This is a genomic window from Paraplanobispora siamensis, assembly GCF_016863175.1.
GTDB lineage: Bacteria > Actinomycetota > Actinomycetes > Streptosporangiales > Streptosporangiaceae > Planobispora > Planobispora siamensis.
Window position 1 is genome coordinate 1 of the sequence record NZ_BOOJ01000007.1, and the last position, 114125, is coordinate 114125.

General features: G+C 71.1%; 105 protein-coding genes, 1 tRNA gene and 2 pseudogenes (1 of these 108 running past the window's edge). 54 read left to right on the plus strand and 54 right to left on the minus strand.

Going from position 1 to position 114125, the window contains the following annotated elements; genetic code table 11:
- The first annotated feature begins 293 nt into the window (after positions 1–293).
- The 7 genes from Psi01_RS02225 to egtE all read left to right on the plus strand — a co-directional run bounded on the left by Psi01_RS02225 (position 294) and on the right by egtE (position 7267).
- Entirely contained in the window at positions 294–947 is a 654-nt protein-coding gene (locus Psi01_RS02225; RefSeq protein ID WP_204062213.1) for an RNA polymerase sigma factor, read from the plus strand.
- A gap of 41 nt (positions 948–988) precedes the next feature.
- Positions 989–1237, plus strand: a complete 249-nt coding sequence (locus Psi01_RS02230; RefSeq protein ID WP_204062214.1) for an anti-sigma factor family protein — start codon at positions 989–991, stop codon at positions 1235–1237.
- A gap of 221 nt (positions 1238–1458) precedes the next feature.
- Positions 1459–2682, plus strand: coding sequence for an ergothioneine biosynthesis glutamate--cysteine ligase EgtA (egtA, locus tag Psi01_RS02235; protein ID WP_204062215.1), 1224 nt, complete (start codon positions 1459–1461; stop codon positions 2680–2682).
- A gap of 16 nt (positions 2683–2698) precedes the next feature.
- Positions 2699–4000 carry an ergothioneine biosynthesis protein EgtB gene (egtB, locus tag Psi01_RS02240; RefSeq protein WP_204062216.1) on the plus strand — a complete coding sequence of 434 codons (1302 nt, stop codon included), beginning with the start codon at positions 2699–2701 and terminating at the stop codon, positions 3998–4000.
- Positions 4000–4779 (plus strand): ergothioneine biosynthesis protein EgtC, encoded by a 780-nt coding sequence (gene egtC, locus Psi01_RS02245; protein ID WP_204062217.1) that lies wholly within the window; start codon positions 4000–4002, stop codon positions 4777–4779. The genes egtB and egtC overlap by 1 nt, the downstream gene beginning before the upstream one ends.
- Positions 4780–4940: 161 nt before the next feature.
- Positions 4941–5921: an L-histidine N(alpha)-methyltransferase gene (gene egtD / locus Psi01_RS02250; protein WP_204062218.1), complete on the plus strand. Its 981-nt coding sequence runs from the start codon at positions 4941–4943 to the stop codon at positions 5919–5921.
- Entirely contained in the window at positions 5918–7267 is a 1350-nt protein-coding gene (gene egtE, locus Psi01_RS02255) for an ergothioneine biosynthesis PLP-dependent enzyme EgtE (RefSeq protein ID WP_204062219.1), read from the plus strand. The genes egtD and egtE overlap by 4 nt, the downstream gene beginning before the upstream one ends.
- Here egtE and Psi01_RS02260 read toward each other — a convergent pair.
- Positions 7257–8468, minus strand: a complete 1212-nt coding sequence (locus tag Psi01_RS02260) for an acyltransferase family protein (protein ID WP_275424482.1) — start codon at positions 8466–8468, stop codon at positions 7257–7259. The genes egtE and Psi01_RS02260 overlap by 11 nt on opposite strands.
- A gap of 121 nt (positions 8469–8589) precedes the next feature.
- Here Psi01_RS02260 and pgfA point away from each other — a divergent pair, with 121 nt between their 5' ends.
- The 5 genes from pgfA to Psi01_RS02285 all read left to right on the plus strand — a co-directional run bounded on the left by pgfA (position 8590) and on the right by Psi01_RS02285 (position 13827).
- Positions 8590–9528: a cell envelope lipid trafficking protein PgfA gene (gene pgfA, locus Psi01_RS02265; RefSeq protein ID WP_204062220.1), complete on the plus strand. Its 939-nt coding sequence runs from the start codon at positions 8590–8592 to the stop codon at positions 9526–9528.
- Positions 9525–10454, plus strand: a complete 930-nt coding sequence (locus tag Psi01_RS02270) for a decaprenyl-phosphate phosphoribosyltransferase (protein ID WP_204062221.1) — start codon at positions 9525–9527, stop codon at positions 10452–10454. The genes pgfA and Psi01_RS02270 overlap by 4 nt, the downstream gene beginning before the upstream one ends.
- A 22-nt stretch (positions 10455–10476) precedes the next feature.
- Positions 10477–11808 carry an FAD-binding oxidoreductase gene (gene dprE1 / locus Psi01_RS02275; RefSeq protein ID WP_204062222.1) on the plus strand — a complete coding sequence of 444 codons (1332 nt, stop codon included), beginning with the start codon at positions 10477–10479 and terminating at the stop codon, positions 11806–11808.
- Between the two features lie 42 nt (positions 11809–11850).
- Positions 11851–12597 carry a decaprenylphospho-beta-D-erythro-pentofuranosid-2-ulose 2-reductase gene (dprE2, locus tag Psi01_RS02280; protein ID WP_204062223.1) on the plus strand — a complete coding sequence of 249 codons (747 nt, stop codon included), beginning with the start codon at positions 11851–11853 and terminating at the stop codon, positions 12595–12597.
- Between the two features lie 114 nt (positions 12598–12711).
- Positions 12712–13827, plus strand: coding sequence for an NAD(P)H-dependent flavin oxidoreductase (locus Psi01_RS02285; RefSeq protein WP_204062224.1), 1116 nt, complete (start codon positions 12712–12714; stop codon positions 13825–13827).
- A gap of 85 nt (positions 13828–13912) precedes the next feature.
- Here the strand turns inward: Psi01_RS02285 and Psi01_RS02290 are convergent, their stop codons facing one another.
- The 4 genes from Psi01_RS02290 to Psi01_RS02305 all read right to left on the minus strand — a co-directional run bounded on the left by Psi01_RS02290 (position 13913) and on the right by Psi01_RS02305 (position 21267).
- On the minus strand, positions 13913–17467 hold the full coding sequence (locus Psi01_RS02290) for an NIDO-like domain-containing protein (protein ID WP_204062225.1): 3555 nt from the start codon (positions 17465–17467) through the stop codon (positions 13913–13915).
- A 241-nt stretch (positions 17468–17708) separates the two neighbouring features.
- Positions 17709–18524: a crotonase/enoyl-CoA hydratase family protein gene (locus Psi01_RS02295; protein ID WP_239126969.1), complete on the minus strand. Its 816-nt coding sequence runs from the start codon at positions 18522–18524 to the stop codon at positions 17709–17711.
- Between the two features lie 68 nt (positions 18525–18592).
- Positions 18593–19240, minus strand: coding sequence for a class F sortase (locus Psi01_RS02300; RefSeq protein WP_204062227.1), 648 nt, complete (start codon positions 19238–19240; stop codon positions 18593–18595).
- 239 nt (positions 19241–19479) lie between these two features.
- On the minus strand, positions 19480–21267 hold the full coding sequence (locus tag Psi01_RS02305; protein WP_204062228.1) for a hypothetical protein: 1788 nt from the start codon (positions 21265–21267) through the stop codon (positions 19480–19482).
- 380 nt (positions 21268–21647) lie between these two features.
- Between Psi01_RS02305 and Psi01_RS02310 the strand changes: the two genes are divergently transcribed.
- The 12 genes from Psi01_RS02310 (at position 21648) to Psi01_RS02365 (ending at position 35883) form a co-directional block, all read left to right on the plus strand.
- Positions 21648–23198 carry an acyl-CoA synthetase gene (locus Psi01_RS02310; RefSeq protein ID WP_204062229.1) on the plus strand — a complete coding sequence of 517 codons (1551 nt, stop codon included), beginning with the start codon at positions 21648–21650 and terminating at the stop codon, positions 23196–23198.
- A complete protein-coding gene (locus Psi01_RS02315) occupies positions 23182–24111 on the plus strand; it encodes a Zn-ribbon domain-containing OB-fold protein (protein ID WP_204062230.1) in 930 nt (309 codons plus the stop codon). The genes Psi01_RS02310 and Psi01_RS02315 overlap by 17 nt, the downstream gene beginning before the upstream one ends.
- Positions 24112–25131: a thiolase family protein gene (locus Psi01_RS02320; protein ID WP_204062231.1), complete on the plus strand. Its 1020-nt coding sequence runs from the start codon at positions 24112–24114 to the stop codon at positions 25129–25131. It abuts the gene before it with no gap.
- Positions 25132–25134: 3 nt separating this feature from the next.
- The gene (locus Psi01_RS02325; protein WP_204062232.1) at positions 25135–26283 is read left to right on the plus strand and encodes a thiolase family protein; all 1149 of its coding nucleotides are present in this window, start codon (positions 25135–25137) and stop codon (positions 26281–26283) included.
- Positions 26284–26307: 24 nt separating this feature from the next.
- A complete protein-coding gene (locus Psi01_RS02330) occupies positions 26308–27894 on the plus strand; it encodes an acyl-CoA synthetase (protein WP_204062233.1) in 1587 nt (528 codons plus the stop codon).
- 177 nt (positions 27895–28071) lie between these two features.
- Positions 28072–28650, plus strand: coding sequence for an AAA family ATPase (locus Psi01_RS44755; protein WP_204062234.1), 579 nt, complete (start codon positions 28072–28074; stop codon positions 28648–28650).
- The gene (locus Psi01_RS02340) at positions 28650–28952 is read left to right on the plus strand and encodes a DUF4143 domain-containing protein (RefSeq protein ID WP_507763451.1); all 303 of its coding nucleotides are present in this window, start codon (positions 28650–28652) and stop codon (positions 28950–28952) included. The genes Psi01_RS44755 and Psi01_RS02340 overlap by 1 nt, the downstream gene beginning before the upstream one ends.
- 113 nt (positions 28953–29065) lie before the next feature.
- Complete coding sequence (locus Psi01_RS02345) at positions 29066–30571, plus strand: aldehyde dehydrogenase (NADP(+)) (protein ID WP_204062235.1); 1506 nt, start codon at positions 29066–29068, stop codon at positions 30569–30571.
- 244 nt (positions 30572–30815) lie between these two features.
- Positions 30816–32975, plus strand: a complete 2160-nt coding sequence (locus Psi01_RS02350; RefSeq protein WP_307819219.1) for a transglycosylase domain-containing protein — start codon at positions 30816–30818, stop codon at positions 32973–32975.
- 435 nt (positions 32976–33410) lie between these two features.
- Positions 33411–34382 carry a LacI family DNA-binding transcriptional regulator gene (locus tag Psi01_RS02355; protein WP_204062236.1) on the plus strand — a complete coding sequence of 324 codons (972 nt, stop codon included), beginning with the start codon at positions 33411–33413 and terminating at the stop codon, positions 34380–34382.
- Between the two features lie 79 nt (positions 34383–34461).
- Complete coding sequence (locus tag Psi01_RS02360; RefSeq protein WP_204062237.1) at positions 34462–35415, plus strand: aldose epimerase family protein; 954 nt, start codon at positions 34462–34464, stop codon at positions 35413–35415.
- 165 nt (positions 35416–35580) lie between these two features.
- The gene (locus Psi01_RS02365) at positions 35581–35883 is read left to right on the plus strand and encodes a hypothetical protein (RefSeq protein ID WP_204062238.1); all 303 of its coding nucleotides are present in this window, start codon (positions 35581–35583) and stop codon (positions 35881–35883) included.
- A 355-nt stretch (positions 35884–36238) separates the two neighbouring features.
- Here the strand turns inward: Psi01_RS02365 and Psi01_RS02370 are convergent, their stop codons facing one another.
- The 3 genes from Psi01_RS02370 to Psi01_RS02380 are packed head-to-tail and all read right to left on the minus strand — an operon-like array spanning position 36239 to position 38507.
- Complete coding sequence (locus Psi01_RS02370; protein ID WP_204062239.1) at positions 36239–36817, minus strand: GNAT family N-acetyltransferase; 579 nt, start codon at positions 36815–36817, stop codon at positions 36239–36241.
- 38 nt (positions 36818–36855) lie between these two features.
- The gene (locus Psi01_RS02375; RefSeq protein WP_204062240.1) at positions 36856–37497 is read right to left on the minus strand and encodes a LysE family translocator; all 642 of its coding nucleotides are present in this window, start codon (positions 37495–37497) and stop codon (positions 36856–36858) included.
- A 35-nt stretch (positions 37498–37532) separates the two neighbouring features.
- Positions 37533–38507, minus strand: coding sequence for a LysR family transcriptional regulator (locus tag Psi01_RS02380; RefSeq protein WP_204062241.1), 975 nt, complete (start codon positions 38505–38507; stop codon positions 37533–37535).
- A 74-nt stretch (positions 38508–38581) separates the two neighbouring features.
- On the opposite strand from Psi01_RS02380, the gene Psi01_RS02385 reads away from it, so the two are divergent.
- The gene (locus tag Psi01_RS02385) at positions 38582–39106 is read left to right on the plus strand and encodes a cysteine dioxygenase family protein (RefSeq protein ID WP_239126973.1); all 525 of its coding nucleotides are present in this window, start codon (positions 38582–38584) and stop codon (positions 39104–39106) included.
- Positions 39107–39124: 18 nt separating this feature from the next.
- Here Psi01_RS02385 and Psi01_RS02390 read toward each other — a convergent pair whose 3' ends face one another.
- The 4 genes from Psi01_RS02390 to Psi01_RS02405 all read right to left on the minus strand — a co-directional run bounded on the left by Psi01_RS02390 (position 39125) and on the right by Psi01_RS02405 (position 44312).
- Complete coding sequence (locus Psi01_RS02390) at positions 39125–39700, minus strand: TetR/AcrR family transcriptional regulator (protein ID WP_373872460.1); 576 nt, start codon at positions 39698–39700, stop codon at positions 39125–39127.
- A 20-nt stretch (positions 39701–39720) separates the two neighbouring features.
- Positions 39721–42045: a YhgE/Pip domain-containing protein gene (locus tag Psi01_RS02395; protein ID WP_204062243.1), complete on the minus strand. Its 2325-nt coding sequence runs from the start codon at positions 42043–42045 to the stop codon at positions 39721–39723.
- Entirely contained in the window at positions 42042–42794 is a 753-nt protein-coding gene (locus tag Psi01_RS02400) for an ABC transporter ATP-binding protein (RefSeq protein WP_204062244.1), read from the minus strand. Before Psi01_RS02400 ends, Psi01_RS02395 begins: the two co-directional genes overlap by 4 nt.
- 153 nt (positions 42795–42947) lie before the next feature.
- Positions 42948–44312 (minus strand): M20/M25/M40 family metallo-hydrolase, encoded by a 1365-nt coding sequence (locus Psi01_RS02405; RefSeq protein WP_239126975.1) that lies wholly within the window; start codon positions 44310–44312, stop codon positions 42948–42950.
- A gap of 263 nt (positions 44313–44575) precedes the next feature.
- On the opposite strand from Psi01_RS02405, the gene Psi01_RS02410 reads away from it, so the two are divergent.
- Together Psi01_RS02410 and ald are read left to right on the plus strand one after the other, a co-directional pair.
- Positions 44576–45970 (plus strand): aspartate aminotransferase family protein, encoded by a 1395-nt coding sequence (locus tag Psi01_RS02410; protein ID WP_204062245.1) that lies wholly within the window; start codon positions 44576–44578, stop codon positions 45968–45970.
- Between the two features lie 64 nt (positions 45971–46034).
- Positions 46035–47150, plus strand: coding sequence for an alanine dehydrogenase (ald, locus tag Psi01_RS02415; protein WP_204062246.1), 1116 nt, complete (start codon positions 46035–46037; stop codon positions 47148–47150).
- Between the two features lie 96 nt (positions 47151–47246).
- Here the strand turns inward: ald and Psi01_RS02420 are convergent, their stop codons facing one another.
- The 5 genes from Psi01_RS02420 to Psi01_RS02440 all read right to left on the minus strand — a co-directional run bounded on the left by Psi01_RS02420 (position 47247) and on the right by Psi01_RS02440 (position 51958).
- Positions 47247–48680, minus strand: a complete 1434-nt coding sequence (locus Psi01_RS02420; RefSeq protein WP_204062247.1) for a tetratricopeptide repeat protein — start codon at positions 48678–48680, stop codon at positions 47247–47249.
- An 85-nt stretch (positions 48681–48765) separates the two neighbouring features.
- On the minus strand, positions 48766–49731 hold the full coding sequence (locus tag Psi01_RS02425; RefSeq protein WP_204062248.1) for a sulfite exporter TauE/SafE family protein: 966 nt from the start codon (positions 49729–49731) through the stop codon (positions 48766–48768).
- 83 nt (positions 49732–49814) lie between these two features.
- Complete coding sequence (locus Psi01_RS02430; RefSeq protein ID WP_204062249.1) at positions 49815–49958, minus strand: hypothetical protein; 144 nt, start codon at positions 49956–49958, stop codon at positions 49815–49817.
- Between the two features lie 219 nt (positions 49959–50177).
- A complete protein-coding gene (locus Psi01_RS02435) occupies positions 50178–50825 on the minus strand; it encodes a response regulator (RefSeq protein WP_204062250.1) in 648 nt (215 codons plus the stop codon).
- A complete protein-coding gene (locus tag Psi01_RS02440) occupies positions 50822–51958 on the minus strand; it encodes a sensor histidine kinase (RefSeq protein ID WP_204062251.1) in 1137 nt (378 codons plus the stop codon). The genes Psi01_RS02435 and Psi01_RS02440 overlap by 4 nt, the downstream gene beginning before the upstream one ends.
- A 171-nt stretch (positions 51959–52129) precedes the next feature.
- On the opposite strand from Psi01_RS02440, the gene Psi01_RS02445 reads away from it, so the two are divergent.
- The 3 genes from Psi01_RS02445 (at position 52130) to Psi01_RS02455 (ending at position 55270) form a co-directional block, all read left to right on the plus strand.
- Entirely contained in the window at positions 52130–53911 is a 1782-nt protein-coding gene (locus tag Psi01_RS02445; protein ID WP_373872461.1) for a gamma-glutamyltransferase family protein, read from the plus strand.
- Between the two features lie 80 nt (positions 53912–53991).
- A complete protein-coding gene (locus tag Psi01_RS02450) occupies positions 53992–54606 on the plus strand; it encodes a MarR family winged helix-turn-helix transcriptional regulator (protein WP_204062252.1) in 615 nt (204 codons plus the stop codon).
- A gap of 109 nt (positions 54607–54715) precedes the next feature.
- On the plus strand, positions 54716–55270 hold the full coding sequence (locus tag Psi01_RS02455) for a carboxymuconolactone decarboxylase family protein (protein ID WP_204062253.1): 555 nt from the start codon (positions 54716–54718) through the stop codon (positions 55268–55270).
- Positions 55271–55355: 85 nt separating this feature from the next.
- Here Psi01_RS02455 and Psi01_RS02460 read toward each other — a convergent pair whose 3' ends face one another.
- On the minus strand, positions 55356–56813 hold the full coding sequence (locus tag Psi01_RS02460; protein ID WP_204062254.1) for a flavin-containing monooxygenase: 1458 nt from the start codon (positions 56811–56813) through the stop codon (positions 55356–55358).
- A gap of 364 nt (positions 56814–57177) precedes the next feature.
- Positions 57178–57351, minus strand: a complete 174-nt coding sequence (locus Psi01_RS02465) for a hypothetical protein (protein WP_204062255.1) — start codon at positions 57349–57351, stop codon at positions 57178–57180.
- A gap of 145 nt (positions 57352–57496) precedes the next feature.
- On the opposite strand from Psi01_RS02465, the gene Psi01_RS02470 reads away from it, so the two are divergent.
- Together Psi01_RS02470 and Psi01_RS02475 are read left to right on the plus strand one after the other, a co-directional pair.
- Positions 57497–58342, plus strand: a complete 846-nt coding sequence (locus Psi01_RS02470; protein WP_204062256.1) for an SURF1 family protein — start codon at positions 57497–57499, stop codon at positions 58340–58342.
- Positions 58343–58389: 47 nt separating this feature from the next.
- Positions 58390–58701 (plus strand): DUF3817 domain-containing protein, encoded by a 312-nt coding sequence (locus tag Psi01_RS02475; protein ID WP_204062257.1) that lies wholly within the window; start codon positions 58390–58392, stop codon positions 58699–58701.
- 78 nt (positions 58702–58779) lie between these two features.
- Here the strand turns inward: Psi01_RS02475 and Psi01_RS02480 are convergent, their stop codons facing one another.
- From Psi01_RS02480 to Psi01_RS02500, 5 genes are all read right to left on the minus strand, one after another.
- Positions 58780–58971: a tail-anchor membrane protein gene (locus Psi01_RS02480; protein WP_204062258.1), complete on the minus strand. Its 192-nt coding sequence runs from the start codon at positions 58969–58971 to the stop codon at positions 58780–58782.
- 102 nt (positions 58972–59073) lie between these two features.
- Positions 59074–60384, minus strand: coding sequence for a hypothetical protein (locus Psi01_RS02485; RefSeq protein ID WP_204062259.1), 1311 nt, complete (start codon positions 60382–60384; stop codon positions 59074–59076).
- A 9-nt stretch (positions 60385–60393) separates the two neighbouring features.
- Positions 60394–61923: a serine/threonine-protein kinase gene (locus Psi01_RS02490; RefSeq protein ID WP_239126984.1), complete on the minus strand. Its 1530-nt coding sequence runs from the start codon at positions 61921–61923 to the stop codon at positions 60394–60396.
- Between the two features lies 1 nt (position 61924).
- Complete coding sequence (locus Psi01_RS02495; RefSeq protein WP_204062261.1) at positions 61925–64048, minus strand: serine/threonine-protein kinase; 2124 nt, start codon at positions 64046–64048, stop codon at positions 61925–61927.
- Positions 64045–65763 (minus strand): serine/threonine-protein kinase, encoded by a 1719-nt coding sequence (locus Psi01_RS02500; RefSeq protein ID WP_204062262.1) that lies wholly within the window; start codon positions 65761–65763, stop codon positions 64045–64047. The genes Psi01_RS02495 and Psi01_RS02500 overlap by 4 nt, the downstream gene beginning before the upstream one ends.
- Positions 65764–66033: 270 nt before the next feature.
- Here Psi01_RS02500 and Psi01_RS02505 point away from each other — a divergent pair, with 270 nt between their 5' ends.
- The 3 genes from Psi01_RS02505 to Psi01_RS02520 all read left to right on the plus strand — a co-directional run bounded on the left by Psi01_RS02505 (position 66034) and on the right by Psi01_RS02520 (position 71685).
- Positions 66034–66975 (plus strand): GNAT family N-acetyltransferase, encoded by a 942-nt coding sequence (locus Psi01_RS02505; RefSeq protein ID WP_204062263.1) that lies wholly within the window; start codon positions 66034–66036, stop codon positions 66973–66975.
- Between the two features lie 86 nt (positions 66976–67061).
- Entirely contained in the window at positions 67062–67751 is a 690-nt protein-coding gene (locus tag Psi01_RS02510; protein ID WP_204062264.1) for a response regulator transcription factor, read from the plus strand.
- A gap of 79 nt (positions 67752–67830) precedes the next feature.
- Entirely contained in the window at positions 67831–71685 is a 3855-nt protein-coding gene (locus Psi01_RS02520; RefSeq protein ID WP_239126978.1) for a DUF4153 domain-containing protein, read from the plus strand.
- A gap of 119 nt (positions 71686–71804) precedes the next feature.
- On the opposite strand, the gene Psi01_RS02525 is transcribed toward Psi01_RS02520, so the two are convergent.
- Positions 71805–73499: a glycosyl hydrolase family 8 gene (locus Psi01_RS02525; protein ID WP_239126980.1), complete on the minus strand. Its 1695-nt coding sequence runs from the start codon at positions 73497–73499 to the stop codon at positions 71805–71807.
- 260 nt (positions 73500–73759) lie between these two features.
- Between Psi01_RS02525 and Psi01_RS02530 the strand changes: the two genes are divergently transcribed.
- The 3 genes from Psi01_RS02530 to Psi01_RS02540 are packed head-to-tail and all read left to right on the plus strand — an operon-like array spanning position 73760 to position 76515.
- Positions 73760–74872: an alanine racemase gene (locus Psi01_RS02530; RefSeq protein WP_204062266.1), complete on the plus strand. Its 1113-nt coding sequence runs from the start codon at positions 73760–73762 to the stop codon at positions 74870–74872.
- A gap of 13 nt (positions 74873–74885) precedes the next feature.
- The gene (locus Psi01_RS02535) at positions 74886–75272 is read left to right on the plus strand and encodes a Rid family detoxifying hydrolase (protein WP_204062267.1); all 387 of its coding nucleotides are present in this window, start codon (positions 74886–74888) and stop codon (positions 75270–75272) included.
- A 31-nt stretch (positions 75273–75303) separates the two neighbouring features.
- Positions 75304–76515: a hypothetical protein gene (locus Psi01_RS02540; RefSeq protein WP_204062268.1), complete on the plus strand. Its 1212-nt coding sequence runs from the start codon at positions 75304–75306 to the stop codon at positions 76513–76515.
- 60 nt (positions 76516–76575) lie between these two features.
- Here Psi01_RS02540 and Psi01_RS02545 read toward each other — a convergent pair whose 3' ends face one another.
- The gene (locus Psi01_RS02545) at positions 76576–77124 is read right to left on the minus strand and encodes a TetR/AcrR family transcriptional regulator (protein ID WP_204062269.1); all 549 of its coding nucleotides are present in this window, start codon (positions 77122–77124) and stop codon (positions 76576–76578) included.
- 74 nt (positions 77125–77198) lie between these two features.
- Between Psi01_RS02545 and Psi01_RS02550 the strand changes: the two genes are divergently transcribed.
- Positions 77199–78020, plus strand: a complete 822-nt coding sequence (locus Psi01_RS02550) for an alpha/beta fold hydrolase (protein WP_204062270.1) — start codon at positions 77199–77201, stop codon at positions 78018–78020.
- Here the strand turns inward: Psi01_RS02550 and Psi01_RS02555 are convergent.
- Positions 77972–78595 (minus strand): LysE family translocator, encoded by a 624-nt coding sequence (locus Psi01_RS02555; protein WP_204062271.1) that lies wholly within the window; start codon positions 78593–78595, stop codon positions 77972–77974. The two genes, Psi01_RS02550 and Psi01_RS02555, sit on opposite strands and share 49 nt — an antisense overlap.
- A 115-nt stretch (positions 78596–78710) precedes the next feature.
- Here Psi01_RS02555 and Psi01_RS44015 point away from each other — a divergent pair, with 115 nt between their 5' ends.
- Entirely contained in the window at positions 78711–81437 is a 2727-nt protein-coding gene (locus Psi01_RS44015) for a helix-turn-helix transcriptional regulator (RefSeq protein WP_275424483.1), read from the plus strand.
- Between the two features lie 183 nt (positions 81438–81620).
- Here Psi01_RS44015 and Psi01_RS02565 read toward each other — a convergent pair whose 3' ends face one another.
- A complete protein-coding gene (locus Psi01_RS02565; RefSeq protein ID WP_204062273.1) occupies positions 81621–81905 on the minus strand; it encodes a putative quinol monooxygenase in 285 nt (94 codons plus the stop codon).
- Between the two features lie 384 nt (positions 81906–82289).
- Positions 82290–82679, minus strand: a complete 390-nt coding sequence (locus tag Psi01_RS02570) for a response regulator transcription factor (protein WP_204062274.1) — start codon at positions 82677–82679, stop codon at positions 82290–82292.
- Positions 82680–82851: 172 nt separating this feature from the next.
- On the opposite strand from Psi01_RS02570, the gene Psi01_RS02575 reads away from it, so the two are divergent.
- On the plus strand, positions 82852–83760 hold the full coding sequence (locus tag Psi01_RS02575) for a C40 family peptidase (RefSeq protein ID WP_204062275.1): 909 nt from the start codon (positions 82852–82854) through the stop codon (positions 83758–83760).
- Positions 83761–83841: 81 nt separating this feature from the next.
- Positions 83842–83916, plus strand: a tRNA-Arg gene (locus Psi01_RS02580).
- A gap of 381 nt (positions 83917–84297) precedes the next feature.
- On the opposite strand, the gene Psi01_RS02585 is transcribed toward Psi01_RS02580, so the two are convergent.
- A complete protein-coding gene (locus Psi01_RS02585) occupies positions 84298–85170 on the minus strand; it encodes a nucleoside triphosphate pyrophosphohydrolase family protein (RefSeq protein WP_204062276.1) in 873 nt (290 codons plus the stop codon).
- Between the two features lie 122 nt (positions 85171–85292).
- Here Psi01_RS02585 and Psi01_RS02590 point away from each other — a divergent pair, with 122 nt between their 5' ends.
- The 4 genes from Psi01_RS02590 (at position 85293) to Psi01_RS02605 (ending at position 87789) form a co-directional block, all read left to right on the plus strand.
- On the plus strand, positions 85293–85553 hold the full coding sequence (locus tag Psi01_RS02590) for an acyl carrier protein (RefSeq protein WP_204062277.1): 261 nt from the start codon (positions 85293–85295) through the stop codon (positions 85551–85553).
- The gene (locus tag Psi01_RS02595) at positions 85550–85993 is read left to right on the plus strand and encodes a helix-turn-helix domain-containing protein (protein ID WP_275424484.1); all 444 of its coding nucleotides are present in this window, start codon (positions 85550–85552) and stop codon (positions 85991–85993) included. The genes Psi01_RS02590 and Psi01_RS02595 overlap by 4 nt, the downstream gene beginning before the upstream one ends.
- Positions 85990–86892 (plus strand): ImmA/IrrE family metallo-endopeptidase, encoded by a 903-nt coding sequence (locus tag Psi01_RS02600; RefSeq protein ID WP_204062279.1) that lies wholly within the window; start codon positions 85990–85992, stop codon positions 86890–86892. Before Psi01_RS02595 ends, Psi01_RS02600 begins: the two co-directional genes overlap by 4 nt.
- A 63-nt stretch (positions 86893–86955) precedes the next feature.
- Positions 86956–87789, plus strand: coding sequence for a hypothetical protein (locus tag Psi01_RS02605; RefSeq protein ID WP_204062280.1), 834 nt, complete (start codon positions 86956–86958; stop codon positions 87787–87789).
- A gap of 22 nt (positions 87790–87811) precedes the next feature.
- Here the strand turns inward: Psi01_RS02605 and Psi01_RS02610 are convergent, their stop codons facing one another.
- The gene (locus Psi01_RS02610) at positions 87812–88846 is read right to left on the minus strand and encodes a nucleotide kinase domain-containing protein (RefSeq protein ID WP_204062281.1); all 1035 of its coding nucleotides are present in this window, start codon (positions 88844–88846) and stop codon (positions 87812–87814) included.
- A 49-nt stretch (positions 88847–88895) separates the two neighbouring features.
- Between Psi01_RS02610 and Psi01_RS02615 the strand changes: the two genes are divergently transcribed.
- Positions 88896–89282, plus strand: a complete 387-nt coding sequence (locus tag Psi01_RS02615; protein WP_204062282.1) for a hypothetical protein — start codon at positions 88896–88898, stop codon at positions 89280–89282.
- A 141-nt stretch (positions 89283–89423) separates the two neighbouring features.
- On the opposite strand, the gene Psi01_RS02620 is transcribed toward Psi01_RS02615, so the two are convergent.
- The 22 genes and pseudogenes from Psi01_RS02620 to Psi01_RS02725 form a co-directional block, all read right to left on the minus strand.
- Positions 89424–90797, minus strand: coding sequence for a tyrosine-type recombinase/integrase (locus Psi01_RS02620; protein ID WP_204062283.1), 1374 nt, complete (start codon positions 90795–90797; stop codon positions 89424–89426).
- On the minus strand, positions 90794–91003 hold the full coding sequence (locus tag Psi01_RS02625; protein WP_204062284.1) for a helix-turn-helix transcriptional regulator: 210 nt from the start codon (positions 91001–91003) through the stop codon (positions 90794–90796). Before Psi01_RS02625 ends, Psi01_RS02620 begins: the two co-directional genes overlap by 4 nt.
- 30 nt (positions 91004–91033) lie before the next feature.
- Positions 91034–92095: a bifunctional DNA primase/polymerase gene (locus tag Psi01_RS02630; RefSeq protein ID WP_204062285.1), complete on the minus strand. Its 1062-nt coding sequence runs from the start codon at positions 92093–92095 to the stop codon at positions 91034–91036.
- Positions 92096–92516: 421 nt separating this feature from the next.
- A complete protein-coding gene (locus tag Psi01_RS02635) occupies positions 92517–94034 on the minus strand; it encodes an AICE element replication initiation protein (RefSeq protein ID WP_204062286.1) in 1518 nt (505 codons plus the stop codon).
- Between the two features lie 87 nt (positions 94035–94121).
- Positions 94122–94613: a single-stranded DNA-binding protein gene (locus tag Psi01_RS02640; protein WP_204062287.1), complete on the minus strand. Its 492-nt coding sequence runs from the start codon at positions 94611–94613 to the stop codon at positions 94122–94124.
- A gap of 44 nt (positions 94614–94657) precedes the next feature.
- Positions 94658–94921 (minus strand): zinc finger-like domain-containing protein, encoded by a 264-nt coding sequence (locus Psi01_RS02645; RefSeq protein WP_204062288.1) that lies wholly within the window; start codon positions 94919–94921, stop codon positions 94658–94660.
- 200 nt (positions 94922–95121) lie between these two features.
- Entirely contained in the window at positions 95122–97215 is a 2094-nt protein-coding gene (locus Psi01_RS02650; protein ID WP_204062289.1) for a hypothetical protein, read from the minus strand.
- A gap of 205 nt (positions 97216–97420) precedes the next feature.
- A complete protein-coding gene (locus tag Psi01_RS02655; protein ID WP_204062290.1) occupies positions 97421–97705 on the minus strand; it encodes a hypothetical protein in 285 nt (94 codons plus the stop codon).
- Positions 97706–97723: 18 nt separating this feature from the next.
- Entirely contained in the window at positions 97724–98653 is a 930-nt protein-coding gene (locus Psi01_RS02660; RefSeq protein WP_204062291.1) for a hypothetical protein, read from the minus strand.
- Positions 98610–99110, minus strand: coding sequence for a hypothetical protein (locus tag Psi01_RS02665; protein ID WP_204062292.1), 501 nt, complete (start codon positions 99108–99110; stop codon positions 98610–98612). The genes Psi01_RS02660 and Psi01_RS02665 overlap by 44 nt, the downstream gene beginning before the upstream one ends.
- A gap of 16 nt (positions 99111–99126) precedes the next feature.
- Positions 99127–99363, minus strand: coding sequence for a hypothetical protein (locus Psi01_RS02670; protein ID WP_204062293.1), 237 nt, complete (start codon positions 99361–99363; stop codon positions 99127–99129).
- Positions 99364–99448: 85 nt separating this feature from the next.
- The gene (locus Psi01_RS02675) at positions 99449–100852 is read right to left on the minus strand and encodes a hypothetical protein (RefSeq protein WP_204062294.1); all 1404 of its coding nucleotides are present in this window, start codon (positions 100850–100852) and stop codon (positions 99449–99451) included.
- 83 nt (positions 100853–100935) lie between these two features.
- Positions 100936–101655 carry a hypothetical protein gene (locus Psi01_RS02680; RefSeq protein ID WP_204062295.1) on the minus strand — a complete coding sequence of 240 codons (720 nt, stop codon included), beginning with the start codon at positions 101653–101655 and terminating at the stop codon, positions 100936–100938.
- An 84-nt stretch (positions 101656–101739) separates the two neighbouring features.
- Entirely contained in the window at positions 101740–101928 is a 189-nt protein-coding gene (locus Psi01_RS02685; RefSeq protein WP_204062296.1) for a hypothetical protein, read from the minus strand.
- Positions 101929–102074: 146 nt separating this feature from the next.
- Positions 102075–102287: pseudogene (locus Psi01_RS44480) on the minus strand (WhiB family transcriptional regulator); the annotation flags it as partial.
- Positions 102284–102580 carry a hypothetical protein gene (locus Psi01_RS02695; protein ID WP_204062298.1) on the minus strand — a complete coding sequence of 99 codons (297 nt, stop codon included), beginning with the start codon at positions 102578–102580 and terminating at the stop codon, positions 102284–102286. The gene Psi01_RS02695 and the pseudogene Psi01_RS44480, both read right to left, overlap by 4 nt.
- A gap of 97 nt (positions 102581–102677) precedes the next feature.
- On the minus strand, positions 102678–103004 hold the full coding sequence (locus tag Psi01_RS02700) for a hypothetical protein (RefSeq protein ID WP_204062299.1): 327 nt from the start codon (positions 103002–103004) through the stop codon (positions 102678–102680).
- Positions 103001–103537, minus strand: a complete 537-nt coding sequence (locus Psi01_RS02705; RefSeq protein WP_204062300.1) for a hypothetical protein — start codon at positions 103535–103537, stop codon at positions 103001–103003. The genes Psi01_RS02700 and Psi01_RS02705 overlap by 4 nt, the downstream gene beginning before the upstream one ends.
- Positions 103534–104016 (minus strand): hypothetical protein, encoded by a 483-nt coding sequence (locus tag Psi01_RS02710; RefSeq protein WP_204062301.1) that lies wholly within the window; start codon positions 104014–104016, stop codon positions 103534–103536. Before Psi01_RS02710 ends, Psi01_RS02705 begins: the two co-directional genes overlap by 4 nt.
- Entirely contained in the window at positions 103980–104249 is a 270-nt protein-coding gene (locus Psi01_RS02715) for a hypothetical protein (RefSeq protein WP_204062302.1), read from the minus strand. The genes Psi01_RS02710 and Psi01_RS02715 overlap by 37 nt, the downstream gene beginning before the upstream one ends.
- Positions 104250–104336: 87 nt before the next feature.
- Positions 104337–104666 carry a hypothetical protein gene (locus tag Psi01_RS02720; RefSeq protein ID WP_204062303.1) on the minus strand — a complete coding sequence of 110 codons (330 nt, stop codon included), beginning with the start codon at positions 104664–104666 and terminating at the stop codon, positions 104337–104339.
- A 299-nt stretch (positions 104667–104965) separates the two neighbouring features.
- The gene (locus Psi01_RS02725) at positions 104966–105184 is read right to left on the minus strand and encodes a hypothetical protein (protein WP_204062304.1); all 219 of its coding nucleotides are present in this window, start codon (positions 105182–105184) and stop codon (positions 104966–104968) included.
- Between the two features lie 132 nt (positions 105185–105316).
- Between Psi01_RS02725 and Psi01_RS02730 the strand changes: the two genes are divergently transcribed.
- The 7 genes and pseudogenes from Psi01_RS02730 (at position 105317) to Psi01_RS02755 (ending at position 113553) form a co-directional block, all read left to right on the plus strand.
- Positions 105317–106183: a winged helix-turn-helix domain-containing protein gene (locus Psi01_RS02730; RefSeq protein WP_204062305.1), complete on the plus strand. Its 867-nt coding sequence runs from the start codon at positions 105317–105319 to the stop codon at positions 106181–106183.
- Positions 106180–106875 carry an HAD family hydrolase gene (locus Psi01_RS02735; RefSeq protein WP_204062306.1) on the plus strand — a complete coding sequence of 232 codons (696 nt, stop codon included), beginning with the start codon at positions 106180–106182 and terminating at the stop codon, positions 106873–106875. Before Psi01_RS02730 ends, Psi01_RS02735 begins: the two co-directional genes overlap by 4 nt.
- An 11-nt stretch (positions 106876–106886) precedes the next feature.
- The gene (locus Psi01_RS02740; RefSeq protein ID WP_204062307.1) at positions 106887–107720 is read left to right on the plus strand and encodes a phosphotransferase; all 834 of its coding nucleotides are present in this window, start codon (positions 106887–106889) and stop codon (positions 107718–107720) included.
- Between the two features lie 110 nt (positions 107721–107830).
- A pseudogene (locus tag Psi01_RS44485) lies at positions 107831–108007 on the plus strand (IS5-like element ISFal3A family transposase); the annotation flags it as partial.
- Between the two features lie 32 nt (positions 108008–108039).
- Positions 108040–108201, plus strand: coding sequence for a hypothetical protein (locus tag Psi01_RS02745; RefSeq protein WP_204062308.1), 162 nt, complete (start codon positions 108040–108042; stop codon positions 108199–108201).
- 1509 nt (positions 108202–109710) lie between these two features.
- Positions 109711–111066 (plus strand): hypothetical protein, encoded by a 1356-nt coding sequence (locus tag Psi01_RS02750; protein WP_204062309.1) that lies wholly within the window; start codon positions 109711–109713, stop codon positions 111064–111066.
- A gap of 1398 nt (positions 111067–112464) precedes the next feature.
- Positions 112465–113553 (plus strand): hypothetical protein, encoded by a 1089-nt coding sequence (locus Psi01_RS02755; protein WP_204062310.1) that lies wholly within the window; start codon positions 112465–112467, stop codon positions 113551–113553.
- Between the two features lie 246 nt (positions 113554–113799).
- Here the strand turns inward: Psi01_RS02755 and Psi01_RS02760 are convergent, their stop codons facing one another.
- On the minus strand, positions 113800–114125 hold the 3' portion of the coding sequence (locus tag Psi01_RS02760; RefSeq protein WP_204062311.1) for a DUF3224 domain-containing protein. 67 nt of this gene lie beyond the right edge of the window; the window shows 326 of its 393 coding nt (coding positions 68–393); the start codon falls outside the window, past its right edge; the stop codon is at positions 113800–113802.

Genomic DNA, 114125 nt, shown 5'->3' on the forward strand with positions numbered 1-114125 from the left:
CCGGACGCGTCTCACGGGTGGGCTCACTCGCCTCACGGGATGAGCAAGACCCCGCCCACCCCGGAGGCGCCTCCAAATGGGCTCACCGTCCGCTACGCGCCGCCGTACCCCTTCACCCTCAGGACGTACCCGGCCAGGCCTCATCCGGTAGACGGGAGAAAGCGGGGGCGCGCGGTCTCGACTTCGGTGGCCCGCGATGGTGGTATCGGGAATGTCGTACGTCCGTGCCAGGATCGGTCGGTGGGGCGTCACCGCGCCGTGGACGTTCCGATGTCCCCGACGAGAAGGAAACGATGGTGGTTTTCGCGGGTGGCACACTGCCCCCGGACGACGTCGTCGTCGCGGCTCTCCGCGCCGGAGACGAGGCGATGTTCGCAACGTTGCTCGACGCCTGGTCGCGGGGCATGCTGCGGCTGGCCCGCTCGTACGTCTCCACCGGCGAGTCCGCGCAGGAGGTCGTGCAGGACGCCTGGCTGGCGGTGATCGAGGGGATCGACGGGTTCGAGGGCCGATCGTCGGTCAAGACCTGGGTCCACCGGATCCTGATCAACACGGCCAAGAAGCGCAGTGCCCGCGAGGAGCGGGCGGTCCCGTGGAGCAGCGTCTTCGAGCGGGGAGAGGGGGCCGCCGCCGGGCTGTCGGGCTCCGTCGACGGGGTCGAGCTGCCGCCGGCCTTCTGGAAGCGGTTCTCCCCGCTCCGGCCGACCCCGGAGGACGAGGCGCTCGCCTCGGAGGTGCGCGAGCAGATCGCGGAGGCGCTGGCCGGGCTGCCGGCCAGGCAGCGGGTCGTGATCACGCTTCGCGACGTCGAGGGGTGCACTTCGGAGGAGGTCTGCGAGATCCTGGACATCTCCACGGCCAATCAGCGGGTCCTGCTCCACCGCGCCCGGTCGTGGGTGCGGGAGCGGATGAAGGCCTACCTCGAGACGGTGGGACGGCCGGACTAGGTGAAACGGTTCAACATGACACAGGTAAGGCGGTCGGCGTCGTGAAGCGGTTCAGCTGCGGCGAGGTGGTGGAACTCACCCCCGCCTACCTCGACGACGGTCTCGAAGAGCCGGTGCGGCTGCTGCTGGAGGAGCACCTGGCGTGCTGCCGCGAGTGCGGGCGCGACCTCGACCAGTTCCGCACCGTCATCGGCGTGCTCGGCGCACTGCCGCCCGAGCCGTCGGAGAATCTCCGCGAGGACGTGCGCGACCGGCTGATGTCCGCCTTCCGCAGCCGTAAGGGCCACTGAGCCCAGGGACCCGCGCCGCCCGCCCTTCGCCCCGCGCCGCCCGCCCTTCGCCCCGCGCCACCCATCCCTCGTTCCGTGCCGTCGGGCCCTCGTTCCACGCCGCCCGGATCTCGCAGCCGGGACCGTCCGGATCTTTTTTGAAGATCTTTTCTCCATCTCCGTAACGTTCGCGCGCCCGGCGGGTCTGTAGATCCCGTGCGCGTCGGACGGAGGGGGAGAGGATGGCCGGTCTGGTGATCGAGGAGACGCCGATCCGGGACGGTTCGCAGGTGGAGCGCTTCGCGCGCACCTGCTTCGGCGCCTCCGGCGATCGGGTGGGGATCGAGCTGGAGTTCCTGGTCTACGACCGTACGGCCGTCGCCCGCCACGTCCCCATGACCGAGGTCGAGCGGATCCTCCCCGAGCTGCCGGGCGGCAGCCGGGTGACCTTCGAGCCCGGCGGCCAGCTCGAACTGTCCGGCCCGGCAGGCCCGCCCGCGGAGGCGATCGCGGCCCTGGCAGTCGACGTCGGCATCGTGCGCGCGGTCCTGCGGGAGGCGGGCCTGGCGCTGGCCGGGGTGGGCCTGGATCCGGTACGGCCGCCGCGGCGCCAGTTGCGACTGCCCCGCTACGAGGCGATGGCGGAGTTCCTGGGTCGGCCGTACGGCGCGCTGATGATGTGCTCCACGGCCTCGATCCAGGTCAACCTGGACCTGGGCGACCGGCCCGCCGTGCGGTGGGAGCGGGCGCACGCGCTGGGACCGGTGCTGAGCGCGGCCTTCGCCAACTCGCCGCTGCGCGAGGGGCGGCCGACGGGCTGGATGTCGGGCCGCCAGGCCGTCTGGGAGCGCCTGGACCGCACGCGGACGGCCCCGGTCCCCTCCACCGGCGATCCGGTGGAGGACTGGGCCCGCTATCTCCTCGACGCCCGGCTCATGCTGGTGCGCGAGGACGGGGGAGGGTGCCGTCCGGTCCGCGACGGCTCGACGTTCCGCGACTGGCTGGGCGCGCGGGGACGCCCGCCGACCATGGAGGACCTGCTCTACCACGCCACGACGGTCTTCCCCCCGGTCCGGCCCCGCGGCTGGCTGGAGATCCGTTATCTCGACGCCCAGCACCCGGCGGACTGGCCGGTGTGCGCGGCGGTGACGCACGCCCTGGTGACGGACGACCGCGCGGCCGACACGGCGCTGGCCGCGTGCGAGGCCCACCGGGACGCCTGGGTGCGGGCGGCGCGGTGCGGCCTGGCGGACCCGCCGCTGAGACGGGCCGCCGAGACCTGCTTCCGCGCCGCGATCGAGGCGCTGCCCCGGCTGGGGGTTCCCGCGGACCTGGTCGGCCGGGTATCCGCCTTCGCCGACCGCCACGTGACGACCGGGCGCTCCCCGGCCTGCGACCTGATCGACCTGGTGAACCGGCCGGGACGGCACCTGCCGGCCTGGCTGATCGAGGAAGGGCGGGAATGAACGAGGAAGGGCGGGAATGAACGACGTCAAGGAACGCATCGCCGCTGAGCTGGCCGCCGTACGGGGCCGGTCGCTGACGTACACCGACGCTGAAGACGACCTGCTGCTGCGCCAGCACTCGGCGCTGATGTCCCCGCTGGTGTGGGACCTGGCGCACGTCGGCAACTACGAGGAGCTGTGGGTGCTGCGGGAGGCGGGCGGCATCACGCCGCTCCGCCCGGAGATCGACGACATCTACGACGCCTTCAAGCACCCGCGCAGGGACCGCCCGTCGCTGCCCATCCTGGGACCGGCGGAGGCGCGCCGGTACATCTCGGGCGTGCGGGGGCGGGTGCTGGACGTGCTGGACGCGATCGACCTGGAGGACCCCGACCCGCTGCGCCGCGGCGGCTTCGTCTTCGGCCTGGTGATCCAGCACGAGCACCAGCACGACGAGACGATGCTGGCCACGCTCCAGCTGTCGAGGCAGCCGGGCCTGGTCCGCGACGGGCAGCTGCCGCCCGGCCGGGCGGTGGAGCCGGAGGAGGTGTTCGTCCCCGCCGGGCCTTTCGTGATGGGCACCGACACGCTGCCGTGGGCCTACGACAACGAGCGCCCGGCCCACCGGGTCGAGCTGCCCGCCTACTGGATCGACAGGCTCCCCGTCGGCAACGCCGCCTACATCGCCTTCATCGAGGACGGCGGCTACGACGACCCGCGCTGGTGGTCGGCCGAGGGCTGGCGGTGGCGGCAGGAGAGCCGCGCCTTCGCCCCGCTGTTCTGGACCAGGGAGGGCGGCGCCTGGTGGCGCAACCGCTTCGGCCGCATGGAGCCGGTGCCCGTGGACGAGCCGGTCCAGCACGTGTGCTGGTACGAGGCCGACGCCTACGCCCGCTGGGCCGGCAAGCGGCTGCCGACCGAGGCCGAGTGGGAGAAGGCCTGCGGCTGGGACCCCGAGGCCGAGCGGTCGCGGCGCTACCCCTGGGGGGACGAGGACCCCGGGCCCGGCCGGGCCAACCTCGGTCACCGGGCGGCGCGCCCCGCCCCGCTGGGCGCCTATCCGGCCGGGGCCAGCGCCTACGGCGCAGAGCAGATGATCGGGGAGGTGTGGGAGTGGACGGACTCCTGGTTCCTGCCGCACCCGGGCTTCCGCAGCTTCCCCTACCGGGAGTACAGCGAGGTCTTCTTCGGCAGCGACTACCGGGTCCTGCGCGGCGGATCGTGGGCCGCGGACCCGGCCGTGGTCCGCACGACGTTCCGCAACTGGGACTACCCGATCCGCCGGCAGATCTTCTCCGGGTTCCGCTGCGCCCGCTCGGCCTCCCCGGAGCAGGCGTAATGTGCCGTCACGCGGCCTGGCTGGGTGCCCCGCGCACCCTCGCCTCGCTGATCCACGAGCCGGAGTACGGCCTGCTCACGCAGTCCTACGCTCCCCGACTGCAGCGCTACGGCACGGTCAACGCCGACGGCTACGGCATGGGCTGGTACGACCCCGGCCAGGACGAGCCGGTCCGCTACCGCCGTACGGTCCCCGTCTGGGGGGACGCCAACCTGCCCGGCCTGGCGCGCGTCGCCCGCTCGCACTGCCTGCTGGCCGCGGTGCGCTCGGCCACCGTCGGCATGCCGATCGAGGAGACGGCCACCGCGCCCTTCGCCGACGGGCGGTGGCTGCTCAGCCACAACGGCCGCGTCGACCGGGACGCGGTCAGGGACCTCGCCGACGACCTGCCCGGCGGCGCGGAGAGCCCCTGCGACTCCGCGTGGCTGGCCGCCGCGGTGTTCGCGCGGCGGCGCGCCGGGTTCCCGCTCGGCGAGGCGCTGGCCGAGGTCGTCGTCCACGCCGGGGCCAAGGATCCCGGCGCCCGGCTGAACCTGCTCGCCTGCGACGGCGCGTCACTGGCCGCGACCGCCTGGGGCGACACCCTCTTCTTCCACGACTCCCTTCACGGCTCCCCGTCCGATGACCTCCGCGAGGACTCCCTCCACCGCGGAGAGGATCCGGGCGGCGGCGTGCTCGTGGCGAGCGAACCGCTGGACGGACGGCCCGGCTGGCGGGCCGTACCGGAGCGGAGCCTGCTGCTCGTCTCGGCCGGGGACGTCCACCTCCGGCCGCTGTGATCCACCGACTGTGATCCACCGACTGCGACCCGCCGACTGTGATCCACCGGCAGTGATCCACCGACTGTGATCCACCGGCGGTGACCCCCCGACTGCGACCGACCGGCTGTGATCCGCCGGCGCACCGGAAACCGTCACATCCCACCGACCCTGGAGGCTTCATGCCCGTCCGTCAGTCAGCCGTGCACATGATCGACCATCTCGACCGCGACTATCTGCGCCAGGCCCTCGAACACGACGTCCGCACCGGGCTGACGGCGACGCCCAAGTGGTTGCCGCCAAAGTGGTTCTACGACGCGACGGGCAGCGAGCTGTTCACCCGCATCACCCGGCTGCCCGAGTACTACCCGACCCGCAGGGAGCTGGCCATCCTGCAGGCGCGGGCCGGTGACATCGCGGCGGCCTGCGGGGCGGACACGCTGGTCGAGCTCGGCTCGGGGACCAGCGAGAAGACCGTCCTGCTGCTGGAGGCCCTCACCGCGGCGGGGACGCTGCGCACCTACACGCCGGTGGACGTCGACGCGCTCACCCTGGCCGAGGCGGGCCGGCGGATCGCCGCCGGGTTCCCCGGGCTCACCGTGCGGGCGGTCTGCGCCGACTTCGAGCGCCACCTCGGCCTGCTGCCGCGCACCGGCCGGCGCATGGTGGCCTTCCTCGGCGGCACCATCGGCAACCTCGACCCGGCCGCGCGGGAGGTGTTCCTGAAGGACCTGCGCGCCACCCTGCGTCCCGGCGACACGTTCCTGCTGGGGGCGGACCTGGTCAAGGACACCGGCCGGCTGGTGGCGGCCTACGACGACGCGGCCGGGGTGACGGCCGCCTTCAACCGCAACGTCCTGCACGTGATCAACCGGGAGCTGACGGCCGACTTCGAGCCGGACGCCTTCGAGCACGTCGCGCTGTACGACGAGCGGAATGACTGGATCGAGATGCGGCTGCGCGCGACCCGGGACATGCGGGTGACGATCGGCGATCTCGGCCTGACGGCGCGGTTCGCCGCGGGGGAGGAGATGCGCACCGAGATCAGCGCCAAGTTCCGCCTGGAGGGGCTGGGGGAGGAGCTGGCGGCGGCCGGTTTCACGGTGCTGCGCCGGTACACCGACCCCACCGGCGACTTCGCCCTCGTCCTGGCCGGTGCATGACCACCGGTGCCCGGCCGGCGCACGACCACCGGGACCCGGCCGGGAGCGACCCGCGCGGTACGGCGGGCGGCCCGCGGAGCGGGGCCGGGGGCGGTGATCGACCCGGTACGGCGGGCGGCCCGCGGAGCGGGGCCGGAGGCGCTGATCCGCGCGGTACGGGGGCGGTCGCGGCGGCCTGGCGGGCGGCGCGGTCCAGTGTGCCGCCCGGCCACCTCGACGCCGCCGGGTGCAACGTGCCCAGCGACCGGGTGCTCGACGCCGTCGTGGGGCATCTGCGGCGGGAGCGCGAGGTGGGCGGTTACGGCGCGGTGGCGGATCTGGGCACGGCCAGGTCCGCGCTGGCCGCCCTGGTCGGCGCGCACGCGCGCGACGTCGCCTTCCTGGAGAGCGGGACGGCGGCGATGGCGGCGCTGCTCGGCGGGTGGCGGCTGGCCCCGGGCAGCCGCGTCGGCCACACCCGCGCCGAGTACGGCAGCACGCTCATGCTGCTGCGCCGCCTGGCCGCCGAACGGGGGGTGCGCCCGGTCGAGGTACCCGTGGACGGCGACTCCCGCGTCGACCTGGACGCCCTCCGGGAGGTGCTGGCCGGCGGGCTGGACCTGCTGACCGTCCCGCACATCGCCTCGCACCGGGGCGTCGTGCAGCCGGCCCGGGAGATCGGGCGGCTGTGCCGCGAGGCCGGCGTGCCCCTGGTCCTCGACGTGTGCCAGTCCCTGGGCCATGTGGACACCGGCGGCATCGGCGCCGCCGCCTACGTCGGCACGTCGCGCAAGTGGCTGGCCGGCCCGCGCGGGGTCGGCTTCCTGATCACCCCCGGCCTCGCCGGACCCGACCGGGAGCCGGATCGGCTCGGGCGGGTGATGGATGCCGCGGCGCCCTCTCTCGGGGGGCATTTCTGGGTGGGCGGGCAGCCGTCGCCGCTGACGGGTGCGGCCAGGTACGAGAGCGCCGAGGCGTCGATGGCCGCGCGGTCCGGGCTGGGCGTCGCCGTACTGGAGCACCGCGCGCTGGGCCCGGCCGCGCTCCACGCCCGGCTGGCGGAGTTGGGCGTCACGGCCCGGCGGCTGCTGGACGGGGCCGGTGGCTGGCGGGCGGGCGAGCCGCTCGGCGAGCCGTCAGCCGTCGTCACCCTGCGGCCGCCGCCCGGCGCGGACCCGGTGGCGGCGGTCGAGGAGGCCGGGGCCCGGGCGGCCGCGGCGTCGCTGCTGGTGGGCACCGTGCCGGTGGCCAGGGCGCCGCTGGACCTGGCCGCACCCGTGCTGCGCGTCTCGCCCGCCCCCGGCGCGTGCGAGGAGAGCCTGCACGCCCTCGCCCGGATCCTGGCGGGCCGCCCGCTCAGCGCCTGACGAGCCGGTTCAGCCGCTGGAAGGGCACCTCCACGAACCGGTAGGTCACCGTCGCCACGACCAGGGTGATGAGGGTGATGGGCACCAGGTTGGCCAGGAAGTCGCCGGAGAACGGCTTCTGGTCGGTGAATCCGTACCACAGGTAGATCACCACGAACTGCCACAGGAACACGCCGTAGGAGATGCGGCCGAGGAACGCCATCACCCGGTTGCCCAGCAGGCGCACGACGGACGAGTCCCCGGCCGGCGGCAGGGCGGCCGGGGCCAGCAGGCAGAAGGCCACGACGCTGTAGAGGAGGAGCTCGAACAGACCGGACCAGACGCCGTCGATGCCCAGGAAGCGGGTGCCGGTCACCGGGGAGGCCGCGACGGCGTAGGCCAGGGCGGCGACCAGCCACCACGAGCCGGGGGAGGCCGCGACCCCGCGGCCGAAGCGCGCGCCGGCCCCGTCCGGCCGGGCGCGCGTCCAGGCCATGACGACGGCCAGCGCCATGCCCGCGGCGAAGAAGACCAGCGAGCGCGGCAGCCACATGTTCAGGTGGGGCCGGTACTCCGGGTAGTAGGTCAGCACGGTCCACACGAAGGAGATCGCCACCAGCACGCCCAGGCAGGCCAGCAGCCGCCGGGCCCGCCCGTCGGCGTCGGCGCCGCGGCGGGCCACGAGCGCCATCCCGGCCGCCATCAGCGGGAGGGTGACGTAGAAGGCCACCTCCACCGACAGGCTCCACATCTGCGCCAGGCCCTGCGGGCCCAGGCCGTACCACCAGGGGCTGGTGTCGTAGTTCTGGCTCAGAGTGAGCAGCGTCACCCAGGTCCAGGCGTCGGACAGGTGGTCGCGCGACCAGACCAGCATGGCGACGACGACCACCAGCCAGTAGGCGGGCAGGATGCGCAGGGCCCGGCGCCACAGGTAGGCGCGGGTGCGGGGGACCGGGTCGCCGGTCAGCACCGCGGCCGCGTAGGGGCGGTAGAGCAGGACCCCGGACAGGGCGAAGAAGATCGGCACCGCCACGTCGCCCCGGGACAGCAGGGCGCCCATGAACCCGTCCTGCAGGGCGGCTCCCGACTCGCTCGCGACATGGTAGACGAGCACGGTGAAGGAGGCGATCGCACGCACCCCGTCGAGGGCGTCCAGATGTCCGGCGGCTGCGGGAAAACCCGGCTCGACGACGGGTTTCAGCCTAGAACTTGTTTCGGTCACTTTTCCGCATCCCTGGTGACGTGGGTGATCGGCGTCACTAACATACTGGCGAGTAGAACGTGATTTAAGTACATTTCACCCCCCATACCCCTGCATTGCGGGAAGCTCCTCAGGAGGATCAATGCGCCGAGTAGTCGGAGTTGTTCTCTTAGCCATCGGGGCATTCCTCATCGTCCTGGCGCCGCTGATGCGGTTCCAGATCGGCGGCAGTCTCATCGCGGCGCCCGCCGACCAGTACGGGGTCAGCGAGTTGGAGGCGTCGGGAGCCCAGTACTTCAGCATCAAGGACCTCAAGGTGCTGACGGGTGACCTCGGCATCACGGTGACCACCCGTGGAGACGTTTCGCAGGCCCAGGGCGACACCGTCGTCTGGGACGAGTTCACCGCGGTGAACGACGTGACCAACAACAACCCCGGCATCTCGATCACCGAGCGCCGCAGCGCCTTCGACAAGTACAGCGGCGAGGGCGTCACCTGCTGCGCGGTGAACATCGACAAGAAGCCGATCAAGATCGAGGGACAGGTCTACAAGTGGCCCTTCGACGTGGAGAAGAAGACCTACAAGGTGTTCAACGCCACCGCGGCCCAGGCCTTCGACGCCAAGTTCGTCGGTGAGGACCAGGTCAACGGCGTGCCGGTCTACAAGTTCGAGCAGACCGTGCCGCCGACCAAGACGGAGACCCGCTCGGTCCCCGCGTCGGTGATGGGGGTGACCGACGCGACCGGCGACGTCCAGGTGGACCGCGTCTACGAGGGCAAGAACACCTACTGGATCGAGCCCACGACCGGCTCGCCCGTCAAGCAGGAGCAGCAGCGCAACGAGGTCCTGCGGACCCAGGACGGCGCGCACAGCATCACCGCCTTCTCCGCGACCGCGCGGATGACCCCCGAGACGATCAACGGCCTGGTGTCCAACGCCACCAGCGCCAAGAACCAGATCACCATGATCAAGGTGACGCTCCCGCTGGTCCTGCTCCTGATCGGTCTCGCCCTGCTGATCGTCGGCTTCTTCGTGCTCCGCCGCGCCGACGGCGGCCGAAGCGTCAACAGCAAGGCATGACGAGCGACGAGAAAGTGATCGCACGGCCGCCGGCGGACCCGCCGGCGGCCGTGCGGCGGTTCTCTCCCGCCGCGCTGGTGCGGGCCTGCCGTCCCCGTCAGTGGCTGAAGAACGCCCTGGTGTTCGCGGCCCCGGCGGCGGCTGGGGTGCTGGGGACGGCCGAGGGGATCAGGGGATCGCTGATCGCCTTCGTGGCCTTCTGCCTGGCGGCCGGCGGCACCTACCTGCTCAACGACGCGGCCGACGTCGAGGCCGACCGCCGGCACCCCCGCAAGCGGTTCCGCCCCATCGCGGCGGGACTGGTCCCGGTCGTGCTCGCGCGCGTCGTCGGCACCCTGCTGATCCTGCTGTCACCGGCCGTCGCCTCGCTGACCGGCGACTGGCGGCTGCCCGCCGTGGTCGCCGGCTATCTGGCGCTGACCTTCTCCTACACCTTCTGGCTCAAGCACCAGCCGGTGGTGGACCTGGTCGCCGTCGCGGGCTGCCACGTGATCCGGGCCTACGCCGGGGCGGTCGCGGTGGACGTGCCGGTGACGAGCTGGTTCCTGGTGGTGGTCTCCCTCGGCTCGCTGCAGCTCGTGGCGGGCAAGCGGGAGGCGGAACTGCGGGCCGCGGGGGAGAACGCCAGCGGCAACTCCACGCGGGCCATCCTGGCGGCCTACAGCCCCTCCTATCTGGCGCAGGTCCGCACGATGTCGTCGGGCGCGATGATCGTCACCTACTGCCTGTGGGCGCTCAACGACCATCCCGGGCCGTTCTACGGGCTCAGCATCGTCCCCTTCGTGCTCATCGTGCTGCGGCACAACCTCCTGGTGGACCGGGGCATCGGGGAGGAGCCCGAGGAGCTGGCCCTGCGCGACCGGCCCATCCAGATCTTCATCGCCATCCTGCTCGCGTTGCTCGTCACGGGGATCTACCTGACATGACCTCTGCCGTAGTCTCACCGCTATGACCTTTCTGACCGGATGGGGCAGGACCGCCCCGACGCCCGCGCGCCTGGCCAGGCCGCGCTCGGCCGAGGAGGTCGCGGAGCTGGTGCGGCGGGCGCCCGGCCGAGGCGTCGCCGCCCGCGGGCTCGGCCGCTCGTACGGCGACGCCGCGCAGAACGCCGGAGGACTGGTCGTCGACTGCACCGCGCTGATCTCCTGGTCCCTGGACGAGACCACCGGCCTGGTCACCGCCGCCGCCGGGCTCAGCCTGCACGACCTGATGGCCGCGCTGGTGCCCCGCGGCTGGTTCGTGCCGGTCACCCCCGGCACCCGGCACGTGACCGTGGGCGGGGCAGTGGCGGCCGACGTGCACGGCAAGAACCACCACGTGGACTCCTCCTTCGGCGCCCACCTGACCTCGCTGACCCTGGTCACCGCCGGAGGCGAGAGCCGGGTGCTGACCCCCGCCGACGACCTGTTCTGGGCCACGGTCGGGGGCATGGGGCTGACCGGGGTGATCACCGAGGCGGTCTTCCGGTGCATCCCGATCGAGACCTCCCGGGTCCGGGTGGACGTCGAGCGCACCCGCGACCTCGACCACACCCTCGAGACGATGACCGCCACCGACGACCGCTACCGCTACACGGTCGCCTGGATCGACCTCCTGGCCCGGGGCGGCCGGATGGGCCGCAGCGTGCTGACCCGCGGCGACCACGCCTCGCGCGAGGACCTGCCGCGCGGCGCCCGGGGCGGGGACCCGCTGGCGTTCACCCCGGGGTCCCTGCTCAAGGCGCCGCCGTGGGCGCCGAACGGCCTGCTCAACCCGGTGACCGTGCGGGCCTTCAACGAGGCCTGGTACCTGAAGTCCCGGCCCGGCAGCTTCGTCCAGGGCCTGGGGCCGTTCTTCCATCCGCTCGACTTCGTCGAGGGCTGGAACCGCGTCTACGGCTCGCGGGGCTTCGTCCAGTACCAGTTCCTCGTGCCGTTCGGCGAGGAGGCGACGCTGCGGCGGATCGTGTCCCGGCTGTCGGCCGAGAACGTGGTCTCCTTCCTGACCGTGCTCAAGCGGTTCGGGCCGGGCACGCCCGGGATGCTCTCCTTCCCGGCGCCCGGCTGGACGCTGGCGCTGGACATCCCCGCCGGGCGGCGCGGCCTGGCGGAGCTGCTGCGGACCTTCGACGACTGGGTGGCCGAGGCCGGCGGGCGGATCTACCTGGCCAAGGACTCGCGGATGGCGGCCGGGACGATGGCGGCGATGTACCCGCGGCTCGCGGAGTGGCGCAAGATCCGCGACGAGGCGGACCCGGACGGCGTCTTCCGCACGGACCTGGCCAGAAGGCTGAGCCTGTGACGCCGGGCCCGGCCGTCGATGTGACGAAGAGGATGTGAGCCGGTGAAGAACGCCCTGGGCACGGTGGACGCCGTGCTGCTGCTCGGCGGGCGCAGTGAGATCGGGCTGGCGATCGTGGAGCGGCTGGTCCGCGACGGCGCCCGCCGCGTCGTGCTCGCCTCCCGGGACGCGACCGGCGGGGAGCCGCCGGTGATCGGGGAGGCGGAGGTCCACCTGCTGGACTTCGACGCCTCGCGTCCCGAGACGCACGGCGAGGTGATCGACGCCGCGGTGAAGCTGGTCGGCGACCTGGACGTGGTGATCCCGGCGTTCGGCGTCCTGGGCAGCCAGGCGGTCTACGACGCCGACCCGGTGGCCGCCGCCGAGGCGGTCGCGGTCAACTACGGCGGGCACGTGTCGATCGGGCTGCACGCCGCCCGGCGACTGCGCGAGCAGGGGCACGGGACGATCGTGGTGCTCTCCTCGGTGGCCGGGGTGCGGGTGCGCAGGGCGAACTTCGTGTACGGCTCGGCCAAGGCGGGCCTGGACGGCTTCGCCCAGGGGCTCGGCGACGCGCTGCACGGCTCGGGCGCGCGGGTGATGGTGGTACGGCCCGGCTTCGTGATCGGGCGGATGACCGAGGGCATGACCCTCGCCCCGCTGTCCTCGACGCCCGGCCAGGTCGCCGACGCGGTGATCGCCGGGCTGCGCTCGGACGCGGAGATCGTATGGGTGCCCGGATTGCTGAAGCTGATGTTCGCGGTGATGCGCGTGCTGCCGAGAGCGATATGGCGGAAGATGCCACGCTGAACGGAAGGTGCCGCGCTGAAACACGTTCTCGCCTATGTTACTCACTGGTACCGACGAAATGTTCTAGACTAGAACGCGTTGCAGTTTTCGTGGTGTCCGCCGTACCGTGACGTTATGCGGACACGTGTCACGGACATGTTCGGAATCGAATTCCCGATCTTCGCGTTCAGCCACTGCCGGGATGTCGTCGCCGCGGTCAGCCGCGCCGGCGGGATGGGCGTGCTCGGCGCCCTGTACTTCACCCCGGAAGAGCTCGAGATGGAGCTCAAGTGGATCGACGACCACGTCGACGGCCGGCCGTACGGCGTCGACGTGGTCATGCCCGCCTCCTACGCCGGAGCCGACCTCGGCGTCGACTCCGCCGAGGACCTCGTGGGACGCCTGCAGGGGATGATCCCCGAAGGGCACCGCAAGTTCGTCGACGACCTGCTGGCCTCACACGGCGTGCCGCCGCTGTCGGACGAGACCGACGCGGGCAGGGTGCTGCTCGGCTGGACCGACGCCACCGCCCGGCCGCAGGTCGAGGTCGCGCTCAAGCACCCGATCGCGCTGCTGGCCAACGCGCTCGGCCCGCCGCCCGCCGACGTGGTCGAGATGGCCCACGCCAAGGGCGTCAAGGTGGCGGCGCTGGCCTCCACCCCCCGGCACGCGGTCAAGCAGGTCGAGGTCGGCGTGGACGTCGTCGTCGCACAGGGCACCGAGGCGGGCGGGCACACCGGGGAGATCTCCACGATGGTGCTCATCCCGCAGGTCGTGGACGCCGTGGACGTGCCCGTGCTGGCGGCCGGGGGCATCGGCAACGGCCGGCAGATGGCGGCGGGCATGGCCCTGGGCGCCGAGGGCGTGTGGACCGGATCGATCTGGCTGACCGTGGAGGAGGCCGACACCCCGGAGATGGCCAGGCGGCGCATCCTGGAGGCCACCTCGCGCGACACGGTCCGTTCGCGCTCGTGGACCGGCAAGCCCGCCCGGCTGCTGAAGAACGAGTGGACCGACGCCTGGGAGTCGGCCGAGTCGCCGGGCACCCTGCCGATGCCGCTGCAGTTCATGCTGGTCTCGGACGCGCTGCGCAGGATCGGCCGCTCCGACGCCGCCGAGCTGGCCACCTTCCCGGCCGGCCAGATCATCGGGACCATGAACCAGGTCAAGCCGGCCAGGGACGTGGTGTTCGGCATGGTCGAGGAGTACGTCGAGGCCATGGAGCGCCTGGGCCGCCTGACCGCGGACTGAACTCCGGGCTCCGACCGGGCCCGTCAGGCCCCTCCCCGCCCTGAGGCGAGAAGGGGCCTGACGGAGACAGGGCCGCTCCGGGCCGTTACGGGACGGCCTTGTCGGGCCGCTCCGAGATGCGCACGAAGCTGACGAGGGTGTCGCCGGTCCGCTCGGCGAAGCGCACGTTGAGCTGGCCGTCGGTGACCTTCACCGTGTACTGCCGGGTCACCGCGGTGTACGCGCCCGCCTCCAGGGCCAGGTCCAGCGCGGGGATCGCCAGCTGGCCCTCGACGATGACGTCGAAGACGCGCCGTCCCTCACGCATGTTCCGGGTCTCGGCGAAGCCCAGCTCGACGGTGTAGGTGCCGGCGGGCACCTGGTCGAACCGGTACTCCAGCATGCCCTCGCGCACCCGCCGGAACAGCTCCTGCTCGGTGGTGCCCGTGATCGTCCTGGTGGTGCTGTGGACCCCGGTCCCGCTGCCCACGTAACCGTGGCCGCCCGCGCTGTAGCGCCGGTCGGGGGTCCACCGGTCGCCGACCCCGTCGACGACCGTGCGGGTGCCGCCCGCGTCGGTAGCGACCTGGTGCTTGGGCACCACGACCTTCACGACGATCTCGATCTGCGGGTTGCGGCCGCTGGCCGAGCGCACCAGAAGCCTGCCGGTGCGCACGGTGCCCGGCTGGACGCCCTCGGCGGAGGCGGTGACCCTCAGCGTCGCCGAGGAGCCCGGGCCCAGCTCGCCGGAGGCGGGCGTCACGCTCAGCCAGGACTGGGCGGGGTCGGTCACGACGGTGTAGGCCGTGGCCGCGCCCGGGTTGCTCAGCCCGACCGTGCCGGTCCTGGCGGCCTCGGCCGGCATCACCAGGGTCAGCTCCCCGGCCGAGGCCGTCACCCGGCCGGTGGCCAGCGCGACGTCCACCCCGGTCCTGGCACCCGCGGTGACGGTGACGTCCCTGGTGAAGGTCCCGTAGTGCTCCTTGGCGACCTCGACCTGGTAGTCGCCCACCGGGATCTGCCCGATGAACGTGCCGTCCGCCCCGGTGGTGAAGGTCGCCACGTCGGCGGCCCGCCGGGTGAGCAGGGCCGTGGCCGCGCTCCGCACCGTCACCGTCGCGCCCGCCAGCGGCTCGCGGTCGTTGGCGTCGGTGACGGTGCCGGTCAGCAGCCCGTGCCGGCTGGCGGTGAAGGTCAGGCCCTGGCCCTCGCCGATCGCGGCGCTGTCGTAGGAGTACTGCAGCGCGTCGGTGCCGCCGGGACCCTCGATGCCGATCGTCGCGCCCGTCCCGGAGTCGCGCTCGCTGTCGACGCCGCGGTAGCGGTAGCCGATCGAGCCGTCCTCGCCGAGCAGCACCGAGAACGAGATCCGCTGGGCGGCGTCGGAGTAGAACCGGGCGTTACGCCATTCGATGACGAAGGCGCGGTCGGGCGCGGTCCCGACGGTGGCGGTGTAGACGCCCGCCTGGTCGTCCAGGACCAGGTCGTCCCAGTAGGGATAGACCGCCGCGTTGGGCGCGCCGGTGGAGGGCAGCGCCCCGTTGCCCGCCGCGGTGCTGGAGGCGGCGAAGCTCACGAACCCGTTGCTGCTGATCCAGGCGCCGGTGTGGACGCCGCCGTAGAAGGGGAAGGCGAACGGCAGCGTGACCGGCTGGGCCGCGTCGTCACCGGTGAGCGGGTGCTTCACGGTGCCCGCCGCGTACGGCTGCGCGGCGCTCGCGCAGACGTGCCCGAAGGCGTCGGTACGGCGCGGCAGCTCGATGTCCCTGGTCAGGTCGGCGCTCACGGTGATCGGCACGGTCAGGGTGTCCGCGCACCGGGAGGCCGGGGTGACCTGCAGCCGGTGGTCGCCGTGCGGCAGCGTGAGCCGGTACCGCCCGGCGTCGTCGGTGACCCCGCTGACCGGGGTGCCCGCCGCGGCCACGGTGGCGCCCGCCTCGGGCGCGCCCGCGACGGTGACCGTCCCCGACACCGTGGCCGAGGGCAGCGCCGTCAGCGTCACGTCCCCGGTCGCCGTCTGGTCGGCCACGACGGTGACGGTCGCGGTGGCGTCGCCGTACCCGAACCTCGTGACGGTCAGCCGGTACTCTCCCGCCAGCAGGCGGGGCAGCGTGTACGTCCCGTCCGGCCCGGTGACGGCCGTACGGCTCAGCGGCCCGGTGACGGCGACCGCGGCCCCGGCCACCGGCGAGCCGCCGGAGGTGACGGTGCCCGCCAGCGTGCCGAGGGGGTCGTCGGGGGCGGCCTGCACCGCCGCGAACGCGTCGAGTCGGCCCTCGCCCCAGACGTTGTTGTCGGCGGCGGTGCCGCCGCAGCGGGTGTCCTCGACGTCGACCGCGGAGCGGTCCAGCAGCGCCCGGGTGGCGGCGACGTCGCCCTGCAGGCCGGGGGAGGCCGACCACATCAGCGCCACGGTGGCCGCCACGTGCGGGGAGGCCATCGAGGTGCCGGAGAAGGAGCCGTAGCCGCCGCCGGCCACGGCGGAGCGCACGTTGACGCCGGGCGCGGCGAGGTTGGGCTTGATCTCGCCGTTCTCACCGGCGCCCCGGGTGGAGGAGCTCCAGATGGCGTTGCCGGAGTCGAACGCCCCGGCGCTGTAACTGGAGACGTACTGCCCGGGGGAGGCGCTGGAGTTGCAGCCCGCGCCCGCCAGGTTGCCGTTGGCGAAGGCCGGGAAGATGCCCGCGGCGACCCAGGCCTCGACGACCTCCTTGTACCAGGGGTCGAACCCGGCGCCGCCCCAGGAGTTGTTGACGATGTGCGGGGCCAGGTCGGGGCGCGGGTTGCGGCCGGACAGGTCGGTGGGCGCGAGGATCCACTGCCCGGCGGCCAGCAGTGAGGCGTCGGTGCAGGTGCTGGTCTCACAGCCCTTGGCGGCGATCCACCGCGCGCCGGGGGCGACGCCGATGACGTTGGTGCCCTCGCCGCCGACCATGGTGCCCATGGTGTGGGTGCCGTGGTCGTTGTTGTCGCAGGGCTCGGCCCGCGGGCACACGCCCGCCGGGTCGAACCAGTTGTAGTCGTGACTGAGCGTGCCGTCGGCGTTCCTGCCGCGGTAACGCTCGGCCAGCGCGGGGTGGTCGAACCGTACGCCGCTGTCGATGTTGGCCACCACGATGCCCTCGCCGCGGCTGCCGAACCCGTCCCAGACCCGGGGGGCGTTGACCCGGTCGACGTTCCACTCGACCGCCTCGACCTTCGCCGCCTCCTTGCCCGGCTGCGGCTCGGGCAACGCGGCGGCGCGGGTGGGCTCGACGCGCTCCACCTCGGGCAGCTTGGCGATCTCCACGGCGAGCTTGGCGTTCCCGGTCACCCGGACGGCGTTGGAGATCCAGAACGGGGTGAAGCCCGCGCTCTCGGCGGTGAGGAGCTTGATCAGACCGGCCTGGGAGGTCTCGGCGGTCTCGGTCTTGGCGCGGTAGACCTGCCGGGCCTTCTCCTGCTTGGTCGTCGCCCGGCGGGCCGCGGTGAGGTCGGCGCTGGTTCTCATGCGCACCCAGAAGGTGGCCTTGTCGTCGGCGGCCAGATCCGCCAGGACGGCTTTGTCGATCTTGCCGGGGTCGGGGTCGGGCGCGGCGTGGGCCACGCCCGGCGGGATCACGAGGGCGAGGACGGCGGCCCAGATCAGGGTCGTCCTCCGGCGCCGGAGGGTGGGGGACACATGATCTCCTTCACGTCGGGGCGGCGGCGCGCCACCGGGGGGAGTGACGTGGGGTGGACGTGATCTTCACCGCCCATGTGGAGGATCGTGAATGTCCCGTGTCAGGTTTTCAAGGCATTGACAGCCCGGAATGTTCGTCCGTCATGAAAAGATCGGTGGCCGCCCGCGCGGGCGGCCACCGATCGGGGTCTTGCGGGAGCAGGGGTCTTGCGGGGCGGGGGTTCTATGGGGCGAGAGGCCCTCACTCGCCGCGGTAGACCGCCGGGCGCTTCTCCCGGAAGGCCAGGGATCCCTCCTTGGCGTCCTGGGAGCCGATCACCGGCCAGCCGATGGCGTCGGAGATCTTCAGCGCCTCGGCCTCGGGCATGCCGAGCGTCTCGCGGTAGGTGCGCAGGATCGCCTGTACGGCCAGCGGCCCGCACTCGGCGATCTGGCCGGCGATCTCCAGGGCGGCGTCCAGGGCCTGGCCGTCGGGCACGACGCGGTTGACCAGTCCCATGCTCAGAGCCTCCTGCGCGGTGATGGCCCGGCCGGTCAGCAGGATGTCCATCGCGAAGGCGTAGGGGATCTGGCGGGGGAGCCGGATCGCCGAGCCGCCCATGGGGAACAGCGCGCGGCGGGCCTCGAACAGGCCGAGGGTGGCGGACTCGGCGACCACGCGCAGGTCGGTGCCGACGAGCAGCTCGGTGCCGCCGGCCACCGCGTAGCCCTCGACCGCGCAGACGATCGGCTTGGTCGGCAGCGCGCCGGAGTCGCGCAGCAGGCCCTTCCAGTGGAAGTCGGGGATCTCCGAGGCCCGCTGCCGGACCCGGGCGTCCTGCGAGGGGGTGCCCATGGCCTTGAGGTCGGCGCCCGCGCAGAACGTGCCGCCCGCGCCGGTCAGCACGGCGACGCGAACGTCGGGCTCGTCGGAGAGGTAGGCCCAGGCGTCGGCCAGGCCGACCAGCATGTCCGTGGAGAGGGCGTTCTTGGCCTCGGGCCGGTCCAGGGTGACCACGACGACGTGACCGTCACGCTCGATCCGGCAGTGCGGCGTGCTGATCGGCAGCAGTTCCACGGACGACCTCCGCTGGTTAGCCATTAATTAGCCAAGCGCTTGTTAGGTCATCCTAGGTGGAGTACGGCTCACGCCGCCAGATGGGCGTAGACGATGACGTTGTCCTCATAGTGCCCCGTCGCGGGGTCGAACTCCCCGCCGCAGGTGATCAGCCGCAGCTCGGGCGAGTCGGTCGCGCCGTACACCTTGGCGGTGGGGAAGGCGTCCTTGTCCACCCGCTCCAGGGCGTCCACGGTGAAGGTGGCGACCTTGCCGTCGGCGCGCCTCACCTTGATCGCGTCGCCGGGCTTCAGCTTGTGGGCCTTCGCGAAGACCGCGGGCCTGCCGTAGGCGTCCACGTGCCCGAGGAGGACGGCGGGGCCCTTCTCGCCCGGGGTCGGCCGGTGCCGGTACCAGCCCACCAGCTCGGGGCGCTCCAGCGACGGGACCTCGATGGTCTGGTCGGCGTTCAGGCCCACCGCCTCGATCGGCGCGCCCTTCACCCCGGCCGCCGGGATGTCCAGCCGGACGGGCCTGGAGGCGCGCATGGGCTCGGCGGCGACGGCGAACGACGGCTGCCCGCCCCGGGAGCCGGTCCCGGAGGACGGCGAGACCTCCGCGGCGGCCGGGGTGGCGGCGGCCGGGGCGGCGCCGGAGGCGGACTCGCCCGCGAGCGCCGACCCGGTGACGAGCACGCCGCAGAAGACGGCCAGGGCCGCTCCCGCGGTGACGGCCATACGGCTCAGGGAAGGGGTGGGGCCGGACATGACCGGATTACCTGCCTCGGGTGTGGAGGGAACGCTGAGGTGGGGGGAACCGGGGGGACTCGGGAGACGCGGGGGCTCGGAAGGCGGGGCCTGGGAAACGCGGGGACCCGGAAAGCGGGAGCCCGGGAAAAGCGGGAGCCCGGAAAAAGCGGGAGCCCGGGAAAAGCGGGGGCCGGGCTCGGTGGAGCCCGGCCCCGAGAGGTGGTGGATCAGCTCTTCCGGCCGCGACCGGCCAGCAGCACGCCGGAGCCGCCGGCGATCAGGGCGCCGCCGAGGGCCAGGCCCCCGAGCCCGGCGCCGGCCTCACCGAAACCGGTGGCCTGCGCGGTGGCCACCACGCCGCCGCCGGTCTGCGCGCCGCCGCGGGGGGTGAAGTCGGCGCCGCTCGGCCGCCAGGCGGCCTTGACCGTCAGCTGGGCCGCGGCCTTCTGACCGGTGGGCAGCTTGGCGGTGAACCAGTAGGCGCCCGGCGAGGTGCTGGAGGGGACGTGGAGCCGCCTGGCGCCCACGCCGTCCCGGCCGATCCTGACCGTGAACGCCTTGCCGGCCGGGTCGAAGATGGTGACGCGGGTGCCCGGGGCCACGTACTTCGTCGAGACGACGGCGGTGAAGTTCGCACCGGCCACGACCGTGTGCGGGTGCAGGGCGAGGGCCAGCCTGCCCGCCGGGACCGGCTTGGGGGCCTCCACGACGGTCAGCGTGGCGACGTCGCCGGGCCCGCCGCGCAGGAAGGCCGCGAGACGGTAGGAACCGGGGTCGGTGTCGCGGGGCACGACCAGCCGGAACCGGGCGGTGCCCCAGTCGTCGAGCCTGGCCACGTGCGTCCTGCCGCCCGGGTCCTTGAGGATGACCTGGGTGCCCGGCTCCACGTTCTCGGTCGTGACGCCGGCGTAGTAGACCTGGCCCTGCCGGACCGCGCGCGGCTCCACCTGCAGGTCCAGGCGGCGGGCCGGCTTGACGACGGGCCGCTCCTTGATGACCAGGTGGGCGGAGGCGGTGCCGATGACCTTGCCGCGCAGCAGGATCTCGGCCTGGACCGGGTAGCGGCCGGGCTTGAGGTCGTCGCGGGTGACGGCGGTGCCGGTGGCGCGGCCGTGGTGCAGGCCGACGGCCTGCGTGGCGGGCAGGGCCGGGGAGCTGAGGCGGGCCTCGGTGGCGTGGTGCTCGCGGGCGGTGATCTCGTAGGAGATCTTCTCGCCGGCGAAGACGGCCTCGGGGCTCACGCTGAGCGAGCCGCCGTGGCGCGGCTCCTCGTGCCGGGGCCGGTCCTTGATGAAGAGCTGGGCGGAGGCGGTGCCGATGACCTTGCCGTCGAGCAGGATCTCGACCTGGACCGGGTAGCGGCCGGGCCTGAGCCGCTCGGCGGTGACGGCGGTGCCGGTGGCGCGGCCGTGGTGCAGGTCGATGAGCTGCGTGGCGGGCAGAGCGGGGGAGCTGAGGCGGGCCTCGGTGGCGTGGTGGTCGCGGGCGGTGATCTCGTAGGAGATCTTCTCGCCGGCGAAGACGGCCTCCGGGCTCACGCTGAGCGAGCCGCCGTGACGCGGCTCCTGCGGCTCCTCGGAGTCGGTCGGCGCGGGCTTGGGCTCGGCCGGGGGCGTGCTCTCCGGGCGGGGCTTGTCCTCGGGCCGCGGCTTGCTCTCCGGCTTGGGCTCGGGCTGCGGCTTGTCCTCCGGCCGGGGCTTGCTCTCCGGCTGCGGCTTGCTCTCCGGGCGGGGCTTGGCCTCGGGCTCGGTCTCGGGCCGGGGGTTCACCGGCGCCTCGGGCTCGGTCTCGGGCCGGGGGTTCACCGGCGCCTCGGGCTCGGTCTGCCCGTCCTCGGGCGCGGAGTCCTGGGCGGGGCCGGGGGCCTTGTCGAAGGTGACTCCGCCCTGCGTCCCGGTCGTGCTGGCGGCGGGACCGGCGGGAGCGCCGTCGGTGTCGTCGGCGAGCGCCGGAGAAGCGGTCAGTACGGCGAGGCCGAGGGCACCGGCGGCTGCCAGGGACTTGGTGAAACGCATGATCTCCCCATCGGGGGTGGCGCCCGGGCAAGGTGAGCCCGGCTCGGAAACGCCATCCCGCGTTCCGTCATACTCCCTTAGCAAAAACCTTATTTGCGACATAGAGCCACTTTTAGGGCGAAACTTGACTTTCTTCTTACTTCCCGTGTGCTACCGGTGGCCCGGAAATCACACTGCGTGACGTAAAGGTAAAGGCCGGATATAGGGATACGGCTGAAATCAAGCGCTTGCTCGGTGAGTGGCGAGCGGGTTACTCTGCCCGTGCGTATGAGAACCGATTCTCGTTCGCCACCGCCCGCGCTGCCAGAGCCCTGTCGCGATCTCGGGGGATCTCCCTCGCTCCGGCGGTCCGGGGGCCTTTCGAGTCGAAGGGATTTCGGATGGGGACGCTCGGCTTCTGGAGACTGGCGCAGGCGGATCCGGACTGGATCGCCGCGGTGGACCCGGACGGCACCGAACACCGCGCGGGCGACCTGCTGGCCAGGGCCAACCGCATCGTGCACGGCCTGCGCGGGCTCGGCCTCGAAGCCGGTGACGGCATCTGCGGCCTGGCCCCCAACGGCGCCGACGGCCTGGCGCTCTATCTGGCCGCGTTGCAGGCCGGGTGGTACTACACGCCGATCAACTGGCACCTGACCGGCCCCGAGATCGCCTACATCGTCGTCGACAGCGAGGCGAAGGCCTTCTTCGTCCACGAACGCCACGCGGAGGAGGGCATGCGCGGCGCGGCGGAGTCCGGAATACCCGCCGACCGCGTCTTCGCCTTCGGCCGGGTGGAGGGCGCCCGGCCCGTGGCGGAGCTGACCGACGGGCAGCCGGACACCGCCCCCGACGGCCGTACGGCGGGCGCCACCATGCACTACACCTCCGGCACCACGGGCCGGCCCAAGGGCGTGCGCCGCCCGCTCAACGGCCTGGACCCCGACGACGCGGCCGAGCTGATGACGTTCCTGCTGGCGATGTTCGGGATCACCCCCGGCAAGGAGAACGCGCACCTGGTCACCTCGCCCAGCTACCACACCGCCGTCACCCAGTTCGGCGGCACGGCGCTGCACATGGGCCACACGCTCGTCTACATGGACAAGTGGGACGCCGAGGAGATGCTCCGGCTCTGCGAGCGGTACCGGGTCACCAACTCCCACATGGTCCCCACCCACTTCAAGCGCCTGCTCGCGCTCCCGGAGGAGGTCAGGAACAGGTACGACCTGTCCTCGCTCAAGTGGATGATCCACGCCGCCGCCCCCTGCCCGGTCCCGGTCAAGTGGGCGATGCTCGAATGGTGGGGCGACTGCGTCTACGAGTACTACGCGGCGACCGAGGGCGGCGGCACCATCGCCACCCCCGAGGCCTGGAAGAAGCACCCCGGCACCGTGGGGACCGCCTGGCCGATCAGCGAGCTGCTCATCGTGGACGACGACCTGCAGCCGGTCCCGACCGGCACCCCGGGCACGATCTACATGAAGATGGCCGGCGTCAGCTTCGAGTACAAGGGCGACAAGGCCAAGACCGAGGCCAACCGGCTCAAGGACCACTTCACCGTCGGCGACATCGGCTACCTGGACGAAGAGGGTTTCCTGTACCTCTGCGACCGCAAGGCCGACATGATCATCTCGGGTGGCGCCAACATCTACCCGGCCGAGATCGAGAACGAGCTGATGGTCCACCCGAAGGTCGGCGACGTGGCCGTGTTCGGCATCCCGGACGAGGAGTGGGGCGAGCAGATCAAGGCCGTGATCGAGCCCGCGCCCGGGGTGGAGCCCTCGCCCGAGCTGGCCGAGGAGATCCTCGACTCGCTCAAGGGCCGCCTGTCGAAGATGAAGTGGCCCAAGTCCGTCGACTTCATCGAGGAGATGCCGCGCGAGCCCAACGGCAAGCTCCTCAAACGCAAACTGCGCGCGCCGTACTGGGAGGGGCATGACCGTGCCATCTGAAGTGACCGCGTCTTCGGGATCGACCGAGGACCTGGTCGCCGACCACGTCCTGGAGTTCCCCGGCGGGTACACCCGCACCACCGGGCCGGTGATCGGGCGCTTCCTCACCGAGCTGCGGGACGGGCGGATCGTCGGGGTCCGCACGGCCGACGGCAGGACACTGGTCCCCCCGCTGGAGTACGACCCGCAGACCGGTGAGGCGGTCACCGGCGAGTTCACCGAGGTCGGCCCGGCCGGGACCGTGGAGAGCTGGTCGTGGGTGAACGAGCCCCGCGCGGCCCACCCGCTGGACCGGCCCTTCGCCTGGGCGCTGATCCGGCTGGACGGCGCCGACACCTCGCTGGTGCACGCGGTGGACGCCGGCGACGCCCGGGCCATGCGCCCCGGGCTGCGGGTCCGCCCCCGCTGGAAGACCTCCCGCTCCGGGCACATCACCGACATCGAGAGCTTCGTCCCCGAGGTCACGAAGATCGTCTCTCCGGTCCGGATGGAATACCGCGTCCGGCCGGGCAGGGCGCTGGCCCGCTTCCTGGAGGGCGTCGCGCGGGGCGTCTTCCTCGGTTGCCGGTGCGGTTCCTGTCACAAGGTCTACGTGCCCTACCGGCTGTCGTGCCCCCAGTGCGGCGTCGCGATCAGCGAGGAGGTCGAGCTGCCGGACACCGGCACGATCACCACCTTCGCGATCAACAACCTCCCCGACCCGCGCGCCCCCCAGGTGCCGTTCGTCTCGGCCTACATCCTGCTCGACGGCTCCGACATCCCGATGATCGCCCTGGTCGGCGACGTCCCGGCGCACGAGGTGCGGCAGGGCATGCGGGTGCGGGCCGTGTGGGTGCCGGAGGAGGAGCGGACGGCGTCCATGTCCAACATCAAGTGGTTCGCCCCCACCGGCGAGCCGGACGCGGAGCTGTAGATGCGGGAGATAGCGGTCATCGCATTCGCCCAGACCAGGCACAGCGCGACCGACGAGGGGCTCACCGAACCGGAGCTGATCCTCCCGGTGCTCGACGAGGTCAGGGAGCGGTCGGGCCTGCGCACGTTCGGCTTCACCTGCTCGGGGAGCTGCGACTACCTGGCCGGGGCGCCGTTCTCGTTCGTCTCCGCGCTCGACGCGCTCGGCGCCTGGCCGCCGATCTCCGAGAGCCACGTGGAGATGGACGCGGCCTGGGCGCTGTACGAGGCGTGGGTGCGGCTCCAGCACGGCGACGTCGACTCGGCGCTGATCTACGGCTTCGGCAAGTCGTCCCAGGGGGACCTGCGGGAGATCATGACCCTCCAGCTCGACCCCTACTACCTGGCCCCGCTCGGCCTGGACCAGGTGTCCTTCGCCGCACTCCAGGCCACGGCGAGCGGGGCGGAGCGGGCCGAGCTGGACGAGATCGTACGGCGCAGCCGCGCCGCCGGGCGGGACAACCCCTACGCCCTCGACCTGCCCGACCCCGAGGGGGACGCCTTCGAGGTCGAGCCGCTGAGGCCGTACGACATCGCCCCCATCACCGACGGCGCCGCCGCGGTGGTGCTGGCCGCCGGGGACCTGGCCAGGGAGCTGTGCGAGCGTCCCGCCTGGATCACGGGAATCGCCCATCGCATAGATCCCCATTACCTGGGCATGAGAGACCTGGCCCGGTCGGCCTCCGCCGCCGAAGCCGCACGTGCGGCGGGGGTCGGCAAGGGTCATGTCGACGTGGCCGAGCTCCACGTCCAGTTCAGCCACGAGGAACCCATCCTGCGCCGGGCGCTGGAGCTGCCCGAGTCCACCGTGGTCAACCCGAGCGGCGGCCCGCTGGCCGCCAACCCCGTCATGGCCACCGGCCTCATCCGGATCGGCGAGGCGGCCCGGCGGATCATGGACGGCACCGCGGGCCGTACGGTCGCCCACGCCACCGGCGGCCCCTGCCTGCAGCACAACCTCGTCACCGTCATGGAGGGCTGAGCCATGGGCAACCGTTGTGCGGTCATCGGGGTCGGCCAGACGCACTACACGACCAAGCGCAGGGACGTCTCCATCGCCGGGCTGGTCCGCGAGGCCGCCGTCAGGGCGCTGGAGGACGCCGGGCTGACCTGGAAGGACATCGACGCCGTCGTCGTCGGCAAGGCCCCCGACCTGTTCGAGGGCGTGATGATGCCGGAGGCGTACCTGGCCGACGCGCTCGGCGCGGCGGGCAAGCCGATGATGCGGGTGCACACCGCCGGCTCGGTCGGCGGGTCCACCGCGCTGGTCGGCGCCTCGCTGATCCAGGGCGGCGTGCACGACCGGGTGCTGGTGGTCGCCTTCGAGAAGCAGTCGGAGTCCAACGCCACCTGGGCCCTGTCCACGCACCTGCCGTTCAACGCCTCGCTGGTGGTCGGCGCGGGCGGCTACTTCGCCCCGCACATCCGCGAGTACATGCGCCGGTCGGGGGCGCCCGACCACATCGGCACGCTGGTCGCCGTCAAGGACCGGCAGAACGCGCTGAAGAACCCCTACGCCCACCTGAAGATCCCCGGGATCAGCCGGGAGATGGTCGAGTCGACGCCGATGCTCTGGGAGCCGATCCGCTACCTGGAGACCTGCCCGTCGAGCGACGGCGCCTGCGCGATGGTGCTGTCGTCGGAACGCGCGGTCACCGGCACCCCCGCCTGGGTGCTCGGCACGGCGATGCGCTCCGAGCCGATCTTCCGGGCCGGGCGCGACACGGTGAACCCGCAGGGCGGCAAGGACTGCGCCGCCGACGTCTACCGGCAGGCCGGGATCGCCGACCCGCGCCGGGACATCGACGTGGCCGAGGTGTACGTGCCCTTCTCCTGGTACGAGCCGATGTGGCTGGAGAACCTCGGCTTCGCCGCCGAGGGGGAGGGCTGGAAGCTCACCGAGTCCGGGGCCACGGCCCTGGACGGGGACATCCCGTGGAACGCCTCCGGCGGGGTGCTGTCGAGCAACCCGATCGGGGCCTCCGGCCTGATCCGGTTCGCCGAGGCGGCCCTGCAGGTCAGGGGGATGGCGGGAGAGCACCAGGTGGACGGGGCCCGCCGGGCCCTGGGGCACGCCTACGGGGGAGGCGCGCAGTTCTTCGCGATGTGGATGGTCGGCAGCGACAAACCATAGGTTCCGAGGACGGGAGTCCCCCCGATGGAGTTCAACCACGCAGATCTGTTCGAAGGGCTCGCGGACGCGATCGGGGACCGCGTCGCCGTCGTGTGCGGTGAGGACCGCATGACGTACGCCGAACTGGACGCCCACGCCAACCGGCTCGCCCACCACCTGGCGGCCAACGGGGTCGGGCCGGGCAAGCACGTCGGGATCCAGCTCTACAACGGCGTGGAGTACATCGCCGGGATGCTGGCGGCGCTCAAGCTCCGGGCCGTGCCGGTCAACGTCAACTACCGCTACGTCGAGGCCGAGCTGCTCTATCTCTACCAGGACTCCGACATCGTCGCCCTGCTGTTCGACGTGGAGTTCGACGACCGCGTGGCGGCGGTCGCGCCCCAGGCCGCCGAGCTGCGGCACCTGGTCGCGGTGGGCGGGCCGTCGAAGGTGGCCGGGGCGGTGCAGTACACGGAGGCGCTGGCCGCCCGGCCCGAGACGCGCGGGTTCCCCGAGCGGTCGGGCGACGACGTCTACATCATCTACACCGGCGGCACGACCGGCATGCCCAAGGGCGTGATGTGGCGGACCGAGGACCTATTCTTCGCCTTCGGCGGCGGTAACCCGTACGGCGAGCCGCTGCCCACCCCCGAGGCCGTGATCGAGCAGGCCCGCAACTCCGGCCCGCTGATCATGATGGCGGCGCCCCCGCTGATGCACGGCGCGGCCCAGATGGCCACCTTCATCACCTGGTGGATGGGCGGGACCATGGTCTACATCCGCAAGTTCGACGCGGCCGGGGTGCTGCGGACGATCCAGCGGGAGAAGGTCTTCACGATCAACATCACCGGTGACGCGATGGCCCGCCCGCTCGCCGACGAGCTCGCCAGCGGGTCCTACGACGTCTCGTCGCTGGGGGTGCTCAGCTCCACCGGGGCGATCCTGACCGGCGCGGTCCGCGACCGTCTCCAGGCGCTGCTGCCGAACACGATGATCCTGGACAACTTCGGCTCCACCGAGTCCGGCTACACCGCCTCGGCCATGCCCGGCTCCTCACCGGAGTCCGGGCTGCGCTACCAGCCCAACGCCACCGCCGGGCTGGTGGTGCTCAACGAGGTGCTGGAGCAGGTCAAGCCCGGCTCCGGCGAGATCGGCACGGTCGCCAAGAGCGGCCGGATCCCGCTCGGCTACTACAAGGACGAGGACAAGACCCGCCGCACCTTCGTGACCGACGCGGCCGGGACCCGGTGGCTGCTCACCGGGGACATGGCCACGGTGGAGGAGGACGGCACGATCGGGATCCTCGGCCGGGGCTCGGTCTGCATCAACACCGGTGGGGAGAAGGTCTACCCGGAGGAGGTCGAGGCGGTGCTCAAGGGGCACCCTGCGGTCTTCGACGCGGTCGTCACCGGGGTGCCGGACGAGCGCTGGGGCAACAAGGTCGCCGCCGTGATCGAGCCGCGGCCCGGCACGTCCCCGACGCCGGAGGAGCTGGACGCGCACTGCCGTACCCAGCTGTCCGGCTACAAGGTCCCCCGGGCCTTCGCCTTCGTCGATCAGATGGTCCGCTCCCCGGCGGGCAAGGCCGACTACCGCTGGGCCAGGGAGACGGTCCAGGCCGCACAGCCCTGACCGGCCGTACGGCGCCGCCGAGGACGATCACCAGGCGGTCCGGGCGTCGCCCACCCGAGCTTCGCCTCGCGGCAGGCGCCGGTCCCCCTCGTGCCGCTCTGGGGTCCACCCAGTTGGAGCTACTCGGCTGGTCGGACACGGAGGCTTCGGCTGGTTGGACACGGAGGCTTCGGCTGGTTGGACACAGAGGACGCTCTGGCCGACACCCGCGTGGTGCTGGTCAACGGTGCTCGCCAGTCGGGGAAGAGCACGCTGACCACCATCGTCGCGGGTTCACGGGAAGACTCGGCCGTGCGGAGTCTTGACCGGCCTCAGATTCTCGCCTCCGCGCGGGATGATCCGAACACCTTCGTGGAGCATCCGGGTCTACTCGTCATCGACGAGATCCAGTACGCCCCTGAGCTTCTGCTCCCCATCAAACACCAAGTGGACACCGACCCCCGTCCCGGCAGGTTTCTGCTGACCGGATCCGCGAGGGTCCTCGGCCTGAAGTCCCTGCCGGATGCGCTGCCGGGGCGGATGGAGACGATCGAGCTATGGCCTTTCTCTCAAGGTGAGTTGGAGAACAGAGTCGATCTGTTTGTCGATTCCGTCTTCCGGCTGGCAGGTCGAGCAACCTGGCGAGACGGGCGATCGCGACGCCGAAGGTCGCGTGTGTCGATTCCGGAGTCGCGGCTTGTCTCCTCGGCCTCGATGAGAACAGGCTGGCGACGGGAGGAGATCTCTTCGGGCCGCTGCTGGAGGGATTCGTGCTGATGGAGTTGGCCCGTCAGATCACTTGGGCGGAGGAGGAAGTCCGGCTGTTCCACTACCGCACCAAGGACATGGTGGAGGTCGACGCCGTCCTGGAGACCACCGACGGTCGCATCGCCGGAGTCGAGGTCAAGGCGAGCGCCACAGTCAGGAGTGACGACTTCCGCGGTCTGCGTCTTCTCGAACGCCAGGCGGGTGACGCGTTTGCCGCGGGGGTGGTTCTCTATACGGGGGACGAATGCCTGAGCTTCGGTCCCCGGCTCAAAGCGCTGCCAGTCGGCGCGCTCTGGCGGCTCGCCCTCTGAGCCCGAGGCCGTCCGAACTGCCGTACCCGGTTGCCCGGATACGGGATCCCCGGGCGGAGGGTGGGAGAAAGCGCTTACCGTAGGGTGAACGCCCCGGAGACGAGAGGCAAGCGATGCTCCACTCATATGACCCCCGGACCGGCGAGCCCGTCGGCACCCCGTTCTCCCTCAGCTCCCCGGCGGATGTGGACGCCGCCGTCCGGGCCGCCCACGCCGCGGGGCGGGCCTGGCGGGCGGCGCCGGCCACCGAGCGCGCCCGCGAGGTCTCCGGCGCGCCGGACGGGCCGTCGCGGGCGGAGGTCCTGGAGGCGGTGGCCGACGCGCTGGACAAGCACGTCGAGGAACTCTGGCGGGCCGCCGACGCGGAGACGGCGCTGGGCGAGGTACGGCTGCGCGGTGAGGTCGCCCGCGCGTCCGGGCAGTTCCGGCTCTTCGCCCGGGTGCTGCGCGACGGCGGCCACGTCGAGGCGGTGATCGACCACGCCACCGCCGAACCCCCGGTCCCCGACCTGCGCCGGATGAACCACCCGCTCTCCGGCGTGGTCGGCGTCTTCGCGGCGAGCAACTTCCCCTTCGCCTTCTCGGTCGCGGGCGGCGACGTCGCCTCGGCCCTGGCCGCCGGATGCGCCGTGGTCGTCAAGGTCCACGACGGGCATCCGCGCACCTCGGAGCTTTCGGCGGAGGTCATCCGGGGCGCCCTGCCGCAGCCGGGGCTGCTGGGCCTGGTCCGGGGCCTGGAGGCGGGCGGGCACCTCGTGCGGCACCCGGACGTGGCGGCCGTCGGCTTCACCGGGTCGATCCCCGGCGGCAAGGCGATCCAGGCGCTCATCGGCGAGCGCCCCGACCCCATCCCGTTCTACGGCGAGCTGGGCAGCGTCAACCCGGTGGTCGTGCTGCCCTCCGCCGGTCGCGACGGTCTCGCGCAGGGCTTCGCCGCCTCGCTCACCCTGGGCGTCGGCCAGTTCTGCACCAACCCGGGCTTGATGTTCGTGCCCGACGACGCCGGGCTGCTGGACGCGCTGACCGAGGCGGTGGCCGCGACCGCCGGGGGCCCGATGCTGACCGGGAGGATCAGGGACGGGTACGTGCAGGGCCTGGACCGGCTGGCCGGAGCGCTCACCCCGCTGGCCGAGGGCGGGCCGGGGGAGAGCCCCCTGTCCGTGGCGCCGCGGGTGTTCACCACGGGCCTGGCGGCCTTCGCCGAGGGACTGCCGGAGATCGCGCAGGAGTGCTTCGGCCCCGCCGCGATCGTGGTGACCTACCGCGACCCGGCGGAGCTGCCCGCCGTACTGGAGCGGCTGGAGGGATCGCTCACCGCCACGGTCCACGCCACGGACCCGGCCGAGGCCGGGCAGGTGAGCGAGGTGCTGCGCAGGAAGGCGGGACGGCTGATCTGGAACGGCTGGCCGACCGGCGTGGCCGTACGCTGGGCCATGCACCACGGCGGCCCCTGGCCCGCCAGCACCGCCCCGGCCCACACCTCCGTCGGCGCGGCCGCGATCCGCCGCTGGCTGGTGCCCACCGCCTACCAGGACTGGCCCGCCGAGCTGCTCCCGGCCGAGCTGCGGGAGGACAACCCGCTGGGCATCCCGCGGCGGGTCGACGGCGTCCTCGCCTGAGCTCGCCTCCTCGCGGTCCCCGCGGGAAGAAGCGGTTCCTCCCCGTCTGTGATAAAGATCAAAACTCGTCCGGACCTGGGGTCATTCGGAAATCGATATCGTTGTGTTCCCGATATCGGTATTAGACACCAATCGCTCCGGTCTGCTTTGCTCCTGCCTGTCCGTTGGACGGGAGCGAGGCCGGGCCGGACGGGGGCCGGGGCCGGCGGTACGGGGATTCGTCGACGAACGGAGTGACGGAGCAGTGGGGACCGCGTCGAAGATCGGACGCCTGATCGCCATGGGGACGGCCGCGGGCGTGCTGGTCGCGGGGATCGCGTTGCCGGCCGTGGGGGGTGCGGGCGCCGGGTTCCTGGTGGCGACCGAGGAGATCAACCTCAAGCCGGCGGAGCTCGTCGAGCCGCCGCCGGCGGAGGTCACGGTCGTGCAGGACGCCCGGGGCGGCGAGATCGCGCGGTTCTACGAGCAGTACCGCCTGGCGGTCCCGCTCGCCGAGGTGGCCGAGGTCATGAAGACGGCGATCATCGCGATCGAGGACTACCGGTTCTACGAGCACGGCGCGATCGACATCGAGGGCACGATCCGCGCCTTCGCCAAGAACCTGCACTCGGGCCAGGTCAGCCAGGGCGGCTCCAGCATCACCCAGCAGTACGTCAAGCAGGTGCTGCTCAACTCCGCCGACAACGACGAGGAGCGGGGCAAGGCGCTGGAGGCCAGCTACGCGCGCAAGCTCAACGAGCTGCGGCACGCGATGGCGGTGGAGCAGAAGTACTCCAAGGACGCGATCCTGGAGAAGTACCTCAACATCGTCTACTTCGGCGCGAGCGCCTACGGCGTGGAGGCCGCGGCCGACAGGTTCTTCGGCGTCTCCGCCTCCGAGCTCACCCTCGCGCAGGCGGCGACGCTGGCGGGAGCCGTACAGGACCCCAACGCCACCGACCCCAACCTCGGCCGCAAGCACCGCGAGCGGCTGCTGAAGCGGCGCAACGTCGTGCTGGACCGGATGGCGGAGCTCGGGAAGATCACCGAGGCGGAGGCCGCGGAGGCGAAGGCCACCAAGCTCGGCTACAAGGGCACGGAGCTGCCCGGCGGCTGCGAGACCAGCAGGTACCCCTACTTCTGCATCTACGTGCGCAACGAGATCCTGAACAACCCCGACTTCGGCAAGAGCGCCGGGGCCCGCAAGAGGTTCCTCGACCGCGGCGGCCTGACCATCAGGACCACCATCGACCCGGTCATGCAGGCGGCGGCGGACCGGGCGATCAGGAAGCGGGTGTACGCCTCCGACCACCCGGTCGCGGCCCAGGCGCTGGTCCAGCCGGGCACCGGGGCGATCAGGGCGATGGCGGCCAGCCGGAAGTACGGCGGGGACGCCGCCAAGAACGAGATCTCCTACAACGTGGTCGCCGACGCCGCCCACGGCGGCGGCACCGGCTTCCAGGCCGGCTCCACCTTCAAGACCTTCACCCTGCTCACCGCCCTGAGCAAGGGGATGAAGACCGACGACGGCCTCAGCGCGGGGGCCGGCTACCGCGCGCCGGGCTATTCGACCTTCAAGAACTGCAAGGGCGAGAACATCGGCGACCCGAACCACACCGTCACCAACGACGAGGGCAGCCCGGGCTGGAAGAGCCTGCGGACCGGCACCTGGGAGTCGGTGAACACGTTCTTCATGGTGCTCCAGGAGCGCGTCGGGCTCTGCGACACGGTCAAGACGGCCAAGTCGCTCGGCATCCACCGCTCCGACGGGCTCAAGCTCCAGGAGTACGAGACGTTCACGCTCGGCATCAACGAGATGGACCCGGTGACCGTGGCCAACGCCTACGCCGCGATCGGCGCCCGCGGGAAGTACTGCGAGCCGCTGGCGATCACCCGGATCACCGACAGGAACGGCAAGAGCACCGACTACGAGCCCGAGTGCCGCCAGGTGCTCGACCCCGAGGTGGCCGACGCGGCGGCCGACGTGCTGTCGGGCGTGTTCACCCGGGGCACGATGCGGGCCGTGGGCGGGATCGGCCGCGACGCGGCGGGCAAGACCGGCACCACCGACGGTTACGCCAGCGCCTGGTTCGCCGGGTTCACCCCCGACCTGGCCGGCGCGGTCAGCGTCGGCGACCCGCGCGGCTCGCAGAACCACAAGCTGGTCGGCGTCACGATCGGCGGGCAGTACTACGGCTCGGTCTTCGGTGCGAGCATCCCCGGCCCGATCTGGAAGGACACCATGATCGCGGCCCTGCGGAACGTCGAGCCGACGCCCTTCACCCCGATCGACCAGGCCAGGTTCGGCGGCTGCGGCGAGAGCTGCCGGCCCACGCCGTCCGTCCCGGAGGAGACCGGGACCGGGGACACCGAGGACGACGGAGCCGGGGCCGGCGAAGCCGAGAACGACGAGTCCGGGGAGTAAGTCCGGGTGCCGCCGGGGTGCCGCCGGCACGCTCGCGCGGCACCCGCGGGACCTCCGCGGCCGCGACGCCGCTCCGGCGCCGAGGCGTCCGCGGGCGGGACCGCGCGGAGACCGGGGGCCGGCCCCGGGACTCCCGGAGAAACCCGGGGTTAGGATCGGGCCGAAGGCGAGCCGCGGACCCCCTGTATCGCGGCCCCTGCCGCCCGGCAGGGGATCCCGTACTGCCACTGCAACCGATTGCTCGAAATCCCGTGGCCGCCCGAACGCACCACGCAGGACGCCGTCCACCGCCACCTCACCCGCCCTCCGGGGCGGACGTCGAGGTGACGACGGCGGCGGCGGATCGGACGAGCTCTCGGGGGAGCCGGGCATCCGGCGTTGACAATGATGCAACCGCTTGCACTAATGTGCAGCAGTACGCAGACAAGGAGCAGAGTGGCAGCGACGATCAGAGACGTGGCGCAGGCGTCGGGGGTGCACGTCTCCACGGTGTCCCGGACCTTCTCGGCGCCCCACCTCGTCAACGCCGAGACGCGCACCCGGGTGCTCGCCGTGGCGGAGGACCTCGGCTACCGGCCCAACCGGGCCGCCAGAGCGCTCACCACCGGCCGGACGCACAACCTCGGGCTGATCGTGGCCGACATCTCCAACCCGTTCTTCCCCCCGCTGATCAAGGCGGCCCAGGCGCACGCGAGGACCCGCGACTACCACGTGTTCGTGGCCGACACCGACGAGGACCCGCTGGTGGAGGAGGAGCTCATCCAGACCCTCACCAAGCAGGTCGACGGGGTGCTGCTGTGCAGCCCGCGGCTGTCCAACCGCGCCATAGAGCGCCTGCACGCCGACGTGCCGTTCGTCGTCGTCAACCGCAGGGTCAAGGGCATGCCCACCGTCCTGATGGACGTCCGGTACGGCGCCCGCCTCGCGATCGACCACCTGACCGGGCTCGGCCACCGCCGGATCGCCCTGCTGTCCGGCCCGAGCGGCTCGTGGACGAGCAAGGAGATGCACGAGACCGCCGCCGCGGCGGGCGGGGTGGACCTGGTCATCATCGGCCCCAACGCCCCCACCGAGGAGGGCGGTCTCGCCGTCGCCGCCGAGGTGATCGCCTCCGGCGCGACCGGCGTCCTGGCCTACAACGACCTGGTCGCCATCGGACTGATCGAGGGGCTGTACGAGCGCGGCGTCCAGGTCCCCGCCGACATCAGCGTCGTCGGAGTCGACGACATCGTGGCCGGACGGCTGAACCGGCCCAAACTGACCACCGTGGCGATGCCCACGGCCGCCGCCGGCCGGATGGCCGTGGACCTGCTGCTGCAGTCGGTCGACGACGGCGGCGCCGCCACCCTGGCCACCCTGGCCACCAGCCTGGTCGTGCGCGAGTCCACCGGACAGGCGCGCGCGTGAGCGTCACGGGCGCCCCGCCGGGCGGCGGGGACGCGGTGGGAATCATCGGTCGGACGTCGTCAGCGGAAGAGGTGGACGCGTGAACTTCGGAACCATGCCCTCGGGAGAGCCGGTCGAACGGCACGTCCTGGAGAAGGGGCGGATGCGGGCCGCGGTGCTGAGCTACGGAGCGGTCCTGCAGTCACTGGAGGTCTCCGGGGTCAACGTGGTGCTCGGCTGCACCACGCTGGAGGACTACCGGACGCGCAGCCGTTACTTCGGCGCCGTCGTCGGGCGGTACGGCAACCGCATCGCGCGCGGCCGCTTCACCCTGGACGGGGTGGAGCACCAGCTGCCGGTGAACGACGGGCCCAACAGCCTGCACGGCGGGCCGGGCGGCTTCTCCTCCCGGGTCTGGCGGGTCGTCGAGGCCTCCGGCACGGTCGTGACGCTCGAGTACGTCAGCGCGGACGGGGAGGAGGGCTACCCGGGCACGCTGACCACCACGCTCACCTACACGCTGAGCGAGGACGCCCTGACCCTCGACTACCGCGCGGTCACCGACGCCCCGACCGTGCTGAACCTCACCAACCACTCGTACTTCAACCTGGCCGGGAGCGGCGACGTCCTCGACCACGTGATCCGGATCGACGCCGACAGCTACCTGCCCGTCGACTCCACCAAGATCCCCACCGGGGAGCTGGCCCCCGTGGCGGGCACCCCGTTCGACCTCAACGCGCCGCAGCGGATCGGGGACCGGATCGACGACCCGCTGCTGGGCGGCGGCTACGACCACTGCTACGTGCTGCGCGGCGACATCGAGGTCACCTCCCCGGCCGGGGACCTGACCATGCGGGTCACCACCACCGAGCCGGGTGTGCAGTTCTACACCGGCCACATGCTGGACGGAGTGGCCACGGACTACGACAGGTTCTCCGGCCTCTGCCTGGAGACCCAGCACTTCCCGGACTCCCCGAACCACCCCCACTTCCCCGGCACCGTCCTGCGCCCCGGCGAGGAGTACACCTCCACCACGGCCTACCGCTTCGCCTGAGCGGCACCGGAGCGCCCGGTCCGTCCGGTCGCGGCCCCGGGGTCGTCCGGCCGGTCCGGACCCCGGGGCGCGGACCGGCCGAATGAACCCCCGCGGTGCGGGAAGACAGCCGGTGACGGCGCGTCCCGCCTCCGGGACGCCGTGACGCAGGGGAGGGGACGGACGATGCCCGCGCGTGGTGAGCCCTCGGTCGCGGCCTCGGGTGAGTGGGTGGACGACACGGGCGTACGGATGCCCGCCGGCGAGGTGCACGCCTGGTGGCCGGGGACGAACCAGACTCTGTGCGGACTGGCGCTGAGCCGGTCGCAGCTGCGCAGGTTCCATCACGTGTCCTGGCCGGACACCTTCCCCGAGTCGGGCGGCGCGGCCGAGGAGGTGCGCCAGGTGTGCCGTAGGTGCCAGGGCGCGACCGGCCGCTCCAGCCGCGGCTGGAGCAAGGGCTGGACCAGGACCTCCCCCCGCCCCTGACCCACCGCCCAGAACCAGGTCCTGTGCGGGGCGGTGCGTGCCTGGCGGGTGAGCCCACCCGTGGTGCACGTCCGTGGCCGGCCGGGCGTCGCCCACCAAGCTGCGCCGCACCGCAGACGCGCCCACCCCGCCGCCATGGCACACGCGGCGAAGGGCGCCGAGGATCGAGGTGTGCCCGACGACTCTCGGCTCGCCGGAGAGCCGGGGCCACGGTCGGGCCGGCCGGTTCCCGGTCTGCCGGGGTCTCCCGGGACTCTCGGCTCCCGGCCTGCTGGGCGGCCTCTCAGGGCTCCCGGTTCCCGGTCTGCCGGGGGGTCTCCCGGGACTCCTGGCTCCCGGCCTGCTGGGCGGCCTCTCAGGGCTCCCGGTTCCCGGTCTGCCGGGCCTCCCAGGACTCCCGGTCCAGGGCGTACTCGACGTCCCCGTGCTCGGAGCCCTCGATGATCTCGGGCCATTCCTGGTGGAAGGTCCGCACCAGGCGCAGGCCCGACTTCTCCATCACGCGCCGGGACCCGGTGTTGACGGTCATGGTCGAGGCGACCACCCGCCGCACGCCCAGCTCGGTGAACCCCTTGCGGATCAGCGCGCGCGACCCCTCGGTGGCGTACCCCCTGCCCCAGGCCGAGCGGCGCAGCCGGTATCCCAGCTCGGGCTGGTCGGGCGGGTCGCCCTTCTGGGGGCGGAAGTGGAACCAGCCCAGGAACTGCCCGGTGGACCTCTCCACGGCCGCCCAGAAGCCGTACCCCTCGAAGCGCTCGTAGTAGCCCAGGAACGCCGGCAGGACGTCGTCGCGGATCTCCTCGCGCGGAGTGGGCCTGCCGCCGTTGATGAAGCGCATGACCTCCGGGTCGCCGTCCAGCTCGACCAGGTGGTCCTCGTCGGCCTCGGTGAACCGGCGCAGCACCATGCGGTCGGTCTCCAGGAAGACGTGCACGCTTTCGCTCCTTCTCCCATGACGGGCCCCGCGGGCGCTCAGGCCTTGGCGGCGCTCTCGCCGGTGAACGCGGCGGCGGCGCCCAGACCCAGATAGACGAGGCCGCTGGTGAGGTCGAGACGGCGGCGGGCGCGCACGGACCGGCGCAGGCGACCGGCCACGGCGGAGGACAGCAGGGCGTAGGCGCCGTCGCTGGCCAGGCCGAGCGCGATCCAGATCACGCCGAGCAGCAGGATCTGCGGGGCGATCGGTCCCGCGGCCGGGTCGGTGAACTGGGGAAGGAACGCGAGGAAGAAGATCGCCGTCTTGGGGTTGAGCACGTTGACGACGAACCCCTCCCAGAACATGCGAGACCTGGTGGCGACCGGCGGGTCGACGGCCTCCCCGCCGTTGCGGTGGCTCATCAGCTTCCGTACGCCCAGCCAGATCAGATAGGCCGCGCCGAGATACTTGACGATCGTGAACGCGGTCGCCGAGGCGGCGAGCAGGGCGCTGACGCCGAGCGCGGCGGCGGCCACGTGGACCAGGGACCCGAGGTGGATGCCGAGGACGGAGACCATCCCGGCGCTCCTGCCCTGGGCGACGCTGCGCGTGACGATGTAGACGACGGCGGGCCCCGGCACGATCAGCAGGGCGAGGGTCGCAACGGAGAAGACGGCGAGCGTCGCAAGGTCGGGCATATCAGGATCGTAGGCACGCCCCCACCTCGATCGCCTCAGATTTTCCGGCACCTCGTCCCGGCCGGCTCCCCGGTACGGCGTGACGGGCGGGCGGCGGTCATCTCGGCCGCCACGGAGGTCAGGGCGGTCAGCAGGGCGGTGGTGGCGGGCGGGTCGGGGGGTTCGCCGTAGGTGGCGGCGTAGATGTGGCGGGTCGAACCGGGGATCTCGGCGACGTCGACCCCGGCGTGGCGGTGGGCCTGCAGCGCCAGACCGGGCAGGGCGGTCACCCCCATCCCGGCGGCGACCAGGGCCTGGACGGCCACGATGTCGTCGCTGGTGAAGGAGATGCCCGGCTCGAAGCCGTCCTTGGCGCACAGGTCGAGCAGGTGGCTGCGGCAGCGGTCGCAGCCCGCGATCCACCGGGCGTCGCGGTGGGAGGCCAGCACACCGGCCGGTCCGGTCCCCTCCGGGGAGGGCGCCGGCCCGGATGAACCGGGACGGCCCGGGGTGACCAGGTAACTGGGGTCGTCCAGCAGGTGGAGGAGGCGGATGCCGTCGTCCTCCGGGGCGGTGTCGTCGTAGCGGAAGATGACCGCCACGTCCACGTAGCCCGCGCGGAGCATGCGCAGGGCCTCCGGGGGCTCGGTCTCGGTCAGGCCGAGTTCCAGGCCGGGGTGCCCGCGGGCGAGCAGGGCGGCGGCCGCCGGCACGAAGGTGCCGACCGCCGAGGGGAAGGCGGTCAGCCGGACCCGGCCCGCGCGCAGGCCCACGTGGGCGGAGAGCTCGGCGGCGGCCGAGTCGACGCGGCCGACGATCTCGGTGGCCCGCTCGGCGAGCATCCGCCCGGCCTCGGTCAGCCGGATGCCCCGGCCCGCCCGCTGGACCAGTTTGGCCCCGGTCTCGGCTTCGAGCTTGGCGAGGTGGTGGCTGACCGAGGGCTGGGAGTAGTGCAGCTCCCTGGCGGCCTTGGTGACCGAGCCGTGCCGGGCGACGGCGGCCAGCACGCGAAGACGCGTGATATCCAGCATCCATCAACGGTATCTATGATTCAGCGGAATCATAGGCATTGGACCTTATGTATCGGGCGGCGCAGGCTTGAAGCATGGCAAGCATGACGCTCACCCGTCCCGGCCTGGCCGAACTGGTCGAAGGGCTCAGGGAGCTCACGAGCCGGCCCGGCGAGCCGCGGACCACGGCCTTCGCCGTCGCGGACCTGCTGCGTGAACGGCTGCCCACGCCTGAGATCCTCACCGCCGAGGAGCGCGTCGGCGATCCGGAGACCTACGTCAGGCACACCCTCCACACCGAGCCCGGCTTCTCGATCGTCGCCGTCGTCTGGCAGTCCGGCCAGCGGACCGAGCCCCACGACCACATCGCCTGGTGCGCCTTCGGCGTGCTGCAGGGCGTCGAGTACGAGACGCTCTACCGCGACGAGGGCGACCACCTGACCGAGATCGGCCACGTCGCCAACCGCGTGGGCGACGTCAGCGGGTTCGCCCCGCCCGGGGACATCCACAAGGTCCACAACATCGGCGACACCACCGCGATCTCCCTGCACGTCTACGGCGCCGACCTCAGCGTCGAGCCGTCCAGCGTCCGCCGCACCTACGACCTGCCCATCCGCTGAGCGGAGCCCGCGCGGGTGCTATCCGGCGACCCGGCCGTGGAGGAGATCGACCAGGGTGGCGTGGACCCGTTCGATCGGGCGGCCGGGGTGCAGCGCCTTGCGCTCGATCGCCACGGTCAGCACCATGCCGAACACGGCGGTCGCCGCGGTCTCCACGTCCAGGTCCCGGCGGACCGTGCCCTCGGCCACCGCCCGGCGCAGCACGTCCGCGTAGACGCCGAGCACCTCCCGGCGGAGCCGGGCCACCGCGTCCTGCCAGGCGGTGTGCCACATCTCGGCGAGCAGCACCCGGGCGAACGCGCCGTACTCCTCGAAGAACCGCAGCTGCGCCAGGACCACCGAGTCGAGGGCGTCCAGCGCCGTCTTCCCGGCCGCGGCCCCGGACAGGGCGCCGGACAGCAGCCCGACCCCGTGTTCGAGCAGGCCGGTGAAGAGCGCCTCCTTGGTGCCGAAGTTGTAGAACACGGTGCCCTTGGCCACCCCGGCCCGCTCGGCGATCGCGTCCACGGTGGTCGCGGTGTACCCCTGCTCCGCGATCAGCTCCACCGCCGCGGTGAACAGCCTGAGCCTCGTCTCGGCCCGACGGCCGCTCACTTTCATATGACAAACGGTAGTCACAGGGAGAGCTCGGGGTGCAGGCGGCGCATCGACCAGGTCCGTCCCTTGTTGACCGCGTGCACGCTCAGCGCCAGTCCCAGGGCGGTGAACAGGACCAGCACCCCGCACGTCTGCCAGGCCACGGTCAGGTCGCCGCCGCTGATCAGCCGCCGCAGCGCGCTGACCACCCAGCTCATCGGCAGCCACGGCGAGATGGTCTGGAAGAACCCCGGCGAGGTCTCGATCGGGTAGGTCCCGGCGGCCGAGGTGAGCTGGAGCATCAGCAGAGCCAGCACCGCGACGCGGCCGGGCGCGCCGAGCAGGGCGTTGACCGCCTGCACGATCGCCAGGAAGGCCGCCGCCGCCAGCAACAGGACCCCGACCACCCCCGCCCAGTGCGCGGCCTCCAGCCCGAGCCCGAACCGCAGCACCGCCAGCAGCACGCCGACCTGCGCCGATCCCAGGGCGAGACCGGGCAGCCACCCGGCCACGGCGATCCGCCAGGCGGGAGCCGTACCGGCCAGGAGGCGGGGGTTGAGGGGGCGCAGGACCATGTAGGTCACCATCGCGCCGACCCAGAGCGCCAGCGGCACGAAGAACGGTGCGAACCCGGTGCCGTAGTTGGGCACCTCGTTGACGACGTGGTTGGCCAAGGTGACCGGCTGGCTCATCATGTCGGTACGGCTCGCGCGCTCGTCCCTGCCGTAGTCGGGGATCTCCTTCGCGCCGTCGGCGAGCTTCCCGCTCAGCTCGTGGGATCCGTCGGCCAGCTTGCCGAGACCCTCCCCGAGCCGGTCGAGGCCGTCGCCGAGCCTCCCGGCCCCGTCGTGCAGCCTGCCGACCCCGCTGTCCACCTGGGCGGCTCCGTCGCTGAGCCTGGTGATGCCGCCGTCGAGCTCGGCGATGCCCCCGGCGAGCCGGACCGAGCCCCGGCTGAGCTTCACGACACCTGAGGTGATCTCGTTGTTCGCGGTCACGGCGTCGCCGAGGCCCGCGTGGAGCTTCGCCGAGCCCTCGGCCAGAGTCGCGAGGCCCGTGTCGAGCTGATTGATCTTGTCTCTGGCCTCGTCGAGCCGGCGGCCGGCGGCCGGTGCGAGCTCCGCCGTGCGCCCGGCGACCTCCGAGATCCGCCGGGCGTCCCGCTGGAGCTGGGCGACGACCGAGCCGTCGCCTCCGGCGGAGGCGTTCTCCATCCCGTGGGACACCCGCGTGGTGGACCGGACGAGCCGTTCGGCGGCGGCCCGCAGCTCCGGGTCGGCCTCGGGGTCGGCATTCAGCATGGCCAGCAGCCGCTCCGCCTGTCCCCGGGCCTGCCCGGCCTCCTGGCCGAGCGAGGCGGGCAGCCCGCCCGCGCCCTCGGCGACCAGGTCGGCGCCCCTCTCGACGGCCCGCGCGAGCGCCTGGATCCGCCCGCCGTTCTCCTCCAGGAGCGGGACGTATTCGTCGGCGGCCTGATTGATCTTCGGCACCTGGGCGTGGACCTGCTCATAGGCCTGGGCGTTGCCGTCGGCGATCTTCTCGGCGCCCGCGGAGAGGGTGCCGAGCCCCTTGCCCAGCTTCCGCGACCCGTCGGCGGCGGTCGCCAGGCCCTCGGCCAGCTTGTCCGCGCCGGACGACAACGTGCCGGTGGCGGCGGTGGCGCTGTCGAGACCGACGGTGAGCCGGTGGGTGCCGCTCTTGGCCTGGCCGAGGCCGGCGGTCAGGGCCGTCGCGCCCTCGCCCAGCCGGCCGGTGCTGTCCCACGCCTTCCGGTTGCCGTCGTAGAGCGTGTCCGCGCCGTCGGCGGCCTTGGCGGTGGCGTCGTGCAGCTCCCCGAAGGAGACGAAGACGCTGTCCCAGTAGTCCTTGATCGCCGTACGGCCGGCGGCCTCCTTGACCTCGGCGAACACCGCGTCGGAGATCGTGCCCATGATGTAGCTGCGGCCGGTGTCCACCGTGACGCCGAGCTCGGCGGGGGTGGGCGTGCCCTCGCCCGAGGGCGAGGCGAGGCGGGCGCTGAAGTCGGCGGGGATGGTCAGGGAGAGATAGAAGCTTCCGTCCCGGACGCCGTCGGCGGCCTGGCGGGCGTCGACCCGGTGCCAGGCGAAGACCTCGCGGTCCTGGAGCTCCTCGGCCAGGTCGCGCCCCGCGTCGATGGTCTTGTCGTCCGCCTCGGCGGGGCGGTCCTCCACGACGAGCGCCACCGGGATGTTCTCCAGGTTCCCCTGCGGGTCCCAGAACGACCACAGGTACAGCCCCGCGTAGAGCAGCGGCAGCACCACCACGCCCGCCAGGGCCGCCCGGGTCAGCCGCGACCGGGTGAACCGCCGCAGCTCCAGCCGCCCCGCCCGCAACGGCCTCATCGGTCTTCCTCCCGGTCCTTCTCCGCCCGCTCGGCGGAAGCGGCGTTCTCTTCGCTGTCGTCCTCCGGATCCGAGGCGGCCCCCGCCTGCCTCGGATCCGGGCAGTCATCTGGATCACCGGGTTCCCGCGAGGTCAGGTGCAGCGTCCGGGGCAGCGGGCTCTCGGTGCAGGAGGCGATCACCGTCAGCCCCTGCCCGGCCAGCTCCTCCAGCGTCGCCCACAGCGCCGCCCGCCGGTCGGCCGCCAGCCCCGCGCCGACGTTGTCGGCGACCAGCAGCCCGGGGTCGTCGAGCAGGGCCAGCGCGATCCCCAGGCGCACCCGCCGCTCGTGGCCGAGGTCGCGGACCAGCGTGCGGTCGTCGGGGGACAGGCCGAGACCCGCCCGCTCCAGCGCCCCCGCGGCCCGCCGGGCGCCGGCGGCGTTCCAGAACAGTCCCCGCGCCCGCTCGCGCACGTGCTCGCGGACCGTCAGCGCCCTGTCCAGGTCGTTGACCCCCTCGACCGGGCCGAGCGCGGCGACCCGCCGGACGGCTCCGGGCCTGGCGTGCCCGGCGACGGTCAGGGCGCCCGCGGTGGGCCGCATCCGCCCGGCCAGGGTGAGCAGCAGGCTGGTACGGCCGCTGCCCGCCTGACCGGCGACGGCGGTCAGGGTCCCCGGCCCGGCCTCGAGATCGACGTCGCGGTAGACCCAGCCGTGCCCGCCCTTCAGGGACAACCCCTCGGCGCGCACCGCCACCCCTCCGGACATCGGACCTCCTTAGAACTGACCAGTCAGTACAAAAACTAACACAGAAAAAGCCCCACCCCGCGAAGGGGTGGGGCGTCTTCACGGCCGGGGCCGTACCCGGACCGCCCGGAAGGGTGTCTCCGCGGCGGGTCGGGCGGGAGGCGCGGAATCCGGTCAGCCGGTGAACGCCGAGGCGTACTCCTGCAGGAAGAGCGCCTCGGCGAGGACCGTACGGCGCAGCTCGTCGATGACGAGCCGCTCGTTGGGCGCGTGGATCGAGGCCCCGTCGTCCTCGGCGCCGAAGAGCAGGATCTCGGCCGCCGGGAACTGCCTGACGAACGTGGAGACCAGCGGGATCGAGCCGCCGGTGCCGACGTCGCGCGGCGGGCGGCCGTAGGCCTGCTGCATGGCCCGGTTGAGGGCGGAGCGGGCGGCGCCGCCGGTGTCGGACAGGAAGCCCGAGCCGAGCGTGTAGTCGGAGAAGCTCACCTGGGCGCCCCACGGGGCGATCTGCTGCAGGAAGTCGACGACGGCCTCCACGGTCGTCTTCGGGTCGCCCGCCGGAGGGACCCGGACCGTGACGCGGGCCCTGGCCCCCGCCTGGACCGCGTTGATCGCGCCGGAGACGGTCGGCACGTCCAGGCCGGTGACCGTGATGGAGTAGGAGGCCCACAGGCGGTCGGCCAGCGAGCCGGAGCCGACCAGCGAGACCCCGTCCAGCACGCCCGCCATCTCGCGGAACTCGTCCTCCGACGGCCCGACGCCCAGGAAGGTGCCGCGGGGCAGGCCGGGGACGCGGATGTCGCCGTTGTCGTCGTGCAGGGCGGCCAGCATCCGGATCAGCGCGGCCAGGGCGTCCGGGGCGGCGCCGCCGAACGTGCCGCTGTGCAGCGACTCCTTCAGCGTGCGCACCTCGACGGTGAAGGCGCCCATGCCGCGCAGCGAGGTGGTCACCGCCGGGTCGCCCACGCGCGGGTTGCCGGTGTCGGCGACGATGATCGCGTCGGCCCTGAGCAGGTCGGGGTGGCGCTCGACGAAGGCCTCCAGGCGCTCGCCGGCGTATTCCTCCTGGCCCTCGATGATGACCTTGATCCCCACCGGGAACCGGCCCTGGAAGGCGCGCAGCGCGGCGATGTGGGAGATGACGCCGGACTTGTCGTCGGCGGCGCCGCGGCCGTAGACCGCGCCGTCGATCTCCGTCGGCTCGAAGGCGGGGGTGTTCCACAGGGCCGGGTCGCCCGGGGGCTGGACGTCGTAGTGCGCGTAGAGCAGCACGGTCGGCGCACCGGGGGGAGCGGGGGCCTCGGCGTAGACGGCGGGAAAGCTCCCGTCCACCGGGATCTGCCGGACCTCGGGCAGCCCGGCGTCGCGCAGCAGTTCCTCGGTCGCCGCGGCGGCGGCGAGCACGGGCTCCTCCGGGTGGCCGGGGAAGGCCACGGAGGGGATGGAGACGAGCCGCTTGAGGTCTTCGACTGCCCGGGGGAGGCCCGCGGTGACGGCGCCTTCGATCTCGTCAGGTGTCACGACGTTCCCTCGCATCTATCTCACTATGTGGTCGGACTAATTGGAGCACAGCGGCGGGCGCCGCCGCCCGCACCCCATCCTGCCGCCCGGCACGCCGTCGCGGGACGGACTGCGTGACACGTTGGATCTTCGTGAAGTCGGTTCGCGGATTTCGTCGTCGTTACAAGACGGTTTTGCGGATTCCGACGTTCTTACACGATGAATCTACGTTTTCACTTGGCAAGTATGTCTTTGGCATGCACACTGTGGGAAGCCCAGCTCACTGAGGGAAGATTGTGATGACGTACCCGGAAGACACCGATGTGGCGTCGGTCATGAAGGCCGCGCAGGACAACCTGTGGATGCACTTCACCCGGCACGGCTCCTATGTGGACGCCGAGGTGCCCATGATCGTCCGGGGGGAGGGCGCGTACGTCTACGACATCCACGGCAAGCGCTACCTCGACGGCCTCGCCGGGCTGTTCGTCGTCCAGGCCGGGCACGGCCGCAGCGAGCTGGCCGAGGCCGCCGCCAAGCAGGCGCAGGAGCTGGCCTTCTTCCCCCTGTGGTCCTACGCCCACCCCAAGGCGGCCGAGCTGGCCCAGCGCCTGGCCGAGCAGACCCCCGGCGACCTCAACCGGGTCTTCTTCACCACCGGCGGCGGTGAGGCCGTCGAGACCGCGTGGAAGCTCGCCAAGCAGTACTTCAAGATGACCGGCAAGCCGCTCAAGCACAAGGTCATCAGCCGCCAGATCGCCTACCACGGCACCCCGCAGGGCGCCCTGTCGATCACCGGCATCCCGCTGTTCAAGCAGATGTTCGAGCCGCTGGTGCCGGGCTCGGTCCGGGTGCCGAACACCAACCACTACCGCGCCGACGAGATCACCGGCGTGGCCGGCATGACCCCGGAGCAGTACGGCTACTGGGCCGCCGAGCGCGTCGCCCGCGCCATCGAGATGGAGGGCCCGGACACCGTGGCCGCCGTCTTCGTCGAGCCGGTGCAGAACGCCGGCGGCTGCTTCCCGCCGCCGCCCGGATACTTCCAGCGCCTGCGTGAGATCTGCGACGAGTACGACGTGCTGCTCGTCTCCGACGAGGTCATCTGCGCCTTCGGCCGCCTCGGCACCATGTTCGGCGGGCAGAAGTTCGACTACGTCCCCGACATCATCACCTGCGCCAAGGGCATGACCAGCGGCTACTCGCCGATCGGTGCCATGATCGCTTCTGAGCGTCTCTTCGAGCCGTTCAAGAACCCCACCGAGATGTTCGCCCACGGCTACACCTTCGGCGGCCACCCCGTCTCCGCGGCGGTGGCCCTGGCCAACCTCGACCTGTTCGAGCGCGAGGACCTGCTCGGCCACGTGACCCGTAACGAGCCCGTCTTCCGCGCCACCCTCGAGCGCCTCCACGACCTGCCGATCGTCGGCGACGTGCGCGGCTCCGGATTCTTCTGGGGCATCGAGCTCGTCAAGGACAAGGCGACCAAGGAGACGTTCACCGCCGACGAGTCCGAGCGCATGCTCCGCGGCTTCCTGTCCAAGGCCCTGTTCGAGGCGGGCCTGTACTGCCGCGCCGACGACCGCGGAGACCCCGTGGTGCAGCTCGCGCCCCCGCTCATCTGCGGCCCCAAGGAGTTCGACGAGATCGAGTCGATTCTCCGCTCCGTGCTCACCGAGGCATGGAACCGGCTCTAGGGCGCACGACGCCCTGAAGGCTCTCACCCCCCTCTCCGCCGAGAACTCCTGAAAGGAAACCTTCGTGAAGATCGGTGTTCCTGCCGAGGTCAAGAACCACGAGTACCGCGTCGCGGCCACCCCCGCGGGCGTGCACGAGCTGGTCCGCAACGGCCACGAGGTGGTCGTCCAGCGCGGGGCCGGGCTCGGCTCGCACCTGCCCGACGAGGACTATCTCGCGGCCGGTGCCAAGATCCTCGACACCGCCGACGAGGTGTGGGGCGAGGCCGGCATGATCCTCAAGGTCAAGGAGCCCATCGCGGAGGAGTACCACCGCATGCGCCCCGGTCAGGTGCTGTTCACCTACCTGCACCTGGCGGCCGGCAAGGCGTGCGCCGAGGCCCTGCTGGAGCGGCAGGTCACCGGTATCGCCTACGAGACCGTCCAGGTCGGCAACACCCTGCCGCTGCTCGCCCCGATGTCGGAGGTCGCCGGCCGCCTCGCCCCGCAGGTCGGCGCCTACAACCTGATGCGCTTCAACGGCGGCCGCGGCGTGCTGCCCGGCGGCGTGCCCGGTGTGGCCCCGGCCAAGGTCGTGGTCATCGGCGCCGGCGTCTCGGGCCTCAACGCCGCGCAGATCGCGGTCGGCATGGGCGCGGACGTCACCGTCCTCGACCTCAACATCGACCGCCTGCGCTACATCGACGCCATCTACCAGGGCCGCCTGAAGACCCTCGTCTCGACCTCCTACGCGATCGAGAAGGAGGTCCTGGAGGCCGACCTGGTCATCGGCGCGGTGCTGATCCCCGGCGCCAAGGCCCCGACCCTCGTCTCCAACGACCTGGTCTCCCGCATGAAGCCGGGCTCCGTGCTCGTCGACATCGCCATCGACCAGGGCGGCTGCTTCGAGGACTCCCGCCCGACCACGCACGCCGAGCCGACCTACACGGTCCACAACTCGATCTTCTACTGCGTGGCCAACATGCCGGGTTCGGTGGCCAACACCTCCACCTACGCGCTGACCAACGCGACCCTGCCGTACGCGGTCAAGCTCGCGAACCTGGGCTGGAAGGCCGCCCTCCAGCAGGACGCCTCGCTGGCCCTGGGCCTCAACACCCACGCGGGCCTGCTCACCAACGAGCAGGTCGCCGTCGCCCTCGGCCTGCCGTTCACGCCGCTCTCCGAGGTCGTCTCCGCCTGATCTCGGCAGCGAGCGCCCCATGCCCGTCCGGGGGCATGGGGCGTTCGCCGTTCTCCCGGCGCGGCCAGGGTCTTCTCGGCGCGGACCGGGGTCTTCTCAGCGCAGGCCGAGACGGGCCCGCAGGTCGCGGGCGATGTTCAGCACGTGCTCGACCTCCGCGGCCGTGGGCCAGGGGGCGCTGCCCGGCCGAAGCAGCGTGTCCCGCACCGAGCCGAGGTGCTCTACCGCGCCCTGGTGGAGCCCGCTGTGCGCGCTCAGCCAGCCGGCGGCGTCGGTGTGCTCGGGCATCGGCCGGGTGACCAGGTCCCAGGTGCCGAGGATCTCGGTCAGGTCGCAGGCCCGCAGCGGGGCGCCGTCCCGGCGGGCCAGGGCCGAGGCGGTCAGCTCGGCGCGGGCGACGAGCTCGGGATCGATGACGCGTTCCCAGGTGGGGGCCGGTGGCCCGGGCTCGGCCGCCCGGGGCTCGGGGACGTCGTGGGCGCCGCCGGCGGAGCCGGTCACCGCCAGCAGCGAGGCGAGCTCGGCGGCCGCCTGCGGGTGACCGGCCCGCGCCGCCTGGCGGAACCAGTGCTGGCCGCTCTGCAGGTCGCCGAGCTCGGCGATGAGCAGCAGGCCGAAGTTGAAGGCGGCCTCCGGGTCGCCGCCGGCCGCGGCCCGGCCGAACCAGTGGCCGGCCGCGCCGGAGTCGCCCAGTTCCACGCAGACGAACCCGGCCATCCGCTGGTCGCCGACGCGCCCGGTGGTGGCGGCCCGCTCGAACCAGGCGCGGGCGGTGCGCAGGTCGCCGCGCGACAGCGCGATCCCACCGAGCTGCGAGGCGGCGCCGGGGTGCTCGCTCCCGGCGGCCATCCGGTAGAAGCCCTCCGCGCCCATCGCGTCGCGACGGGCCGCCAGCAGGAGGCCGAGGTGGTAGGCCGCGTCGGCGTGACCGGACCGGGCGGCCCGCTCCCACCACGTGAACGCCTCCTCCTCCGCCCCCATGGCGTAGGCCAGGAACCCCAGGTCGTGGCTGGAGGCCAGATCGCCGTCGAGCGCCGCCCGGCGGTGCCACTCTCCGGCGGCCTCCGCCTCGCCGTCGTCCTCGTACAGCAGCGCCAGGCGCCGGGCCGCGGTCCGCGAGCCCGCCAGGGCCGCCGTCTCGAACCACCGCCGGGCCGCGGGCAGGTCGCCCCGCTGCTCCAGCAGCAGGATCGCCAGGTTCACCGCGGCCTCGGTGTCGTCCGCGCCGGCGGCGAGCTCGTACCACCGCAGAGCCTCGTCCAGGCTGCCGTGCTTCTCGTGCCAGAGGCCCAGGTTGTAGGCGCTGTCCACGTTGCCCGCCGCCGCGGCCCGCTCCCACCAGCGGCGCGCCGCCGCGCGGTCGCCGCGCTGCGCGTAGTGGCGGCCGAGCAGGTGGGCGGCCTGCACGTCGCCCCCCTGAGCCGCCTCCAGCAGATCGGTCCGGTCCTGCGCGCCGCTCTCGTGCTCCGCGCCCCGTGGGGCGGGCACCAGGATCGCGGTCGCGTCCGGATCACCCGGCCACCACCCCATGTCATCCTCCTCGCCGACAATGCACAGGGTCGCATGTAACCGCACGATGACGTAGGGTAATCGCAGCTTCGGTTCCCGGGAGCGCTCAGACGAAGGTGACGAACCCCGCGTACATTCCCATCGAGCAGACATAGCGCAGTGATCCCGGACGCTGCGGGCCGAGCCGTACGACGGCGGGCAGGGCCACGTCGCGGCCGTCGATGGTCAGGGACCGCGCGCAGCCGGGACTTCCCGCCAGACGGAAGTCGATCTCCACGGGCACGCCCGCGCGGGCGGTGACGATCCCCGGGCGGTACCCCCGGTCCGTCGCCCAGATCTCGATCCGCTGCACGCCGCCGGCGCCGGGCGGCCGCGCCTGGCCGGGACGGGCCTCCGAGGCCTGCTGGGCCTGCTGGGCCTGCTGTACGGCCTGCGCCGCCGCGGGGCCGGAGAGCCATCCGCCCAGGCGCAGCCCCGAGGTCGCGGTCCATATCCCGGCGGCCAGCGCGAGCACCCCCGCCAGCGCCGCCAGGCGGGTCGAGGAGATCCGGCGCAGGACCAGCCCGAGCAGGGCGAACGCGGGTGCGCTGCCGATGACGAACCCCGCCATGACCGCCGTCCCGCCGAGCGCGGAGCCACTGGAGACGGCGACCGCCTCGGCGCTGAGGGTGACCCCGCAGGGCAGCAGGACGGTCGAGGCCCCCAGCAGCGCCGCCCTTCCCAGGGCCGGCGCGGCGTGCCGCCCACCCCCGCGGGACGGGCAGGCGCGGGGCCTGGCGACGAGCAGGCGCAGTCCGAACCCGGTGACCGCCACCCCCGCCGCGACCATCAGCACGGCCCGAGCCCCCGGCGTCAGCCGTACGGCCGAGCCCAGCAGCCCCAGCAGCGCCCCCGCCACCAGATGGGAGGCGAGCCGCCCGGCCAGGAACAGGGAGACGACCTTCGGCCCCGACGCCGTCGTGGCCCCGGTGGTCAGGCCGGTCAGCAGACCGCCCTGCACGGCCGTGCACGAAGCGGTGCCCGCCACCATCCCGGCGGCGAGCCCCCCGACGAACAGCGCGACCGGCTCCACTCAGCGAGCGGCCGGGATCGCGGCCCAGGTCCCCACGGCTCGACGGTAACGGCTCCCGCCGGAGGCGAACAGTGACATTGTCATCACCCTCCGCCGTCGCCGGAAGCGCCCTCGGGCCGCCGGAGGGCCTTCTCGAAGACCGCGGTGTCGAGCGTGAGGCCGACGGGGTCGATGGCGTACAGGCGCATCGCGATCCTGGCGTGCTCGGGGGTGCCTGCCGGACTCACTATCGGACTCCCGTTGACGACCTCGGTCCGCAGTCCGGGGAACTGAGGAAGCGCGTCCAACAGCTCGCGCGCGGTGCTGGGCAGGGGAAGGGACGCGGTCTCGGGGCGGGCCGCAGGTAGGCGTGGTGTTTCTGCGAGGTCATGACCGTGATCACGTGTCCCTTCGTGCTCCGGTGAACACGGTCGGTGCCGCAAACACCTGACCGGGTAGAGGGTGGTTCAGGCCCAGCCGGGGCGGACCAGGCCGCTTTCGTAGGCGATGACGACGAGCTGGGCGCGGTCGCGGGCCTGGAGCTTCATCATGATGCGGCTGACGTGGGTCTTGGCCGTGGCCGGGCTCATGAAGAGCCGCCCGGCGATCTCGTCGTTCGTCATGCCGGTGCCGACCAGGGCGAGGACCTCCCGCTCGCGGTCGGTGAGCGGGGACAGGTCGAAGGAGGAGGCGGGCTCCTTGGCGCGGCTGGCGTACTCGGCGATGAGGCGGCGGGTCACGCCGGGGGAGAGCAGGGCGTCCCCGGCGGCGACGACCCGGACGGCCTGGATCAGCTCGGCGGGCTCGGTGTCCTTGACCAGGAAACCGCTGGCGCCGTTGCGCAGGGCCTCGAAGACGTACTCGTCGAGCTCGAACGTGGTCAGGATGACGATCTTCGGTCCCGGCGGCATGCGCCGGGTGGCCTCCAGCCCGTCCATGCCGGGCATCCGCACGTCCATCAGGATCACGTCCGGCCGGTGCTCGCCGGCCAGCGCGATGGCCTCGGCCCCGTCGGCGGCCTCGCCGACCACGGTCATCCCGGGCTGGGCGTCGAGCAGCGCCCGGAACCCGGCCCTGACCAGGGCCTGGTCGTCGGCGAGAACGATCCTGATCACGACTCCTCCTCGGCGATCGGCAGCCGCGCCTCGACGCGGAAGCCCGGTCCGTGGCGTTCTGCGGTCAGCGTGCCGCCGAGGGCGGCGGCACGCTCCCTCATCCCGGGGATGCCGTTCCCGCCGCCCAGGTTCCCGCCGCCCAGGTTCTCGGCGGGCGTCCCGCCGCCGGAGTCGGTGACGCGGATCAGCAGCTCGCGGGAGCCGTACTCCAGCAGGACCTCCACCGTGGAGCCGGGGGCGTGCCGGGCGGCGTTGGTGAGGGCCTCCTGGACGATGCGGTATCCGGCCAGGTCCACCCCGGAGGGCACCGGCCTGACCCGGCCGGCGACCCGCCGGGTGACGTCGAGGCCGTTGCGCCCGGCCGGCTCGGTCAGCTGGGCCAGCTGGTCCAGCCCGCCGGTGGGGGAGCGGGGCGCGCCGTCGCGGAGCACGCCGATCAGCGAGCGCATCTCGGTCAGCACGTCCTTGGACGCCTGCTTGATCGTGGTGAGCGCGGTGCGGGCCTGCTCGGGGTTGTCGTCGATCAGGTGCAGCGCGGTGGAGGCCTGCACGTGGATGAGGGAGATGTTGTGGGCGAGCACGTCGTGCAGTTCCTGGGCCATGGTCAGCCGCTCCTCGCTGGCCTGCCGCCGCGACTCCTCCTCGGTGATCCGCTCCCGCTCGGCCTTGCGCTCCTTCCTGGTCCGGGCGAACTCGCCCACGGCCATCAGGACGCCCATGACGGCCGCGATCGTCAGGGAGTGCCACAGGCCCGGGCTCGGGACGGGCGCCAGCCAGGTCGTGTAGACCAGGAAGAACGCGTAGCCCGACACCGCGAACGCCCAGGCGGCCCGCCGGTGGCCGAGGGCCAGGGCGTTGTAGAGCGCGATGCCCGGGCTGAAGAAGATCGGGCCGTAGGCGTGGCCCCGCACGATGAAGACGACCATCGTGGCCATGGTGACGGCCAGGGTGAGCACGGGACGGCTGCGCCGCCAGGCCAGAGCGAGCCCGCCGGCCAGCAGCAGCGCGTTGCCCACCGGGTCCGCCGCCAGCCGGCCGGGCTGGTTGTCCTGCGCTCCGTAGTTGGCGGCGACCTGGGCGACCGCCACGATGACGGGAAGCATCCGGTCGGTCCAGCGGGGGTGGGTTCGCACGTCCAGCACCCTATGTCCGGCGGTGTGACCTGCGCGTCCCCCCGGCGCGGCAGGCCGCGCTACAACCCCCGGGGTAGCCGGGGGCATTCCCGGGGTAGGCAGGGCGGAAATCTCTACCGGGAGAAGTGCTGACAATCCTGACAGGCTGGGTAAAGCTGTCCGGAGGAGGTCATGATGATCACTCGTCGCTTCGCGGCGCCGCTCGCCGCAGTCCTGACCGGAGGCTCCGTCCTGCTCGCCCCGCCGCCGGCGGTGGCCGCACCGCCGGCGGACAAGCCTGCGGAGAAGGTGGACAAGACTCCCGTCGCCGAGGGGTACGGGGGTGCGATCTCGACCGTCGACCTGGACGCGAGCAGGACGGCGCTGCAGGTGCTGCGGCGCGGGGGCAACGCCATGGACGCGGCGATCGCGGCGGCGGCCACCCTGGGCGTGACCGAGCCGTACTCGGCCGGGCTGGCCGGCGGCGGGTTCATCGTCTACTACGACGCGCGCCGGGGCAGGGTCTACACGATCGACGGCCGCGAGACGGCGCCCAGGGCGATGACCCCGGCCTCCCTGGAGGGGATCCCGTTCGAGGAGGCCGTCACCAGCGGGCTGTCGGCCGGGGTGCCGGGCAGCGTGGCCCAGTGGGAGCTGGCGCTGCGCCGGTTCGGCACGATCTCGCTGCGGCAGGCGCTGCAGCCCGCGATCGAGGTCGCCTCCAAGGGCTTCACGGTCGACCAGACCTTCTACGACCAGACCGCCGCCAACGCGGCCCGGTTCAAGGACTTCACCTCCACCGCCGCGCTCTTCCTGCCCGGCGGCGCGCCGCCCGCGGTCGGCTCGACCTTCCGCAACCCCGAGCTGGCCGAGACCTACCGCAAGCTCGGCCGCTACGGCGGGCGCTGGCTGTACGGCGGCGGCCTCGGCACGGAGATCGTCCAGACCGTCAAGAACCCGCCGGTCACCCCGGGGTCCACCAGGAACGTCCGGCCGGGCCTGATGGAGCTGTCGGACCTGCGGGCCTACCGGGCGCTCGAACGCCCGCCCACGCGCATCTCGTACAAGGGCATGGACGTGTACGGCATGGCGCCCCCCTCCTCGGGCGGCTCGACGGTCGGCGAGGCGCTCAACATCCTGGAGGCCCTGCCCGACGTCGGCGTGCACGAGTATCTGGAGGCCTCCAGGCTCTCCTTCGCCGACCGCGGCAAGTACGTCGGGGACGTGCCCGGCGTGCCGTTGCGGGAGCTGCTGTCCGACGGGTTCGCCAAGGAGCGCGCCTGCCTGATCGGCGAGCGGGCGATGGCACACCCGGCCCCGGCGGGTGAGCCCGACGGCGACTACAGTCCGTGTCCCGCCCCGGCGGGCGGCGCGCAGCCGGAGACCGCGGGACCGGCCCAGGAGGGACCGGAGACGACCCACCTCGTCGTGACGGACCGGTGGGGCAACGTCGTCGCCTACAACATCACCATCGAGTCCACCGGCGGCAACGGCATCGTCGTGCCCGGCCGCGGCTTCCTGCTCAACAACGAGCTGACCGACTTCACCTTCGGCCCGGCGCCGGGCGACCCCAACCTCCCGGGGCCGGGCAAGCGCCCGCGCTCGTCCATGGCGCCGACGATCGTCCTGGACGACGGCAGGCCGCTGCTGGCCCTCGGCTCGCCCGGCGGGTCCACGATCATCACCACCGTGCTGCAGATCCTCGTCAACCGCTGGGAGCTCGGCATGAGCCTGCCCGAGGCCCTGGCCGCGCCCCGCGCCACCCAGCGCAACACCGCCCAGACCCAGGCCGAGCAGGGCTTCCTGGACCGCTACGGCGCCGAGCTCACCGCCAGGGGCCACAGCTTCGCCCTCAATCCCGAGATCGGCGCGGCCACCGCCGTGGAGTTCCTCGGCAAGGGCAGGCTCCAGGCCGTCGCCGAGCCGTCCCGCCGGGGCGGGGGCAGCGCCCTGGTCGTCTCCCCGGCGCGCTGACCGGGCGGTCCCGCGTCCACCGGGCACGGTGCCTAGGATTCCGGCATCCGCAGTGATGGGATTGCTGAAGGGGTGGGCCGGTGGACGCAGCTGAACCCGTGGAGGTGCCGGGGCCGCCGCGTGACGAGCAGTTGCTGGCGGGGCTGGCGAAGCTGGGGCAGGCCGTGCGGATGAGCGCCTGGCGCAACGCGGGGCCGTACGGGCTCTCGCCTCTCCAGGCCGACATCCTGGCCTTCCTCGCCGGCGACGACCGGCCCCGGCGGCAGGGGGAGGTGGTGGCGGCCCTGGCCTCGACGGCGCCGACGGTCAGCGACGCGATGCGGGCGCTGACCGGCAAGGGGCTGGTGAGCAAGGCCCGGGACGCCGTCGACGCGCGGGCGTCCGTGCTGACGCTCACCGACATCGGGCGGCAGGAGGCGGCGCGGCTGAGCGCCGTGCCGGAACCGCTGCGGGCGGCGGTCGCCGCGCTGGATCCCGACGATCTCGCGGCGATGCTGCGCGGGGCCTCGGCGATGATGCGGGTGCTGCAGGAGCGCCGGGCGATCCCGATCTCCCGGATGTGCCTGACCTGCCGTTTCTACCGGCCCGACGCGCATCCGGACGACCCGGCGCGGCCGCATCACTGCATGTTCGTGGACGCCCCGTTCGGGGACGGGGAGCTGCGTCTGGACTGCCCGGACCACGAGCCCGCCTGACCCCGCGGCCGTCGGTCTGTCTCATCTCCGCCTGACCGGGGGTTGATTATTTGGCAGTGCCAACTATAGTTGGCACTGCCAAATGTTGTTTCCGGTGAAGGAGTTCCCCATGCCTCGTCTGTCCGTCGTCGACCCGGCCACCGCGAGCCCGCAGGCCCGCACGCTGCTCGGCAAGGTCGAGCGCGCGCTCGGTGCGACGCCCAACATGATGCGCGCGATGGCCGCCTCCCCGGCGGTCCTGGACGCCTACCTCGCCTTCAGCGGAGCTCTGGCCAAGGGGCGGCTGTCCGCCGCGGTCCGCGAGCAGCTCGCGCTGGTCGCGGCGGTGGAGAACAGCTGCGAGTACTGCCTGGCGGCGCACACCGTCCTGGGTGAGCGGGCGGGCGTCGGCAAGGCCGACCTGGAGGCCGGGCTCGACGCCGACGCCTCCGACCCGGCCGTCGCCGCCGCGCTCCGCTTCGCCCGCGCGGTGATCCGCGACCGGGGCTTCGTCTCCGACGCCGACCTCGCCGACGTCCGCGCCGCCGGGTACGACGACGGGGAGATCGGCGAGATCATCGGCGCGGTCGCGCTCAACGTGTTCACGAACTACTTCAACTCCGTCGGCCAGACGGAGCTGGACTTCCCGCCGGTGGCGCTGCCCGCCAAGCCCGGCGTCGCCTGATCACGGCGCCGCCTGACCGCGGTCCTGCGCGCCGTACGGCCTCCGCGGAGGGGGCGGCCGTACGGCGCGCAGGCCGGTGGGCCTTTTAGTGGATGAGCTCGTAGGCCTCGGGCCTGACCCTGCGGGTGCGCGCCCAGTACTCGAAGGTGAAGCCGGGCCAGGTGGTGCGGTTGACGCCGTGCTCGTCGAGGTACCAGCTCCGGCAGCCGCCCTCGTTCCAGACCAGGGCGTGCAGGCGCTCCTGGAGGCGGTCGTTGAAGGCGCGCTGGGCCCCGGGCCGCACGTCCAGTGCCCTGGCCCCGGTCCTCGACAGCAGCCGCAGGCAGTCGATCACGTACTTCACCTGCGACTCGATCATGAAGACGACCGAGTTGTGGCCCAGCCCGGTGTTCGGGCCGAGCAGGAAGAACAGGTTGGGGAAGCCGGCGGTGGTGATGCCATAGTAGGCCTCGATGCCGTTCTGCCAGGCCTCCTGGATCTTCAGGCCGTTCCTGCCGATGATCCGCTGCTCGTTCAGCGCGTCGGTGACCTTGAAGCCGGTGCCGTAGACGATGACGTCGACCTCGATCTCCCCGCCGGTGGCGTCGACGATCGAGTTCTCCCGGATCTCGGTCACCCCGTCGGTGACCAGATCGACGTTGTCCCTGGTCAGCGCGGGATAGTAGTCGTTGGACAGCAGGATGCGCTTGCAGCCGATCGTGTAGTCGGGGGTGAGCTTGGCGCGCAGCTCCGGGTCGGGGACCTGTCGTTCCAGGTGACGCCTGGCCACCGCCTCCTGCACCTTCATCAGGCGCGGGTCGACGGTGAAGCCGAGGGCGCGGGTCTCCAGCACCCAGTAGATCGCGTTGCGCAGCGTGCGGGCGGCGCCGGGCAGCCGCATGACCCGCTTCATCCGGGGGGAGAGCGCGAAGTCCGGCTTGGGCTGGATCCACGGGGGCGTGCGCTGGAAGACGGTCAGGTGCGCGGCCCGCTCGGCGATCCGGGGGACGAACTGGATCGCCGAGGCGCCGGTGCCGATGACCGCCACCCGCTTGCCCGTCAGGTCCACGGAGTGGTCCCACTCGGCCGAGTGGAAGGCCGGGCCGCGGAACCGCTCGCGGCCCGGGATCTGCGGATAGGACGGCACGTGCAGGGCGCCGATGCCCGACACGATCGCGTTGGTGGTGAACGTCTCGCCGTCACCGGTGCCGACCTGCCAGTTCCTGGCCGCGTCGTCGTACTCCAGGCCGACGACCTCCTTGCCGAACCGGAAGTGGGGCGCCAGGCCGTACTTCTCCACGCAGGCGCGCATGTAGTCCCAGATCTCGGTCTGCGGGGAGAACATCCGCGACCAGCCGGGGTTGAGCTCGAAGGAGAAGGAGTACATGTGCGAGGGGACGTCGCAGGCGCAGCCCGGGTAGGTGTTGTCCCGCCAGGTGCCGCCGAGGTCGGAGGCCTTCTCCAGGATCACGAAGTCGTGGTAACCGGCCTCCTTCAGCTTGATCGCCATGCCGATGCCGGCGAAGCCGGAGCCGATGATGGTCAGACCGGGACGCGTGCTCATCCACTCTCCTTATTGGACTCAAAGTCCAATGTAGTTCGCGGCCGTGGTCGCCGTCCATACCTGCCCGGGCGTGAGCAGCGTCACACCGACCAGTCGGTATGTCAACGGGCCCGGAGAACACGAAAAGCGCCGAGGGCTCAGGCCTTCGGCGCTGTCGGTCGTCCGATCCTGCGGGAGACGGGCGGCCCGGACGGGTCGCGCGGTGCGCGGTGCGGCGGAATCCCGCGGGCGTCGGAGCCTCGCGAATGTCAGAGCTCCGCGGGTGTCAGAGCTCCGCGGGTGTCAGGGCTTCGCGGGCGTCGGAACTCCGCGAGTGCCGGGACTCCTCACGGGGTGCCGGAATTCTGCGGATGCCGGACTGTCGTCACATGAGCAGCAGGTAGGCGGCGATCGCCGCGATCACCACCACGACCGCGGACGCGATCACGATGGGGACGACCAGGGACCGCTTCTCCGGCGCCGCCTCCGGCTCGTTGCGCTGAGCGAAGGCGCGGAACTGCTGGGTGTTTCCTGCCGGGTCAATCTGGGGATCAGACATGGTCCGACTTTAGCGATAGGCGGGGACTTTTCAACACAGGTTCACGTCACTTCACCGGCCGGCCATGCCGGATCGGGATGGGGCGGGGACACGCTGGTGAGGTCCTGGAAACGGGACCACCGTCGCGGGCGGATAGCGTGGTGTCATGCTCCGGATCCTGTTCTCTCCTCGCGTGGTGGCCCTCCACCTCCTCGCGGTCGGAGCGCTCGTCGCATGTGTCCTGCTCGGCCGCTGGCAGCTCGGCGTCTTCGAGGACTCCGGCAGGCCGCAGGCGGCGATGGACCCCGCCCCGGTGGCGGTGACCACGCTCACCGAGACCGGACGTCACCTGGACGGCGAGGTGATCGGCCGCAAGGTGACCGCGGAGGGGACCTTCGACGCCACCCGCCAGCTCCTGGTGACCGGCCGGGACGGCGGCCTGTGGATCCTGACGGCGCTCGACCTCGGGGACGGCACGTCGATCCCGGTCGTGCGCGGCTGGATCCCCTCGCCCTCCGACCCGGCGACGGCCGTACCGCAGGGGAAGCTGACGGTGAGCGGGCGGCTGCAGGCCTCCGAGCCGACCGACAGCGTGCAGCGCGCGCGTGACGTGCCGCCGGGACAGGTCCAGACCGTCTCGTCGGCCGAGCTGATCAACGTGTGGCGGGGCGGGAAGCTGCGCGACGGCTACGTGGTGGCCACCGCCCAGAACCCGGCCCCGGCCGTGGCGGCCAAGCCGGTCCCCGTCGCGCCCCCGACCGCCTCCGGCGTGCTGACCTGGCGCAACCTGGCCTACGCGGCGCAGTGGTGGATCTTCGGCCTGTTCGCCGTCTTCATGTGGTGGCACTTCGTGCGCGACGCCGTCCGCAGCGGTACGGCGGGGCGGGACTCCGGCCCCGGACCGGGACCCGAGCCCGGCGCCGAGCCCGACCCCGATCCCGGCACCGGGGCCGATCCGGAGCACACGCCGGAGGCCGAGGCGGGTTCCCCGTCCAGGCCGGCCGCCGTCTGAACCCGCATATCGTTGAGTGTCCCGAACCCCAACCGAGGTAGATCACCGTGGAATCCGCCCTCAAGCCCTTCCGAGTCCTGGCCTACGTGGTCGGCGTGATGCTGCTGGTCCTGGTCGCGTGCATCGTGCTCAGGTACGGCTTCGGCATCGAAGGCCCGTCGAAGGTCGTCTCACCCATCCACGGCTTCCTGTACATGCTCTATCTGGTGGCCACGATGAACCTGGGCATGAAGGCCCGCTGGTCGTGGCCGTACATCCTGAGCGTGATGCTCGCGGGCACGGTGCCGCTGCTGTCGTTCGTGTTCGAGCGCAAGGTCACCCGGCGCGTCGAAGAGGAGATCGCAGCCGCGACCGCCTGACCCCGCGCACGGGCGCGGGGCCGGGCGGGACGGCGCACGACCCGGCCGGTGCCGTACCGGGGGATCGGCGCCGGCGGATCAGCGGCCGATGCCGCGCTTGCGGATGCGGTTGAGCCGCTTGCGCTGCGACGGGTCGAGCATGAAATAGCCGACGACCGGGGCGGCGATGACGCCCAGGACGACCAGCAGCGTCAGCCATCCGGGCAGGAAGATCCAGGAGAGCAGGACGACCGCTCCGGCTCCGAGGGCGTACTTCTGGACGGGTGACATCCTCAACATCCTCCCAACACGGAGCCGGTGCCCCGCCTCTGCCATTCTGCGTCGCCCGTCCAACGGATGGACCCCCCGACCGGGTTCCATCCGAGATATATCTCAATTTCCCCGGACGAGAGCCTCGACGGCCCACCGGGCCGCGGTCAGGGCTCCCCGCTCGATCTCCTCGGCGGGTTCACCCGCGTTGCGCTGGTACTGGACGGTGACTATCAGGTTGTTGACGCGGACGAACGCGGTCACGCCGTAACCGCTGTTGACCACCTCTCCGGTGAAGGCCTCGTTCCCCAGTCCGCCGACCTCATGCGGGGCGGTCTGCGTGCTCCCGTCCTTGGCACCCGCGCTCCTGGCCGCCGAGTCCAGGCGGGCCGCGAACGCCCGCGTCGCCTCGGCCGCCTCCGGATACAGCTTCGCGTCCACCGACAGCTGGCGCTGCAGCGAGCGGGGATCGTCCCTGCGCGCGGGCCCCCAGATGCACCCCTTCCCCCAGTTCGACGGAGTGCCGTCGACGTCGAGCTGTGCGAGCTGCTCCGCCGCGAACAGCTCGCACAGCGGGGGCGTCGCGCGGAAGGGGCCGGGATCGACGTACGAGGCCGCCGGCGTCGGGACCGCCGCCGGAGTCGTGGCGCCGCGCATGCTCCACATCACCCCGCCGGTGATCACGAGGGCGCAGACGACGGCGGTCGTGACGGCGAGCAGGGTCCTGCGCCGTGCGCTCGAGGCCCGGGGCGCGAGGCTCTCCAGGGTCAGCCGGACGGAGTCGGCGTCGGGGCGGTGGGCGGGATCGGCCGACAGCAGGCCGTCCAGGAGCGGGGCGAGGGGCCCCGAGCCGGTGGAGCCGGTCTCCGGGGAGGCCAGCGGGGTGCCGTCGGCCGTACGGAAGGCGGAACGCGTCCCCGGGAGATGGCCCTCTACCGCGGTGAACAGGGCCGTGCCGAGGTCGCGCAGCTCGTCGGCCGGGGCGGCGGCCACGCCGGTGAGGACGACCCGCCCGTCGGGGCCGAGCAGGATGGTGTCCGGGGTGGCGGTGAGGCTGACGCCGTGCCGCTGCGCGGCGGTCAGGGCGTCGAGCACGGCCAGACCCACCTCGGCGGCGCGTTCCGTGGGCAGCGGCCCGTCGGCCCGGACGGTCTGCGCCAGGGAGCGCCCGGCGACCGCCTCCAGGATCAGCCACATCCGGTCGGGGGCCGGGACCACGTCGTGCAGGGTGACGACGCCGGGATGCCGCAGCTCGGCCGCCGCGCGGAGCTGGCCGAGCAGCCGGTCGCGGTACGGGCCCGGGGGCGGCAGCCGTACCTCGGTGACCGTGACGTCGCGCTGGAGCAGCTCGTCGCGCGAGCGCCAGCTCATGCCCGCAGGGTCGCGGCGCTCCAGAAGGCGGTAGCGCCCGGCGAGCAGTCCGGGATCGTTCACGGCCGCGCCTCAGCCATTCCGGTCCAGCCGCCCGGCGATGACCTTCGCGGTGCGTAGAGTACGGCTGCGCAGGGCGGAGGTGGCGCGTTCGCCTCCCGTCGACAGGTTCACCTCGACCAGCAGGTCGGCGGAGCGGAAACGGACCACGCTGTGGGCGCGCTCCGTCGCGATCACGTCGTAGGCGAACGCCTCGTCGCCGACGCGGGCGACATCCCTGAGCGGGCCGGTCGAGCCGAAGGGGCCGCTGCCCCGGTCGGCTTCGATCCTGGTCCGCTCGGAGGCGAAGAAGGCGTGCGCCGTCTCGGGAGCGGTCTTGCCCGGCGTGGCCCGGTACAGGTTCAGCGAGACGCGGATCTCCCGGCCGCCGGCGCCCTCCCACGTGCAGGAGCCCGCCCCGCCGTCCCGGCCCGGCACGTTGAACGGGGAGGCGCCGGGGACGACGGCCCCGGCCTGCGCCTCGCTCAGCAGGGAGCACGGGTCGGGGGCGGCGGTCAGGCCCTCGGCCTGCGAGCCGGACCCGGAGCCCGAGCCGACCGGGGACGGGACGGGCGCCGCGGGATCCCCCGAGGTCAGGAACACCGCCGCCGCTCCGGCCGCCACGACGGCCAGCCCGGCTCCGGCGACCGGACCGGCGCGACGCCGGGCACCGATCCCGGCGCGGCGACCGCGCGAGGGCTGCGGGTCCGGCACCGGGGACAGCGGCCCGGCGGGCCTGCCGAGGGAGACCTCGCGCAGTGCGGCGCGCAACGCGGCCGCTCCGGGGCGCTCGCGGGGGTCCTTGGCCAGTACGGCCAGCAGCACCGAGGCGAGGCCGCCCGCACGCGAGGGCGGCGGGGTCTCCTGGGTCAGCACCGCGCCCAGCGTCGCCACCGGGGTGCCGCGCTGGAAGGGGCCCCTGCCCTCGACGGCGGCGTAGAGCGTCGCGCCCAGCGACCACAGGTCGGCGGCCGGGCCGTCGCCGGTGCCGCGCAGCCGTTCCGGGGCGATGTAGCCGGGGGAGCCGACCAGCGCGTCCGGGGAGGTGAGCTGGACGTCGCCCTCCAGGGTGGCGATGCCGAAGTCGGTCAGCAGCACGCCGCCGTCGTCGGAGACCATGATGTTGGCGGGCTTCACGTCGCGGTGCATGATGCCCCGGTTGTGCGCCAGGGTCAGCCCGTCGAGCACGGCCAGCCCGACCGCGGCCGCCCGGTCGGGCGCGAGCGGCCCGCCGGCGCGCACGACCTGCTCCAGGGAGCGCCCCCTGACCAGGTCCATCACGATCCAGGGCCGTCCGTCCTGGGCGATGACGTCGTGCACCGCGACGATCGAGGGATGGTTCAGCCGGGCCGCGGCCCTGGCCTCGCGCAACGTGCGCTCGCGCATCTCGGCCCGCTGGGCTTCGGGAAGGTGCGGAGCGAGCACGACCTCCTTGATCGCGACCTCACGGTGGAGCAGTTCGTCCCGTGCCCGCCAGACGATCCCCATCCCGCCCGCGCCGAGCCGCTCGACCGCCCGGTACCGGCCCGCCAGCACGGGAAGGGCAGAGCCCGTCGTCGGCATCTCAGCCACCGATCCTCAGGGCCTCGGCGATCCAGCGGGAGACCTTTCCGGCGTTCTCCGCGATCTTGCCGTCGGGGTCCCCCTTGACGCCTCCCTGCTCGTAGTCCACCTGGGCGACCAGGTTGCTTACCCGGAAGACCACGGTCACCTTGTAGGACCCGCCGTAGAGGTTGATCGGGCTGTAGGCGGCCGAGATGAACGCCTCCTCGCCGACGCCGCTCATGTCCTGCGGCGGCAGCGGCTTGGGCGTGGCGAGCGCGGCCTTGTCGACGGTGTCCTTCTTCTTGCCCGCGAGATACTCCCTGGCCCGGGCGATCCCCGAGGCGTCCTGCTTCTGGGCCACCAGCCGCACGCGCAGGTCGTACTTCTCCACGTTGGCCTTGCGCCAGTCATGGCTGTTGAGCCAGTTGCACTCGGCGGGCTCGACCTCGGAGCTCCGGTAACCGGGGACCACCTCGGCCGCCTGCCGGTCGGTGAGCAGGCTGCACGCCCGGGGCGCGGCGGCGAAGAGCGCCCCGGTTCCCGGGGCGGGCGCGGCCTCGTCGTCGTCCGGATCGCTCAGCACGGGAGCGAGCAGCACGCCGATGGTCGCCGCCATGCCGGCGAGCAGCACGCAGGTCAGCACCACGATCGAACGGGGCACGAGGACGCCCTTGGAGCCGCCCCGCAGGTCGGCTGAGCGCTCGGTCGGAGCGGTGGAGCCGTCCGGGTGGGGAGACGGGAGGTCCGGATGAAGGTCCTGATGAGAGGACGGGACGTCCTGGTGAGGGGGCGGACCGCCGCGGTGATGGGGCGCGGGACCCGGAGAGGCGCCCGGGAGGGCGGGGGAGGGCTCGGGCGACACGGGGGCGCCGTGGGCCGTCCCGCCCGTCTCCACGCCGGTCGGCGGGGTGACTGCCGGGTCCGAGGCGGCGGCCGGGTCCGAGGCGGCGGCCGGGTCCGAGGCGGGACCGGAGTCCCGGCCGGGGGCCGCGGGCGGGCCGGGGATCGCGTCCACGACCGTCCGCGACGCGGCGTCCGGGACCGCGTGCGAGGTGGCGTCCGGGACCGCGCGGGAGGCGAGGTCCCGGTTCGGGCCGGGGGCCGCCGCCTCCAGGGACATGTCCGGGAACATGTCCGCGTGGACGGGCATCGTGGCGTCCGGCGCCGCGAGCGCGTCCGCCGTGGGGACGAAGGGCCGTACGACGGAGGGCTCGGCCTCGGGAGCCGAGCCCCGGAACGAGGCGGCCCCTCCGGCGGGCGGCACAGCGAATCCACCGGGTGGTGAAGGGAAGCTTTCGAGCGGTGGGGGGAAGCCACCAGGCGGTACGGCGAAGCCTTCCGACGGTGCGGGGAATCCGCCGGATGATTGGGGGAAGCCTTCCCGGGGCGGAGGGAAGCCGCCGTGCGGTTCGGGGAATCCGCCAGGCGATGGTGGGAAGCCTTCCGGCGGTGCGGGGAATCCGCCGGGCGGTGGGAAGCCGCCGGGCGGTGGGAATCCGCCGGATGACGCGGGGAGACCACCGGGCGATGCCGGGAAGCCGACGGCGGGTGTGGCGGGTCCGGAGCTCTCCTGGATGATCTCCCGAAAGGTCGCGCGCAGCGTGGCCGGGTCGGGGCGCAGGGACGGGTCGCCGGACAGCAGCCGGATCAGGACCGGGCCCATCGGACCGGCGGACTGCATCGGGGCGCCCGGCGCGGGGGGACGGCCTTCGACGGCGGTGTAGAGGGTGGCGCCCAGCGACCACAGGTCGGCGGCCGGGCCGGTGACGCCCTCTGGGGCGGTGAAGACCGGGGACCGGAAACCGGGTCCGGCCAGCAGCACCTTGTCGTACGGCCCGATCAGCACCGAGCCGGGCCGTACGTCACCGTGGAGCATCCCGTGACCGTGCACGGCCACGAGCTGGTCCAGCACGGCCAGACCGATCACGGCCGCGCGGGCGGGCGGCAGCGGACCGCCCCGCTCGATCAGTGACTCCAGCGAGGACTGCCCCGGCCCCGAAGCACCGGGCCCACCCGGGCCGTACCCCGAACCCGATCCGCCCGGTCCGCCGGAGCCCGGGGCCGGGTTCCCTCCGGGGCCCGGGGCCGCGGCGCCGGGACCGGCGTGCCTGCCCTGCCGGCGGGGGGTGTCTGCCTGGTTCATCCGGTTGCCTTCTGTCTGTTCAACGCCGCCGCCACCCAGGTGGCGGCGGTGTGGGCGCCGCTCTGGATCGCGGGGCCGTCCTTGCTCCCGTCGGCCACGGTGTAGCCGACCTCGACGACCAGGTTGTCGACGCGGAGAGTGACATAGCTCTGTTCGAGCCTGCCGGTCTTGCGGTTCTCGTAGACGTCGTAGCCGAACGCCTCGTCGCCGGCGGGCTTGACCGGCAGCGGCCCGGTGTTCCGCGCCGAGCGGGCGCCTGCGGAGATGTCCGGCCAGTTCCAGCTGAGCTGGCCGCTGGGGATGGTGCCGTTGCGCCGGTTCACGAACAGCTCGTGGGCCTGGCGCGGGCTCTTGCCCCACTGGTCGGCGTCGGCCGGGCCGACCGTCAGCCCGACGCCGGGGGACACCCACTCGCAGCCGCCCCGGTTGGTCTGCTTGCCCTGGCCCTTCAGCCGGGGGAGGAGCTGCCTGACCTGGTCGGCGGAGATCAGCCCGCACAGGTCCACCGGGGTGGCGAAGGCGCCGGGCCGTTCGCTGAGCCGTACCGGCCCGGCCGGTTCGGAGCGGTCGGCGGTGAGGTGGGTCACCCCCAGGCCGGTCCCGGCCACCGCCGCGACCGCGGCCACCTCGGCGACGGCCCACAGCAGCGCGCGGCCTCTGCGCGGGGCGCGGACCGGCCGTGCCGGGGCGGTCGGCCCGGCCGGGGCGGTGACGCCGGAGCGGCCGGTACGGCCCTGCGACATGCCGAGGCGGCCGGACAGGCCGGTACGGCCCTGCTGCGACGCGCCGGTACGGTCCTGCGGCGAGGTGCGGGGGTGGCCGGACGGGCTGGAACGGTCCGCGCCGGGATCGGACGCGTTCTCGGGATGACCGGGATGGCCGGGATGACCGGGATGGCCGAGCGCGACCTCCTGGAGCCCGCGGACGACCTCGTCGAGGGACGGCCGGGCGACGGGCAGCGGGTCCAGCATGCGCATCAGCAGCGGGCCCAGCTCCCCGGCGAGCTCGGGCGGCCGGGGCGGCTCGGTGAGCACCCGGCTGATCGCCGAGATGGGCGTCTCGGCGGGGTGCGGGGGCACGCCCTCGACCGCGAAGTACAGGCTGGCGCCCAGCGACCACAGGTCGGAGTACGGGCCGCCGCGCTCGCCGCGCAGCCGTTCGGGGGCGATGTAGTTGGGGGAGCCGATCAGGCGGCTGGTCAGCCCGCCGGTGACGTCGCCCTCGGCGACGGCGATGCCGAAGTCGGTGAGGACGGCCCTGCCGGTCCGGGTGAGGAAGATGTTGCCCGGCTTGACGTCGCGGTGCGTCACCCCGGCGGCGTGCGCGGCGGCCAGCGCGCCGGCGACGCCCACCCCCACCCGGGCGGCCTGGTGCGGCGGGAGCGGCCGCCGGCCCGCGACGGTCCGGTCGAGGGACTCCCCGGTCAGCAGCTCCATGACGATCCACGGGCGGTCGTTCTCGACGACCACGTCGTGGACGGTGATGATCGACGGGTGCTTGAGCCGGGCCGTCAGGTTGGCCTCGCGGAGCGCGGCGGCGCACAGGTCCTGCCGCTGGGCGGGGGACAGCTCCGGCGGGAGCCGTACCTCCTTGACCGCCACGTCGCGGCGGAGCGTCTCGTCGGAGGCGAGCCACACCGTGCCCATGCCGCCCTCGGCGAGGGGGTTGAGCAGGCGGTAGCGACCTGCCAGCACCTGTGTGTCGATCCCGCTCACTCCGTTCGATGTCCTGCCGCGCACAAAAGATAGCCACTCATCAGGGCTGGACCCAATGGAAAGGGTTCCTCCGTATTCGGGGGTTATATCCCTGTGATGCCGACCACCCGTCCGGTCGCCCCTTGAAAAGGTGATCACGTGATGGTTAAGCTGATCGTCCCTTCGAGGAAGAGGAGGTGAGGAGCAGATGTCCACTCTGATGACGCGCTCCCGCCTCGGGCGAAAGGCCGCCTGAGACCGGAGAGCGCATATGCCTCTCTGGAGTTTCGCTTGTCTGATCTGATCTTCCGTCCGCTCACCGTGGACGAGTTCGACCTTTTCCACCGTTACGCCACCCCGCCGACCTCCGGCGTGGGCGCCCGCAAGCTGTCCTTCGAGGAGCTGGGATACCGCTCGGGCCGGGTGTGGGTCGCCGTGCGCGGCGACGAGGTGGTCGCCCGGGCCGCCTTCTGGGCCCCCGACGACTTCGACCACCCGTTCAGCCTCGACTGGTTCGACCCGGGCGCCGGGCCGGACGGGATCGAGGTGGGCGCCGCCCTGCTGCGGGCCGCCTACGACGCCCTGGTCACGCCCGACTACTCATCACCCATCGGCGACCGGCCCGACTACCACCTGTTCCTGCCCGCCGACTGGCGGGAGCGCCCGGAGGCCCGGGCCGACGCCGAGGCCCGGATCGCCGCCGCCGAGAAGGCCGGGCTGCGGCAGTTCGTGGAGCGGATCAACCTGCGCTGGATCCCCGAGTACGGCCTGCCGCCGCGCTCGACCCGGCTGACCTTCGTCCCCGCCGTCGACGACGAGCTGGTCGTGGACGTGCTGGCCAGGCTCTGCGAGAACAGCCTGGACGCCTACGCCCGGCGTGACGTCGAGCGGTACGGCCTGCGCCGGGCCGCCGAGATCACGCTGGAGGAGATCGCCGACTTCCCCGGCGGGCGCGACCGGTGGCGGCTGGCCTACGACGCGGCCGGGGAGCTGGTGGGCATCGTGATGCCCACCAGCAACAGCTACTTCGCGACGATCGGCTACATGGGCGTGGTGCCCGAGCACCGCGGCCACCACTACGCCGACGACCTCCTCGCCGAGGCGCTGCACATCTTCGCCGCCGGCGGGGAGTCCGAGGTGAGCGACGCCACCGACGTCGGCAACGCGCCCATGGCGGCCTCGTTCGCCCGGGTGGGCTACGAGGTGACCGGTCGTCGGATGATCTTCACCTGACGGGCGGGCCGGCGGGCCTGTGGCCTGCGCGGAATCTTCACAATTCACCTCAAGCCGTCTGCACAGGTCAGGCATAAGCTCGCGGCATGGCTACTCCCCAGCAACGCCGCATCCTCGTGGTCGAGGACGACGAGACGATCGCGCGGGCCGTACGGCACCGGCTCGTCGCGGAGGGCTTCGACGTGCGGATCGCCGGAGACGGGCAGGAGGCGCTCGCGGCGTACGCGAAGGCCGAGCCCGACGTGGTGGTCCTCGACCGGCTGCTGCCCGGCCTCGACGGCCTGGAGGTCTGCCGGCGCATGCAGGCGGCCCGGCCGGTGCCGGTGCTCATGCTCACCGCGCTGGGGGAGGAGACCGACCTGCTCGTCGGCCTCGGGGTCGGCGCCGACGACTACATGACCAAGCCGTTCAGCATGCGCGAGCTGGTCGCGCGGGTGCACGCGCTGCTGCGGCGGGTGGAGCGCGCCTCCCAGCTCGCCGTGGACGAGACGGTCCTGCGCGTGGGCGAGGTCGAGATCGACACCGCCGAGCGGAGGGTCTACGTGCGGGGCGCGGAGGTGCAGCTGACCCGGACCGAGTTCGACCTGCTGCGCCGGCTGGCGGAGCGGCCGGGCCAGGTGTTCGAGCGGGAACGGCTGCTGGCCGACGTCTGGGGCTTCTCCGAGGCGGCGGCCACCCGGACGGTCGACAGCCACGTACGGGCCCTGCGCCGAAAACTCGGTTCCGGGGTCGTGCGAACGGTCCACGGGGTCGGCTACGCGTTCGTCCGGCCGTGAGGCCCACGGGGACCGGGCGGGCGCGGACCGCCGAACCGATCCCACCGCAGAGCACTCGAACACTGAAATGCGCAAACCATTGAGACCTCTCGACTTCCTGGGCCGGATCAAGGTCAAGCTCGGCATCGTCATCCTGCTGGCGGTGGCGGTGGCGTTCGTCGTCAACGAGGTCGGCATCAACGCCGGCTACTCCCGCAACGTGCGCGTCGCGGTGGCGGTGGTCCTCGCCCTGATCATGGTGCAGCTGCTCGCGCGGGGGATGACCAAGCCGCTGCGCGAGATGGCCGCCGCCGCGCAGACGATCGCCAAGGGCCGGTACGGCCTGCGGGTCACGGCCACCTCCCGCGACGAGGTCGGCGAGCTGGCCCGGGCCTTCAACGCGATGGCGGCCGACCTCGGCGAGGTGGACCGGCAGCGCAGAGATCTGGTCGCCAACGTCAGTCACGAGCTGCGCACACCGATCACCGCGCTCAGGGCGGTGCTGGAGAACGTGGTGGACGGCGTCTCGGACCCCGATCCGGTGACGCTCGGGACGGCGCTGGCCCAGACCGAGCGGCTCGGACGGCTGGTCGCCCAGCTGCTCGACCTGTCCCGGTTGGAGTCCGGGGCCCGGCTGATCGACCCGGAGAGCGTCGAACTCCGGCCGCTCTGCGAGCAGGCGCTGCGTGAGGCGGTGCTCGCCCGCGACGGGGTGACGGCCCGGTGCGAGGTGCCCGCGGGGCTGAGCGTGCGGGCCGACGCCGACCTGCTGGCCCAGGTGCTGGCCAATCTGCTCGACAACGCGGTACGGCACAGCCCGGAGGGCGGGGTCGTGGTGCTCGCCGCCGCTCCGCAGGGGGGCGGTGTGCGGCTGCGCGTGACCGACCAGGGGCCCGGGATCGCGCCCGAGGACCGGGCCAGGGCCTTCGAGCGCTTCTCCCGGCTGGACGCGGGCCGGGCGGCCGACGACGGCGGCGCCGGGCTCGGCCTCGCCATCACCAAGGAGATCGTCGAGCTTCACGGTGGCTCCATCGGTGTCGAAGACGGCGTCGGCTGCCGCATCGCGGTCGACCTCCCCGAAAGGATCATGATGGACGGCCCGTCTCCCGGCGATCCCATGACCTCACCCCCGGACTCCCTCCCCCCGTCCGAGCCCGTGGACTTCGAGGACTTCGAGGAGCTCCCGGTCCCCGCCGCCCGCCCGGCCCCGGAGGCCGGAGCGCCGATCGGCACCCGCGCGACCGTCGCGATCCCGGCGGACTCCTCGGGCCCGGCGGACTCCTCGGGCCCGGCGGACTCCTCGGGCCCGGCGGACTCCTCGGGCCCGGCGGAGACCCTCGCGGCGTCCGGGGCGGACCCCGCGGGCTCCGGGGTGACCGTCGTGGACATCACTGAGACCTCCGCGGAGTCCGGAGCGGCTCCCGCGGACGCCGAAGTCACTGCGGATGCCCAAGTCACTGCGGATGCCGAAGCCACTGCGGACGCCGAAGCCACTGTGGGCGCCGGGGCGACTGCCGTGGGCGCCGCAGTCACCTCAGTGGACTCCGAGGTCGTCTCTGTGGACGCCGGGGCCGGGACGCCCGCGGATCTCTCCGCTCCGGACGGAGCCGCGTCCTCCGCCGAACCCGTGCCCGTCGTGGCCGCGGCGGGAGTCCTCGTGTCCGCCACGGTCTCAGCGGGTGCCCCCGCGTCCCCCTCCGGCGCTTCCCCCTCCTCCGGCGCTTCTCCCGCGCCGCCCGGCCCCCCGCTTTCGGCCGGGTACGGCCCCGGACCTGCGGTTCCCGGCTCCGGGGCTCCCGGTCCGGCGGGTCCCTCCGGTCCGGGACGCGCGCCCTTCCCCGCCGCGGGGGGAGCGGGCGGGTACGGGTACCCGGTCCCGCTCAGGAACTGGTGGGGAGCCGTCATCGGGGTCTTCGTCGGCGGGTTCATCGGGCTGGCCTTCGGGGTCCTGCTGGGTCTCGGCGTCGGGGCCATCAGCATCCAGGCCGGCCTCGCCCTGGGCATCCTGTCCCCGGTGATCGGCGGGTTCGTCGGCACCGTCATCGGGGCGACCACGCCGCCCAGCGGGGTCTGGGAGGCCTCCCGGCCCGCCGGAGGCGTCCCCGCGCCGAGGACGCCCGCCGCGCCGCCGCGTCCTTCCGCGCAGGGGCTGGAAGGACGGCCCGCCAGGCCCGCGCCCGACGGCGCGGGGACGGTCCGGAGCGAGGGCCCGGGTGCCCCGGAGGGTGTTGCCCGGCCTGCGGGGCAGGCGCACCGCACGCAGGAGGTCGCGCTCCGGACGGCGGCGGCGCAGCGAGGCGCTCCGGCGGGCCGTGAAGGGCGCAGGGGAGCACCGGACGGACCACGGGGACCGGGAGCGCCGGGCGGATCGGGTGAGACGCGCGGGCTGCAGGCATCGGGAACAGCGGGCGGATCGGGCGAGTCCCGCGGGCTGCAGGGACCGGGGACGCCGGGTGGACCGGGCGACTACGTGGCGCCCTCGGTGTTCCCCCGGCCGCAGTTGCCCGGCACCCCGCGCTGGGTGCCGGTGGCCTGCGCGGTCGTGGGACTGCTGGCGGCCGTCGCGCTGCCGTACAGCTCCGTGGGGCTCGGGTTCGTACTGGTGGCGGCGGCCATGGGAGTGGTGGCGCTGCCCGCCGTACGCCGCCGGATCACCCCCTGGTCGGCCGGGATGGGCGTGATCGCGTACGGGATGGTCGCGATGGCGGTCTTCAGGGACGCCGACTGGCTCGTCGGGCTGCTCCTGCTGGCCGGGTTCGCGGTGGCCGCGCTGGCCCTGTCGGGGGCGGGACGCGGCTGGCTCGGGGTGCTCAGGGGCGGGGTCTCGGTGGTGCTCGGGCTGCTGCCGGTCCCCTGGTTCCTGGCGGCCCCGTTCAAGGGGATGCCGGCCCGCCGCAGGCTGGTCCCCACGCTGATCGGGGCGGGGCTGACCGTGGTGCTGGTCGCGATCTTCGGCGCGCTGTTCGCCTCGGCCGACGCGGTGTTCGCCAAGACGGTGGAGAACATCTTCACCGGACAGGACTGGGCCGAGTCCCTGCCGCTGCGGATCCTGACCTTCGCGGTCTTCGGGGTCGTCGCCGCCTCGGCCGTGCTGGTCGGCCTGCGGCCGGTCGCCGAACCCAAGGGGCCGGACCTGCGGCTGCGGGTCGGCCGCGGCCTGTGGGTTACCCCGCTCGTGGCGCTCAACCTGCTGTTCGCCACCTTCGTGGTGATGCAGCTGACGGTGCTGTTCGGCGGCAACAGCCGGGTGCTGGAGACCACCGATCTCACCTACGCCGAGTACGCCCGTTCGGGCTTCTTCCAGCTGGTCGTCGTCAGCGTGTTCGTGCTGGCGATCGTGGCGCTCGCCTCGGCGGTGGTCGACCCGGAGGGCCGCGACCGGTGGCTGATGGCCGGGCTGCTCGGCCTGCTGTGCGGGCTGACGGTGGTGATCCTGATCTCCGCCATGTACCGGCTCGACCTCTACGTCGACGCCTACGGCTACACCCGGCTGCGGGCGTCGGTGGGCGCGGCGATCTGGTGGCTGGGCGGGATCTTCGCGCTGGTCCTGGTGGCCGGCGCGGTACGGCTGACCCGGCGCGCCGCCGGATGGCTGCCCCGGAGCGTGGTCGTGATGACCGGGGCCGGCCTGCTGGCCTTCGCGGTCTGGAACCCGGACCTGCGGGTCGCCGAATCCCAGCTCAGCATCCGGGGCGTGGACCGGCTCGACCAGGCGTATCTGAGCGACCTCGGGGCGGAGGCCGTACCGGCGCTGGACCGGCTGCCCGAGCCGACCCGCAGCTGCGTGCTGCAGGCGGTGGTCCAGTCCAACGAGCTCGACCGGCCCGACCCGTGGAACGGCTGGAACCTGGCCAGGCAGCAGGCCAGGAAGCTGCTCGCCGAGCGGCCGGCGGTGCCGGGGGTCTCCTGCGGCCCGGAGGTCTCGCGCTTCGACACCATCCCCGACCGGGACTGACCTGCCGAGGGGGCGGTACGGCCCCCGCCCGCGCGGGCGGGGGCCGTACCGGGGAGGCGGCGGGTACGGGTGCGGGTCCCGCCGCGTGGATCCCGGGTTTCCCAGGCCAGGTTCCGGGGTCAGGGCACCCAGTGGTTGCCGGTCACGGTGATCATGACCTGGAGCTGGATGCTGGCCGAGAAGTAGCCGCTCGTGTCGAGCGGGGTGGCGAGCATCCGGTTCCACAGGGCGTCCAGCCAGGCCTGGCTGCCGGGGTCGGTCATCGCGGCCACCGCGAACGGGGCGAAGAACGCGGGGTCGCCGCCACCGGAGAGCGCGGTGCCGTTGAGCCGGTAACCGTTGACGATCTTCGCGGGATCGCCGCCGGTCTTGCTCTTGATCCAGGCGTTCAGCTTGCGCGCCGCGGCCAGCGAGGTGGCGTCGCCGCTGGTCACCGCGTCGTCGCCGATGCGCCACGGGGTACGGCAGGCGTTCCACCAGTAGTTGCCGTCGTTGGGGTCCTCCAGCACCTCGCCCGGCGCGGGCCTGGCCGTGGTGTCGGTGTCGACCACGAAGTCGGGCAGCAGGCCGGTGCCCGGGGCGTACCGAGACTGCAGGGAGGTGATCAGGTTCTGGTGGTTGGCCCTGATCGTGTCCCAGGCGGCGTCGCCGGTGGCCTTGCGGAAGGCCTTGAAGTGGGCGGCCATCCAGTCGGAGGAGCGGCTGATCCAGTAGTGCTCGCCGCCGGCGCTGCTCCAGTCGCCCAGCTTCAGCAGCTTGGTCGTCGGGTTGACCTCGCCGGCCTTGATCGCGTTGATGTGCCTGATCGCGAGCTGCCTGTAGTTGTAGGCGCCGGAGCTGCCCCACTGCCGGTCGGCCAGGAGCAGGCCGTAGGCGATGTCGAGGTCGCCGTCGGTGGCGGAGTCGCCGCCGTTGACGCTCCGGCAGGAGGCGTCCTGCTCGGCGGCGTGCAGGCCCGGCGTGATCGAGGACGGGTGGTCCAGGACGTACTTCAGCAGGCCGTCGAAGATCTTCTTGGCGTCGGGGTCGGCTCCGGCCATGGTCGCGGTGATGACCATGCCGTAGCCCTGGGCCTCGGCGACGTAGGGGTGGTCGGCGTCGGGGGAGAAGACCTGGTACCAGCCGTTGCCGCAGTTCTGCCTGACGAAGGCCGCCTTCCAGCGCCGGTAGTAGTCGACCACCTTCTGGTCGAGCGTCGCCTGGCTCCCGCTGGGGCGCAGCATCCCCGGGGCATAGGGGATCGTGTGCCCGCCGAAGGGCACCTTCGGCCCCCCGGCCGTCGGCGTGGGCGTCGGTGTGGGAGTGGGCGTCGAGCCGCCGGCGGTGCCGTACACCTGCACCTCGTACAGCGAGTAGCCGTACGGCGTGCCCCGGACCGTGCCGTACATCCGGACGTAGCGGCCGGTCCCGGAGACGGACAGGTCGTCCACGGCGCCGTCGCCGGTCGTGGTCGAGTACAGGTCGGTCCAGGAGGACCCGTCGCCGGAGACCTGGATCCGGTAGGTCCTGCCGTAGGCGGCCTCCCAGGTCAGCTTGACCCGGGAGATCGCGGCGGAGCGGCCGAGGTCGACGCGGATCCACTGCGGGTCGATCCCCTCGGCCGAGGCCCAGCGGGTGGAGGTGTCGCCGTCGAAGGCCGCGGCGGGCGCGAACTCGGATCCCTCGACGGATGAGGACGTGGCCGGACGGCCCTGGGAGAGCAGGGAGTCGGCGGTGAGGGCGGGCGGCGCCGTCAGCACGAGCGCCGGTGCGGCCAGGGCCGCGGCCAGGGCGAGGGTGAGGACGGTCGAGGGGCGACGGAGACGTGGTCGCACATGCACGGGAAGGAACCCTCTCTGCGGTCGATTGGGTTTCTGCAGTCGGTCGGGTCGCTGCGGTGGGTTGACGGTTCTGCTGTCGGTTCTGTGGCCTTAGTTAGGAAAGGTTCCTAACTAGAGGACGATGCCACCACTCCTGACAGCTCGCGGTCAAGGGGGAAGGGGGCCCAAATCCTCGCCTGCCCCGAGCCCGGCTGAGGATAAGGTCCTCGGAAGGTACGGGGACGGGACGTCCCGCGAACGAAGGAGGCCACCGGGTGGAGGGGATCGCCGATCCCGCGAAGGCAGTGGGGACGTCGCTGTTCGGCGGGGGGTTCACCTTCCCGGTGATGGTCGCCCACCGCGCCGCGCTGCGGCACAACATCGCCACGCTCGCGGCCTTCGCGCGCGAGCACGGGCTGACGCTCGTCCCGCACGCCAAGACGACCATGTCGCCCGAGCTCGTCCGGGCCCAGCTCGACGCGGGCGCCTGGGGGCTCACCGCCGCCACCCCCGCCCAGGCGCTCACCCTGTGCGGGTTCGGCGTGCCCCGGGTCCTGCTCGCCAACCAGATCTTCGACCCGGCCGGGCTCGACGCTTTGGCCGCGCGGCTGGCCGACGACCCGTCGTTCGAGTTCCTGTGCTTCGTGGACTCGGTGGCCGGGGTGGAGGTCCTGTCCCGGCACGCCGGGCCCCGGCCGTTCCGGGTCCTGGCCGAGCTCGGCCACGAGGGCGGGCGCGGCGGCAGCCGGACCCTGGAGCACCTCCTGGAGGTCGCCGCCGCCGCCCAGGCGGCGCCCGGGGTGGAGCTCGCCGGAGTCGCCGGGTACGAGGGGTCGCTGAAGTCGGCCGAGGAGGTGCGGCGCTATCTGCACCGGCTGCAGGAGGCGCTGGAGCACCTGCGGGTCAGGAACCCGATCCTGTCGGTGGGCGGCAGCCAGTGGTTCGACGTGATCGGCCGGGAGCTCGTCGCCTGCCAGGCCACGATCATGCTCCGCAGCGGGGCCTACGTCTCCCACGACGACGGCTACTACCGCGAGCGCACGCCGTACACCCGGATCGAGGGGGAACTGCGCCCGGCGCTGGAGATCTGGGCCCATGTGCTGTCCGTTCCCGAGCCCGGTCTGGCCGTGGTCGGGTTCGGCAAGCGGGACGCCCCGTTCGACGAGGGGCTGCCGGTGCCACGCGGCGCGGTCGAGGGCGCTACGGTTCTGAAGGTCCAGGATCAGCACGCGGTCCTGCGGCTCGCGCCGGACTCCCCGGTGCGGCCCGGCGACCTGGTGTCGTTCGGGATCTCCCACCCGTGCACCGCCTTCGACAAGTGGCGGGTCATCCCGGTGGTCGACGACGACTACGTGGTCGTCGATCTGATCACCACGCACTTCCACTAAGGACGGAATGAAGATGAGCGGCAAGGTTGAACTGAGGACCGACGAGGGCGCGGCGCCGGTCGGGGCCTACTCCCAGGGCCTGGTGATCGGCGACTTCGTCTACACCTCGGGCATGGGCCCGCTGGACCCCGCCACCGGCGAGGTCGTCGGGACGGACGTGGCCGAGCAGACCCACCAGGTGATGCGCAACCTCGGGGCGATCCTGGCCGCGCACGGCCTGGGCTTCGACGACGTGGTGAAGTCGACGGTGCACCTGCAGCACCTCAAGCGGGACTTCGCGGCCTACAACGAGGCCTACAAGTCCTATTTCACCAAGCCGTACCCGGTCCGCACGACCGTCGGCTCCGATCTGATGGACATCCTGGTCGAGATCGACTTCGTGGCGTACAAGGCGCGTTAGAGTCTGACGCAGGGCGTGGGAAGGCGGCGGCTTGGACAGTTCTTTGTACCTCTACGTCGAGGACGTGCGGGGCGAGGGACTGGACAAGACCCTTGACCGGATCGCCGGGTACGGCGTGACCGGCGTGACCGTGGCCGCCGCCTACCACCGCACCCGCGACGTCACCCCGCACGGGGCCTCGCGCGTGACGATCCGCCGGGACGGGGTGCACTTCACTCCGCCCGAGGACCTGTTCGGCGGGCTCCGCCTGGTCCCGCCCGTCCAGGAGGGGGCCGGGGAGGAGCCGCTGGCCGCGCTGCGCCGGGCCACCGCGGAGCGGGGCCTGAAGCTGCACGGCTGGACCGTCTTCCTGCACAGCGTCACCCTCGGCGACGCCCACCCCGAGGCCACCGTGCGCAACTGCTTCGGCGACCGGGGCTCGCTCGCCGACCTGTGCCCGGCCCACCCCGACGTCCGCCTGTACGCGGTCGCGCTGGGGCGGGCCGTGGCCCGCCAGGGCGTCGACAGCGTCGTGGCCGAGGGGCTGCACTTCGGCACCTTCGGGCACGGCTACCACCACGAGCGCAGCTTCGTCCCGCTCGGCCCGATGGACCTGTTCCTGCTCGGCCTGTGCTTCTGCGAGTTCTGCATGCGCCGCGCCACCGACCTGGGGGTCAACGCCCAGGCCGCCCGCCAGGAGTGCGCCAGGATCGTGGGCGGCGTGCTCGACGGCGACCCGCCCGCTCAGGGCGAGGTGACCCGCGCGGCGCTGACCGCCTACGCCGGGCCGGAGGTGGTCGCCTACGCGCGGGCCCGCTCGGAGACGGTGACCTCCCTGGTCTCCGAGGTCGCCGCGGCCGTCACCGCCGAGGGCTCGCGGCTGACCTTCCTGGACGGCACCGGGTCGGTGAAGGGGTACGCCGACGGGCTGCCCTCGCCGGTCCTGGCCGCGCACGACTCCTGGCAGCTGGGCGTGGACCTGGTCGCCCTCGGCGACCTGGTGCCCTCGCTGGCCGTGCTCGCCTACGCGAGAGACGCCGCCAGGGTGGCCGACGACGTGGGCGCCTACCGCCGCTCGACCGGCAAGGACCGGGAGCTGCGGGTCGTTCTCCGCCCGGGGCCGCCCGACACCGACTCCGCCGACCGCCTGGCCGCCAAGATCCGGGCGGTCCGGGCGGTGGGCGCGGACGCGGTCGACTTCTACGCGTACGGGCTCATGCCGTACCCGATCCTGGAGCGCATCCCCGGCGCGCTGTCGGGCTGAGGCGTCCCCGGCCGGCCGCGCAGGTCAGGCCGGTTGCGCAGGTCAGGCCGGTTGCGCAGGTCAGGCCGCTCCGTCCAGGACGGTCCGCACCGCCTCGGCGGCGAAGTCGTCGCCGAGCGGGAGCCCGCGGAAGACCGCGCGCAGCCACACGGCGCCCCCCAGCAGGTCCATGATCAGCATCGGGTCGGCGTCCTCGCGCAGCTCGCCGCGCCGCCTGGCCCGTTCGAAGACCTCCTGTTCGCGGGCCAGCCGGTCGGCGAAGAAGTGCCGGGTCGCCTCGGCCAGCTCGGGCTGGTGTACGGCGGCGCCGAGCGCGGCCACCGCGATCTCCGCCGACGGCGACTCCGTCAGCAGCGCGGAGATCTCCCGGACCAGCGCCTCCAGGTCGCCCCTGAGGCTCCCGGTATCCGGGGGGTCCACGGCGAGCGCGTCGGCCTCGATCAGCGCGGCGGCCAGCAGCGCGGCCTTGGACGGCCACCATCGGTAGATCGTGGTCTTGTTGACGCCCGAGCGCTCGGCCACGCCCTCGACGGTGAGGCCCTCGTATCCCCGCTCGACGAGCAGCCCGAGGGTGGCGCGGAAGATCTCTTGTTCCTTGCGCGGTGCCATGAGGCAAGGATAGCAACGCAACGGTGCGTTGTGTTTTAATCGAAGGGGTTTCAGTCAGAGAAGGAGGCGCGATCATGCTGCCGATCGTCTTCGTCCACGGAATCCGGGTCAGCGCCACGATGTGGGGCCCGGTCGTCTCGCGCCTGGACGGGCCCGCCGTCGCCGTCGACCTGCCGGGCCACGGGACCAGGCGGGGTGAGCCGTTCACGATGGAGGCGGCCACGTCGGCGGTGGCCGACGCGATCGACCGGGCCGGGGGACGGGCGCTGGTCGCCGGGCTCTCACTCGGCGGATACGTCGGGATCGCCGCGGCGGAGCGTTTCCCCGGCCGGGTGGCCGGGCTGGTCGCCATGGGATGCACGGCCTCCCCGGGCCGCTACGCCGGGATATACCGGTTCATGGCCCGCCTGGCCGCGCGCGACCCCGCCCGCGCCGACCGGATCAGCGAGCGCGCCCTGCGCCTGACCCTGCCGGGCTCAGCCGGGGAGGCGATGGTTGCGGGAGGGCTGTCCTGCGAGGTGATGCCCCAGGTCGTCGAGGCCGTCGCCGGACACGACCAGCTCGCGGCGCTGGCGTCGTATCCGGGACGGGTGTGGCTGGTCAACGGGGCCCGCGACCCGTTCCGCGCCGACGAGCGCGCCTTCCTGCGCGCCTGCCGGGACGGGCGGCTGATCCTGGTCCCCCGGCGGGGCCACCTGGGGATGCTGGCCGCCCCCGGAGCGCTGGCCCGGCTGGTGGGCGACCTGTGCGTCCAGGCGGACCACCTCGACTCCCTCGGTGTTCGGATCGAGCGGCAGGAGGGTGCGGCGGGCGTTCGGACCGAGCGGCTGGAGAGCACGGCGGGCGTTCAGACCGAGCGGCTGGAGAGCGCGGTCGCGACGCCGAGTCCCAGATAGATGATCCCGCTGACGCGGCCGAGCGCCTTGGCGCGGTTGCGCAGCCGCCGGCCCAGCGCGTCGGCGCCCGCGGCGTAGATCATGTCGGAGATCAGCCCGAGGAGCAGCAGCGTGCCGCCCAGGACGACGATCTGCAGCGGCACCGCCCCGGCCTCCGGGTCCACGAACTGCGGCAGGAAGGCCAGGAAGAACAGGATCACCTTGGGGTTGAGCAGGTTGACGACCAGCCCCTCGGCGAAGACCTCGCGCAGCGGCTGCGGGGCGGTCTCCCGGAGCCCCTCCTCCCGCCTGCCGGCGGTCAGCGCGCGGATGCCCAGATAGACCAGGTACGCCACCCCGACCCACTTGATCACGTTGAACAGCGTGGCCGACCGGGCGACCACGTAGGACAGCCCGGCCGCCGCCGCGGCGATGTGCACCAGGGTTCCGGCCTCCACACCGAGCGCGCTGGCCATCCCCGCCGCCCGGCCCTGGGACATGCCGCGGGCGGCGATGTAGAGGTGGTTCGGGCCCGGGACGAGGACCAGCGCCAGGGACGCGACCACGAACACCAGAAAAGTCGACATCGAGACCATGGCTCCACCATAGGGACGGATTGGTCCCCGGAGAGAAGGCCAATGCCGGGCGTTCCCAATGGACCAATCGAATGACGGTGGTCCGTGGCATACTCGCCGAGTGGGGTCGCAAAAAGTGCAAAGCACGCTGGTCGGGCGACTGGCAGAGCTCGATCGTCTGCTGGCCGTGCTGCGCTCCGCGGGCGAGGGTCTTCCGGGAGTCGCCCTGGTGGGCGGGGACGCCGGCATCGGCAAGACCCGGCTGGTGACCGAACTGGCCGAACGGGCCAGGGCGGACGGCTTCGCCGTACTCGTCGGGCAGTGCGCCGAACTCGGCGACGCCCTGCCGTACCTCCCGCTGGCCGACGCCCTGCGCGGCGCGGAGGGCGAGCTGCGCGCGGCGCTGGAGGCGCGTCCCCTGCTGGGTCGGCTGCTGCCCGGCGTCGCCGACGCCGGGCCGGAGTCCGACTCCGCCCTCACCCAGCAGCAGCTGTTCGGCTCGGTGCTCGGCTTCCTGGCCACCCAGCCGGTGCTGCTGATCCTGGAGGACCTGCACTGGGCCGACCAGTCCACCCGCGACCTGGTCGTCTTCCTCAGCCGGATGCTCCAGACCGAGCGGGTCTGCCTGGTCGGCACCTACCGCACCGACGACCTGCACCGCCGCCACCCGCTGCGCCGGGTCCTGGCCGAGCTCAAGCGCCTGCCCTCGGTGACCTCCGTCGAGCTGAACCCGCTCGACCGCCACGAGATGGCCGACTACGTCGCCCTGCTCGGCGGGATCGACGCCCGGATGATCGGCGAGGTCGTCGACCGGGCCGAGGGGAACCCGTTCTACGCCGAGGAACTGCTGGAGGCCGCGAGCGAGGGCTGCTCGATGCCCGACGGCCTGGCCAGCCTCCTGCTGTCCCGCGTCGAGCAGTTGTCCGACCCCGCCCAGCGGGTGCTGCGCGGGGCGGCGGTGGCCGGCCGGCGGGTCGACCACGACCTGCTGCGGGACGCCTCCGGCCTGGACGACCTGGCCTTCGAGGAGGCCATGCGGGAGATCGTCTCGCGCGGGCTCATCCGGCTGTCCGGGGAGTACGGCTACGCCTTCCGGCACGCCCTGCTCCAGGAGGCCGTCTACACCGACCTGCTGCCCGGCGAGCGCACCCGCCTGCACGCCGAGTTCGCCCGGCTGCTGACCGCGCGGGAGGGCGCCGCGGCCGAGCTGGCCCACCACTATCTGGCCGGCCACGACCTCGCCGGGGCGATGGCCGCCTCGGTCGAGGCCGGGCGCCGGGCCGAGCGGCTCGGCGCGCCCGCTGAGGCCCACCGCCACTTCGAGCAGGCGCTCGGCCTGTGGGACAGGGTCGCCGACCCCGAGAGCCTGGCCGGCACCGACTACATCCGCCTCGCGCTGCGCACCGCCGCCGCGGCGGCCGACATGGGCGACAACCACCGGGCGGTCGCCCACCTGCGGGCGCTGCCGCCGTCGGCCGAGGTCTGCGAGCGGCTGGCGTACTACCTGTACGACACGGGCGACGAGACGGACCCGATCCCGATCGCCGAGGCGGCCGTGGCGGCGGAGCCCGAGGGCAAGCTGCTGGCCCGCGCGCTGGCCACCTTCGCCCGGACCCTGTTCTGGACCGACCGGCACGAGGAGGTCGAGCCGCTGGCCGAACGGGCCCTGAAGGTGGCCCGCGAGGTGGGGGCGCGGGACGCGGAGAAGAGCGCGCTCATCATCCTCGCCTCCTGCGCGGAGTTCAGCGGGGACCGTGAGCGGGCCGAGGAACTGCTGTCCCGGATCGTGGACCAGGAGTCGGGCAATCTGGCGATAGACCTGCGCGCCGTCTTCCACTACGCCCGCATGCAGGCCGAGCGGGGCGCCCTGGCCGAGGCCGCCGCGACCGCCGACAGCGGCATCCAGCTGGCCGCGGAGACCGGTCTGTCGTGGAGCACGTACGGCACCGACCTGCGCTTCCACCGCTTCATGATCCACTACATCGCGGGGGAGTGGGAGCAGGCCCGCGCCGCCGGGTTCGGCAAGCGCGTCGGCACGATCCCGGAGGCGACCCTCTCGTCGTTCGTGCTCTTCGTCGAGGTCGCAATGGGCCTGCCCGAGGTCGAGGAGCGGCTGGCCTGGCTCCGGCCGTTCTGGACGGACCTGCTGGTGGCCTACATGTCCCGGGGCCTGGCCGCCGAGCACGCCCTGTGGCGGGGAGAGGCCGAGACGGCCCTGGAGCACGTCACCGCGGTCCTCGACGTCCTGGAGCGTACAGACCCGGGCAACCTCCGCATCGCCGCGGTCGGCCTGTGGGCCCTGGCCGAGCTGGGCCGTACCGACGGCGCCGACGAGATGCTCGCCCGGGCGCGGGCGGCGGCCCGGGCCGGCCTGGGCCGGGAGGGACAGGGCTGGCTGCTGCGGGCCGAGGCCGAGTGGCACCGCGTCCACGGCCGGCTGGAGGTCGAGGCGTGGCGCGCGGTGGTGGAGGCGTTCGACTACGGGTTCGTCTACGAGGTCGCGCGCTCGCGGTGGCGGCTGGCCGAGGCGCTGCTGACGGCCGGAGACCGGGCCGGGGCGCTGGCCGAATGGGAGCGGGCGGTCGAGACCGCCGCGTCCCTGGGGGCCGTACCGCTGTCCGAGGCCCTGGCCGAGCTCGGGCGCCGGGCGCGGTTCACCTCGGCCGAGACGGGGCTGCTGACCAGCCGGGAGCAGGAGGTGCTCGCGCTGGTGGCGGAGGGGCTGGCGAACCGAGAGATCGGAGAGCGGCTGTTCATCGCCCAGAAGACGGTGAGCGTGCACGTCTCGAACATCCTGGGCAAGCTGGGGGTGTCATCTCGTACCCAGGCCGCGGCCGTGGCCCGTAAGGAAGGGCTGATCTGAGGGATCCCGAGAGGTTCCAGGAGAGCCGGGATTTCGAGAGGTTCCAGGAGAGCCGGGATTTCGAGAGGGATGGGCGCAGGTCGGGGCTCGGGGCCGGACGCGGGCGGGTGAGGGGGGTCGCCCGGATCAGGCCGGGGCCGGACGCGGGCGGGCGGGCGATGGCATGTGATGGAGTCGCCCGGATCAGGCCGGGCCGGATCGGGATATGTAGTACCGGAGCACTTCGGCGTCGCGGATCATCGCCGCCTGCCCGTCGTCGGGCCCCGAGCCCCGGAAGGCGTCGAGGGCCTCCTCGGACTCCCACCGCTCGTAGACGTTGATCCTCCCCGCGTCGACCAGGTCGGCGCCGAGCGCGAAGTCGAGGCATCCGGAGGAGGCGCGCGCCTGCTCGACCACGCCGGAACAGCCCCGCAGATAGGCGTCCCGGTCATCCGGGTCGACGGCGAGCCAGCCAGAAACGATGATCATGCGTTGATCGTAGGACCCGTCACCGACAGAACCGGCGCGATGCGCGTCGGGTGGCCGAAGCGGATGACCCAGGACCTGTTCCGCCCTCAGACATACCGGCTCCCCCCGGCCTGCGCGACCGCGGTCGACCACGTCCTGTGTCGACGACGTTCCCATGGCGCCTGCCGGAGCGGATCGCGGTCGGGGGCTCGACGGGGGATCACCTCAGAGATCCCCGGAACGAGTTCCTGAAGGCGGCCCTCGGCAAGCCCTCGGCGGCCCGCAGCGGCCCGCGCGGAGATCGGCGCGCACTCCTGATGCGGCCCGGTCAGGTTTTTCGGTCCTGCTCCGAGGCGGGACGCGGGATCGCCGGGACCCGAGAGGACCGTCGGCTGCCGCGGGTCGTCAGCCGCTGCGTGCCGACAGGGCGAGGTCCCGGACCACCTGGATGAGCTCGGCGGGATCGAACGGCTTGGTGAGGTAGGCGTCCACCCCGATGCCGAGCCCCCGGCGTTTGTCGTCCTCCTGGGCGCGCGCGGTGATCAGGACGACCTTGATGTGGCTGGTGCTGTCGTCGCTGCGCAGCCGGGTGGCGGTCATCCACCCGTCCATCCTGGGCATCATGACGTCCAGGGTGATCACGTCGGGTTTCACGTCCAGCACCCGATCCAGGCAGTTCTGCCCGTCGAAGGCGGTCTCCACCTGAAATCCTTCCAAACTCAGGTTGACCGCGATGAGTTGCCGGATGACCTCGTCGTCGTCGACGACCAGAACCTTGCCGAGAAGCTCTCCCACGGCCGCCAAGCTAATCCTTTGCGGTCGATCGTGCGCGGGTTTCACCGGATGTGTAAGCGGAGTTGTTCGCGGCCGCCGGGTTTTCCCCAGAACCGAGCTCGGTCCCTCGGGGGCCATCCCGCCCCGCCGATCCTGAGGCCTCGATCGTCCACCGAGCCCAGGAGGCCCAAACGTGATCGCCACCCTCATCGCCGCCACCGCCCTCGCCACCGCCGCGACGGCCACCACCACCGTCACGGCCACCGCGGCTCTCACCAGCTCCGATGCGGCCGACCGGACACCCCGGTCCTGCTCGCGCGAGCTCGCCCGCCTGTCCGACCACATCCGCATCCCCGAGCCCGCGCAGGCCCTGATCGCCAGGATCTGCGAGGCCGCGCCGTCACAGATCGCGGGCTTCCCGCCCCCGCAGCGCCCCATCCGCGTCCCCCAGCCCGCCGCCATCCTGACCCCGAGCCCGGAACCCCGCCCCGTCCCGAGCCCGGAACCCCGGCCGAGGCCCGGCGCGGGATCCACCGCACGGCCGGCCCCCGATCCGCAGCCCCACCCCACCACGGCACCGGACGACCGGCCCGCACCGGATCCCCGAAAGCCCGGATCATCAAGGAAACCCGGCTCACCGAAAGATCCCGGAGCACCGAAGGGAGTGAAGGGACGGTCCACACGCTCCGAACGTCCTGATCGCCGTCCCTCACCCGGCCAGATCGCGGCGGCCGCCGCACTCCGCCAGATCGGCACCCCATACGTCTGGGGCGGCGGTTCCCGCAGCGGCCCGACCCGCGGCGGCTTCGACTGCTCAGGCCTCGCCCTGCACGCCTGGTCCAAGGCGGGCGCCACACTCACCCACTACACCGGCTCCCAGTTCACCCAGGGCCGCCGCGTGCCCTTCTCCCGGCTCCGCCCCGGCGACCTGGTCTTCTTCGGCGGAGGCACCGGAGACCCCACCCACGTGGGCATCTACGTGAAGAACGGCGTCATGGTCCACGCCCCCAAGTCCGGCGACGTCGTCAAGACCACCGACTTCGCCACCTCCCCCTACTACCGCGCCCGCTACCGCGGAGCCGTCCGCCCCGCCCCCCGATGAAGCCCGCACCCCGCCAGATCACACACTCCCCATACTGAGTGTCGGTTCCCCTCCGGATGCTGGTAATCTAGTCACTCGTTGGCCCCCTTAGCTCAGGGGATAGAGCACCGGCCTCCGGAGCCGGGAGCGCAAGTTCGAATCTTGCAGGGGGCACCAACCCAAGACCAGCTCACGCCCAGCGTGAGCTGGTCTTTTTCATGTCCGGTGATCGCCGCCGTTCCGCCGCCCTGTGACGCGGTGAGACGCCTGGTGCCGGGTTCTGCGGGCAGTACGCGGGCAGCGATCATGCTACGGAACCCGAGCCCGTATGCGGGCCCCAGGTGACCGCTTCCACCGAGCAGCACGAACGACTATCCGCCAGGCGGCTGACCGGCATGGTGAGTCACTTGGGTAGCTGTGCATCGACCGCCTGGTAGTAGCTCACATAAAGCGCGGCTCGTACGGACTTCCTGCGATAGGGGAAGCCGTCCAACTTGAGAGACTATGGCCTCCTGCTGCCACTGTAGTGAAGTGACTGCCTGGCTTGTCCTGGACGAGTTACTCGACGATTAGCGTCTGTTGGTCCAGGTCGATGTGGAGAGTACCTCCGCCGTTCGCGCGAAGCTGCCGCCAGGCGGCGTATCCCGTCATGATCGCCTGCTCCCAGTCGGCGGCTCGCAGGACGCTCACCTCAAGGTGGGAGGTCATAGCGGCGATGGTCTTAAGGAGTTCATGGTCAATGTGGTGCACGTTGGCGAAGTAGCCGTGGCGGGCGGCGTAGGAGAACACGAGTGCAGAGATGCCTTCTTCGATGGCGATGGCGCGCCCGCCGTCCTCGGCCTCATCGGTCCGGGGATCGCTCTTGCGCTTGCAGCCCAACAGGAAGCGGGTGACGGGGGACCAGCCCAAGACGGTGGCGTGGGCCAGGTGGAAGACGTCGTGGAAGCGGTAGTCGTCGTCGATGTGTGAGGCGTCGGTAAGGGGGTCCCCGCAGGGGATGCCATCGCGGGTCAGCACTGCAACGGTGCGGCCGTCGCGCTCACGCTGTTGCAATGTGAATATGAGGGTGGTCTGCCGCGGGAGCCGTTCGGCTTCGGGGAAAGCCTCGTCGAAGACGATGCGGTCGGCCTGCGGGGTGGCCCGCCAGCGGTCATTGATCTTTACGAGGCTGGCGGCGGCGATGTCTTCCAAATCGAGATCGAAGCGGTGAGCCAGGGCGGCGACGTACCACAAGACGTCGCCGAGTTCCTCGCGCAGGTACTGCTTGCCGGAGGCGAGGCCGAGCCCGTCGCGCAGGTGCTTTTTGTAGGCGGTCGCCAAGGATCCGACCTCGCCGGCCAGACCGAGTAGGGGAACGAGCACGGGGTCGACCCCGGGAGCAGAGGGTTGAAGGGTCTTGATCGCCGCTTGCTGGTAGCGCGTGAAGTCCACGGCTCCTCCTGTTGGAATATCCCTCACCATGGTCAGATTTCCCGACCTTCGTCGTATAGTAGAACAGCGCTGCCGGATAATCCGACGAATGGGAGAGCCTCCTGAACGCGACCAAGCCGGACTTGGAGGAGATCGTTGTCCTCATCATGGAGCTCCTGGCTCAGATGCAGGACCGTGATCCTGGTGAGCTGCGCATAGAACTGGAGCAGACTGGCGAGGAGTTGCCGGTCGACTCACTTCTGATGGTTGAGATCTTGACTCGCATCGAGGCGCGGTACGGCATCGCCGTTTCCCCCAATGAACAGGTCGCCCGCTCTACGCGGGCGGTGTACACCTTCGCCGCCACCATCCTGGAGGCGATCACCGAGAGGCACCCGTCATGAGCCCTACCTCCGCCGACTCTCGTGGCCGTGACCCCGAGCTGAACCTCCTCGGAGAGCGACTGCGTCACACTCGTGACTATCTGGGCATGTCTCAGCAGTACGTGAGCGAGATGACCGGCATCCCGCGTTCGGCGGTCAGCGACATCGAGCGCGGAACCCGGCGGGTAGACAGCCTAGAGCTGAAAAAGCTCGCCCGTCTCTACACCCGGCCGGTGTCGTACTTCCTGGACAAAGAGGAGGACGCTGACCTCGGCGAGCACGCCTTGGCGGGGCTGCCGCGCGCGCTGGTCGGCCTGACTGACGGCGACTGGCAGGAGGTTCTCAGCTTCGCCGAGTTCCTGAAGTTCCGGCGCGCGCACGAGCAGGAGACAAACACAGAGCAGGCACCGAGCACATCGCGAGACGGCAATGACCCGGCGTCGCCCGGGACGGTCGAGTGAACTGGGAGGTCGCACACCGGGCTGCCTCGATTGCGGCCGTGCAGGCCCACCGCGACCTAGGGGTCGACCGCAGCGGATACGTCGAGGTGTATGCCGCACTGCGCACCGCCGGGGTGGTGGGGCTGGCGCGGCCTATGGAGCGCTTGTTCGGAATCTACTGCTCCCCCCGCGATGACGGGCCGGCGGTGCTGCTCAACGCGAAGCTGGACATCATTGCTCAGCGGCACACCGCAGCACATGAGCTGGGGCACCACCGTCTGCGGCACGGCACTGCCTACGACGAGGAATTGGACCGCACCGCCCGCTGGGGGGACGGCAGCTGGCCGGATGAGGAGAAGTTGGCCGAGGCGTTTGCGGCCTGGTTTCTCATGCCTCTGCCCGCGGTGCAGGCGGCGCTCGGGCGCCTAGGCGTTACTCGTCCCCTGCGGCCCGAGCACGCCTACCAAGTGGCCCGCTGGCTAGGCACCTCTTACGCCGGAACCGTCAACCATCTGCACCGGCTGCAGCTGCTGAGCCGTGAGGAGAAGACCTCTTGGTTGAAGGTCAAGCCCGCCACGATCAAGGAGACATTGGCCGGTGGCCCGGTGGACGGCAGGGCGCACGTGCACCTGATCGGTTCCACCGCCGACGGGGCGACGGTGCGGGTGGATGCCGGAGACCTGATCGTGCTGGAAGGCAGCGGGGCGTACTTCGAGACGCTGCCCAGCTGCCTGTCACCGGTGGATTCCCCGAACGGACAACTGTTCTGGGGGGAGGCTGCCCCGGCGGTCGCCGAGGTCACCGACGTGCTCACGGGCATGGCCGAGGTGACGGCCCGCCTGCCGGGCGCCGCCGTCGTGGAGTTCATCGTGGCGCGGCAATCACCACGAGCCGGTCGCCAGGACCTGTGGCCGATCTGAAGCGTCCTTCGTCGTTTACCCGGCTCCCCTACCCCCTTGGCCATCACGATCTCGGGAGTACCAATGCACACCTTCACCGTCACGGCGGAGAACACCTCCCTGGCCTGGATCGCTGCCTGCCGGGCGCTGGATGTGGCCGCCAACCAGCGTCACCACGGCTTCCACACGGTGGTGCGCATCGCCGATGCCGCCGCCGAGAACGTCCACGTGCGCGCCGACTTCGATCAGATGCGCGAACGGTGCGGCTATGCGCCCATCGAGACGGTCGCCAACACCATCTTCCCCGCCCGGTTGGCCGCCACCAGTTCCTCTCCTGAAGAGCTGGTGCGCCGCTATGGGGAGATGTATGAGCGGCTGCGACGCATAGACCAGGGAAATCGGTATGGAACCTACTTCGGCCGTATCGTGGCCTATCCCACCCACAAGGGACCCATTGACCAGCTCACCGCCGTGATCGCTCGGATCCGTCGACAGGCCGCGGGTAGGGGGCCGATGAGCGCCGCCTATGAGATGGATGTGGCCCACCCCGATGACGCCACCCATCCGGAGGATCTAGCCGGTCCCGCTGGCCTAGAGTCAGGCCAAGACACCTGGTCGACGCCGGTCCACATCGCCGGTACCGACAATGGCTACCGTGGCTTCCCCTGCTTGAGCCACTGCTCCTTTCAGCTGGAGCACGGAAGCGTGCTGCACGCGGTGGCCCTGTATCGCAGCCATTACATGGTGGACCGCGCCTACGGCAACTACCTGGGCCTGGGACGCCTGCTGGCCTACATGGCCCAGCAGGCGCAGGTACAGCCGGGCAGCCTGACGGTCATCGCCGGCCACGCCCAGATCGAAAAGGACCTCCGCGCCATCCGCCCGCTCATCGCCGAGCAGGCACAACTGTCGCTCTGATCGCCGGCACGGGCCGGAATGCTCAGGCCGGCTGAAGCGCCGAGGCATTGATGCCCCACCTGGGCGGGAACCATGCGGTCAAGACAGCGGGGTCCGCCCGGTACAGCTGCTTGATCCGGCTGCGCCCGCTGATACCGGCGATCTCTGGATGCACCACGCGTGCGTACTTGTCGACCTCGCAGAACAGATTCTGGCAGTCGATCAACTGCAAGGAGCGGCCCCGCAGCCCCGTGAACTGGAGTCCAAGGCGATTGAAGTGCTCCTGCTGTGTATCGGCCATATACCGGATCACTTCGGCCTCAATGCCGCTGGCGGCAGGGCCGAAGCACTTGCGGATGCCGTCGCGGGCTCCGGGGCCCGGAACAACGAAGTCCATCTCTGAGAAAGACAGCTGCGCCGCGTAGTTCAGGTCGATCAAGTACTGATAAGCCAGGAACGGACCGATGGTCGGGAAGTCCAGCAGCACCTCATAGGCCGCGCGCATGGAGGCAGAGTGCTGGATCCGCTCCGGCGCTCTTCGGCTCATCATCAGCTCGATGAGCCGAAGATGATTGCTGTGCTTGCGCTGCTCTCCCAGCGCTGGCGGGGGAGTGATGTAGGCCGCCGAATACAGCCGTTTGCCCGCCGCAAACGCCGTCGACAGCACGCGATCCAGTGCCCGGAAGTTATATTCGCCCCAGGTCACCTCGCCTAAGTGCTCCTCCAGGAGCTGCCACGTTGGGATCTTGTTGAAGACCTTGAACAGCACGGTGCGGAAGAACACCTCCCGCCACTGTTGATCCCCGCGGTAGGAGACCTGACCGATCAAGTACTGGCTGACCCGGTCTGCAGCGCGGAAGCAGTTTGTGAAGCGATGCTGCGCCAGCACCGGATCCGAGGGTGCGGGTGGCGCTTCACCCAGCCGTGCCAGGTAGACCTGTTGCCGGGCTGCAGCAAAACGCCAGTACGTGTCGAATACCGGCGTAGGGTGCAGCGTGCGCCCGGCGATCCTTACGGCATCAGGCGGTCGGCTGTCTCGTGCCTGAGGTCGGGGTGGGGCTTGCAGCATGCTCACCATCCATTGAATATATATTGAATATAGATCAATATGTCTACAGGGGGCGTCGATGGAACTGCTGTGGCGCGCTCCACGCCGCAACACCCTGATCACCTGGCCCCAAGCTGTCGACGACCGTCTCGAGCGACTCCTTGCCGCCGGTCTCGCAGCCCAGGAGAACATGAGTCGTTCTCAACTGCTCGCCGCCCTTGTGGTCAACGCAGAAGTCTCACCGGAGCACGTCGCCGCCTTGGTACGGGCATATCGCAGCATGAGTGCGGATGCTCTGGATGACACGCCAAGTTCTGGTGCCGTCCAGGATTGGCCAACGGTCCGCCATCCGGGCCCGCGCCGGAAGGTAGGCCGCCGCAAGCCGCATTCCGATGTCCAGAAAGCGAGGGGCAACCGCGACATCGGTGATTCCCGCGAGCTGGGCAGCCGTGATGTCTCCGACTGAACCCGCTCATGAATCAACTTCACCCATGATCAGTCTTCGATCTTTCCCCAGGGATGGTCGTCCCGGAAATGGCGTTTTCAGGAGGCTCCAGACGACGTAAGTGAACATGAAGAAGCGACCTTGGATCTTCTCGGTCGTTGGTCAGAGCGTGCTGTCTCCGCGGGCGCGGTTCATCCGCTCGATCCAGATGTCGTCGTAGCCGGCCATGCATCGGTGGTAGATCCGCTGCAGCACCTCAACGCTGTGCCCGGCCCATTCGGCGACCTGCGCCGCTGGCACACCGGCTGATAGTCGCCAGGTGACCCCGGCGTGGCGCAGGTCGTACGGCGTGCCCATCAGTGGGGAGGGGAGCTGTTCCGGAGTGAGCGTCAGCTCACGGGCCTTCTTCCACAAGCGCGCGTAGGCGGACTTGGGCACTGGACGGCCGCTCTCGGAGCGAAACAGGCGCCTGTCGGCGGCCACCCCGAAACGTTCGATGTGCCCGCGTAGCAGCGCCACCAGCTCCGGCGGGATCGGCACCACCCGGACGGTCTTCTTCGACCGCCCCTTCAATCCGCGCTCGTCGTGCAGCAGTCCGGTGTCGGTGTAGTCCTTTCCCACCTCAGGTTGGGAAGCCTCCAAGATGAGCTTGCCCCAGCCGTCTTCAGGCAGATGGCAGTCGGCTCGCCGGAGCCGGCCCACCTCGGCCGGGCGCATCATCGCGTAGTACATGCAGCCGAAGAAGGCCACGAACCGCGGACCCTGGCGGCGGCCCACATACGAGCACATGATCAGCGCCTCGGCGATCTGGCGGGGGTTGCCCACAGCACGCGGGTCGATCGCGTCGTCAACCTCCGGCTGGCTCCATTCCATCCGCAGTGCCGGCGCATCCAGCGGATTGTCTGCCAGCCGCCCTTGGTTCACCGCATAGCGCAGCGCGTTGTAGAACACCCGGCGGCGCCGCCGGTAGTACTCCGGTGCCGCTGCCGTGCCGTCCAGCAGCGAAGCACATGCGGTGAGCGCCCGGCCTGTCACATCGTGCTCGGCTAGCGAGGTGATCGGCAGGGACGCCTTGCGCAGCCACTTCAGCGTCGCGATTACTTCTTCGGGCTGGTCGATCTCCTTGCGTGAGGGAATGAAGGCCCACCGCAGCGCGTCACGTAGTTCTTCGATCGAGGGCGTCCCCCGCATCTCGCGCACCAGCGCCGGGGTCACCGCCACCATGCTCTCCACCAGCGAGCGGCGGGAGTTCGCGGCTGCCTTCGGCCACTTCTTGGCCACATAGTCCAGGGCGTGCTCGAACCAGGTGATGGATTGCTGCTCGCGGTGCATCGAGGTGGGCAGGCCGGTCTCGGTGTCGAAGGCCTCGCCGGCGCGGGCGGCGGCGATGAGCTTGGCGCGGAAGGAGTCGGCCAGGCCGCTGGTGACGAACGGGCTGTTGAACGCCCGGTCGGCTACCACCCAGCGCACGATGTACGGCCGGCGCCGCCCCTTACGTGTCTGGATCTTCCAGAAGCGGACGTCGTAGCTTTTCACGCGCTCTCCTGGGTCTCCAGCCAGGCATCCAGCCAGTCGCGGCGGATGCGGATGGGGCCATTGCGGGCCAGCCGTACGGCCTTGGGGCCCGTGCGGTTGGCGCGCCAGCGATCCCAGGCCCGGCGGGAGACGCGCAGCTCGCGGCAGACCTCCTCGACGGTCAGCCATTCATGCCTGGTCGATTTCGGCGTGCGGTTGGTGGCCATGACGAGGGACTCCTTCACAAAAGGCCGGACTCAGCGCATCGGCATCGAAGGCGGTGACAGGGGGGCACGAACACCCCGCAGCAGAGCGCGGTGGACGATCCGGATGGCCAGGCGGGTGGGCAGGCCGCTGGCCTCGCCAGCGGTGATGAGATGGGCGCTCACCTGGTGTTCGGGAAGGCCGGACCAGGCCAGCAGGCCGCCGGCGTGGTAGGCCAGGGCCGATAGGGCGCGCTGGCGGCCGTCGGTCAGGGTCGCCAGATGGGCGGCGCCACGGCTCAGGACGGTGGTCAGGTAGGCGGCCGGGGCGCCGTCACAGCGTTCGCGCCGGAGGGTGGGGGAGAGACGAGGCTGGATGGGGGCGGGGGCAGTAACGCGGAGGACTTCGTGGGCCAGCCACTCGGGCAGGCGGCCGGGAGATGCCGGGTCGCCGGAGCGGAGGTGGTAGGTGCCGGTGCTGGTGGTGGCGCCTGGGGCGAGGCCGTAGTTCCAGCCGGCTTTGATGTCGATCTGCCAGCCCAGTTTTCCCAAGGCCTGTCGGAGGTTGGCTGTGGGCGCGCGGTACCACAGGTGCCGGCCGCCGCTGGGAGTGGTCGCCACGACGGGCTGATGTTCGGGGATGGCCGGCCAGGGGTGAACTCCACCGCGCACGCGGGCGAGCAGGGCCAGGGTGTGCAGGCCGGTGCGGATGCGGGCCGGCTCGGCAAGGGCGGGGTCGCCGGTCAGGTCGATGCCGGGCAACAGCCCAGTGGCCGGATCGGCTGGGAGCGGATCGTCATGGGCGTCTAGATCCAGCAGGATCAGTCCGGAAGGGCCGGCGGCCACACCGGGTACGGCATCGGGTTGGCGCTGCCACCAGGTGCTTAGGCGGGCCGGGTCGGTGGTGGCGGCGCGCACGCCGTGGCACCAGCGTCCGGCCGGCAGGCACGGGCAGGTCTCGATGGGATGCGTACTGCCGGGCCGGGCGGTGCTGTGACAGCGCGAGCAGTTGGCCAGGGGGCGTTTGCTGGTCGCCGACAGCGGCACGATGTGCCAGCCCACAGCGGCCAGATACAGGGCCAGCTCCAGCGAGGCGGCCGGTAAGGGGGTAGACATCAGGGTTCTCCCGGATCGATGGATGCGCAGTACGAGGGGCAGCGGGGGATGCCTCCACGTCTGGTCGGCGGCAAGGTGACGGGCCGCACCCGGGCTGAGGGATCGCATGACTCGGCGGTGGCCGATCACCTGCCGCGGTGGATGGGGAGGGAGGCATCCCCCGCTGCCGCGCGGTGTGTGGAATATGAGAAAGCGCGGCGAATCGTTGTCCGGTTGTCCCAATCACACGTTGACCTGCGCAAACGGTGGGACAATGAGTTGTCCTTCTCTTGTCCGCAGACGTCCCTCTCCGCATTGATCTTGGGACAACGGGGACAACTGGGGACAAGCCGTTGTCCCACTGTTCGTGCAGGTCAGATGAGGGTTGGGACAACCGGACAACGATTGCTTCTCTTTTCCAATCTGAAAAAGAGAAGCTGATCTACTGATCTAGGCCGACCGTGTGCTTGATCACGTGGACGAAGCGCTGGGCGCCGCTTTTGCGGCGGCGGATGTCCACCCCGACCTTGCGCAGGGACGGGGCCACCTCGGTCAGCCGGGTACCGAGGGTGCGCACATTGCCGGGCAATTCGCCGACGGGCAGGCCGTGCTCGATGCAGGTGCGCTGCAGACCGACCAGCAGCTGGGCGGTGCTGTCCTCCCACGGCGTGGGACCGGTGAACAGATACAGCGCCCGGGCCAGGGTGTTGCCCTCGATGATGCTCATCCCTAGAGCGGCGATGCGGGCCCGGTAGGTGGCCAGGGTGCTCCAGCCGGTCACGGTATCCAGGGCGGCCAGCACGCGGGCGAAGTCGGCCATCCGCGGCAGGTCGCTCACCTCCACGGCCGGCAGCGCAGCCAGCACGCCGGACACCAGATCCAAGACCGCGCCCAACGCCTCCGGCAGCACCTGCTCGCGTACGGCCCGCACGTGGGTTTCGGGCAAGCGCACATCCAGTACCTCGGGCTCGACCAGCAGCATGCGATCGACCAGGTCACCGGCCAGCGGGGCCTTGAATCCGATGGTGGTCATCGCGATCACCCGCTGGAAGGCGAAGACGGTGATGTCTTCATCGGAGTGCAGTACCCGTTGCAGGACGGCATCGCCGGTCACTCCCTTGCACAACGAGTTGGACAGCCAGTCGGGAATGTCGGTGACGTTGTCGAAGGAGAACGCCCAAGAAGCGCGGGCGAAGATGGCCCATTCGCGCTGGCTGGCCGGGGGTTCGCGATCAGCGGCCGGCTGCGGGTCGATCAACAGCAGCAGGCAGCGGATCAGGTTGGATTTGGCGGTGCCCTGCTCGCCCTGGATGAGCAGGATCGGGTGCGGGATGTCGATCAGATAGGCGGCCACCACCCAGGCGATGGCCAGGCGCCAGTCCTCCTCCGACAGGTTGATCAAGGCGCGCAGGCCGTCCAGGCTTCCGCCGCGGGCCGGAGTGACCAAGGGGTGGGTCAGTTCCGAGCGGCGGAAGATGACCGGCGCGGTGGGTTCGGTGCGCCAGCCGCCGGGCGTGATGACGATTGCCTCGCCGGTCTCGGTGCCCATGTCCACCACCACGCTGTCTTCATGGCGGGCCATGCGTAAGAACACCGGTTCGGGATCGAGTTCGCCGGCCTCGCCGGCCAGCACGTTGAGCGCATCGGACAGCTCGGCGCCGGAGGCTACCTCGCCGGTGCGGCGAAACAGGGAGGTGGCCAGCTTGGCGCGCAATCCGGAGCCGCCCTTGGCGGCCAGCGGTACGGCCAGGGCCGGACCGAGCCGGGGGACGGCGTAGCTGCGGCCGTCATCGGCGCGGATCAGGCGGTAGGTGTCTTCGGCCATCTGCACCAGTACCTGGGCCAGTTTGGTCTTGCCCGACCCGGTGGCCGCATCCGGGCCATCGGGGTCGGGAATGGGGCTGCCGTCGGTGAAGCGGTCGGGGTCGTCTCCTGCCGGGTTGTGATCAGATGCCTCCACGTGCGAGCCTTTCGAAGTAGTGCATGAACGTCGCCGAAAAGGCCCCGGGCAGGGGGCCTTTTCGCATTTCTCGGGGCGATGCGGGGACTAGAAGGGCGGTTCGTCCCCGCCCCAGCCGCTGCCGGAGGAATCGGACTGCGGGCCCGGCGGCGGGGCGGCTGCGGCGGCCCACGGGTCGCTCCCGCTGACGGCGGGATGCGGAGCCTGCTCCCGGGTGGTCTTGGTGACGCGGGCGGTGGCGAACTTCAGCGATGGGCCGAGCTCGTCGACGTCGATTTCGTAGGCGGTGCGTTTGCTGCCGTCCTTGGCTTCGTAATCACGCTGTCTGAGCCGGCCGGTGACGATGACGCGCATGCCCTTGGCCAGGCTGTTGGTGGCATGCTCGGCCATCTGCCGCCAGGCGTTGCAGCGCAGGAACAGGGTGTCGCCGTCTTTCCACTGGTTGCTTTGCTGATCGAAGAGGCGGCGGGAGGCGGCCACGGTGAACGAGGCGACCGCCGTGCCGCTGGTGGTGAAACGCAGGTCGGGGTCGGCGGTCAGGTTGCCGACGATGGTGATGGAAGTGTCGCCGGAGGACATGGCAGGGCTCCTTCATTCGGGGACGGCGAGTGCGGGATGAGGGATCAGTCGTCGCGGGCGAAGCGGCGCAGTTCGCGGCCGGTACCGCCGCAGGCATCGCAGGCGCGGAAGGCGTCGGTGAAGAACCAGCCGCGGTGTTTGCCGGATCCGCGGCAGCGTCGGCAGGCCTTATAGGGATGCAGGCGCAGAGAGATGGCATAACCGGCGCCGTACAGCGCGGCCAGGCTGATCAGAACCAGCCAGCCGGGCAGCGCGCCGGCGGTCTCCTGCGGCGGCTCGGACAGGAGCGCAAAGGTCAGGGGGAGCATGGCCGGAGTCCTTTCGCAGCGCATGGCACAGCGCCCGGGCGGCGGTGATCGAGTGCCGTCCGGGTGGGAGAGTGATTACGGAAGGTGAGGGCTGAACTGTCCGGCCGGGAACTGTCCTGCTGTCCTGCCGGGTCCCCTATAGGACGGCGGCAGGACAGTTCGTCCGGACAGTTGGCCAGGACAGTTGCCGGCCTCGACGGTTACGGTTCGTAGCCTTCGGAGGCGTCGTCGCCGGGGGCGTACTCACGGAGGTAATAGCGGGCCGCCCGGCCCGCACCGAGCGCCGTGATGCTGCCGTGGTCACGCAGGATGGCCAGCCAGCCGGCCACCACCGAGCGGGAGCGGCCCACCGCGGCGACCAGCTCATCACGCCGAGCCCCAGCCGGGCCGCGCTGAGCCAGCAGGCGCAGGATGGGCCGGGCGATGTGCTCAGGTACGGGAATGGCGCGGTTGACAGCCGGATCATTGGCGTCGGCGTGCTCCACGGCGTGCTTGGCAGCGATCAACTCATTGAGGCTGGTGGGCTGAGCAGGTGGGGCCGGCATGTCGGTCAGACGGGCTTCGATCTCAGCGACCATGTCCTGGGCCAGCCGGTCGATGGCGGTCGAATCGGCGGGATTGATGCCCCAGTCGGTGCCGTCAGATCTGGTGGCGCACCCACCCCCGATGCCCTTCCCGCCAGACGGCACCGCGGATGCGGGGACAGAACGGTGATGACGCTCGCCGTACCCGGGAAGCATCGCGGCGATGGCCGACTCCAGGCAGGCGACCGGCGCGCCGCGTCGGCCGGCCAGGGCTTCGACCGCATCCAGATCTGACAGATCGCGCACCCGGCCGGCCCGCCACAGGCTGTTGCCGTCGACCACCAGGGCCACTCCGTGCACGCCGCGGGCATAGGTCTCCATGTTCGGCATGCCGGCCAGCTCCCAGCCGGGGATGACGTTGTTCATCTCGCTGGCCCGGTTGACCCGCAGCACGATCTTGTTGTCGGCGTTGGCGTGCGGGTCCTTGGTGCCGGTGTATTGGATCACCCCGCGCTGGGAGGCGGTGGCCAGCACCACTCCGGCCGAGCGACCGCGCCGGTAGATCTTCTCCACCAGCGCCTTGGCCTGGGTGCCGATGGGTGAGTTGTAGCCGGTGACCTCATCCAGCTCGTCGATCAGGATCAGGAGTACCGGCGCGCTCGGTGAGGGCTTATGGTTGCGCCCGCCGGAGGCCCGGGAGCGCTCGGTGATGACGACACCGGCCCAAGCCAAGATCTGCAGCGCCTTGTCGTACTCGCCGATGCCGGCGTGGGCATCGAGCACCTGTCCCCAGATCGCACCCAGCGTGCCCTTGGCCACGTCGATCCCCATCACCAGCACGTCGCACCGGTCGCTGGCTTGTTCGATGAGGTTGTTGTACAGCGTGGTCTTGCCGCTGCCGGTGGGTGCCACCAGAAAGGTGTGGTGCCCGCCGGCCTTGTCGAAGACGCTCAGGGCCAGATCGTCGCCGCTGTCGGGGTCGAGCCCGAGCACCAGCGGCCCGTCCATGATCGAGCGGCGCGCTGCGTCGGCCGATGCCGTGCCGCTCAGCGCCGGGTGGGTCACCTCGCCCTGCCACGGGTCGATCAGCTGCACCGCGATGACGATGATGCCGGCGTGCTTGGCATCGGCGCTGATGCGCACTCGCTCGGTCGGCAGAGCCAGGTGGGCGGCCAGGTCTTCGGCCAGGCCGCTACCGGGCCGGGCCAGCTGGCTGGCACGTTTGCCGGTGGCGCGGATGTCGATGCGAAAGCACTGGCCCAGCCGGGTGTCGTCAGCTGAGATCAACTTGGAGTCTTCCAGGCCCACTGCAGTGGCCAGGGCATCCCACCGCAACTGTCGGGCCTGCCAGGCGCGACGCTCGCGCAGTACGTCCGACCAGGTGAAAGCCGACCAGGCCAGGGCGGCGGTGCTGGTGTAGCCGACCAACGTGGGCAGATTGAAGGCTCCCCAGTGGGCGGCAAAGGCCAGCCAACCTGGTACGGCGGCCACGGTGGCGGTCAGCGTGGCCGAGTACTTCACCGATCGGTGTGCCTTGTAGGTGCCCACCCAAGTCGACAGCGCCAACGGCGGCGCCAAGGCGCCGACCAGCAAAGGCTCTGGCCCCAGGGCATGCATCACCTCCCCGGCCGGATACAGGGCGGCGAGCCCTGAGGCCAGGCCGCGGGTCTCGGGCGCACGGGCCACCCACCGGCCATAGCCGCGCACCCCTGCCGCCAGTACGCGGCCGGCGCTCAAACGGTCGCGGTAGGCGCCTGCCGGATACGGCAAGCCGTCGCCATAGCGGCTGGGAGCACCGCCTGCCCAACCGCGTCGGCCGGACCCGCCCGTCCGGCGGGGACTGCGACGGGTACCGAAACGCTCGCCTCGTGCCATGAGCAGATCACCTCCTTCGAACCGGTGGGTGGCTCCGGTGAGCAGGCAGAGCTTCCTGCTCGCCGGAGCCATGCGGGTGGGCAGCGACGGGAAACGACGCTCAACCAGGTGGGGCTGACGATGCGGGACCGGGACGCCGGGTGACGATCTGCCGATAGCCGGGACCGTCCTTCCAAGCGAAGAAACCATGGCGCCGGCCGTCCTCTCCCGACAGGGAGAATCCCCAGCGGGAGTTTTCGATCAGACGGCCGCGCCATTCGGCCACGTGATCACCGGTGGTGGGATGGACGGGACTGAACTCCCGCCGGATGATCAGATGATCGCCGATGGTGACGTCGTCCCAACCGAGCGCAGAGGACGTTCGGACGGGCGCGGGCGTGCTCATGGCCGGCATCCCTGCGCGTCAGGCGGCGTCTTGGCCGGTGATGGCCAGACCACGGGCGGCGACCTCGCGGGCCTCTTCGAACTCCTCCTCGAAGCGGGTGGCCGCAGTCACCGCGCCGGCCGCGGCCTCTTCCAGGCCGGTGGCGACCGCGGTCAGCGGGTCGGTGACATTGGCAGGCAGCCCGAGGGCGGCCACGCCTTCGGCCCAGGTGCCGATCTCGCCGGCCAGGGTGCGCAGGCACTCGGCCATGGTGATGCAGTCAGTCAGGAACTCGGCGTCGGTGGTGGGCGGCTCGATGTTGATCAGCAGCTTGGACATGGTGACGGTTCCTCCAGAAAGAGCGGGACGGCGGACGGAGTGAGGCGGATGCGCCGGGACAGGATTCGGCTGGATGTCGGCAGGAGGGGACGCTTCGCCTGATCCAGGCGATGGAACGGCCGGAGCTGTGCCCTCGGCCGGGGGAGTGGCTGGCTGCAGGGCCGTCGGCTCCCCGGCCGAGGGTGCCGTTGGTGCAGCGGTGGAGTCGTCCCGATCAGCCTGACCAGGCTGGGGAGAACCTCCGGAGGCGGTGTCTCGGCCGTCGGGATGAGAGCGTCGGTGGCGGCCGATCAGGGGGATGGGAGTGTGTCCGCCTGCCAGGCGCCGATCCCAGCGCTTCCGCATCCGGCGTTCGGTGCGCCGGTAGATGCGGCGGGCCAGGGTGCTGGTGATGCGGCGGGTGGCCCGGGTGCCGCGGGCGAACAGACGGCCGCTCCAGGCGCCGGCCCGGCCGGAATGGTGGATCAGCGCCTGGCTGGGAGTACGCCAGCCGGTCGCCTGATAGCCCGAGCGGATGGCGTTGGCACCGGCGCGGCGGCCGGTCTTGGTCGCCAGGATCGCCAGCACGATGATCAGGGTGAGGGGATCAATCATGGCCACCGCCCGGGTCGAGGTCTGCACCGGCGTCATGGGCGGGCCGGTCGGCCAGAGTGAGGAGGGCGTTGATGACCACCAGGACGGCCAGCGTGCCGGCGGCCACCGCGCCGAACCACCACGACCAGCCCCACAGGTAGTGGACGGTGATGGTGATGGCGGTGATGATCAGATAATCGCTCCAGTGCGGACGCTGAGCCCACAGCGCCCGACCGAAGGCCGCCAAGCGCCGACGGGTCGGCGCAGGGACGGGGCCCAGGGCCAGGCCGGCGGTGACCGAGTCGGCCACGTCCGGGATGTTGTTGCCCAGATCGCCGACCCACTTGCTGATCTGGCCGTTGAAGATCAGGCCGTCCAGCAGCAGGACGAACAGGCCGCAGACGAAGAACTCATACATCTTCAGCTGGCGGGATTTGAAGCCGACGAACACCGCGCCGGCCAGGGCGGCAAAGATGATCCATTTGCCCGCTTCCATCGCGTTCTCCTTTTGCACAGCGGGAGCAAGGGGGTCACATGGGCCACGGGGCCGCAGTGTCGTGATCGGGGACGGCCTTGAGATCGACGATCCGCAGCTCGTTGCCGGGCCGCAGCGCCGCACGCATCACGTGCTTGTACAAGGCCGGGCTCTTGCCCGGTCCGCTCAGCGCGCCGGACGGGTAAGGGCTGGCCGACGAATCCTCAGCGGCGGGAGTCGGCGGGTAGGGATGGCGACGACGGCGGCCGGGGTCAGCGCAGTGATCGGTCATGGGGTCACCTCGGACGGTCAGGCAGGGGCAGGAGTGCATCCCGCGCCGATGGCGATGTGATCGGCACAGACGGGGACGGGGAAGGTCAGGCTGGCCGAGCTGTGTCAGCGGTGGCGGCACGCTTTTCACGCCGGAGTACGGTCTTGGCGTTGGAAGCGGTGACGCGCACGCCGCGAGCGGCCAGCCATGCGGTGATCTGCGCCGGAGTGGTGTCCAGGCCCAGGGCGTCGATGGCCAGGCGGATGCGCTCGGAGTCGTGGGTGACCGCGGTCAGGTCGGTTACGACCCCGTCGGGGTCAGCAGCCGAGCCGGGCGGGGTCACCTGCTGCGCGCCTGGGTCGGTGCGGTCCGGCTCCCGAGACGAGGTGACCCTGCTCGACGGGGTCAGGGCAGGGTCAGTCGGAGCGCGGTGACCCCATGCGGGAGCCTCGGCGGGGTCACCAGGGCCGGTCACCGCACCTGGTCTGGGCTCAGAAAGATCGGGTGCAGACAGCGGAGTGACTTCTGGCTGCGGGACGGCGAACAGAACTTTCGGGTCCGGATCCAGGACGCCCGGGCCGCGCCAGAGTGCGGCCCAGGATTGCAGCACCGCGCTGGCCTGTTCCGCCTCGGCGGTGCGGGTCGACGGCTGGGTTAGTGCGGTCAGGGCTGCAGCCCAGGGCGCCGGAACACTGGTGGTGACCAGCTGGCCGGCGTGGGCCAGCGCGCCGAGCTGGGCCAGCAGGTCGTGCTGCCGGTCCGGATCGGTGGCCAGGTGCGCGTGCTCGATCGCGGCCATCATCGCGCTGCGCAGCCGACGGGCGGCCCAGGCTCTGCGCCCCGGCCAGCGCGAGTCGGCGACCAAGGCGGCCTGGTGGGCGGCGCGGGCCAGCGCGGTCACCCGATGCTGAGCGGCGATCTCCGAGACCTGCCGATCGGCCGGGTCGGCCAGGCCCAGCCGGATCAGCAGGCGCCGGCGGGTGAAACGCCAGTAGATGCGCTCGTGCTCGCGAGGGCGGCTGGCGTGCTTGCGCCGCTCGCCGGCCAGGCCGCGTTCCCACAGCCAGGCCGCCACGAACGGGGTGGCCAACCGGAGCACGTCCACGGCGAAGCTCCCGGCGGCCAGCGCCGACAACACCGCCGACAGGCTGGTCAGCACCCATACGGCGGCGCCGTCGACGCCGGCGGTGCCGTGCTCGCGGATGTTCTGCCGGGCGCGCACGGCCGAGGTCAGCACGGCCAGCTCCAGGAAGCCGAAGAACACCACCCGCAGCACCGTGGGCAGCTGGGGCAGCTTTTCGTCGAAGAACGCCCACATGCCCGAGGCGGCCACGCCGGTGGCCACCAGGGCGGCCAGCACGGTCAGCCGGTCGGCAGGGGGGCCGGTTTTGCGCAACCCACGCCCGGCGGCCCAGAACAGGACGCCCAGGACTATCAGGGCGATCAACGCCAGTACCGCGACCAGCCAGGGCTGCGCTCTGGCCAGGTTGAGCAGTTCCTCGCGAGGCACGAGGAATCACCTCCAACAGCAGGCACCGCCGGACACGACCATGGCGTGGGTGGTGTCCGGCGGCGCCGAAGATGCGATGCGGGTCAACCGGCGGTCGAGGCGGTGGCGCGGGTGGCCCGGGTCAGGGCGTACGCGCGAGTGGCGGCGGTGGGCACGCCGGAGATGATCCATCCGTAGCGCTGGTAAGCCTGCGGTTCCTGGGCGGCGATGGCGTACAGCATCGCCAGCATGCACGCGCGGCCGTCCAACCCGGCATCGTCCAGCAGCCGCTGGCCGGCCCGATCAGCGACGTACTCGCTGCGCCGCTGCAGGGCGAGTACGCCCAGCCCCGCGCTCACCCATGTGAGCGCGGCGATCACCACGGCAAGGGCGGCACCCCACACCAGAGCGATGAGCAGGGCAGCGGCGGAGAGACCGGTGACCCGCCCCAGCCATTGCTGGAGGCGGGTCGGCTTCTGCTCGTGGCAGACGAGGGCGTGAGCCAGGGCGCCGGCGGCGGCGTGCCCCGTGGGGGAGTCGAGCTCGCCGTACAGCACGCCCTCGGCGATGGTGATGATCGGGATGGGACTGTCGTCGCCGGTCCGCTCAGTGGTGACCATGGTGTCGAGCTCGCTGTCGATCACGAGCATGACCGCGGGCACCCCGGCCGTACGGGCCAGGTGTGATGCCAGGGCCGACAGTTCGGTCACGGCGGCGGCCAGATGACCGTTCACGGGCATGCCGAGCAGATCCGGCCTGCCGTGGCCGGAGTGATCGGGGTGATCGGGGTGGGACGGCGGCTGTGGGAAGGGGACGGTGCTCATGGTGGCGGGTCTCCTGTGGTGAGGGAGCGAGGGGAGGCACGATCGCCGGAAAGTCGGCGTGTGCATGAGGAAGGGGAACCGGGGTCAGCGGCCGTCGCGGCAGCGCGAGCATCCCGGATGGACGCATCGGTTGGCCGGGCAGAGCGCCCAGGCCGCGGCGACGGTGTCGAAGCTGAGACCGGAGAAGGTGGCAGCGGCGATGAGACGGCGGGTGCGCGCCCAGACCAGTACGTCGGCCAGGTGCACCCGCACGGTGAGTGTCAGGGAAGTCATGTCATCCGCCCGGAGCGGGAAGGCAGTCAGGCCGCGGGGCTCGCTGCCCTGCGGCGGCGGGTGGCCGCCAGCCGGCACCCCTGGCTGCAGTAGCGGCCGGCCGCGGCCAGGACGGGGCCGCGGCAGTGGCGGCATCGATGCGGCAGCCGGGTGACCTTGCGGCGTTCCTGCTCGGTCAGCCCGCCCCATATCCCGTGGCGCTCCATGCGCTGCAGGGCGTCGGTCAGGCACTCGAAGCGGACCGGGCAGGAAGCGCACACCGACTTGGCTTCAGCGGTGGATGCCTCATCCCAGCGCTCGGGGAAGAAGATCTCGGGATCGGCTTCGGCGCAGTGCGCGAGGTTCTGCCAGGCGTTCATCGGGTCACCTCCGTGGCCGTGGCGGGGTGGTCGGTGGGTACGGACTGACGTACGTGCACATTCAGCAGGCGCCGGGTGAAGGCCGCAGCCGGGCCGGGCGGAGCCGATCCCAGGGATTCGGCCCGCTCTTCCCGGCGGATGCCGACGGCCATCATCACGATGGCGCCGATGACGATCACCGGGGTCAGCAGGCCGATGGCCAGCACGGTCTGCCAGGCACCGGCCAGCTGGACCGCCAGGAACGTGAGAGGACCGGGCAACACCAGCCCGGCGACGCGCAGGATGGTACGCATGGCGCACTCTCCGATTCGTGAGGGAGACGGAAGCGCCCGATAGGCCGGGCGCGACCAGATGGGGGAGGGCCCGCAGGAGGCGAGCCCCGGAAACGCGCTAGAACAGGGCGTCAGTGCCGGCCGATTGCCGGATGGTTTGTTCGCGGTCGCGGCGCCGTGTGCGGAGCAGGCCGTCATGGCATGGCGGGCACAGCGCCATCAACTGATCACCGGGCAACGTGGCCGCCTTTGTGTCGGACACGTTGGTGGACGGGGCGAGATGCAGCGGCCGGCCCGGGCGCTGTTCACGCCGGCAGGTGCCACCGTCCTTACGGTGGGGATTGCCGCACTCTCCCCGGCATTCGCACCGGCCGCCGGCTCGCTCGGCGGCCACCACGGTCCACAGAGCGGCACCGGCCAGCGGCGCCGGGACAGGATCGTTCATCGGCCCTGTCCATCGATCTGATCGGGGTCGTTCTCTGCTCGGGCCCACGCGGCCAGATCCTCCGCATGCCGAGCGCAACCGGAGGTGTGGCCGCGTTCGGCCTCATCGGGATGGTCGGCTCCGGGGCCGTAGTCGTGGATCAGCTGGCCGCAGTGCCGATCCGAGCAGCACCAAGTGAACGACTGCTCGCCGAACACGTTGTCGGCCAGGTAGACGAAAGCGGCCTGGCCCGTGGTGTGGTCCGCTCCATCGGGCAGCCGCAGCATGGTGCCGATCCGTGCCCAGGGGTGCCCGGTTTCGCGTGCTCGCCGCGCGTACCTGCGAGCCTCGCTTTTGATCAGGGCGTCCAAGTACTTGATCGTCCACAGGCCGGGCAGCGGATCGGCCACCTGCTGCCGGGTGGCGGCGCCCGGGAACACCGGCTGCCAGGTGACGGCTCGGCTGCCGTAGGCGTCGATCACCAGATGAGCCACAGCGGTCTGGATGTGGTTACGCGCCTCCTTCCATGCCCGATCCGTCGGAGCCGGGATCATGCGTTCACCCCCGTCGGGGTACGGCGCGCGCCGCGGTCTGCGGCCGGTGCGGAGGCGGCCATGTCGCTCCCGCACTCGGCGCAGACCCGTCGGTTATCCGGCGACTGCCGGGCGATGAGGTGATCCATCAGGATCTGCGCGGCCTTGGCGTCGGCCAGTACCCGGGTGGCGGTGTCGTGGTCGCCGGGCAGCTGCCCGTGACGCTCCAGTTCCCAGTGCAGGAAGGTCAGCGGCGCTGCCTGGTGACAGCGCTCGGCGGCGATGGTGGCGCGGGCCGCGGTCAGCAAGGCCAGGTATTCGCTGCGGATCAGGCCTTCACGGATCCGGCTCCCCTGGAGCTCGGCCACCAGCTCTGTGACGATGCCGGCCAGTTCGCCGGCGTCGTCGATCAAATAGGCGGCCTGCGCGTGGGTGCGCAGGGCATCGATGCATCGGCGGGACATCATGACGGCCCGCTCATCCGTAGCACGCTGCGCCACTCGTTCAGCGTCTCCTCCAACGTGGTGACGATGGACTGCAGTGCCTCGGCCTGCGCCAGCTGGGCGCAGATGGCGGCGAGGCGGAGCTGGGCACTGAAGGCGGTGGTGTCGTCGCCGGTGGCGCCGTGCGGGTCATAGCCGGACAGCACCTCGTCGAGCTGCAGCTGTGCTTCCTGCAGGTAGGTGAGGGCGGGGACGGTGGACGATGAGGATGACGAGTGGTCGACGGACATGGGAGTGCTCCTTTCGGTAGGCGGGCATGACGAAGCGCCCGGCCGGACCGGGAGGTCCGACCGGGCGCTGACGAGACGTTCCGGGAGTCAGGCGGCCATGCGATGCAGTGGAGGCGGGGCTGGCGGCTCGGGTTTGCTGAAGGTACGGCGGGCGCGGCGTCCGGCCGCATCCCGGCACGCCACGGACAGGCTCGACAGCCATTCGGCGGGAGTCAGGTCCAAGACGATCCGTTGCCCGCTGCCGGGACAGCGGGAGACGCCGTCGGCGGCGCGGTGAGGCCACAGCAGGTTCCGGCGGAGGATCCGCCAGGCGCCGCAGTCGGTGCAGACGGCCATGGGCCGCTCATCCAGGTGCAGGCTCAGCAGGTTCGGCGCCATCGTGCTGGCCAGGAGGACCGGCCGTTCGTTGTGCCGCATGGTGTTCTCCTCGCGCAAGATCAGAGGGCTTGCGTTCTCCGCCCTTCACGCGCCGACCGCCATGTACACGGTTCGGAGCGCGAGGGACGGGCAGCGCAAGCGCTGCGCGTGTTGCCAGCCGTACCGGATCGTGGCCGCGGGACCTCGTGGTTCGTCACCTGGGCCGGTGATCTGGCTGGCAGATCCGCTATGCAGTTGGCAAGTGGCGGTGACTTCGTCGAGTCGCCGGGCCTGCCGGCTTTGACCCGGTCCGCGTCCGGATCGCGGGCCGGATCAGCGCCTTCAGGACCAGTGCCGGATCATGCCGCTTTCGGCTTCTCCAGCCGGTCGGCCGCCCGCAGCATCTGGGTGGCCAGTGCTCGCAGCTCATCGGCGGTCCCGTGGATGGTGGTCCGGAAGATCCGGACCCCGCCCCGTCGCTGCTCGGAGGCGAACTCGATGCCGTGGATGTGCCGGACCGGCACGTAGACACCGGGAAACCAGGCTTGCGAGCGAGGGGCGGGTGTTGAGGTCTTCATCTCTGACTCCCATCTCCTGGCTGACTTGGCTAGTCAGATCTATTGCGCTCATCTTGGACATCCTGGCTAGTCATGTCAAGACGCAATGCCGAAAATCTAGCTAGCCTGGCTAGCCACCTATAGGGTGTGGCCATGAGCGACGACGCTGACTACCTCGGCCAGCTTGACCCTGATGATCCTCGGACGCCGTCGCGGCAGATTGCGAACAAGCTGCGAGCCGCCATCCTCACCGGGAAGCTGCAGCCCGGTGACAAGCTGCCCTCGCAGAGCGAGCTGGCCGGGCGATACGGCGTAGCGCGCGAAACCGTGAAGGCCGCCCTGCGCTTCCTGACCTCGGATCATCTGATCGTCACCCGGCAGGGGAGCGGGGTGTTTGTCCGGGCTCAGACACAGCAGCCCGTGGGGTTGCGCCCGCACGTCGAGACGGGCTTCGACCGCTCGCACGCCTCGCTTGATTTCGCCGGCTTCTCCGGTGAGACCCTCCGTAACACGATCATGGAAGTGCTCGACAAGATCAGGGCGGGAAGGCTCACTCCGGAGTCGCTGAAAATCCGGATCATGATGTACGACACGACGGCGCCCATGCTCCTGCCACGCCGGGTCGGCACCGACTCCACCGAGCCGCTGATCCAGAAGCGGGCGAACCGGATAACGCGCCGGGCCGTCGAAGGAATCATGGACGCGGTGCAGGAGCTGGCCGATCTGAAGCTGGTGAAGACCGCGAGCGTCGACGTCCGCACCCACAACCTCGCACCGTCGTTCAAGCTCTACATCCTCAACCGCGAGGAAGTGTTCTACGGCTTCTACCCGATCGTCGAACACGCGATCACGTTGGACGGGGAATCCGTGACCCTTCACGACCTGATGGGCAAAGACGCCACGCTCTTCCACTTCTCCATCAGAGACGGCGAGACTTCCGATGGACCGCAGTTCGTACAGCAGGCACAAGCGTGGTTCGACTCCGTATGGGGGACCGTGGCCCGCGAGTATGTGCCATGACCGCTGATGTCGCAGCATTGGTCGGCGGCAGTTCGGTGTTTCTCTTCGACTTCGACGGACCCGTGTGCAATCTCTTCGCGGGCCATCCGGCGTCAAGAGTCGCCGATACGGTTCGCGCTGCTCTCGCCCACCGCGGAGTCCAGCCGCCTGATGCCCTCAGGGACGCGCCCAACCCTCTTCGCCTGCTCGCATGGACCGGTGAGCATCGGGCTGATCTCCTGCCCGAGGTGGAGGACGTCTTGATAGCCGAAGAGGTCAGGGCGGCCGAGAAGGCGACCCCTACGGCCCATGCACACGAGGCCATCGAGCTGGCCTGCCGTACGGGGAGAGGTGTGGGGGTCGTCAGCAATAATTCGGAAGCGGCCGTCTCGCGATATCTCCGTATGCATGATCTGGCCCGATACGTGGCGGTTCTCTCGTGCCGGGTCTACGGGCACCCGGAGCTCATGAAGCCCAGCCCGGAACCGATCCTGAAGGCCGTTTCCGAGCTCGGGAGCAAACCGAGCTCGTGTTTGTTCATCGGCGATGCTGTGACCGATATGGAAGCAGGAGCCCGAGCGGGGACGACAACCATCGGGTACGCGAAATATCCCGATCGGATTCCAGGTCTCGAAGGCGCCGGTGCCGGCTGCGTCGTCGACAGCCTGAGGCCTGTTCTGGATGCCCTCGACTCCGACGGCGCCCTCCGGTGATGGGAGACCCTGTGGAAGCTCTACGCGTTCCGAGTGTTCCGTCGGACGTCGTGCAATCCGTGGCCAGCCGTTGGCCGGCTCTCGAAGCCTCGTGGCGACAGAGCGTCGAAGCCGAACTGGTGGAGCTGTGCCGGCGATATGAGGCGGATCCGATCGCGGTCCTGCCGGCCCGGTACGGCTTCGTCGTCGAGGTGGCGACCGTCAACGGCCCCCTGGTCATGCGAGCAAGCCCCGACCCGAACGGGTCCTTCCAGTCGGCTGTCGCAATGCGACTGGCGGAAATCGGCGCCGGCCCCAGGGTTCACGAGGTGACTCAGACCGAGTCGGGCACGTGGACCGTCATGGACCGCATAGAGCCCGGCACCCCGCTCTACGCCCTTCCCGTCAACGAAGACCTCTCCCTGCCGCTGGCCGCGATGCTGCGGCCACTCGTGGACCAGCTCGCCCCTGCGCCGGACATGCCGTCGATCAGCCAATGGCTACGGCACCGCTTGGAGCAGGGGGACGGCTTGCAGGACTTGGCTCCCGGGCGCTCGCCGGCCCATCATGACCAGCGGCAAGAGGCGCTTGCCGTACTCGATGACCTCAGTGCCGACGACCTTTCCGGCCTCTGCCACGGCGACGCCTCCACCGGGAACCTTCTGCTGGCAGCCAATGACCGCATGCTGATGATCGATCCTCGCGGCATGCGCGGCGAGGCCGCCTATGACGTAGCCGTCGTCGCGCTCAAGGCCACCCGATGGTTGCCGGCGGTGGACACCGTGGCGATCCTGGCGGACATGGTGGGAGTCGACCGGGAGCGAGTCCAGGCCTGGGTCACCGTTGCCGATGCCGCCCGGGTGTAGCCGTCCAGCAGGGCGGGCTGTGCTCTGGGGGATGCCCCCACTATAGGCCAACCGCGGTCATCGACAGCTAGAGCGTCAAGGGCGCCGACACTGCGGGCGCCGACAGCTGCGGCTATGACGCCCATAAGAAGGGCAATGGTCGTAAGCGGTTCGTGGCCACCGACATCTTCTGCCTGCTGCTGGCAGTGATGATCCGTCCGGCCAGCGTGCAAGATCGCGCTGGAGCCACCAGTCTGTTGGGGTTGTATCTGTCAGGTGCCTGCTGGGTGGTCTTCGCCGATCAGGGCTTTGCCGGGCGGTGGTGCTGTGGGCACGTCAGGTGCTGGGCATCGTCATGCACATCGTTGCCAAGCCCGCCACCCAGCGCGGCTTTCGGGTGCATCCCAAGCGGTGGGTGGTGGGGTGGGCGCTGGCGTGGTTGATGCTGTATCGGCGGTTGGTGCGTGATGATGAGCGTCGGCCACCGATGAGCGAGGGATGATCCGGTGGGCGGGGATCAGCATGCTGCTACGGCGGATCACCCGCGGACGTCCTGCTCTACGGCCCGGATCACGGCTGCTGGAATGGGCCCGATGAAGCAAGCCATTACCTCTCAAACACCTTCTGAGTCGGCCTGGTTGCGACCAGACGAATGGGACGTGACCGGACAACCTCGATGGGAGAACAACAAGTATCCCTTCGGAAACTGAGTATTTACCCGTATTGGTCGCGCCTCTACTATTACGGAAGATAGGCCGGCCTGCACTGTCGCCGGGCCCTGCGAATGGGTGGTCGATCACTGCTTACGGTAATGATGTAATTAGACGCGAAGGAAAGGTATGACGGAAACAGACATGCAGCACGTCACTATAGTTGCCTGGTACGGAGAGAAACCCACCATTTTGGGTAATTACATCAAAACCGTACAAGATTTGATGCGGCAGTCGGTGGGGCCCATTTTTGAGCCTCGCGTACAAGAGGAGGTTCATGCGACGATCGTCGGCTTAGAGCGATCAACCAACTCGGCCTCGCTGGGCAGCCTTCTTCGGATGATTCACATGCTCAGATCCGAGTTCCACGGTGGGGTGCCCATACAGTTTGGCGGTTACAACAAATCACTCGACACATTCACGAGTCGAGGGCTGCGTCTGTATGACCGCACTCTTTGGCTTCAGGGAGAGCAGTGCGTGACAATCGGATGGCCTGTCACGAACGATCTCCCGACGATGCTCTTGGATGCGTTGCGCAGAGAATGTGGAAGATATGGATTTCCGCACAAGTATCACCAGACGTCAGATGCGACAGATCCGGACGCTTATATGGTAATTGGAGACGTAAAGACTGCCAGCATTATAGAGGGCGGAGAAGTTATGGAGCGCCTTACGTGCGCGCGCGAGTTGGTCTCACGTGAAGGCGTAAAGATAGTTCTTCGAGCAGCCGATATATTCCTCGTTCATTATAAGGATACCTCACTACCGCTATCGACTTCCAGGGCGAGCTCGATAGTCGATTTTAAAGATGAAGCAACGCTTCGTCATTTCCTGCGAGAGAGCTCGTGAGTATTCGCGCTTGCTTCGAGGCTCAGCGAACACTCACGAGTACCCTCCTAAGATTTGATGTAGCCACCTAGTGCTGCGCACAACTCGTGAACCACGCTTATGACGACTATCGAAATGATGTCGCGCGTGCTCGATACCCACCCCGTAGTGATAAGAGCGAGAACGCCGACATGGCTGATCGATCTCCATGTGCGCTGCTTCAGCGTGGGTACCTGCACAATGATCGTCCTAGACCTCGACACATCTCTAACGGGTGTTACCTTGTTCATCCATCTCACCTCCCAACGCCTACTAGGAATGTTGTCAGGAGGCTGTTCGGCGGGTAAGGCCAGCAGGAGGAGAGCGAACGGGGGGATAGGCTCATGATCCATATCCACGCTGACCTGCGAGTATTTTGATCACCAGCGGATTACCCCCTGTTGCAGGTCGCAGACCGGGGGTATTCTGCTGCCGTGTCTCCTCTCTCCGCTAGGGACCGCGCCGACCTGAACAGGCGTTTCAGAGATGCGATTAGGATCGATCGCGATCTGTTGTGCCAAGGGAACAAGGAGACGAGAAAGCATCTCTCTCAGGACGAGAACGCATCGTACGGTATTTATGCTGGAGGCTGGCTGAGCTGGCCGCACCTGGCAGACATGATCTATTCACGATTGCATGGCCTGGACTTCGATCTTGCGTGGGAGCGTAAGACCGTCCTCAACGTCCTAAAGACCGGTGACAAGGCTCTGCCGCGGGACCCATACCAGCGCCAGGTCTTCCTTGAAGCAGTCCAAACAGTGATGAACCACTGCTTCGACATTGAAGCCGAGAAGAGGCGGCTTCGCGCATCTCCACATAGATACGTCAGCCTTTTTCTGGGGACGCCGCCTACCGAGACGCACTTTCAACCTTTCGGATTTGATCCGGCGTCTGTCGGTTTTTTCCGCATAATCGATTGGAACTTCTCTCGTCGGCTCGATCAGCAGCATAATATTGGGCCGATCACGGTCGTTTCCTCCATGCAGCAGGACTGGGTAGACCCGGCGGCTCTGCAAGTTTACCTGGAGGAGGAGTCTGCAAAGCCTGGCAGTCCATGTCCGACACTTGTTGCCTATGACGAGGACACTCGGGAATCGGCGAACCAGCAGCTCTGTCTCAGCGTCGCCAGGAGCCAGTATTATGAACATGTGGCAATCCGCCGCTACCTGCGAGACCATCCCGAGGATTATCATGCCATCGTAGCCCGCATCTTGCGCAGTGACCAAGAAGGCGGTTTGAGCAAGTTGATTCGAGGCGCGCCCAACTCGAACATAGTCGTGAACGTAACAGTCCAGAGTCGCAACGGTCGGATAATGATGATCCGGAGGCCTCAGGGCGCACGGGTTTGGCCGCATTTCTATCAGGTCGGTGTCCACGAGACGATGAACTGGAGGGAGCCCGGGCGGCCGTTCGAAAATTGCTATGATCTGGCAGTTCGAGCCTTGGTGGAGGAGGTGAATCTTACCGAGCCAGATTTATATGGAGACAACATCGTTTTCTCCTGGTTCGGTCTCTATGCTGTTGAGGTGTCGGCATACTTTTTCGCTCATGTGAAGACGAAGCTGGAGGAGGGGGAGCTCGTCGAACGTGCGCAAAGAGCCCACAGCGCCTACGAAATCGAAGAAATCGACTGGTATGACTTGAGCCGGGACACCGTCAAGATGGTTCTGTCTACCTGGCAGGATGGTCCTTGGAACTCTAGCGTCGACGATCGAGGGCGTAGATATCTTCCCCACGCCACTATGTCTCTCACGCAGCTATACCGAGTTTCACGCCAGGGCATGCTTTAGTCGAATGGTCATAGGGCTTACGTATCACGGGAAGCAGCCGTCAGCCAAGTAATCAGCGCCACTCATCAATCCGAAGCCCAGCAGGCCGAGCAGGAGCACGGCCGCAAGAGTCAGTGCACGAGCGCGTTTGCCGAATATCCAAGCTATCACGGCGATGGTGCCGGATCGCCGCAAAGCGATCTCTGATGCTTGTGTCACTCAGGACAAGGGGCGGGAGGGCTCCTGCCGGAAATTATTTTGTTAGAGCAAAGTGGCTCACGCGCACATGGGAATAAGCTGCCGCGCAGCGACGTGGAGGGGCGCCAGCGGTTGTCCTTCTGCCCACGGGGCGAGCCGTAGAGCGAGGTCTATCTAACTCGGAACACATCGTCCGGACGGTTCACCGCCACCTTTATGAGGACGTCTTCTCTGTCTCTGATTACTTATTGCAGTGCGGTAGCACGGTGAGTGCCTTCGGGCCTATGGACTGGGCGGCCCTCTCTATGAGAAGCCGATGGTCAGCTCCGATTCGGAGCCGGAGACCAGCGGCGCAGGACGGCGTACCATCGAGGGTCCGCAGTTCGTTCGCCCCGGCGGAGCACACCGCACGGAGAATCGCGTGTCGAAACGAAACAGCTGCCTTGTTAGGGCCGTCATCTCCGCAGCTACGGCAGTCGGCTCCTACATGCTCATTAAAAGCGGGACAGACACTCCCAGCCTGCACATCGCTTTCTTTGTCGGCGGGATCGGCGCAATCGGGTTCTTGTTGGCCGCAGTGTGGGCCGAAGACGACTGAACCGATCGAAGACTGCTAGAAGGCTGGCCTCGTAGCGGTCACCCTGATGCGCCATTGCTGGAGACGCCAATGTCGGGGATGGTCCCCGCATCCGGTCGGGCACGGTGGAGGAAATGGCGTCAGCCCCGCGCCGCGGGGATGGTCCCTACGAGATCCACCACATCGCCCGCGCGCTGATGTCGGCCCCGCACTCGCGGGGACGATCTCAGAAGTTCTCGACGTGGAGGGCTTCTGATGATCCAGAGCATGATGTGCGAGCCATAGGCGGGCCGTGAACCTAAAGAAGCAGGAGAAAACGCAGATCAGAGGATGATCGGGGAGGGGCCTCCGGAGCCGGGAGCGCAAGTTCGAATCTTGCAGGGGGCACCAACCGAAAGGTCAGGCCGGACATCGTCCGACCTGGCCTTTCGCTCGTTTCGGCGCCGATTCGGTCTTGCCGTCTTGCGACGTCGGAAGCCCCCGAATGACGAGCGATGCGGGACAGTCGTGGGACATGATCGTCCTGCTCGGCTTACATCAGAGACCGAAGGAATGCCGGGCCGCCTGGCGCCCTGTTGCATCTGGCCGATCTGTGCTGGCATCATCCCGGACATGATCGAGAGAATCGAGTCCTCCGTCCGCCGGTGAGCGTGACGACCGAGCTTGGATCGCTCGGACCCCAGATCAGTCTGTTCGACTACGCACTGCGCCTGCACCGGAAAGATCCGGATGCGCCCCTGCCCCGTGACGGCGAGCCGTACCCCGACGCGGAAACACACCACCGACGGCGTGGACCGGATGCGCCGGAAGATCACCGGTTTGTCGGCATGGATGTCGCCGCGATCCTGGACGCGCACTTCGCCAAAGCCGAGGCGCCCCCTGGTGAGCTCGCCGACGCGTTCCACGACCTCTACGTTCCGGCCCACCGCAATGAGCACATTGCCGCCGCGGCGCTGCGAGCGGATAAACGACGAGTTCAGCAGACCGGGCGATGGCTGGTACGGCACAGCAGCGATCGGTGCTCTGCGACCGTGGGACTGGCGCTGCTCGCCACCGGCTGGGCGGAAGAGGACATCTCGCTGATCCAGACGATCGGGCTGTTGTCGAACCACTTCGGCCTGTTGGCCGCCAACGCCCTGCAACGCCGCCGTGGCGGCGAGGAGGCGCTGCTGTGGCTTGCCGAGAGAGTCGCCGGCTGGGGACGGGTCTACGTCGTCGAGGCGCTGTGCATGGGCGTCTTCGAGTCACGTTCGTGGTTGCTGCGCAATTCCTGCGACGGCGACTACCTCAACGGCTACTTCGCCGGCAAGGTCGCCACCGCCGCTCACCTGCATGAAGCGATCATCCGGCCTGACGCCGACGATGACCTGGTCGATCACACCGGTCGGCTGCTGAGCACCATGGCCGGCTGCAGCGGCATGGGGATGACTCTGGATCACTACCCGCCGGCACATATCGTCCTGGAGGCGCACGCCGGTCATCTCAGCCGCCAGGCAGCGACCGTGAGCAGGTACACCAATGCCGCAGAGCTCGTCGGCCACCTGGCCCGGCAGTCGCCGGAGCGGCTCGGCTGCACTCCCGAAGAGCGAGATCGCATCCTGCAGCAGTACCTCGATGTGCTCGGCCGGGAGGCCTGGCGTCAGACGGTCCGCGCGGGCCTCGACCGTGACAGCTACTTCTTCACCTGGTTCGCCGAGAACGTGGCAGCACCACTGCACCTGCAGGGCCTCTAGAGATCGCAGAAGGCCGACTCGCTCAATTTGGGTCGGCCTTCCGGGTTCTGTAGTGCGAGATTCGCCTAGGTCAATCGAGGACGGTGTGGGGGGCCGATCGCGGACCTGCTCCATCCGCTCGATCCACATCTCGTCGTATCCCGCAGGGCAAGCGGCCTTGCTCGCGGATGGCTGCGGATGACTGCGGATGATTGATCGGCGCCTGCGGCTCGACCGGCAGATCCGGCACGCAGGTGCCGGAGATCCTCATTCGAGCTCGTAGTCGAGGTGGAAGGAGTGCCGGCCGTTGCCGTTGACGATCTGGCCGCCGCCCCGGATGCCGGTCAGTTCCCCGGTGCCGGAGGTGGGCAGGATCGTCCAGCTCAAGGAGGACTCGTCCGCGTGGGCGGTGGCCGTGTGGTGGAGCACGAAGCTGCCCTTGCGGTTATGGACGGTGCCGGTGAAACGCTCGAAGCCCGCATAGGCCGCCGAGCTCTCCACCTGGCCCGTTGCGGTGATGATGTCGGTGGTGCTGGTGCCCTCCAGGTCGCCGTGGAAGGTCTTGGTGAGGTGGACGCGGGTGAGCGTGGTGC

Excerpts from the sequence above, each read along its gene's own strand:
- Psi01_RS02225 (WP_204062213.1), top strand. The coding sequence starts at position 294 with ATGGTGGTTTTCGCGGGTGGCACACTGCCCCCGGACGACGTCGTCGTC.
- egtA (WP_204062215.1), top strand. The coding sequence starts at position 1,459 with ATGGCCGGTCTGGTGATCGAGGAGACGCCGATCCGGGACGGTTCGCAG.
- egtB (WP_204062216.1), top strand. The coding sequence starts at position 2,699 with ATGAACGACGTCAAGGAACGCATCGCCGCTGAGCTGGCCGCCGTACGG.
- egtC (WP_204062217.1), top strand. The coding sequence starts at position 4,000 with ATGTGCCGTCACGCGGCCTGGCTGGGTGCCCCGCGCACCCTCGCCTCG.
- egtD (WP_204062218.1), top strand. The coding sequence starts at position 4,941 with ATGCCCGTCCGTCAGTCAGCCGTGCACATGATCGACCATCTCGACCGC.
- egtE (WP_204062219.1), top strand. The coding sequence starts at position 5,918 with ATGACCACCGGTGCCCGGCCGGCGCACGACCACCGGGACCCGGCCGGG.
- pgfA (WP_204062220.1), top strand. The coding sequence starts at position 8,590 with ATGCGCCGAGTAGTCGGAGTTGTTCTCTTAGCCATCGGGGCATTCCTC.
- Psi01_RS02270 (WP_204062221.1), top strand. The coding sequence starts at position 9,525 with ATGACGAGCGACGAGAAAGTGATCGCACGGCCGCCGGCGGACCCGCCG.
- dprE1 (WP_204062222.1), top strand. The coding sequence starts at position 10,477 with ATGACCTTTCTGACCGGATGGGGCAGGACCGCCCCGACGCCCGCGCGC.
- Psi01_RS02285 (WP_204062224.1), top strand. The coding sequence starts at position 12,712 with ATGCGGACACGTGTCACGGACATGTTCGGAATCGAATTCCCGATCTTC.
- Psi01_RS02300 (WP_204062227.1), bottom strand. The coding sequence starts at position 19,240 with ATGGCCGTCACCGCGGGAGCGGCCCTGGCCGTCTTCTGCGGCGTGCTC.
- Psi01_RS02305 (WP_204062228.1), bottom strand. The coding sequence starts at position 21,267 with ATGCGTTTCACCAAGTCCCTGGCAGCCGCCGGTGCCCTCGGCCTCGCC.
- Psi01_RS02310 (WP_204062229.1), top strand. The coding sequence starts at position 21,648 with ATGGGGACGCTCGGCTTCTGGAGACTGGCGCAGGCGGATCCGGACTGG.
- Psi01_RS02315 (WP_204062230.1), top strand. The coding sequence starts at position 23,182 with ATGACCGTGCCATCTGAAGTGACCGCGTCTTCGGGATCGACCGAGGAC.
- Psi01_RS02320 (WP_204062231.1), top strand. The coding sequence starts at position 24,112 with ATGCGGGAGATAGCGGTCATCGCATTCGCCCAGACCAGGCACAGCGCG.
- Psi01_RS02325 (WP_204062232.1), top strand. The coding sequence starts at position 25,135 with ATGGGCAACCGTTGTGCGGTCATCGGGGTCGGCCAGACGCACTACACG.
- Psi01_RS02330 (WP_204062233.1), top strand. The coding sequence starts at position 26,308 with ATGGAGTTCAACCACGCAGATCTGTTCGAAGGGCTCGCGGACGCGATC.
- Psi01_RS02340 (WP_507763451.1), top strand. The coding sequence starts at position 28,650 with ATGGAGTTGGCCCGTCAGATCACTTGGGCGGAGGAGGAAGTCCGGCTG.
- Psi01_RS02345 (WP_204062235.1), top strand. The coding sequence starts at position 29,066 with ATGCTCCACTCATATGACCCCCGGACCGGCGAGCCCGTCGGCACCCCG.
- Psi01_RS02365 (WP_204062238.1), top strand. The coding sequence starts at position 35,581 with ATGCCCGCGCGTGGTGAGCCCTCGGTCGCGGCCTCGGGTGAGTGGGTG.
- Psi01_RS02375 (WP_204062240.1), bottom strand. The coding sequence starts at position 37,497 with ATGCCCGACCTTGCGACGCTCGCCGTCTTCTCCGTTGCGACCCTCGCC.
- Psi01_RS02380 (WP_204062241.1), bottom strand. The coding sequence starts at position 38,507 with ATGCTGGATATCACGCGTCTTCGCGTGCTGGCCGCCGTCGCCCGGCAC.
- Psi01_RS02385 (WP_239126973.1), top strand. The coding sequence starts at position 38,582 with ATGGCAAGCATGACGCTCACCCGTCCCGGCCTGGCCGAACTGGTCGAA.
- Psi01_RS02395 (WP_204062243.1), bottom strand. The coding sequence starts at position 42,045 with ATGAGGCCGTTGCGGGCGGGGCGGCTGGAGCTGCGGCGGTTCACCCGG.
- Psi01_RS02400 (WP_204062244.1), bottom strand. The coding sequence starts at position 42,794 with ATGTCCGGAGGGGTGGCGGTGCGCGCCGAGGGGTTGTCCCTGAAGGGC.
- Psi01_RS02405 (WP_239126975.1), bottom strand. The coding sequence starts at position 44,312 with ATGCGAGGGAACGTCGTGACACCTGACGAGATCGAAGGCGCCGTCACC.
- Psi01_RS02410 (WP_204062245.1), top strand. The coding sequence starts at position 44,576 with ATGACGTACCCGGAAGACACCGATGTGGCGTCGGTCATGAAGGCCGCG.
- Psi01_RS02420 (WP_204062247.1), bottom strand. The coding sequence starts at position 48,680 with ATGGGGTGGTGGCCGGGTGATCCGGACGCGACCGCGATCCTGGTGCCC.
- Psi01_RS02445 (WP_373872461.1), top strand. The coding sequence starts at position 52,130 with ATGATGATCACTCGTCGCTTCGCGGCGCCGCTCGCCGCAGTCCTGACC.
- Psi01_RS02455 (WP_204062253.1), top strand. The coding sequence starts at position 54,716 with ATGCCTCGTCTGTCCGTCGTCGACCCGGCCACCGCGAGCCCGCAGGCC.
- Psi01_RS02460 (WP_204062254.1), bottom strand. The coding sequence starts at position 56,813 with ATGAGCACGCGTCCCGGTCTGACCATCATCGGCTCCGGCTTCGCCGGC.
- Psi01_RS02465 (WP_204062255.1), bottom strand. The coding sequence starts at position 57,351 with ATGTCTGATCCCCAGATTGACCCGGCAGGAAACACCCAGCAGTTCCGC.
- Psi01_RS02470 (WP_204062256.1), top strand. The coding sequence starts at position 57,497 with ATGCTCCGGATCCTGTTCTCTCCTCGCGTGGTGGCCCTCCACCTCCTC.
- Psi01_RS02480 (WP_204062258.1), bottom strand. The coding sequence starts at position 58,971 with ATGTCACCCGTCCAGAAGTACGCCCTCGGAGCCGGAGCGGTCGTCCTG.
- Psi01_RS02490 (WP_239126984.1), bottom strand. The coding sequence starts at position 61,923 with ATGCCGACGACGGGCTCTGCCCTTCCCGTGCTGGCGGGCCGGTACCGG.
- Psi01_RS02495 (WP_204062261.1), bottom strand. The coding sequence starts at position 64,048 with ATGAACCAGGCAGACACCCCCCGCCGGCAGGGCAGGCACGCCGGTCCC.
- Psi01_RS02510 (WP_204062264.1), top strand. The coding sequence starts at position 67,062 with ATGGCTACTCCCCAGCAACGCCGCATCCTCGTGGTCGAGGACGACGAG.
- Psi01_RS02535 (WP_204062267.1), top strand. The coding sequence starts at position 74,886 with ATGAGCGGCAAGGTTGAACTGAGGACCGACGAGGGCGCGGCGCCGGTC.
- Psi01_RS02545 (WP_204062269.1), bottom strand. The coding sequence starts at position 77,124 with ATGGCACCGCGCAAGGAACAAGAGATCTTCCGCGCCACCCTCGGGCTG.
- Psi01_RS02550 (WP_204062270.1), top strand. The coding sequence starts at position 77,199 with ATGCTGCCGATCGTCTTCGTCCACGGAATCCGGGTCAGCGCCACGATG.
- Psi01_RS02555 (WP_204062271.1), bottom strand. The coding sequence starts at position 78,595 with ATGGTCTCGATGTCGACTTTTCTGGTGTTCGTGGTCGCGTCCCTGGCG.
- Psi01_RS02565 (WP_204062273.1), bottom strand. The coding sequence starts at position 81,905 with ATGATCATCGTTTCTGGCTGGCTCGCCGTCGACCCGGATGACCGGGAC.
- Psi01_RS02595 (WP_275424484.1), top strand. The coding sequence starts at position 85,550 with ATGAGCCCTACCTCCGCCGACTCTCGTGGCCGTGACCCCGAGCTGAAC.
- Psi01_RS02605 (WP_204062280.1), top strand. The coding sequence starts at position 86,956 with ATGCACACCTTCACCGTCACGGCGGAGAACACCTCCCTGGCCTGGATC.
- Psi01_RS02610 (WP_204062281.1), bottom strand. The coding sequence starts at position 88,846 with ATGGTGAGCATGCTGCAAGCCCCACCCCGACCTCAGGCACGAGACAGC.
- Psi01_RS02615 (WP_204062282.1), top strand. The coding sequence starts at position 88,896 with ATGGAACTGCTGTGGCGCGCTCCACGCCGCAACACCCTGATCACCTGG.
- Psi01_RS02625 (WP_204062284.1), bottom strand. The coding sequence starts at position 91,003 with ATGGCCACCAACCGCACGCCGAAATCGACCAGGCATGAATGGCTGACC.
- Psi01_RS02630 (WP_204062285.1), bottom strand. The coding sequence starts at position 92,095 with ATGTCTACCCCCTTACCGGCCGCCTCGCTGGAGCTGGCCCTGTATCTG.
- Psi01_RS02640 (WP_204062287.1), bottom strand. The coding sequence starts at position 94,613 with ATGTCCTCCGGCGACACTTCCATCACCATCGTCGGCAACCTGACCGCC.
- Psi01_RS02645 (WP_204062288.1), bottom strand. The coding sequence starts at position 94,921 with ATGCTCCCCCTGACCTTTGCGCTCCTGTCCGAGCCGCCGCAGGAGACC.
- Psi01_RS02655 (WP_204062290.1), bottom strand. The coding sequence starts at position 97,705 with ATGAGCACGCCCGCGCCCGTCCGAACGTCCTCTGCGCTCGGTTGGGAC.
- Psi01_RS02660 (WP_204062291.1), bottom strand. The coding sequence starts at position 98,653 with ATGACGCCGGTGCAGACCTCGACCCGGGCGGTGGCCATGATTGATCCC.
- Psi01_RS02670 (WP_204062293.1), bottom strand. The coding sequence starts at position 99,363 with ATGACCGATCACTGCGCTGACCCCGGCCGCCGTCGTCGCCATCCCTAC.
- Psi01_RS02680 (WP_204062295.1), bottom strand. The coding sequence starts at position 101,655 with ATGAGCACCGTCCCCTTCCCACAGCCGCCGTCCCACCCCGATCACCCC.
- Psi01_RS02685 (WP_204062296.1), bottom strand. The coding sequence starts at position 101,928 with ATGACTTCCCTGACACTCACCGTGCGGGTGCACCTGGCCGACGTACTG.
- Psi01_RS02695 (WP_204062298.1), bottom strand. The coding sequence starts at position 102,580 with ATGCGTACCATCCTGCGCGTCGCCGGGCTGGTGTTGCCCGGTCCTCTC.
- Psi01_RS02700 (WP_204062299.1), bottom strand. The coding sequence starts at position 103,004 with ATGAACGATCCTGTCCCGGCGCCGCTGGCCGGTGCCGCTCTGTGGACC.
- Psi01_RS02705 (WP_204062300.1), bottom strand. The coding sequence starts at position 103,537 with ATGATCCCGGCTCCGACGGATCGGGCATGGAAGGAGGCGCGTAACCAC.
- Psi01_RS02715 (WP_204062302.1), bottom strand. The coding sequence starts at position 104,249 with ATGTCCGTCGACCACTCGTCATCCTCATCGTCCACCGTCCCCGCCCTC.
- Psi01_RS02720 (WP_204062303.1), bottom strand. The coding sequence starts at position 104,666 with ATGCGGCACAACGAACGGCCGGTCCTCCTGGCCAGCACGATGGCGCCG.
- Psi01_RS02725 (WP_204062304.1), bottom strand. The coding sequence starts at position 105,184 with ATGAAGACCTCAACACCCGCCCCTCGCTCGCAAGCCTGGTTTCCCGGT.
- Psi01_RS02730 (WP_204062305.1), top strand. The coding sequence starts at position 105,317 with ATGAGCGACGACGCTGACTACCTCGGCCAGCTTGACCCTGATGATCCT.
- Psi01_RS02735 (WP_204062306.1), top strand. The coding sequence starts at position 106,180 with ATGACCGCTGATGTCGCAGCATTGGTCGGCGGCAGTTCGGTGTTTCTC.